Raw genomic sequence first — 94,902 nt, forward strand, 5'->3', positions numbered from 1 at the left:
GTAAGGATCCCACCAATCGGGATCATGTTGCCGCTGTTTACTGGGGGGATCTTGATGACGTTACGTTTAACGGGAATTCCAATGGAAGAAACTGGGGCAATGTTTCGGTACGTAGCAATACCTATGACGATATACGTAGCAATACCTATGACGATAACAGGCATGGCGAAGGGAGCGGATTGGATGAGCCTGAAAATCCTGACAACTTAAATCAAGGGGTTTATTATCCCAGTTCTGGAACTAACGCATGGCTCAAGGATGGGAGTGTCTGGCATGTTCGTATCGAAATGCAGCGAGAGACTGTTCCTCGATATAATCCAAGTACCAGCGGTTTTTCCTATCGCTATGTAACAAAAACATGGTTGCAAGATAGCGAAGTGAGTCAAGAATTCCAGAATTTATCCAAGGATTATAAAGAGCGAGATCCTGAACTTTCAAATGCGATTGATCTTCATTTTCGTTATCATGATGTGCTGGATTATGTGATAGCCGGATTTACTGAAGCAACTGGCGCGGCCACCCAATTGGCTACACTCTCCAAATTCAAGATGCGTTTTCAAAGTGATCGAGCCTGGGAAACCGGCAGATGGTCAAAACGAAAAAAAATCTCATTCAATCCTGGGACACCTTTGGATAATTATCAATTATATATTCACCACATACCTTACGATTCAGACATGAAGCCTGATTTCTCTGATCTACGATTTACGGATCAGTCAGGAACAAAATTACGTTATTGGATTGAAAGAATTGAACCAGAACAGTGGGCCAACGTCTGGGTGAAGGTTGCATCTTCAGGCACTAAGGATATCATGATGTATTATGCCAATGAGAACGCTCAGACAACATCGAATGGAAAAGAAACTTTCGAGTTTTTCGCGGACATGAGTGCAGGTACCGCTTGGAGACAGTATGGTAATGGACAGGTTGAGATTGATGAGAATACTTTCGAGTGGTCTGTAGCTAAAAAAACTGGTCGGTTACTTTTTAGTAATGATCCGAATGGTGGATATCTGGAACTCGGTACAGAAATTTCCGACTATCGATTACTTGTAAGAGATCGACGGATTGATTTTGGGGGCGGAAACTGGAATCAATATGGCTTAGAAGATACACAATTTGACGGGTATTCATTGAAAAAAAATGTCAATTCAAATGGAAACAATTTTGGATTCGAGAGACGTGACAATGGGGATCCAAAAAATGATTGGGTAGATAGTGTTAGTTTGGAAAATTATGATTGGTATATTAACGAACTACGCAAATCGGGAAAAAAATTTGAAGCGATTTTATACGATGATCAACATGACAATGAATTGATGCAAGTTACTGAGAATAACGAAAAGACACACCCGGGTCCTTCCAGTCGTTTTGTTGTGCATGGAGGATTGCAATACGTGATTGACTGGGTTGCCATTGCAAAGAATAGTAATAAGCCGTTTGCAAACAATATTACTTTTGGAAATGAAGAAAACATAGAATAAATATATATGGTGGATGTATGAAAAAAATTTTTTATTTTTTTTTAATGATTGTTTTACTATGTTGTATGGGATTCAAGAAGGCTGAACCCGGGGAAGGAGCTTTTGAAAAAGTTTATGCAGCATCCCATCCTTCCGTAGTGACCATCCTGACCTATACGCAGGGTGCATCCTCCCCGAAAGGCATCGGCTCCGGTTTTTATGTGTCTCCTGATACAGTAATCACCAACGCCCATGTTGTTGATGAATCCGCCTATGTGGAAGTGAAGAAAAACCTTCGAGACGAGCCCATCAAGGTGCTCGATGTTCTTCTTGTTGATCGGAAAACGGATGTGGCTCTTTTGCGTACTTCGGAAGCAGGGCAGCCCCTGCTGTTGGATCCTGATATCCCTGAGACCGGCGAACCGGTTATTGTTATTTCCTCCCCGCTTGGGCTCGAGAAAACCGTTTCCCAAGGGATTGTCAGCGGTTTTCGGGAATACAAGGAAAAACGGTATCTGCAAATCACAGCGTCCATCTCCCCCGGCAGCAGCGGGGGGCCTATTCTGGATAGACGTGGTCGTGTTCTTGGCATGACCGCGTTCATGCTCGATGATACCCATGCCCAGAATCTCAATTTTGGCATACCCTCTTCGGTCATCAAGCAATTTCTCAGCTCCGGCTCTTTGTCAGGGAATAAGAAACTGCGGGTGGAGAGTTCCGGTGGGGGGATTGTGATTACGGATTAGGCGGCTAGCCGTGATAGTCAGTCATAATAAGGCCCATTCGGCTTCAGGGTACCTTTTTTCGGCGATCTAACCCTGGGCGTTGCCTTGGGCTGGTATGTATAGCCCTTTCAGGGCATTTTGAGCAACAGCTGAAGGGTCGTATGTTCGTTCGGCATCATCTGTCCACATATCTCCCGGTCAGTAAACGCAGTGCCGAGCAGACGCTCGGCGTTCCCAGGAGGGAAAAAACAATGCCGGAGCACCAGCTTATCGATATTGTCCATGTGAAAAGCCCTTGCAGTGTACCTGTAAGGGCTTTTCAAATATGTCCAGGAATCTCAAAAAGTTGTAACAATCGACACAAGGCTCACTCTCCTCCAGCCGGCAACCACTTCCATAAGGGAATAATGGAAACGGTTTTCCCGTTTTCCGCGATTGTTTCTTCCTCATCTCTTGTGATCAGGATACTGATCTCACAGTCGAAATACTCCATGGCTTCCTTTAGCCCCCGGATCTCCCGCTGTCTCGTGGTCGGTCTCTCCAGATCGTAGCACACGTTGATCAATGCCCGCTGTCCACAGGGATTGCATATTCTCTGGGAACCAACGTCTTCCGGTCCCGATCGATGAAATCGACAATGAGCTTTTTAAAAATCTCTTTCATTTTGTCCCTCCATGGAGGGATAAAACTTGATATTTTTATCCTTCTTGTCAAGGTCGAAAAACCCTATTCTTGACCCTTACAAAAGGATGGTCCGCTCGGCATCATCTGCCCACATATCTCCCGGTCAGTAAACGCAGTGCCGAGCAGACGCTCGGCGTTCCCGGGAGGGGGCGATGTTGGTTCGTTTGTTCTTGGGTTTTTGCATGGTGATACCTCGTGGAGATGGTGGTAACGCGGGCGTGGTCATTGTCAATGTATTACACAATCAAACTTCACACCCCGCCTTGCTGTCCCCGCGACTGGATCTGTGAGATAATCTCTTCCACGTTCTGATCGGATGGTTCCAGATCCAGCATGCCGCTGTCCTCTCCATATCCTTGCCCCATACCCGCTTTGCCCTTACCCCCACGCTTGGGTGCTTGGGCCAACAGCGGCGACACGTATTCCTTTTCCATGCTGTTTTCCGTGCAGGTTCCAAAACATTCCCAGGGTGGGGTGAATTGTCGGCGCGTTCTGAGGAATTCCTTTTCATACCGGTCAAAAGTGAACATGTCTTTTTCCCGGCTCATTTCCATGATGTTTTCGATCTGTTCGATCTTGTTGTCCCGGAGGGTGTTTCTGATTGCAGGAGAGCTGAACATCATGGAAAGCAGGGGGACGCGGAATCGGGCCTTGGGGGTGACCATGAGTTTTTGGCAGACCACGCCGATAAGGCTCGAGGCCAGCTGGTAGCGGACGAATTCCTGGTTTTCCAGGGGGAAGGAGTTGCATATCCGGTAGACCGCCTCCTCGGGATTGCTCGCGTGCAGGGAGCCGAACACCAGGTGGCCGGATTCGGCGGCCCCCAGGGTCAACCGGATGGTTTCGGGTTCCCTGAGCTCGCCCACGACAATGACATCCGGGTCTTCGCGGAGGATATCAAGGAGCCCCTGTCGATAGGACAGAAAATGTTCTCCCAGTTCTCGTTGCTGGATGAAGCTGTTCCTGGATCTGAACAAGTATTCGATGGGATCTTCCAGGGTGATGGTATGTCCGGGCTTGGTCTGGTTGATGACGTTTATCAGCGCGGCAATAGTCGTTGACTTGCCCGACCCTGTTGGGCCGCAGAAAAGGACCAGGCCGGAGTCCGGGGTGCAGAGTTTTTTCAAGGCGGGGTGGAGATTGAGGCCGTCCAGGGAAGGGACCTGGGTGGGCAAAAAACGGGCGGCAATGGACAATCCCCGGCTGGTGGCAAAGACATTGATCCGCAGTCTGGTTCCTGCCACGGTCAGGGCCAGGTCCACGGAAAAGCGTTCCTGCAGAATGGACATGTGCCTGGGGGTCAGGAACCCGGTGACCAGCTGGTCGATTTTTTCCGGGGAAAAGACGACCTTGGGAACAAAGAGGATCTTGCCGTTTTTGCGGAAGATGACCGGATGGCCGCCGGTTATGTGCATGTCGGAGACGCCTTCGGCAATGCCGCGCTCGACTAAGGGCGTGAATGTCTGCATAATGGGATGTCTGGGAGAGAGGGTTGGGGGTGCCGACCGGGACAGAATTCCGCTTTGGTCATTGACAGATCACCCATGGATGGTCAACCACGGGCGACCGAATCCGACGTACAGAGAATAAACAACAGGGGACCGATGTGACCTGGAGCGTGATTGTACAAAACAACCAAGCCAAGGACCGTTTGGACGGTTTTTGGTCGTCCCTGCTCAGGGACGAGGGGGTCTCCCGGGCCAGGATCCAGAAATGGATACGCCGGGGCAGGGCCCTAGTGGACGGCCGGCCATGTTGTAAGCCGAATACCAGACTGGAGGCCGGGCAGCACGTTCGGTTGACCCCGATCGAGGACGGTGCTCCGGCGGCTCCTTGTGCCGGGGAGCTTGATATCGTGTACAAGGATGAGCACATCCTGGTCATCAACAAGCCGGCCGGGTTGACCGTGCATCCGGCCCCCAGTGTTGCCGGACCCACATTGGTCAACATCCTGGTCCACCACTTTCCGGAGATCGAACACATGGATCCGGAGCGCCCCGGGATCGTCCACCGGTTGGACAAGGACACCTCGGGGCTGATGATGGTCGCCCTGGACGAGCCGACGCGTCTTAAACTGGCCAAGGCCTTTGCCGATCGTGAGATGGACAAGGAGTATCTGGCCGTGGTCCACGGCGTGCCCGAACCGGACAAGGGGGAGATCGATTTTTCCATAGGCCGCCATCCTTCCATCAAGACGCGCATGGCCATTGTGGACAAGGGGGGGCGTCCGGCCCGTTCCTCGTACCGGGTCGTCTGGCCGAGCCCTGATGGCTGTTACAGTTTGGTCCGGGTACGTATCCATACCGGAAGGACCCATCAGGTCCGTGTGCACATGACCGGTATCGGCCATCCCCTGGTGGGTGACCGCACCTACCGTTCGAACACGGGCGCTCTATCCTCCAACGGTCCCCGGGTCGAACGCGCTGCGGCCCGGCAGATGCTCCATGCCTGGCGGCTGGGGTTTGTCCATCCGACAACCGGACGAGAGTGCGCGTTTACCAATCCCCCACCAGGGGATGTCATGCGCACCTTGCTCATGGCCAACCGGCGGGTCCAGCACGTGGGACTGACGGGGATGAGCGGTTCTGGCAAGAGCACGGTGCTGGCCGCATTCGCCAGGCAGGGCGTTCCGGTCTGGTCGGCCGACGAGTGTGTGGCCGGGCTGTACGGTGCCGGGGGCGATGGCCGGGATTTTTTGGCCGGACGGTTTGGGGACCGGTTCGTGCCCGGGGAGAGCGAACCCGTGGACAAAAAAAAGCTCTTTGCGGCCATGATCGAGGAGCCTTCCCTGCGCCGCGAGATCGAGGGAATGATCCACCCTATGGTCATCTGGGATCTCAAGCGGTTTTTGGAAGAACACGCTCATGCCCGGTTCACGGTGAGCGAGGTCCCCCTGCTCATGGAATCCGGCCGGCAGACCCGTGCCTTGTTCGACTGTGTTCTGGGGGTCTTTTGTCCCAATGCGGTCCGCAGGACCTTGCTCTCGTCACGCGGATGGTCCAGTGCGACCATGGCCGTCATGGACTCGTGGCAATGGTCCCAGCGGGATAAACTTGCCGGCTGCGATCTGGTCATCCCCAACGATCGGGACGAGGCCACGCTTGGGGCAAGGGTGGGACAGGCGGGGCGGGTGCTGCGTTCGCTCAGACGCGGGAGGATGCATCAATTCTGGGAGTGGTTGCACGGGTTCGTCACGACCAGGGGATGATCCGGCAGAATTTTGTGGCTACGGGAAGATACGATCGGATGCGGGCCCCGGTGTTTGCGGATATGTACGGACCCGCTTGTCCTGCCTTGACTTGCTCCGATCCATGTCCATATAGAGTTCTTCCTTGGCGTAACGTCCAAATACGAACCAACAGGACCCGGTTTCCGGACAGGGAGGGGTCGTTCCCCTCTACCACCTGCAACCAGAGGTAGTCAGTATGCTCAGAATCCATGATTTGCGTGTCAAAATCAATGACAAGGAGGTCCTTAAGGGGATCAACCTGAGAATAGAGGATGGGGAGACCTTCATCCTGTTCGGTCCCAACGGGTCGGGCAAGACGAGTCTGCTCATGACCATCATGGGGTTTGGCGGTTATGAGGTCACGAGCGGAAGGATCCTTTTCAGGGGGGAGGACATCACCCACATGCCCACCTACGAGCGGGCCAGGCTGGGGATCGGCATGTCGTTCCAGCGTCCCCCGACCATCCATGGGCTGAAGACCGAGGACCTTGTCCGTCTCTGTGCCCGGGGAAGAGCGTTCGATGTCCCGGGGATGGCCAGGACGGTCAACTTCGAGTCTTTTTTGGAACGTGATATCAATGACGGGTTCTCCGGGGGGGAGATCAAACGCTCGGAACTTCTCCAGCTCATGGCCCAGAATCCGCACCTGGTCCTGTTCGACGAGCCCGAATCAGGGGTGGATCTCGAAAACATGGCCCTTGTGGGCAACACCGCGCGCAAGCTTCTGGACGGCCCCCTGGAGCCCTCGCCCTTCGAGTCCATGCGTGACCGCAGGGCCCGCCAGACCACGTCGGGACTGATCATCACCCATACTGGATATATCCTCGACTATGTCAACGCGGACCGTGGTCAGGTCATGTTCGACGGCCGTTTGTGCTGTGATGCAAAGCCGAACCGTCCCCGGGATATTCTCGACCACATCAGTAAGTACGGCTACAAGGAGTGTGTCAGATGTCTGAATTAACAGCGAACCAGGAAGCGGTAGGGGTGGATCTCGGACAGTACGAGTTCAGCGGCACGGGCGCCGGGGTCGCAAGCGGCCTCGACCGGATCACTCCGGAGGAGCGGGAGCAGCTGCTCATGGCCGGTGTGGATGTGTCCGGGAAGGACCGCAGCGGAACCTTTGTCCAGTTCGACCATGCCAATGTCCATTGTTCTTCCTGCCAGAAGGGGGTCGAGGTCCTTGGCATCAATGATGCCCTGGCCAAGTACGATGGTCTTCCCGAGTACTTCTGGAAGGCCGTGGACAAGGACCAGGACGAATTCACCCGGGCCTCGGCCGCCCAAAAGACCCAGGGGGGATACTTCATCCGCACGGAAAAGGGGGCCAAGGTCACCGAGCCGGTCCAGTCCTGTCTGTTCATCAAAGGGGAGAACACCGGCCAGAACGTGCACAATATCGTGGTCGTGGAAGAGGATTCCGAGGTGCATATCATCACCGGATGCGCCACCTCCCATGACGTGGTTTCGGCCATGCATCTGGGTATCTCTGAATTTTATATCAAGAAGGGGGGCAGACTGACCTTCACCATGATCCACAACTGGGGCGAGGATGTCGTTGTCAGGCCCAGGACCGTGGGGATCGTGGAAGAGGACGGGGTGCTCCTGAACAATTATATTCTGTTGAACAGGGTCAAGTCGGTCCAGTCCTATCCGACTATCCATCTCAATGGCCGTGGTGCCGTGGCCCGGTTCAATTCGGTCATCGTCACGCCTCCCGGGTCCCACGTGGACACCGGAAACCGGATCGTCATGAACGCCCCGGACACGCGGGGGGAGATCATCTCCAGGACCATCACCACCGGGGGGATGAACATCGCCCGGGGTGAGATCGTGGGCAACGCGGTCCCGGCCAAGGGCCATCTCGAGTGCAAGGGGCTCATTTTGGGCGACGGGGTCATCAATGCCATTCCCGAGCTCAAGGGAACCCGCACCGGCGTGGAACTCTCCCATGAGGCGGCCGTGGGTAAAATCGCCCAGGAAGAGATCGAATACCTCATGGCCCGTGGCCTTGACGAGGACGAGGCCACCTCGACCATCGTCCGCGGATTCTTGAATGTGGACATCATGGGGCTGCCCAAGGAGCTCAAGGAGACCATAGACCGGACCATTGCCGAGCATGAAGGGGAAATGTTTTAGAAAGACGGTGTCCGGTTGTATGTTTTAGGGAACTGCGGAGCAGCGATAGGATGGGGAGACACGGAGGCGGGGGTGGTGTCTGCGAAGATGTCGGCAAACAGCAGAATGCAGTTTGAAAAGCGACCACTCTTTTCTCAAGACCCGGCACAAAGATCGTATCGCACGGGGGCGCAACGGCGCGGAGCAAAACAAAAAACGTCATCCCGGGTATCGGGGTGGCGTTTTTTGTTGAAAGGTGGATTTTTTTCAGGAGGAAAAGGGATGCCGGGGTATCGGGGACATTTGGTTGGAGGATTTCTACTCGGGGCCGGGACATTGGCCGGGCTTGTCTGGTTCGGGGTGTATCAGCCGGATATCGAGGTGGCTTTGCTCTTGGTGAGTATCGTGCTGGCAGGGGCCCTTTTTCCGGATGTGGACACGGACTCAAAGGGGCAGAACCTGTTCTATACCGTTCTCGCGGTCGTGGACCTGGCCCTCATGGTCCAGGAAGAGTATAAATGGGCGGCTATTCTGGGATTCTGCGCCCTGCTCCCGGCCCTGGGGCACCACCGGGGGTGGACCCATACCTGGTGGGCCATGCTGGCCATTCCTCTGCCCATCATTATTCTGCCCGTTCTTTTCTATCAGACACCCTGGCAGCACCTGCTTCCCTTTTATGGGGCGGCCGTGCTGGGGTATTTTTCGCATCTATTGCTGGATAGGAAGTTTTGATCCGGGGCGGGACCATCTTGGAACACATTGTCCCGGATCGTCATTTACGGGATTGATCCGGGAGCTTGCGGGGTATCCAACGATCGGTGGGACCTCCGCAAGGATCCCAAGGCCCTTGAGATCGCGGCCTCCGCCGTGGATGGTATTTTTGTTGAAAGGATAGGGAGATGCTTTTAGTGGAGGGATAGGGCGGGTCCGTCAAATGGAGACCGGACATTCCATGCATGAAAAAAGGGACCATGTTTGCACATGATCCCTTGTTTTCTTGTGGCGGGGCCGATGGGACTCGAACCCACGGCCTCCGGCGTGACAGGCCGGCGTTATAACCAGCTTAACTACGACCCCGCGTGAAACATCCGTTTATTCAGGTAGGTAGAGCTTGTCAAGTTTTTTGTGGCGGGGCCGATGGGACTCGAACCCACGGCCTCCGGCGTGACAGGCCGGCGTTATAACCAGCTTAACTACGACCCCGCAAACAAACTCTCCCTTGGTGGGCGGTACAGGGCTCGAACCTGTGACCCTCGGCTTGTAAGGCCGATGCTCTCCCAGCTGAGCTAACCGCCCTTCCGAACAACGGAGACCGACTTCTATAGAACAGGGGTGTGGGTGTCAACAGAAAAGATACCCTTTTTCAATTTTTTGGGAGAAAAATGAAAACCAGGGGGTTCCAACGGGTTATAATGATCCGCCCCGCGTTCCATACGGTCGGTCGGCAGGGCTTGAAAGGGGGCCGAGTCGTGCTTATTAGGAGTTGGTGCGGGCGACAGCGTTGGTATCCAGCGGTTGCAAGCTTGGTGCATTCGGGTCGTTCGAGCACATCTCTATTACGCGTGGGAAAGGGAGGAAACAATGGAAGGTGGACTGTTTGATTCGTTGTCGGGTATTTTGGTGCTGGTCTTTGTGGGGATCATTCTGTTTAGGATCCTCACGGGAAAGGGCGGCTGAGGCATTGGTAGCAACAGCTGCTCCCTGGATGGGAGAAAGAAGAAAAACAAGAAATAGTGACGATCAGGTCCGGGGAAGACCCGGGCTGTTCAGGGTCTTCAATGTTTGCCGGATGTGTTCAAACTCCTGCATGAACCGTGTGTTTTCCCGGTTCATGACCGTGGCGTTGCCATGGATCTTGACGGAAAAAAGATAGTTGTCGCGAGTGATCACATCCATGCCCATGTCTACATACGCTTTGTCGTCAACCGTGTAGACCATGGTGAACTCAAGGGCGCAGGGACGAGAGGAAACCAGCCGGCTGGTGATCTGTTTGTTCGGGTTTTTCTTGTGCAGATGCCAGTCGGTTTTTTCCAATTCATGCACGATACGTTCGATGGGGGCGTTTTTACATTCCCTGTCGAACGGGGCCCAGCCGGTCAGGATGAGGCAGTGTTCCTCTTCTAGCCCGTGGGCCCTTTTTATATTGGGCAGACTCTGCTCGAGACGTTCATAAATAGCGTCATTTGCGATCATCTGCAGGGTTAGATCAATGCTTTTGGTGTAGAGATCCACCGTTTCGAAAACGGGTTTGTGGTCCGGGACCCGGGAACATGCGGACAGAACAACCAGTGCCGGCAAAAGCAGTGCAAGGTACGGGCGGGCAATAGGCATCAGGACCTCCGGTAGATGATGGATTGGAGGACAGAGAAAATCCAGTAGAGAGCAGTCAGCGTACAGTAGGCAGATCGGAATATCGTCATCCACGGACTTGATCCGGCATCTCCATGTGTCCGGCGCTGCCCTGGCGTTTTGGCTCCGTCCTTGGCCATCAAGATCCCGGCCTGCGCTTGAATGCCGGATGCGCGGGGATGACGGGAGACGGCGACAATGCAGCCGGAAAAACGGGCAGTTATTCCACAGCCCCCGCCATCAATAAATGGTCAGGGCCTGATCGTCCCTGTCCCACAGGGCCACGGTGCGTTCTCCTTTCAGGAAGCGTATTCCTCCGATCTCATTGGTGACCTTTTCAAAATTTATTCGGAGTTCTTTGAGTTTGCGGTCAACCTCGTGCAGATCGTTCATGCGGTATCGCTGGGTCTGGGTTCTCATGCGTGACTCCATGGACGTTGAGGGATGGGGGGGGGACGTTGGTGGATCTGATCAGGTGTACCGTGTGGTGGTGACCGTCAGTATGCATCAATCATGGTCCCAATGCCAGCCTTTTTTGTTTTACCGGACCCGGCCGACAGGGACGGAGCCATATCCGGCGTTGCCAGCAATGGGGAATTCTGGCAGCGCTTGGTCATGCAATCTTTTGCCGTACAGCTCGAAGGTTTTTTTCCGCACCACAACAGGATACTCGTTCGCTCCGCACGGGTCATGACCATGTCCCCCCGTTTGGGGACCATTGACAATGGCGGGGTGGTCATTGCCGCGGGGAAGGATGGATGCCCGGTGGTCCAGGAGGTCGGCAGGGCGGACGAACTTACCGACAGATACGATCTTCCGGTGATCGATTGCAAGAACGCACCGCTCATTCCGGGGTTGATCAACTGCCATTCCCATCTCGAACTCTCGCACCTCGCAGGACGGACGCGTTCCGGCCAGGGGTTCACCGCCTGGGCCGAAAGTCTGCATCCCCTGATGCGGGACCCTGCCGACCGGAAAACCATTACCGGTGTTCTGGCACGCATGCGGAATGCCGGGACGGTTCTGGCTGCGGATATGGGGGGGCATGACGCCCCGGTGGTGGCCGGAATTCTGGAAGACGTTCCCCTGGTCGACGTGTTTTTCATGATCCAGAGAATGGGATTTGCCCGGCCCAAGGGCGGGACCCTGCGTCCCTATGCCTTTGCCGGACCGCTCATTGAACGCTACCTGCCCGGCCGCCGGTTTGCCTATTCCGGACACGCCCTGTACTCCACCCATCCCCAGACCCTGCAATTGGCCAAGGCTTGGTGTGACGACCACAACCTGCCCTTTGCCATCCATCTTGCCGAGTCACGCGACGAGGTGGGACTTCTCCGTGACGGCACCGGTCCCCTGGCGGCAACCCTCAGGTCCTCAAACCTTCTTCCCCCGTGGTTTGTCCCCACGGGCAAGACACCCGTTGCGTATGCCCATGATTTGGGGCTCCTCGGGCCGCATACCCTGGCCGTCCACTGCGTGCATGTCGACGAGGAAGATATCGCTCTGCTCGCTTCGACCGGGACCTCGGTCTGTTTGTGTCCCTGCAGCAACGCGTATATTGGGGTGGGCTCAGCTCCTGTTCGGGCCATGCATGGGGCCGGGATCAATCTCTGTCTGGGAACCGATGGGCTCAGCTCGAATGAGGAGCTGGATCTTTCCCGGGAAATGCAAGCCGTGCGGGCCCTGGATCCGGGAATGGACCTGGAGGGTGTGGTCCGCATGGCAACACGCAATGCCGCTACCATCCTGGGGGTCGGGGGCGGGCAGGGAACCATCGAACCGGGCAAAAAGGGGTGTCTGGCAATGGTCGGTGTGGGCGAGCAATGATGGAGGCGGAGGGGGGCGGTTGACCCGATCGACGCATGACAGGGTTCTGGCTTTTGGCCGTTGGCGCGTGCATCTATCCAGACCTGCCCGTTTGCCGGGCGCACAAATAGGAAGAGCCCCTGTCCACGCTTGGTGGACAGGGGCTCTTGTCATGACGGGATGCGGTCCTATTCTTCGATGACCCTTGCGTCCAGAATGACCACCGGTCTGGCCGGGACATCCTTGTACCCCTGTCTCGTGGTGGTGACCACCTCTTCGATGGCGTCGACCACATCGGCTCCCCTGTGGACCCTGCCGAACACGGTATAGCCCCATTTGGCCCCTCGGGTATCCAGGAACCCATTGTCCGCAGTATTGATGAAAAATTGGGAGGTTGCGGAATGGGGACTGTTGGTCCGGGCCATGGCAACGGTGTACTTGGTGTTTTCCAAACCGTTTCTTCCTTCGTTCTTGATGGGGGCCCCGGTCTTTTTGGGACGCATGCCCTTGTCCATACCGCCTCCCTGGATCATGAAATTTTCAATGACCCTGTGGAAGATGGTTCCCTTGTAGAAACCGCTGTCCACATAGCCCAGAAAATTATCCACGGTATGGGGGGCGTTTTTTGTGTCCAGCTCAAGGACGATGGTCCCCTTGGTGGTTTCGAGTTCGACCAGGGGGGTGTCCGATGCCACGACTGAGAACGGCATGAGCACGAGAAGCAGGGTGGTGATCCAGCGCATGATTCCTCCGGAAGTAGGGGGTGTTTTGGGTTCGTATGCAATAGAAGGGTCACGGTCTATCCGTATGGCCGATCCTTGGCAAGAGGGCTGCGGACGGTTGCTTGACGGGGGAGGGGAAAAGGCCGAAGTACTCCTCTTTTGTCAGAAATCCGACCTGACGCACTCTGTATGGCAAACGAGAAACGAATGTCCAAGATATCCAAGAACGAACGTGGGGCCTGGTGGCCGTCCATCGCCCTGCTCGTGGCCGTATTTTTGTGGGGGAGCTCCTATGCGGCTATGAAGGTGGTCGTGGGGTCCTTTGGTCCCATGGCCACGGTGTGGGCCCGGATGGTCGTGGCCAGCGTCATCTTTTGTGCCTTGGGGTGGCGGGAGTTGATCAAGGTCCGTCCGGGCCGGGACTGGACGTGGCTGGCCCTGCTCTTTTTTTGTCAGCCGTGCATGTACTTTTTGTGCGAGGGGTTTGCCGTCAAGCTGACCTCTTCGGCCCAGGCCGGGATGATCTCGGCGATTCTCCCCCTCATGGTCATGCTCGGGGCCAATGTTTTTCTCGGGGAAAAAAGCGGTGTCCAGGTCTGGACGGGATGTTTCCTCTCCCTGGCCGGGGTGGTCTGGCTGACCCTGGAATCCGTACCCACGCAAGCCGCGCCCGATCCGTTTACCGGCAATCTTTTGGAGGTCGCGGCCATGGGGTTTGGAGCCGGATACATGCTCCTGGTGAGAAAGTTGTCGGTCCGGTACAGTCCGCTCGTACTCACGGGCATGCAATTTATGGCCGGGAGTCTCTTTTTCCTGCCGGGAGTCATAGGGGCCGATACCACCTGGACCGCGCCTGTCGGGGTGTACCTGCTGCTTCTTTATCTCGGTTCTCTGGTCACTCTGGGCGCGTTTGGTTTGTATAACTGGGGGATATCCAGAGTCCCGGCGGGCAGGGCCTCGGTGTTCGTCAACCTGGTGCCGGTGATCGCCCTGAGCCTCGGGGTGATGTGCATGGGTGAAGTTCTGGATGTGGCCCAGACCATGGCCTGCGTGGTCGTGTTTGCCGGGGTCGTTTTCTCCCAGGTGAGGTAGCCCTCTCCCCGTACCGGGGAGGTTGTCGCTCTTTTGGAATCTATACAAGGGGGCCGGAAGGATGAGATGGGGAGACTGGACTCGGTGGTTTCAGGTTTTAGGTCCAGGGACGGAAGACTTTAGCCTTAGAAATCCGGTGTCCGCCCCCTGTCCAAGGCTGGAAGTCTTTGCAGGGACAATTTTGCTGATATGTTGTAGGCACAAAAAAAGGCAGACGCCATGCGTCTGCCTTTTTTTGTGCTCTCAGTGGGGGGGGGAACGCTTATTCGCCAAAGGACCGGGCGAACAAATCCTCGATGGCCTGCTTGCCGTTTTCTTCCAGAAAACGTGTTCCCGTGCAGGAAAAATGGTGGTGGCTGATGACCGGTGGCTCGGCAGTCAGCCAGGCGTTTTGGGTCCACTTGAACCAGGAGTTCTTGCGCTGGCCGAAGACGAACAGGGGCTTGTTGCAGATCTTGGCATATTCCGCACCCCAGCCGGTTCCGCCCTTGACCGTTCCGTCGTCCTGGATGGTCCCCACGACATAGACCTCGTGACCGCTCGCGATCTGCCAGCAGATGGACTGCAGGACCTTGCGGAAGATGGGGGCGCGTGAATAATCGCGGTTCATCAGTTTGGACACATAGGACAGGCTGACGTCCTTTTTGGTCAGCTCGTCGGATGTCAGGACCCGACGGCCGCGGTCACGGGCTATCTTGTGGCCTTCAAACGAGAAGTTGACTTCCTGGAGCCCGTATTTTTCAGCCATGGCACCGAAGGCCGCTTCGGCTCCCTGTGCTCCGCCGCTGTAGACAATGCAATCTTTTGGATCGAGCATGGTATCCTCATTGGGTGAAGTGGTTGGTGATGGGCACGTGTATACTGCCAATCGCCCGGCTTGTACAGTTTATGGAAATTATCACGGTTTATGGCAAAATGGTTACAGAGCGCGGTGGTTGTGTTTGCAAAAAGGGTGTTTGCCCCGCTGCTTTGGTGGTTTGGCCTTGACCACCAGGGGTTTTTTGCCCTTCCCCTGTTTCTTGAACACGTCCAGAATGAGCCCGGCCTCACGGAAGGGGACGGTCAGGAAGGAAAAGGTGTCCAGGATCTGGACTTCCTGGATGGCATTGGGCCTTACCCCGGTTTGTTTGTGGATCATGTTCACCAATTTTTTGGGGGTCATCCCGTTGGCCTTCCCCTGGGCGACAAAAAGGCGGGTCTTGCCCTTCTTGTCCACGAGGACGTCCCGGATCGCGTGGTAATTGCTCTCGTCGAGTTCGTCCTTGAAGGCGTGCTGCAGGACCGCGGCAAAGAGGTCTTCTTCGGGAATATCCTCGAGAAGCTCCGCAGCCATGTCCCGGAAATGGTCCCCGATATCCGCGTCCAGGGTTTCCTTGATCAGGGAGATGATCTTTCTCTTTTTCTTTTTGATGATCTCCTCGACCTTGGGCACACGTTCCTTGCGGATGGTGCTTTTGGTCACCCGCTGGATGAGCAGAAGCCGTCTGGACTGGGCCGGAGTGATGAAGGTGATCGCGGTCCCTTCCTTGCCGGCCCGCCCTGTCCGTCCGATACGATGGACGTAGGACTCCGGGTCCTGCGGCAGGGCGTAGTTGATCACATGGGTCAGGTCGTTGATGTCTATTCCCCGGGCAGCGACGTCCGTGGCCACGAGGATGGTGATATGGTGTTTCTTGAATTTGGCCAGGATCTTTTCCCGTTGCACCTGGGAGATATCCCCGTGCAGTCCTTCAGCATCGTATCCCCGGTCCATGAGACGTCCGGCGGTCTGGTCCACGTCGTTCTTGGTCCTGCAGAAGACGATCCCGTAGAAATCCTCGGCCATGTCGATGATCCGGCACAGGGCCTCGAATTTGTCGCTCTCATTGACCTCGAAATAGATCTGGTCGGTCAGGTCCGTGGTCATCTCCTTGTTCCGGACCGAGACCACATCGTATTCCCGCATGTATTTTTTGGCGATGGACAGGATTTCCCGGGGCATGGTCGCGGAGAAGAGCAGGGTGGTTTTGTCCTTGTTCGTCGCGCCCAGGATCGTTTCGATATCCTCGATAAAGCCCATGTTGAGCATCTCGTCGGCCTCGTCGAGGACGAAGTGGGAGATGTGCTCGAGGCGCAGGGTTTTGCGGTCGAGATGGTCCAGAATCCGGCCCGGCGTACCGACAACGATATCCACTCCCTGGCGCAGCCCCCTGAGCTGGTGGCTGATGGCCTGGCCCCCATAGACGGGCATGACCCGTATTTTTTTCTTCCCCTTGAGGGAGTTGATCTCTTCGGCCACCTGGATGGCCAATTCACGTGTCGGTGTGAGCACGATGGCCTGGACCACGCCGAGGCTCTCCACCGTCTGTTCGATGATCGGCAGACCAAAGGCGGCGGTCTTTCCGGTGCCCGTCTGGGCCTGACCGATGAGATCCCTGTTCCCTGCAAGGAGCAGGGGGATGGCCTTCTCCTGGATGGGGGTCGGTTCCTCGAACCCTTTTTTGATGAGTGCGCTGACGGTATTGTCGGAAAGGCCCAGGGAAGTGAATTGTGTTGATGGGTGCATACGTGGGAAGTTCCTCTGCTGGGAAATGGATGCTCTGCCGTGGCCCTCAGGATTTTATACCACCAGAGGAACCCTGTGCACGGCATGCACCCATCCGGAAATGGGTTGGAGCGGTTGGAGCGTATCCCATCGGAGAGATGGCCACGGTCTTGGTCCGGAATGGGTATCCGGCCTGTTTGCAGTGGCACGAAAAACAAAACTCCGGTGTCCTTTTGGAGCGTGGACACCGGAGTTATTCCAACCAACTCAAAACATGTTCGTTACCTGTTGGTTATATCGTTGTCAAATCCAAACCGGACCCTTTTCAGGACTGCAGGACATCCAGGGGGTCCTTTGTGCTCGTGTTGGCAAAAAAGTATTCCTTGTCAAAGGGACCAAATCCCCCTGTCTCGGCAATCCGGGAGAAAAAATCCACTCTGTCATACCGCTTGCATCGCTCGGCGGTCGCCCCGGTTTGCTGGTAATAAACCTGTTGACGGAAGGGTTGGTTGGAAAGGGTCAGATCGTAGACCCCGGTTTCTCCCCCACCGGCGTCGATTTCCACCCAGGCATGGACGAACCAGCCGTTCTCGCCTTTGAGCCAGCCATGCACGACCGTGCACGCATCACTCTCGCTGGCTACTTCCATTGCTGCGGAAAAACATGCTTTTTTGTATTCCATATCCTCTCCTTGTGGATGATCTATGTCGGGCCGTCCAGACCGAGCCATGCGGCACCGACGGCGTTGCCGACATCATAATTGGACGGGAAAGAAACCGTGGTCCCAAGGTGGTCCGCCACACTGGGGAGTACATGGGGGGAGCAAGCCCCTATGCCGATGATCGGCGGCTTGATGGTGATCTTGATATCGACAAGCGGGTTGGCGTTTGCGTGGAGGAACGTGCCCAGTCCCGTGTTCACTTCCCTGCCGGCCACGTATTCCAGGATGGTCGAGGCTATCTTGTCCCCTGCCAGGGAAAGGACATGGGCGCAAAAGGTGGCCACGTCCATGTTCTGGGATTTTCCCAGTACACGGGCGCCATGCATGGCATGCTCGCCATGGCCGATGCGGATTTTGCCCAAACAGTGCAGACTGTCGGTTACGGTGAATCCGGCCTGGATGATCGACTGGGTTTTAAGCAGCGCCCGGAGTTTTTTCTCAACAGCGATTTCACCCATGTTATTTAGCTCCCCGATTTTTCCAGGGGTTGCAGGACCGTGTTCTTGCAGCCAGGCAACAATCGGATCCTCTACCTTCCCCGTCGGGTCCGGGGCGGCAAAGACCAGGCTCGATTCCAATTCCGGACCCAGCCATCCTATGGCCGAAACAAGCAGCGGCAGGTCCTGTGTACGGATATAATTTTCGATCTGGCAGAGGGGGAGAACCCTTGCGGGGCCGAGTTCGTGGATGCCGACGCGCAGGGGCGTGACCAGGCTGTCGCCACCGACGCCAACGGTGAACATTTCCACCGCCTGCACATGGGTTTGCCAACCGCCGATGGTCATGCCGGAAGTATCCATGACCGGTTTGCCCCCTGCGACCAAGGTGATGTCCGTGGTTGTCCCACCCATGTCCACGACCAGTGCCGTGTCCTTGGGCGCGATACGCGAACCGAACCAGGCCGTTGCCGCGGGGCCGCTGGCAAAGGTGGAGGCCGATTGGTTGACCGCCTTTGCCAGCTCTATTTCCGAGCAATCCCCACAGACCATGCGCACGTCCCCCCGGATCCCCAGCCCGGACAGGGAAGAGCGCACCCCTTGAACAAAGCGCTGCATGACTGGAAGGAGCTTGGCGTTGAGTAGTGCGGTCGTGGCCCTTTCCCGCATGCCCGGTCGGGTTGACGCCTGGTGGGAACAGAATACCGGTTTGTCGTCCAGCAGAGCGATGGCCTTGGATACGACGAGTTCATGGGTCGGATCGGCGAAACTCATCAGTGAAGCGACGCCATAGGCCTGGACATGTCCCTCCATTTCCCGAATGCCGTCGTAGAGATACTCAAGACCCAGTGGGGCCGTCTCTATCCCCTTGGCTTTATGTCCGCCGGGAATATAACGCATCTCCTCGGCCGGGACATCAAGGCGTTGGTTGAACCCGATGACGAAAAGTCCCACGTCCGCTCCCTTGCCTTCGACAAGGACGTTCGTGGCCAGGGTCGTTGAAATGACCGTACGGCCGATGTGCGCAGCAGGGACGGTCCCTCTGGCCAGAAGTTCTTTGATCGCCCGGACGATCCCGGTCCCCGGGTTCGTATGGGTCGTTGGGACCTTGACGCTTGCGTGGATCCTTCGGGTTCCACGGTCCATGACGACCGCGTCGGTGTAGGTGCCTCCGGCGTCAACGCCGATGATGTATGATGTCGTTTCCATGGAGATAGGTGGCCGGTGTGTAATAGAGGGGTCCGTTGCAGCGGGGGTGTTTGTAGCCATTGTGGTTACCGGAGTCACGAAAAAATTGTCACTGTGGACGGCTGATCAAGGGGGTACTGCGGAATGGACAACATGCTTTTGGGGCGTCCGTCCGGGCTGAAGGCTATTCGATGGCCAGAGGGACCTGTTTGCAGGGCAGCTTGATGACGAACCGGGCACCGTGGCCGGGCATCGATTCGACATACATCATTCCGTTGTGGTTTTCGGATATGATGAAGTAGGAGACCGACAGACCGAGTCCGGTGCCCGATCCGACCTCCTTGGTGGTGAAAAAGGGTTCAAAGATGCGTTTGCGCATGGAATCCTCGATTCCCGGTCCATTGTCCGCTATGATCACGGTTGCGGTTTTTTTGTCCGCAGTGATGGTTATGGTGAATGTCGGGGTGTAGTTTTCCTCCATGGCATTCTTTTTTTCGGCCATGGCGTGGGCACCATTCTTAAGGATGTTGAAGAAAACCTGCTGGATTTTGCTCGCCTCGCAGGGGACCATGGGCATGTCAGGATCATAGTGGCGCTCAATGGTTATCTTTTTGAAATCGTAATCTTTTTTTAGGTCGTAGTCGTTTTCGGCCAAACCGATGGTTGTGTCCATGAGCCCGGTAAGGCTGTGCAGTGTCTTTTCAGAGCTCCCCTTGCGGCTGAAACTGAGCATGTTTTCCACGATCTTTGCCGCCCGTTCTCCACCGTCCCGTATCGCGGCGAGCATGTTCGGGACGCGGCGTTTTTGCATATAGGTGTGCACTGCCTCCATAGAAGTACCACTCTCCTTTGCCACGTTCACGTTTTTGGGGAGGGCGGGATCGAGACGCAATCCGATCACCTGGGCCGCCTGCAGGATGCCCGCAAGCGGGTTGTTGATTTCATGGGCCATGCCCGCGGCAAGACCGCCCACGGAGAGCATCTTTTCCGACTGGATCATCATTTCCTCGATCCGGACCTGTTCACTGATATCGTCGATGCGGATCACGGCCCCTTGGACGCTGTTGGTGATCAAGGGAAAAATGGTCATGTCGACATGTTTGGTCCCACTGGTCAGGGGCAATTCGACCTTGTGCTCTTCGTGCGGGTATTTGTTGTCAACGGCCTGTTGGATATGTTCCATTTTTTCGTTGAGAGCCGGTACGGCCTTGGCAAGAGGGAGTCCCTCCGCGATGTCGGCCCGCACCCCGAGTTCCTTTTCTGCCTGTTTGTTCCAGTGGGTGATCCTTCCCTGGGGGGTCACCGCTATGAGTATGGAGGGCATGGAGTTGATGATGTTGTCCAGATAGGACCGCAACCGTTCGAGTTCCAATTCCGAGTGTTTCCGGGCGGTGATATTGGCCATGGTCCCCTCAATATATGTGTCCTGGGGTGTTTTGACCCGGTGTGCGTTCAGGGTGATCCATGCCAGGGAACCCCGGGTGGTGAAAAGCGGGGTCTCGGAGTGGTGGATGGCATCGTGGTCCTTGAGGTAGTCGACCAATGGGCGGTTCCCGTTTGCATCAAGATAGAGGCCGTTGAGGGTCGGTTTTTCTGGCGGGGATCCCAACCGGTCGGAATGGCCCAAGATTTTGAGCATGGCCGGGTTGGCACTGCGCAGGGTCCCGTCCGGGTCCATCTGGAAGATCCCGTCAAAGGCGTTGTCCACGATGCTCCGGTAGGTGGCCTCGGAGTGGCTGAGGGCGGCATAGGAGACTTCGAGTTCCGCTGCCATGGAATTGAGGGCCCCCTGGATGTCCGCCCATTCGTCCCTGCGGTCCATGGAGATGCGTGCCGACAAATCCCCCCCGTAGAATGTTCCGATCCCCTTGACGATGGTTGCAAGAGGGGTGCGGACATGTGCCTTGATGAAACGGAAGGTGAAAAAGCCAAGGGCCGTGAGCATGATCGAGAAAATGACGAGGATGGCCATCTGTGATTGGTCCACGATATTGTCGATGCTCCGGACGACCCCGTGGCTGCTTTGGGTGATCTGCATGTCGAGTGCGGCCATTTTCTCGAGCAGGATGGTTTTTTCCCTGTGCAGTGTTGTCCGTTGTTCATCCAACCCGGCCATCTGGTCGTGTAGGCGGTGGATGTTGTCTTCGTATGCATCGATCAGCCGCGTGATATCCTGGCCATACTTGGCTATCTGCCTTTGGGAAGCCGTGAGTGTACGGATGCGGAGTCTAAAATCGTCCAGGGCCAGGATAATGGGGTGGCCCTGGTCGATCATCCCCGGTTTGAAATGTTCGGCGTCCAGCCGAGCGTTGATATTGGCGATACGTAAGAGATTTTCCCGGTATCCGAAGACGAGGAGCGAGAGTTGTTCTATCAGCGAGGTGTCTTCTCCATCAAGAGTCATGCCGATGAGAAGTTCGGTAATGGTGTCCTCAAGACGGGAAAGGGTCAGGTCGAGATCTTTTTCGATAATGTCCCGCTTTTCCAGGGTTTGATTGACCCGGATACACCCGTCGAGGAATGTGTGCATGGCCTCCTGCAGGTCGTGGAGGTCCTGTTTGAGGGCGACGATGTGGTTCTTGGTGTTTGCCCGCCGGATCAGGGCCATGATGCGTGTACCTTCTGTCTGCAGATGCTCGGGCTGACCAAAAAAACTGTTGAGCAAAAGATTGATGTCCGCGAAAATAATAGAAAGATCCCGGGTGACCTTGGCGTTTTCCGCGGTCTCTAGGATATGCTGGTTGGTGATCTGGTGGGTCAGCTGTTTGACGTTTTTCGAAGACATAAGAATAAAGACGAGAACGGTCAGGCAGCCGAGTCCAAGACCTATGGACAGGAGCATGAGCCGTGTGCGCAAACGGATGCGGGCTTTTAGCGGGGATGTGAACATGTCGTTGCGTAATATCTATCGGGGTCGATGGTTTGTCCCGGTGCCGCGTGTCGTTACCAGGGTCGTCCCACGGAGTGCCGAGGGTGCGGGACTCAATTGCAAACGTTTGAGGGCGGTGACGTTGATATATCTTTTTCCGTTGCGGTTTCTGGAAATGGGAACGAAGGCGATTGGAGTGCCCTGGAGGATTTCAAGGAGCATTTTGGCGCAGAGCATCCCCTGTTCATACCCGGATTGCTGCACCGTGCATAATCCCCCGTTCCGGACACCTGCCGCTGAATCGGTCAAGATGGGATGGTCGGGGTAAACGGCTGCCGCCCTTTGCATCAACTCTTCGAGGGGAATGGCCATGTTTTTGCGTACATCCCGGACACCTTCCATGCTAAGGAGGTAGACCGCATCCACGCGGTCTGCGAGTCCGGCCAGTTCGTTTTCCATCTGCTCCCAGGTGGAGATGGTCAAAAAAAGGGGGCTCGGGAGGCCGATTTCCGAGGAAAGGGTGCGGGCTTGGGTGAGCATGTTTTTTCCGGTCCGGTTATCCGGGACCATGAAGGCGATCCTGCGGATCGAGGGGTCGAGTTGACGGCCCAGGGCGATGGTCTCGGCGATGTGCGGGCGTTCGAGCACTCCGGTGACATTGGCTGCAGGGTAGCCGTATTCCTCGGCGGCGGCGTTGACACCACAGAAGACAACAGGGGTTTTGACGCGGTCTTTGAGATACGGAAGGACGAAGAGCGGTTGGGCATTGTCATCGGCCGCGATCACCCCTGAAGGGGCCATTTTTCGGTATAAGCGGTGTGCCAGGATGGCCCGTTGCCGGGCTCCTTTGATGTTCCGTTTGGTGTCGAGATAGAAAAAGACCGGTCCACACTCACCCTGGAGGGTCTCTTCGATGCCCGCACGCAGGGATTTACTCCAATAATATTGCTCATGATAGCTCATGATGACAAGCACGGTACACGGTGGCCCCGTTTGGGTCCCGGTTTTTCCCGGCAAGGGGACGAGCAGGAGGGTCGCGAGCACGAAAAGGATGGCCGGAATCCGGTGCATGGTCATTGTCCCATTGTCGGTTTGGGGGGAGATGGTCCGGGGGCGGGCAGGACCATGCAGGTGTCTACCAGTGCCGCGGGCCGTGGGTTGATCCCCATTGTCCGCATGGCCACGAGGTTCAGTACCCGCTTTCCGGGGATGTTCGTGACGATGGGGAGGTTTTTCATGGGCACCCCCGACATGGCTTTTTTGAGCATGGCCGCGGCCATTCTCCCCTGCAGTCGGCCGTCCAGGGCCACGGTGAGCAGAGCCCCCTGCTGGACGTGGAAAACCGTTGCACCGAGTACGGGTTTGTCAAAAATTTCCAGGATCTTTTTGAAGACGGTCGCCCCGCTTTGTGGGGTTCCGCCGGCGTCCGGAAGACCGTTCAGGGCCACGGCGTAGAGGAGATCCGTTGTGTCGCGCAGGTCCGAGGCGATGTCCAAGGCCTCCTCATATGTGCGCGGCTCGTGCACCGAGACCACGTTTACCGGGAAGGATGGGGCATCCTTGGCGATCTGTTCCAAGATCCCCTTGGAGGATCTGCTCTTGCGGACCATAAAGGCGACCTTGCGGACATGGGGAAGAAGCATCGTGGTAAAGGCAAGGGTTTGGGCGACGGGTAATTTTTCTCGGATTCCGGTGACGTTGCCGGCGGGATACCCATATTTTTCAGGGGACTGGTTCACCCCGACGAACACGGTCGGTACCGACGTCTTGTCTTTGATAAACGGGACGACAAAGTGGGTCTGGGCAAGATCGTCCGCAGCGATGATGCCGTCAGGGAGAGGGTCCTTGTGGTCGGCCATGATCTGTTCCCCGGCCCGGGCACAGGCCCCGGGATTCTTCTTGCCCGGCAAGTACTCCCATTCGATTCCGAATTCCTGTCCCAGAACTTCTCGTATGCCCTTGGACAGGTTTTTTACCCAATAGAAATCCTTTTCATAGCTCATGACCACGAGAACCGTAGGCCTTTGGGCTGGGCAGGGATGGGCCATGAACAATGTCCCCCCTAAAAGACATGAGCAGATTGCATAAAGCAGGGTTCGGTGCTGTGTACACATATTCTACCTGGAAGATCAAAATGCGGGATCATCTATGGTTTCGGCGGTGGATTTTATCGGTTCTTCCAGGATGACCTGGAGTCCCCTGGCATCGCAAAAGGGGGTGTAGGGGCCCAGCGTGCCCGCGCTGAACGGTACGTCCTCTTGTATTTCGTCCTTGGCGAAACGATAGGCCGCATAGGCGGTCAGATAGCCGTGGTCCGCTCCGTTCCACAGCCAGAATGTGCTGACGACGCCCTGCCGCACATAGGATTCCATCATGCTGGGTATGGAGTTGCCGGTCAGGGCGACCGAGCGATGGTCCATGGTCTCGGCTACGGCCTGGGCCGCTCCGGGCAGGTTGGTGGAGCCAAGGGCAATGATCCCGGATAGATCCGGATAGGACCGCAGGATGTCCCTGGTCACGCGCGTGGCCTTTTCCGTATCTTCTCCGGCGGGTCGGATTGTCAGAATGTGTATGCCGGGATATGATCGGTGTATGGTCTTTTGGATCGCTGTTATCCATTCGGCCTGGTCCGGCGCGGTAAAGCTCGTAGTGACGATGGCGATGTCCCCTGTGGGACCCATCTGCTCGACCAATGTCTCGACCAATGCCCGTCCGAATCGTGTGGAGTCCACCAGATTGACGAAGATGTCCCGGAAATCCGAATCAGCGCCCCAGGCCATGACGCGGGTCCCTTGGTCGGCCGCTTTTTGGAGGATGGGTACGATGCGTTTGGCGTCGTTGGGCGCGACCGCGAGGACATCTGGATGCATGGGAAGGATCCGTTCGATGATCCGGATCTGGTTTTCCACACGCGGCCTGGACGGCCCGATCCAGAGGATGTCCGCATCGGGGAGTTCGGCGGCCGCAACGTCTACGCCATCACGCTTGACCTCCACGTAATAGGGAATACCCACGACCTTGGGTATGATGACGATGGAGACTTTTTCCCCGGAGTATAGGACGGGAGGGAAAAACAGGACCATGCAGGAGATCACGGAGAGTAGATGCCGGAATGGTTTGGCAACAACTTGGGCCATGGGTCATTTCCTCGGTGGAACCGGGTGGATCATTTCTCAGGATGTTGAGTCAGTCCGGAAGGATGGGAGAAATTTGAATGACACGTAACAGATTTTTTGGGAAAAGACACCAAAAAATATCCAGCGCAACCGAGCCCCCTGTCCTGGGGCATAGCCGGAGGGAATGGACCATGGATCATATTGTACAGATTGCAGGAGTCCGCAGCCGGGAGGAGGCAATGGCCCTGGCCGCTTGCAACGTGACCCATATCGGGTTCCCCCTGTGCCTTGACTACCACGAAGAGGACATGGACGCGCCCACGGTCCGTTCCGTGGTCGCAAAACTCCCTGAGAAGGTCACTGGCGTGCTGATCACCTATCTCAAGAAGGCCGAAAAAATCATCGGTTTGAGTGGGTACCTTGGGGTAGGGTCGGTCCAGCTCCATGGTAGGGTTTCTATGTACGAGCTTGCGCGGATCAGACGAGAATGCCCAAGAATGTATATCATCAAGAGTCTGATAATAGGGGACGATTCATTGGAAAATCTCCCCGGGACGATCGCCTCTTATGGACGATTCGTGGACGCCTTCTTGACCGATACATACGATGTTTCATCCGGGGCTTCCGGCGCTACGGGAAAAGTACATGACTGGAATATAAGCAAGAAAATAGTCGATATGAGCCCTGTCCCCGTTATTTTGGCAGGGGGTCTTACACCGGAGAATGTACGTTTAGGCATCGAATTTGTAAGACCCTTTGGAGTGGATGCGCATACCGGTGTTGAAGGCTCTTCCGGGACCAAGGATCCATCCCTGGTCCGGTCGTTTGTGCGGGAGGCCACGGTAGGGTTTTTTCATATGAAACTACATGGTGGGCGTACATGAAATCTGGTAGTTGAAGAAATTCTTGTCTTCTTTCCTCGGAATGTGTTATAGCCTGTCATACTTTTTTTAGGACTTTTGTATGATAGTTTCGATGCGAAGTTTACCCTCCTAGAAAGGGGGGGCTTTTTTTATTACCTGGTAACCTTGGGGGAAGTATGGGTAAAGACGTCATGATTTCATTCCGGACCAATGGCAAGCTCCGTGAGGCGCTCAAAAAAATGGCCAAGGAGGAAAAGAAATCCCTCTCGGCCATGATCGAACTCATCTTGTACCAAAAAATGGCCCAGTTTCCTGTGGCCCAACCATCCGACCGCCGTGACTATCCCCGCAAGAAGGATACCTTGCCGGTGATCATCCGCGCCGGCAACGGGACCGGAAGGGTCATCGAGGGCGGGACGATCACGAATATCTCTTTTGGCGGGGTCCGTATTTCCATGCCCAAGGATCTTGGTAGCCGTATCGTCGAGGAAGAGGGGGAGAGGGATTTTGATATCCTGTTCACCCTGCCCGACGAGGTCAAGCCCGTCTCGCTCAAGTGTTCGCTCAAGAATATCGCCGAATCCAAGGATTCCGTGATTGTCGGCGCCTCGTTCATGCAGCCGGACTCACCCAGCTGCCAGACGGTCCAGCGCCACCTTATGTGAATCCGTATCTGGGAAAAAGCTTCTCGCCCCCTATTCTGGATGGTTCATCACCTGGAACCATCCAGAATAGGGGGCGATTTTTTTGGGGAAGGAAACCGGTACAAAGAAAAAAGGGGGCAGGGGGGTTAGGTGAGGGCGTTTACGGTCCGTTCGAGTTGGAGCCCGACCCGTGATTTTTTGGACATCTCCCGCTGGATGTAGTTGATCCCCTTGAGTACGGTGGAGTGCCTTCTGTTGAACTGTCTGCCGATTTTTTCAAGGGAGAGATCGGTGTGTTTTCTGGCCAGAAAGAAGGCGGTGTTGCGGGCCAGGACATTGAGCTTCTTGCGGCTTCTGGACGCGAGCTCCTGCGCGGAAATGTCATAGGCCTTGCAAATAAAGCCCACTATCTGCTCGAGATCCATTCCGGAGACATCGCAATCGTAATTTTCAAGGACCTCCATGGCCATCTCGGTGCAGATGTTTTCTTTGAGCAGTTTGGCCTTGAGAATGAGATTTTGCAGGCAGCTTTCAAGTTGTCTCACATCGCTGTTTAACTTGTGGGCGAGAAGTTCCTCCACATCGCGTGGTATGGACAGCAGTCCATTTTGGGACTTGGCCCTGATGATGCGTGTTCTCGTTTCGAAGTCCGGCTTTTGGATCATGCTGATGAATCCCTGGCAGAACCGTGAGGAAAGATCGGGGTTGATCTGAGCGAGTTCCTTGGGAAGGCACGAGGAGGTGAACACGATTTTCTTGCCGTGGGCCTGCAGGGATTTGATGGTCGAAAGGAGTTCGTCCTGCATCTTTTCCTTGCCCTGGAGAAAATTGATGTCTTCGAGCAGAAGAATGTCCGTCCGGTCCCTGTATAGGGCCTTGAATTGGTCGATGGTCTTGGATTTGAGCGCATGGACCATCTGGTTGGCAAACTCCTCGGCGGTCAGGTAGATGGTCTTGACGTGGTCATGGTTGGATGTTTTCGCCACGGCCTTGCCGATTGCCTGGATCAAGTGGGTCTTTCCCAGTCCCGGCCCGGAGCTCAAAAAAAGCTGGTCCGAAGCAAATGTCTGGGTGGCGAAATTGTGGGAGGCCATGAAGGCCATTTCATTGGAAGAGCCCACGACAAAATCGTCGAAGGAAAATCGCCATGTATGCTGGGTATGACTTTTTGCCTGCGGAAGGATGGGCAAGCCGATGCTTGCTTCCCGGGGGGGCTTTTGGGGAGAGGGAGCCGCCTGCCGCTCCGGCGTTGGCCGTCTTTGGGATTCTTGCCCCTGGATGGAGATATGTGGCGTCTTGCCAAGCACTTCTTTGGCCGCTTCCTGGATGGAGCCCAGGAGGCGGTCCCGGACCCATGACGCCACAAAGCCGTTGGGCGCAACCAGGTGGATGGAGTCAGGCGTGCACTCGGCGCGCAGCGGCTTTATCCAAACCTGATATATACCGGGCTTCAGACGGTTTTGGAGACTGGTCTGTATGGCGTTCCATGAATTGTTCAACATGGAGCCGGTATCTATAGCCCCGGATCGTGGAGGGCAAACTGGAATATTCTACGATAGCTAAAGTTTTCTCTGTTTTTTTTTACAAGATAATATCTTGTTTTAATTGTATAAATTCTGGATAATACGTGAGCGTTACAAAAAAGACATACCCCCGGAAATCCCGTTGAGCCGGGGGTTTCATGGTGTCAATGGTTGCTTTTTCCACAGGCTGTTATTTGTTTTTCCACAGGCATTGCAGCTTTTTCCTTCTATATGCTCGATAATTTTTGATTTGAGTTGGGCCGATATTCCTCTTGGACCGATGATGTGCTAAAGATCGTTTTTTAGCCACACGTTCGCCACGGGCCATGGTCCACGCCGTCAAGGTCCGCTGTGGGCGGTATTTTGCCGCCGTATCCGGTCTGCGGGGAACCCCCTTGCGCAGTGGTTATTGGTTGGTTCCTTCTCTTGGCTCAAAGAGCTCGACCAGTTCCTTGAAGAGTTGGGGGATCTTGTCCGGATTGGCGGATGCCGATCCCGCATAGATCTTTGTGATGGCCAGGGCATGGTCGATGCCGGTTGTTTTGCCGAATCCGGAATTGAAATAGCTGTCGATACGCTTGTGTAGATATTCTTCCATGGTGCCTCCATTAAGGCCCTGCCCCGGGGGGCGGGGACGGTAGTGTGCTGGGCCGAACAAGAAAGGACGTAGTATTTGGAAGATACGATAAATTTTTGGAGAGAACAATAGGCACGCACGGATTTTTTGCTCGCAGTGGGGCCGGCTGGGAGCAAGGATGTGGTTGTGCAAACAGTATCCAGGGAGGGTGGGAGTATGGGATCGAAGACAACCGTTGTGTTGGGGGCCAGCCCCAAGAAGGACCGCTACTCCAACAAGGCCATGCATATGCTCCGGGAATACGGCCACAAGGTCGTTCCGGTACACCCGGCCTTTTCCGAGATAGACGGGATACGTACGTGCAACCGTCTCCAGGACATTGGGGAGGACGTGGACACCCTCACCCTCTATGTCGGGGCCAAGCGGAGCGAACAGATGGTCCGGGAGATCATCGGCCTGAGGCCGAGGCGGGTTATTTTTAATCCAGGAGCGGAATCCGGGACGGTACGGCAAGCCCTCGAGGCGGAGGCGATCCATTGTGAGGAGGCGTGCACACTGGTTTTGCTGAAAACAGGGCAATTTTAGCCCCCCCCCATTGTCCATCCAGACAAGGACCGTAGGGGGGATCAAGGAAGGGCAGAGAGCAACCAGGGGACACCAACGGGATCGTCTATGATCATGCATCTTGATATGGATGCCTTTTTTGCCTCTGTCGAGCAGGCGGACAATCCCAAACTGCGCGGGTGCCCAGTGATCATCGGTACGGGCAAGAGGGCCGTCGCCTCCACCTGTTCCTACGAGGCCCGGGGGTTTGGGGTCCGCTCGGGGATGCCCCTGTTCGAGGCACGCGGACTGTGTCCGCAGGGAATTTTTTTGCCGGGCAGGCGCTCGCGGTACCAGGAGGTCTCGCGGGCCATTTTTGCGGTCCTTGGGGAATATTCTCCCCTTGTCCAGAGGGCGTCCATCGATGAAGGGTATTTGGATATCTCCGGAACACAGCGGCTTTTCGGCCCGCCCCTGGAACTCGCAAAGGCCATACAGGAACGGATCGAGGCCCGGTTTGCGTTGACCTGTTCCATCGGGGTGGCTCCCGTAAAATTTTTGGCCAAGATCGCCTCGGACTGGAAAAAGCCCCGTGGGATCACCATTATTTCCCCGGAAGATGTTCCCGGGTTTCTTGCAATCCTTCCCGTGTCCAAAATTCCCGGGGTCGGCCCCAAGACCCTCGCCGTGCTTGAAAGATTGGGGGTGGGGTTCGCCTCCCAGATTCTGGGCTTTTCCAAGGAGTTCTGGATCCGTAAGCTGGGGAAGCATGGGCGGGTTCTTTACGACCGCGCGCACGGCCTGGATGATTCGCCGGTCGTGGGGGAGGAGCGCCGTAAATCATACAGTTGTGAAAATACCCTTGGCGAGGACACTCGGGATATGTCCACCCTTGTGCGCTGGTTGTTGGCCCAAAGCACCGAGGTCGGTCGTGTTTTACGCGCCGAGGGAATTTTTGGACGGACCATCACCTTGAAACTCAAGTTCGATGATTTTTCCACGAGCAGCCGGAGCCGGACCCTTGCGATCGCTACAAACTCGAGCGGATGTATTTTCAGGGAAGCCAGGGGGTTGCTCCAGGAAAAGGGGCTGCCAAGAAAGGTCCGGCTCATCGGAGTGGGGCTGTCCCATTTTGGTCCCTACCGTCCGCATCTTCCCATTGGTGAGGACCCTGCTCGGAAAAGATCCGCTCGGCTCGATGCCGCGGTGGATGCCGTCAGCCGAAAATTCGGTCCCCAAGGGATCACACCGGCAACATTGTTGGGGGACACGACGGATCAGGGTATATCGTCAGAATAGTGCCGCGGATGACGGGGCATGGGTACAAACAATAGGATCGGGATGTGTATGATGTTTGAGTCTGGAGTCTATATACGACGCAGAGCTGTGTTGTGTGGGGGTATGGGGGAAGGAATACTCCTTTTTCCCGGGCATGGGCAAGTGGCCATCAATAGCCCGGACAACCTCTATCCCTTCCGACAGGACAGTTCTTTCCTGTATTATTTCGGGCTTTCCGTTCCCGGGTTGGTCGGGGTTATCGATGCGGGGACCGGAACAAGCTGGCTCTTTGGCCCCCCCACTCGTTTGGAGGATGCTATCTGGACGGGACCGGTACCGAGTATAGGCGAACTGGCCGAACAGAGCGGGGTCGACCACGGATGCGGCCTTGGGGACCTGGATGGATTTTTGGCCAAGGTGTGCACCCAAAAGGCGACGGTCCATTTTCTTCCCCCCTATCGGTCCACGACACGTCTCGACCTGGAGCGTTTGCTTGGTCTGCCCCACAAGACGTCTGTGAATGGGGGATCGCAGCCCCTCGCCCGCGCGGTCATTGCCCAGAGGAGTGTCAAGTCCCCGCGGGAGATCGAGCAAATCGAGGCCGCACTGAATATCTCTTCGGCCATGTACTCCAAGGCCTTTGGACTCGCTGTCCCGGGAACGACCGAACAGCAGATCAAGGGGGCCATCGAGGCCGAGGTGGTCATGCGTGGTGCGAGACGTTCCTTCGCGCCCATTGTCACCACCCATGGGCATATCTTGCATAATCCCGATTCGAACAATACCCTGGCCCGTGGAGATCTTCTACTCATCGATTCCGGCGCGGAGACCGCCATGGGCTATGCCTCGGACATCACCAGGACCCTTCCCGTAGGCGGATGTTTTTCCTCCATGCAACGCGATATCTATGCCGTCGTTCTTGCCGCCCAAGAAGCGGCCATTGCCGCTCTGGCACCCGGGGTTCCCTTCAAGGCCGCGCATATGACGGCCGCACGAACGGTCGTCCAGGGGCTCAAGGATATAGGGCTCATGGAGGGGGATGTGGACGGGGCGGTTGAGGCCGGGGCGCATGCCCTTTTTTTCGTCCATGGTCTTGGGCATATGCTCGGGCTGGATGTGCATGATATGGAGAGTCTGGGAGAGGACCTTGTCGGGTACGACGATCAGGTCAGCCGTAGTCCGCAGTTCGGTCTCCATGCCCTCCGCCTTGCACGACGGGTCGAGGAGGGATTTGTCCTTACCGTGGAGCCGGGGATCTATTTTATTCCCGGGCTCATCGGAACCTGGGAGCGGAAGGGATGGTGCTCGTCGTTCATCCGGTATGAAAAACTCGCCGCCTATCACACGTTCGGTGGGATCCGTATCGAGGACGATGTGCTTGTCATGCGTGACCGCGCCCGCGTTCTTGGACCCTCTATTCCGAAACAAATCAAGGAGATCGAACGAAATTTAGGTTGATTTTTTGTCCTGGGCAAGACATTACTTGCTGGACGGATCGCATGATAGAGATGGAACAACCGGTGGTTATACTTTTTCGAGGAGGAATCTTGTATGCTTGTAAAGAACTGGATGACTGAAGGCTGCATCAATCTCAGTGAGGAAACAAATGTGCTGGATGCCAGTGAAATCATGCGCAGAACCAAAGTGCGACAATTTCCCGTCATCGACAGTCGGGGGGGGCTCGTTGGTATCGTTTCCGACCGTGATATACGGGACGCCATGCCCTCAAAGTATCTTCCCGGAGATCCTGTTTCCAACCAGGAGACCAACCTCCTCACTCTGCGGGTCAGTGATATCATGACCATCGATCCGCTGGTCACCTCCCCCGAGGAGACCGTGGAGACGGTTGCGGCCATTTTGCTCCAGAACAAGATCGGAGCCCTTCCGGTTCTCGACGGCGCGAATGCGTTGGTCGGGATCATTACGGAAATCGATGTGCTCAGGTATCTTTGCGCCACATCCGGTGGTTCCATCATGGCTGGAATCCAATTGATCTTTGAGATCGAGGACACGGCCGGTGCGACTATCGATCTGCTTGGCTATCTGCAGGGAGAAAAGATCCGGCTCACCAGTGTATTGACATCCTATAAAAATGTCGAAAACGGCCACCGGCGGGTATCCATACGGGTCCAAAGCACCGGTGACCATTCCCTTGAAACCCTTGCCGAGTTTTTGAGAAAGAAGTTCAAACTCACCCATTATGTCAAGGATGGCCGCGCCGTGGCTGTCGACTGATCAGGGGTGTCTGTACGGTGGGGGAGAAAACGGTGTTGGTATGTTCGTATTTTTACGGATAAAGATAGGAGATAAAGGGGCGTCTTTGCAATGAATCCGCTTGAAAATGTGTCGTTGTATGTACTTTCCGATGTGCTGCGGCGCATGGAATGTCTCTATGAAGAAGATCCGCAGACCTATCAGGATTTTCTCGGTGAGATCTGTGACGAGTTTCCCCTGGCCAGGGAGTATATGCTGGCCATCCAGCATATGTCCGACCAGGGGGCTGATGGGACGGCCATCAAACAGGCCGACCTGAATATGCGCCATATCATGGCCCTGTGGATCATCACCATGGAAAAGCATATTCCCGGTACGGCGGGCATGGCTGACCATTGAAATTCCGGCCCACCACATATGGTCGTTCCCGTGTGAACCGTTTTAGACATCCATACCCGCTAGGGCCATCATGATTGCGGGTTTGGTATACTCCATCCTTGTCACCCGGCCTTTGGTCAGGATGCCGATGATACCCTGTTTATAGCCGATGCGCGGATCCTCGGACAGACCGGAGCCGCGCACGGCCTCGTCCAGTTCCATCCCCTGCTCCACGACCGCCCTGGTGACCGTTATGGGGAGCTCAAAGGCCGGCCCTAGTCCGGTGTATATCGAAACGGAATCAACAATGACACAGGCCGTCAGATTCATGTAACCCGTCGGGGCCATGTCTACTTGAACAAGGCCTGATTCCAGACCTATGCCTATATCCCCGAGCGCGAATGCTCCCTTGGCCCTGTTCCTGGCCCCCGTGATGGTTTCGTCCAGTCCGATGGGTTGATCGCTGACCATGGACGCAACTCCCGCCGGGGTGACAGACGCCTTGGAAAAACAGGGGATGGTCGCAAGGACCTCCTGCGTGGCCTGGAGTTTGACAGGATTGAGTGACCCCAAGACTATACGCATAGCACCTCTTGTCCGGATAATATTGTTTTCTGGAAATACGACCGTCAAAAAACGGGTAAAATCTGCCCGTCAACAATGATCGTTTTTTATAACTATTTGATATTTAGATAATAATTTTTTTTGGTTCGCTAATTGTATAATCTTTCCAAAAGACAATGGAGGAAAGAACATGCACGCAGCAGGAATACACTCGGTCCCGGAGGCCAGCACCAGCACCACCTTGAATGTAGGTACGGGGGCGGCAAAAAAGCAGCCCGGTACGGAATTGCCCCCCGATACTGTCGATCTCCGCTCTTCCCGTAACCGTTTCGAGGATATGGACCCCGATACGGCCCAGTGGGATAGTTCGATCATGGACGCCACCATCGGCATGGTCCGGGGCGGTCATGGTTTCCCCTCCCATGCGGGTCTTGATGCGGGTAGGGTGGCCGGACTTATCAGCGGGTCGGGTGTGGGACTCGCCTGATCCCCAAAAAAAAGGGGAACTACCTTGTAGAACAACATAGTTCCCGAGGATACCGAGTCCTGTCTGGGAGTTATTGTCTGGGAAGACACAGAATTGTATATGCCGCGCGGCAAATTGCCGTTGCGGCATTTTCATCTTCTTCACGGATGATCGCCCCCTGTTCGTCCGTGAAGATGGCGGCCCATTGGTCCCCGTCAATGTTCTTGGGCAGAAGGTCCTTGAGCTGGAAGGTATATCCAATGGTTTGCAGCTTTTCGGCCACGGGAAGGGCCAGGCTGATGTTTTCATGGTAGGGTGTCTCTGCGGGCTGGTCCATGAATGTTGCGATGACACTGTTTTGTCTGTTTGCTCCGATATTGGTCATGATTGTTCCTCGTGCGGATGTGGTCAAGGGGGTAACATGGCGGATATTGACGATTTGCCATGTATGGGCGCTGAACGTGCGGCATGTCATGGCACCGCTTGGGAGACAGGTCAAGCCGGCAAGCGTACACCGTCATCGCAACGCCCGGTCTTGGTTGTAGACTATGAAAAAAATCATAACATTCCAGAACAGTAATCCCAAATGACTCCTTGCCTGCCCCCGGAGAATCACCTACATGTGAGGACATGATATACACGGGGAAACAACACCGTGCCCGTATGCACCCATTCAACCGTGCCATTGTGGGGGGACTGTCGTGATGGCGAAAGAAAGACAGGTAGTTACGGAACAAGAAATGCGCAGAACCACGGAACGGCTGGCCTGCGAGGTCCTCGAGCAGATGGATAACCCCGAGAATCTGGTTCTTGTGGGGATCCAGCGCAGGGGGGTGGAGATCGCGGACCGCATCCGGTCGATCATGGAAGAAAAGACCCCGGGTGTCCTTCCCATGGGTAAGCTGGATATCAATCTCTACCGCGACGACTGGACAGCCCGCAGCGGAGTGCCGTCCATCAACAGTACACATCTGCCGTCCAGCATCAAGGATAGGGATATTTTACTCGTTGACGACGTCCTGTACACCGGGAGGACCATTCGGTGCGCCCTGGAAGCGATACTCGATTTTGGCCGTCCACGCAGTGTCCGTCTCTTGGTCCTGGTAGACCGGGGGAACCGGGAGCTGCCCATCCAGGCGGATTTTATCGGTAAGAAGGTCCAAACCAAACCGGAAGAGCACGTGGATGTGCTCGTCCGGGAACTCGATGGGCAGGACAGGGTGGTTATTCGGTCAAACACCATATGACCGCGCTGGTGCCATTTTTTTATCCTGCTCTTCTGGGTTGTTTTTCTGGACGGAATTTTTGGCAGGGGGGCTTTCCCCAGGGGGGTCCTTGGCTCCCACGCGGGCCTCTCTATACTATCTCACGCAGGCGTATGGCTTTTTTAGAACATGGCAGTCGAGTTGACCGGCGGTAACAGGGGCGTCCTTTCGGTGTCACTGTGAACGGGAAATTTATATGAAGCGATCTCGGATTTTTTACGATAATAGGGACTATGAACTCTTGGACATGGTGCGTGATGTCTTAAGTGACGATCTCTCTACGCACCAGATGCGCACCCTGCTCGGTCCCCAACTGCACCCCCACGGGATCAAGGAAATGGCGGCATCAAGCGGATTGCGTATTGCGTACGCGGCCATCCATCTTCTTGGTTCTCTCCAGAAGGGGCAGGCAAAACAACGTTTGCAAGCCCTGCGTTCCCTGTATGCCGAGGCCCTCTCAAGGGCCCATAGTACCCTGCGCAAGAATACTGCCCGGGTCCTTTTACAGATCATGAAGGAGCTTGTGAGAACCCAAGGGGACGACGACCATCGGCTGAAGTTGGCCAGGGACTTCAGGGCGGCGGCTTCGGGAAAACCGCGGATCATCAAGCAGGAACTGGCCAAATACCATCTTTTGGAGATGCCCGAAGAGTGGAACCAGATCGCCTTTGACCATCATGTGCACGACGTGAATACCAAAGGACGCAAATCCCCGACCCACTTGATAATGGATGCATGGATCAAGGGGATCCGAACCCTGACCGTAGTCTACTACAACTACGTCAAGCCAGAGGTGGTCAGCGAACTCCTTGAGGCGGCCTCCATTGTGGGAATGAAGGTCAGGATCGGTGTCGAGCTCTCCGCCCTGTTCCGGGGAAAATATATCCAGATCGTCTGGGCCCCGCGAGGATTTACCGACCAGCATGATTTTATCGGTTTTTTTTCCAAGATGCCGGTCCGGGAATTTTTCAAAGAGCAGGAACGGGTCTTTGCCTACCAGCAGCGGTATATATTCAGGACCATCGAGGTCTTCAACGGACGCCATCGCCCCGCGATCAACACGGCCTATGGTATCGATTTTCCGGAAATCGACCGGGAAGGATTCCTGGATTTCGTGGGCATCGGTCAGGTTTCCATGTTCCATCTGGCCAAATATATCTACACCCTACTTATGCCCCTGATGGAGGAACGGGTCGCCGGACTCCGGTCCGCCTACAGCAAGGCAGATGGCGAAGAACGGGAAAAGATCGATCTTTTGCTCAATGAGATGAACTGCATCGATTCGGAATCGATCATCGGTAGGTGGCTCGCGCCCCAAAAAAATCCGGAAGTACTCGATCCCTTGGAGTACCGTGAAGATCCTGATCTTCCCTCCCTGTTGCGTCTATCGGCTACAGAACTTTTGACCATGCTCGCCCATCTCCATTCAGGGTACAGGGCGACGCTGAAACTTACCAATCTCTTTGTCGAAGATGTTCTTGAAATCCTTTACGACTGCAAGGGGATGATCACCCATCTAGAAACCTTCAATCTCAAGGATGCCACCGAGGGAAAGATTGCACCCGACCTCGGTACGATCAACGAACTACAGCTCGCCCTCAACCATGGAAACGTCATCGAACTAAAAAGGATCGTCCATGCGATTATAGAAAAATTCGATCAGGCCCCGGCCGTTACTCCGGTTGCCACCCAGAATCCAAGAAAGGTGAAGCTGGTTGAAATCCTGTTTGATATCGAAAAATTACAATCCTACTATCGGGACCTGGCACTCAAGTCGAGGATCGGCAGTGATTCAACGGGACGTTCGAGACATCTGCACGGGATGGGGCTTGTCATCAAGGACACCGTGCCGGATCTCGGAAGAACCGAGAACGGGAACAGCAGAGAAACGCTCCCGGTGACCGCCACCGTGCACAAGAGAATGACCCTTGTCCCGAGAACCAGCTTCATGAAGCCGGCCAATGTCTGCTACAGGTTGTTGCGGCTTCTGCCCGGAGGGCGGCTTGGATATACGACGATCAGGGATTGGGTGGTGATGGACTATGGCCTCCACCCCGGAGTGTCCGGGAATATTGCCACCCTTGGCGGGATCCAAAAAGAGTGTGACAATGGGTTGTTCCTCGATAAAAAGGAAAAAAAGCCGGAGCGGTTGCCGTGCAAATATCTCAATAGCGGGCTCAAAAACGGTCTCAAGGTACTCATCGGGTTTGTCCCGGCCTTTTTGACATTCGCCCTGACCAAAAACTGGTGGCTGCTGGCCTATTTTGGCGCGTTCATCTGGTTTGGCATTACTGGTCTGCGCAACATTCTCCAGTCCGTTCTTGGCGGGGGGGGGACCAAACGCTCCCCCCTGCTGCGCTGGAACAGTTACGTGAGTTGGGAACGGATCACGGACTCCCTGTTTTTCACCGGTTTTTCCGTTCCCCTGCTCGATTATGTGGTCAAATCCCTATTGCTCGACAAAACCTTGGGCATCACTACCTCCACCAGTCCGGTTTTGTTGTATACGATCATGGCCCTGGCCAATGGGGTGTACATCACGAGCCACAATCTGTTCCGCGGACTGCCCAACAGTGCGGCTTTTGGGAATTTTTTCCGGTCCATTCTCTCCATACCCTTGGCAATCGGTTTCAACGCACTCATCGGATCCCTTCTGATGTTTTCTCAGGTCCCGTCCGCCAATATGATTCTCCAGCGCTGGGCAGCGGTTATTTCCAAGGCGGCCTCGGATTGTGTGGCCGGTGTCATCGAGGGGTTGGCGGACCGGGGCAATAATATGCGCATGCGGTTCTTGGACTACAAGGACAAACTCGCCCAGCTTTTTGAAACCTTTTCCTGTCTTGAGCTCCAATGCCCGGAAGTCGATCTTCTGGAGGTCCTGAAGTCTCCCAAGGAATTTCTCTGTCTTATTTCGACCCAGGGGAAGGAACTCGAAACCCTTCTCTGTGTCCACGCTTTGGATTTTTTGCATTTTTGGATGTACCAGCCCCGGTCGCGCAGTATGCTCAAGCGCCTTATGCAGAACATGTCCAAGGATGAGCGCAGGATTTTTGTGGGGTCCCAGAAAATCCTGCTGCGGCAACGCGAGATCAGCCAGATATTTCTCGATGGTTTGGTGGGCAAGAATTTCTCAAAACCTCTGGCCTTTTATCTCGATAGATCAGAGGAATATCTTGAGGCTTTGTCCCGAATGAACGAACGGATCGAACAGAGCCGGGGGGGCAGGGGGCTCCGTTTTGCGCCATTGACTGCGTTGTTTTCTCGGGGGGGATAGGGGAGCAATGGTCCATATCAAGCATAAAAAAAAGGACGTGTGGTAAACGTCCTTTTTTTTATGCGCGGAATCCTCCCCTGTTTGGAGGGGGGTGCGGAAAGGGGCACCGGTTACATGAGCCCATGTTCCTTGAGGATCACCGTAAGGGCGGCCAGGTGTTCCTGGGAGAGGGGGGTCATGGGCAAGCGCAGGGTTGGCTCCATTTTTCCCATCAGGGAAACCGCGGTCTTGACCGGAATGGGGTTGGACTCAAGGAACATGGCCCGATTGAGGGGGGCCAGTTCGTAGTGCAGTGTTCTGGCGGTCTTCCAGTCGTTTTTGCGACAGGCCGCACACATTGCGCTCGTCTTGGCCGGTTCGATATTTGAGATGACCGAGATGACCCCTTTGCCCCCAAGGGCCAGCAGGGGAAGAATGGTGAAATCATCACCGGAAAGGATGGCGAAGTCCAGGCCGCATTCCTCAACGACCACGGCTGCCTGTTTCATGTCTCCGGTCGCCTCCTTGACGCCTATGACCGTGGGGATTTCACGGGCCATGCGGCCGAGCGTGGCCGGGAGAAGATTCGTTCCCGTACGCCCGGGGACATTGTATACGATCATGGGGAAAGCAACCGCCTCGGCAATGGCCTTGAAGTGGGCAACTATACCGTCCTGGGTCGGTTTGTTATAATATGGGGTGATCATGAGCGCACCGTCGGCCCCAGCGGATTTGGCAAACCGGGTCAGTTCGATGGCCTCCTGAGTATTGTTGGAGCCGGAACCCGCCAGAACGGGGACCCGGTTTTTGACCTGATCGACACAAATACGGATGACCTCTTTATGCTCTTCATGGCTCAGGGTGGCTGATTCTCCGGTGGTCCCGCAGGGAACCACCCCGTCGATACCCGATTCGATCTGCCATTCAATGAATGCCCGATAGGCTTCTTCATCGATACCCCCGTTCTTGAAGGGGGTCACAAGGGCGGTCAAAGCGCCTTTGAATTCCATTGGTACCTCCTCTTGGAGATGATGGGTTGATAAAAGAAAATGGTTTGCTCTCCAGTGTTTCCTGCGTGGGGAGGACCCTATGTCCCACCCTGGATCGAACACGCAACCCCAGAAGACCCCATCCGGCAATATGGTGTGGCGTGGCCGATCGATGCCCGGACATTTTTCCGGTGCACAAATATGCCTGGCCCATCCATGCTGGGGGCACGGATCCTGCCCGGGGGGGGGAAGAGTATGCCGGACACCCTGGACCGAATAAAAGATGGTCGTATCGCTTGGTCGGTTTTACGGGGAATCGAGACCGAAGACCGTTGGGTAGAGGGTTCCGGTAAAGACAATGGTTGCCTGTCCCTGGAGAAAGATGTCCTTGTTTTCGATATGTACTTGCAGCTTTTCTCCCCCCGATGTGGTCACGCTGACGTGCTTGGAACATTTACCCAGGGCATGGGCCACGTATACCGAAGCGCAGGCCCCTGTTCCACATGCGTATGTCTCGTCTTCAACCCCCCGTTCATAGGTGCGTAGGAGGATGTGGTCCGGATCGAGGATCTTGACGAAATTGACGTTGGTCCCGTGTGGGGCGAAGCGTGGATTGTACCGGATGGAGCTGCCCAAGGTGCGGATATCGATTTTTTTGAGATCATTGCTCACAAGCACGGTGTGGGGAACCCCGGTATTGACGAAATGGACCTGCATGGTCTCCCCGTTGTCCTTGGGGATGGTCATGTCCAAATTGAGGGCCTGGGGTTTCGTCAGTTGGACCTTCACCGTGTTGTTTTCGGGGAGGATTTCAGCCTTTATGGGACCGGCATCGGTCCGGAAAACCTGCGACACGCCTGCGATACCCAGTTCATAGGCGAGCCGGGCCACGCACCGTGACCCGTTGCCGCACATTTCAGCTCTCGATCCGTCAGCGTTGTAAAAATGCCACACATAGTCGACGGATTCTTCCGGGGTGGGCTGATCGATGAGGATCAACCCGTCAGCACCGATGCCGAAGGCCCGGGGACACAGTTTTTTGGCCCATGTTTCCATCTCGGACAATCCCAGCTTTATGTGGCGGTTGTCCATGAGAATGAAGTCATTGCCGCTGCCCTGCATCTTGAAAAAGGCAATGCCTTGACCAAATGGTGTGATCATAATCTATGTTTCCTTATCAAACGAATGGGTCGATGGGATAGGGTTGGGAATGAACCAAGAAAAAAATGCGACAAAAAAACGAGAGGTACAGGTTCCAGGGTCCTTTGGGGCTGTTTTGGCATATATGTGCACCGGGTAAAGGACCCAGGGGCAAACCGGATGGGGCCATGGATGTCAATTCCCCCGGCAGGCTTGGTAGGTCGGGATGTGCCGGGATTTGGCAACGGTATACAGGGGAGAGAGGATCTTGACCATCGCGGGATTGTCCTGGACCCTCTCATTGAGCACGACGAGTTTTGTCGAAACATGGTCGGCAATCTTCCATGTGTGTGGATTGGTCGAGGGAGGGAAGGCCGCGATACTGATCTTGGTGATCGTTCGACCTTTGCTGTATGCCCGGGTCCAAAGGGTTGCCTGGTTGTCGGAAAACGAAGAAACAAGTCCACCTCCGGGTCCGCTGCCAAGGAGAAGATCACAGCTTCCCCCGTGCCTTTTGATGAACCGACGTTCTGCTTCTCTTCCCCAAGAACTGATGCCGACAATGATAGCCCCCGGATGGTCTGTCCGGAGTTGTTTTAGACGAGCGACCAGGTTCTTGAGCATGGCTTGACGGGGAACTTGGGTGGAAGGGGCTACCGGAAAGACGACAACCTCGATCCGACCGTTTTTTGTATGCAGTTCATGGATCCCGGGCCGGGATCCTGCCTGGAACCATGTTTGGGGCTGTTGGTCGCTCAGGGGGGCAAAGGCGAACGATTCTTCGGGGGCGAGGACCCCAAGGGTGTACCCCAGATGATCATACCCCTTAAAAAGGGGGAGCAAATTCTGGGGGTCAACGCGGGACGAACCGTTGTGCTTGGTGAATTCATAGGGACCGGCAATACGCAGGGTGGATCCGCTGTATGGCGTGGAAAAAATTGTGGCCCGCCGGGCCATCCCTCCCAGGGTTTTTCCTTGTCAGGCCTTGGTGGTCCGGTAGTGTCCCCAGGTATTGGCCGTATACAAAATGGTCGCCGCGGGCGCCGACCAGGCATGCCATGGACAGGCAAGCAGAAAGAACAAAAGAGACAGGCCCACTGGGCGCAAGAGAGGCATATGAAGGATCTTTTTTGTTTAGTTGTTCAAAAATTCTTTGAGTTCCTTACCGGGACGGAAAAACGGGAGTTTTTTGGGCCTGACATCCACTTTCTCGCCGGATTTTGGGTTGCGTCCTTTGTAGCCTTCGTACTGCTTGATCTTGAAACTCCCAAATCCCCTGATTTCGATCCGGTTCCCCTCCAGGAGTTCGTCCCGGATGGTATCGAAAAATGTCTCTACGACCGTGACTGCCTCGTCCATGGAGATATCATTTTCTTCTGCCAATGTTTTGATCAATTCGCTCTTGTTCATGACATCGCCCTCTGTGTGGAAGTTGAACGTGAAAAAATCCGCCTGAAGTCACTTTAATATTCTCAAGTATTGCTGATAATTAAAGAGAAGGTCAAGTCTTTTATAAAAAAAGGAGAATTCTTTTGGAAAATCCCCTCTCTTCTCTTCCGTGATGGGATACCTGCCTTCTCCCGGTCTCAGGTTTGGTATTGGTCCGGGTAGTATCTGGGTTTGAGAATGGAGGATCTGGCGATGAGCTGGCCCAGGGCCGTACGCTGCCGGTGCAGTGACTGGGCGATATTGTGTATGTCCAGTGCGGCTGGACTATGGGGGGCATATTGGAGCAGGGGCTCTTGACGCCGCACGGATTGGGTCACGGTTGGGTCATGCCGGACCATTCCCAGGAATTGGATTTTTAGCTGGAGGAAATGATGACAGGCCTCATAGAGCCGATCAAAAGTCTGTTTGGCCTCTTGTTGGGAGCCGGCCATATTGACGATGACCTGGAAGGTCTTGACCCCATGCTCGCCGGCGAGGATTTTGATCAAGGCGTAACTGTCCGTGAGGGATGTGGGCTCCGGCGTCAGAATGACGATACGCTCCTGGGACATGGACGCAAAAGAGAGGACCGTCGGGCTGATCCCGGCTCCGAGGTCGAGCATGAGGTAGTCGTAGCCATGGAAGAGGGTATCCAGTTTGTGCAGCAGGAGCGACTGGACGTCTTCGTCGAGTTCGACCAATTCCGCAATGCCCGATGCCGCGGGCAGCAGATCCAGTCCCAGGTCGTTGACCCCGACCACGACATCTTCGGGGGGAACGTCTCTGGTTATGATATCCTGGATATTGGTTTGCGGGGAGATGCCCAAAAGGACATCCATGTTTGCCAAACCGAGGTCGGCGTCCATGATCAACAGACGGTGGCCGAGCTGGGACAGGGCATACCCGAGATTCAGGGACAGATTGGTCTTACCGACGCCCCCCTTGCCACTGACTATGGACATACTCATGGTTGTATTGGTTGTGCTCATGGATGACTGATCCGGGTTGGGTTATTTTTTGGCGAAGAGAAACTTTTTTTCTTCCTGCATGACTAGAGTGTCGTTCCGGACCGGTTGCAGATCCAGGAGGGGCGCGGTTTCAAAGATGTTTTTCCCCCTGGCTTTGGCTTGGTAGAGTGCCTTGTCCGCAGCCTGGAAAAGTTGCGGGGGCGTGAGCCGTTCCTTGCCTCTGCTCGTTGCCAGCCCCATGGAGCACGTGGTTCGAATGGGGACATCCATACCCACACAGGCGACCTGCAGGGCCCTGATTCCGGACTGGAGGCGGTGCAGGAGACGCTGGGATCTGACCAATCCCGTGCCCGGTAGAATGAGTGCGAATTCTTCCCCCCCAATACGGGCCGGAATGTCCGTTTGTCTGAGCACGTGGATCAAAACGCCGGCCACTGCCTTGAGGACCTGATCGCCACACAGATGGCCGTAATCGTCGTTGATCTTCTTGAAATCATCGAGATCGATGATGCATAGACTGACCGGATTTTTGAACCGGTAAGCCCGCTCGAGTTCGCGTTGTAGGGTGATCTCGAACACCTGGCGGTTGGGAAGTCCGGTCAGGGGGTCATGGTCTTTCTGGAAGGCCAGCCGATCGAGTTGGTCCTGTATGTGTTGCAGAGAGGAGCTATTGTCGTGCCCCATGGGGACCGCAATCCACTGGGGGAATCGTTCCAGCCCGCCCTGTTCTTGCCATTTTTCCGGTGCCACTCCCTTGATGATCCTGACCAATGCCAGGATATCCCCCTGGGGATCTTTGGCCCGGGAGGATCTGTCGGCGGCTTCGATCTGTTTGTTCAGGGCCTCGAGATCTTCTAGGATATTTTGCAATGTGTCGCGCATCGAAGCCCTTAGCGTGGGTTATGAATGTTCGTGCAAAAAAAGCAGGTGGGATTGGATAAGTCCATCGAGATCGCCTCCCAGCACGGCATCGACATTGGTGATTTCCGTGTTGGTCCTGTGGTCCTTGACCAATCGGTAGGGATGCAGGGTATAGGTCCGGATTTGGCTTCCCCAGGCAATGGCCGTTTTGGAGTCGTATTCGGCCTGTTTCTCCCTCTCCATCCGTTCGAGTTCCTGCTCGTACAGTCTGGCCCGTAGAATTTTCAAGCATGTGTCCTTGTTCTTGAACTGGGACCGCTCACTCTGGCACTGGACAACGATGTTCGTGGGGAGATGGGTGATGCGGACCGCGGAACTGGTCTTGTTGACGTGTTGTCCCCCCGGGCCGCTGGACCGAAAGATGTCGATGCGGATGTCCTCTTCGCGGATGTCGATTTCGATATCCTGGCCTATCTGGGGACAGACATCGACCGATGCGAACGAGGTGTGTCGCCGTCCGGAGGTGTCGAACGGGGAGATGCGGATCAACCGATGGATTCCCTTCTCGCCTTTGAGAAGACCATACGCATAACCACCCGTGATCTGCAAGGTCACGCTCTTGACCCCTGCCTCATCACCGGGGATATAATTGAGATACTCCAGCTTGAATCCCTTGTTCTCCACCCATCGCGAGTACATCCGCAGGAGCATCTCTGCCCAATCCTGCGAATCGGTCCCGCCGGCCCCGGGGTGGATGTCCACGATGGCGACCGCGTCATCGTGGGGGCCGGAGAGGAGGGTTTCCATTTCCGCCAAGCGCAACCGGCTGTCGAGATCGTCTATTTCACCCTCCAGGACACCGAGGGACTCTTCACCCGGATCCTCTTCGGCCAGTTCCAGCCAGTCCTGTACGTTGGTCCTCGACCGCTCTAGGCCTTCCCATTTTGCGATTTCCTCCTCGAGCTGGGTTTTTTCCTGCAAGAAGGGGGTCAATGCATCGGGGGTGTCCCATGCGCCCGGCTGTGCAAGCCTGGCCTCGATTTCTTGGAGCCGTTCCTTTTTGCCCGTGAGGTCAAAGCCGCCTCCAGATGGAAGAGAAGGAATCGAAAAGGTCGATGGCTCTATTTTTTAGATCTGCGTATTGGAGCATATTACCAAAATGTTTTGTGTTGTATGGGTGGTCCGGTGCGTTGGAGCGCGGTGAGCGGTGGCTCTTTTTGTCCCGGAGAGACGGAGTGGTCGCCACTGTCTCCGACGGGGTCATCGCCGCCAGCTGGACCGACCACGGTGGGCGTACACCGCAAGGGCCAGGGCAAGAAAAACGAACAACCCCTGTATATATCCATAGTGGTCATGGTACCAGGTTGTTGTGTCGATGGGGACGACGCCATCGGTTACAAGGGTTTGTTTGGTGAATAACGCAGAAGTATTGATGATATGCCCATGATTGTCAATAAAAGCGGAGATACCGGTATTGGTCGATCGGATCATGTACCGGTTCTGTTCAATCGCTCGGAGTACGCTCAAATAGAGGTGATGGAGCGGGGCGGACGATCTGCCGAACCATGTGTCGTTGCTGATGTTCACGAGGATGTTCGCGCCCTGTTCGACCGCGTCCTGGGCCAGGCCGGGAAAGATGGCCTCGTAGCAGATGAGGACTCCAAGGGAGAGATCGTTGTGAACGAGCGGAAGCGCCGATGTTCCCGGGGAAAAGTCCATGGCACCGACAACGAGCTTTTGGACGATGGGAATGTATCGCCCGAGGGGAATATATTCGCCAAAGGGAACGAGGTGGCGTTTGTCGTACCATGAGGAGATCGATCCCTCGGGGGTGACGAGAAAGGCCCGGTTGAAAAGCCGATAGCCCAAGGGGGAGTCGGTTGTTCGGGTGTATCCCGGGGCCCCGAGGATGAGCAGCGTGTTGGTTGTCCTGGCAAAGGCGGCCACCTGCTCCTGTAACGGATTGTTTTCCTGGAAATAGAAGGGCATGGCCGTTTCCGGCCAAACGAAAATGGTTGGCCGGTTTGTCCGGGCCGGCTTTTTTGAGAGCTGGATGTAGGTGTCTATGGTGGCGTTTTGGAAGGCCGGGTCCCATTTGTGATCCTGGTCTATCCCCCCCTGAACGATGACAGCACGTGTTTTGCCATTTTCCGGGGATGGATCCTGTGTGAGGGCCGGGAGTGCGAGCAGGATGAGTCCGGCAGCGATGCCGATGGCTGCCCCGTGGTTTTTCGGGATGTGGCAGAACCAGAGCGAGAGGGCCACGATCGCACCGGAGAGTCCATAGGTTCCGATATATTCGACGGATGAGACCGCCCAGGGCCAGGGGGAAAATGCCGATGGGAGAACGAGCCAGGGAAAGCCGGTCAGCAGCCATCCCTGGGCCATGTCCAGACATGCCCAAACCGAACCGGCGAACAGCCCTAAAAGGGGCCAGGCGAGGGCGTCCTTGAAGCGGTGGACCACAAACGCATACGCGGATGTATAGATGCCCAGAAACGAACCAAGAACGAACGGGCAGGGCAGGGAGAGGGCCAGGGGAACATGCCCGTAGCGGTGGACCGGAATGACGACCCAGTAGAGGCAGCACGTTGCTGCAGCAGCTCCGATGATCCACCCCCGCATGGCCGCCTGTTTGGACGTGGATGAACCCATGGCGGTGAGGGAAAGGCCCACGGGAAAAAGCAGGACGGCAAGAGGAATGTGCCAAACGGGGTTGGCGAAACCAAACCAGGCGCCCAATATGGACATGAGGGCAAGAGAAACAAAGGATGTCGTGGGACGCAAACAGAGAGCACCGGTCATGGCATACCCCGGAGTCCACGGCCTGTGTTGGGCCCGGCAACTGCCGGCACGGGAATGGCCGGGACCGGAATGCGGTCTTTGGGAAGATGCGGGGATTCAGGCCGCATCGTTTTCTTGGGGAGAGACCAGGACCCAGAGGATATGTTTCTTGTCCGCCTCTTTGATTTCAAAGCTATGGTCATCGATGACCAGCCGTTCCCCCTTTTGGGGAACCTTCCCGGCGTGCTCGCACAGGAGCCCGCCAATGGTTTCCACCTGCTCAGAGACGAGGTTGATGGAACATTCCTCCCGGATGGAGTCCAGGCCCGTCCTGCCGGCGATGAGCATGGTCCCGTTCTCGAGGCACTGGATCTCTTCGGGTTTGGGTATATCGTATTCGTCTTCGATCTCACCGACGATCTCTTCGATGACGTCTTCAAGGGTAACCAGTCCGGAAGTGCCCCCGTACTCGTCCAGGGCCACGGCAAGATGGATTTTTTTCGCTTGGAATTCGAGGAGGATATCCCGGACATTCTTGGTGTCAGGGATAAACAGCGGTGGGCGGATGATGCTTGCCGGATCCACCTTATGGTTTTCCGGATTGACAAAAAATGGCAAAAGGTCCTTGGCATGGATGAGACCGATGATATTGTCCTTGGACCGGCGGTAGACCGGGATGCGGGAATGGCCGCTCTCGATGATCAGCCCCGCGATATCCTTGAGGGACTCGTTTTCCTCGGCACAGGTCATCTCGGTCCGGGGGATCATGATCTCGGTGACCTGCTTGGAATCCAGGCGGAGGACGTTGAGCAGCATCGAGACCTCATCGTTCTCGATTTCTCCATCCTCGTTCGCTTCTATAATGACCTCTTCGATAGGGGTGTCCTGGCGATATCCGAAGAGCTTTTGCAGCTTGTTCCAGAAGTTCCCATGTTCCGGGCCGTCTTCCATCCGATCTCCTTGGTTTGGTGATGATTCCGAGCGGATTCCATATCTCGTGGTACGGAAAAAAAGGAACCTCGAAAAAACGGTTTTATATTGGAAAAGAAATCCGGGCGCAACAAGCAAACTGGGACATTGTTGCGATTTTTACTCCCAGTCCTGTTTGTCTTGTTCCTGCTGGCGGAATAGATCGACGTGGTGTTTGAACACCCAATTTCCCACCTTGGGATGGCCCTCTTCCTGGAGGAGGGGACGCCAGGTGATACGGCTACCCAGGCTGTTTTCAACCGTTCCATGCATGGTGAATTCCATGCCCATGGTCACTTCTTTGGTGACCTGGTTGTTGAGCAAGAGCTGGATTTTTCCCAGGAGATACAGGCGTAGATCCGTCCCCCCGGGGTCGGCAAGACGCAGAAAAATGAACACATCGGGACTCCGGTTGTTCTGCAGATATGTCTTGGCCCGTTCGTTGTCCTTCAGGACGATCCTGCATCCCCCGGCGGAGATGTCTTTGATGGCAAGGCCCGGCAAAGAGGATCCTTCGGTTCCGGTATGGTGGTTACCCATTGGTTGGCCCCATGTGGATGGCCCGGCATGGTCTTTTTGACGGGGTTCATGGCGGAAAAACCATATCTTGGTTTCAGTGATGGACGATGGGGGCGGGGCGAAACGGAAATGCATCCGGCGTTGGCCCAGGCGGATAGTTGGGGGGAGCTCGGTGCGCAGATGGTTGATCCCCTGGCCCTGGGGCTCGATGGCCTGTACGGTGGATTCGAACGTGTAGAATGTCGGAGCCTTGGTATTGTGTGCCAGGGAGAAGAAAACTTCGATGGACCGGCCGACCCAGCCCCTTCTTGGAGAAGCATAGCCGGGCAACTCCAAAAGCATGTTGTCCGCGTCCACGGAAACGAGGGTGCAAAAGATCCCTTTGCTTTTGATGACGTTGCCCTTGAACATCATCTCGAAACGGGTCCGCCGGGCGAGGCATATTCCGAGTAAGTCAATGATCTCATTGGGATTTTCTACGCTTCCAAGGGGCTTGGGTCTGCGGAGGCGTGCCGACACCAGTCGGTAGACAATCCCGACCCCGAGGATGCCCAATGCGCACCCGACCACCCACGCCAAAACGATGATCAGTTCCGCGTTGATGCCTGTGGAGGCAAAGGAATCCCTGAATTGGCCGGAAAAAATGGACTGTTTTGCCAGGAAATTCATGGGCTGGTCTTGGGCATGATGGGTTGGTTACAGGGACCGATCAGTGTGTACAACGTGTCTATCCGTTTTTTTATCCAATGTTTTCTCTCCTGGTTCCTTTCCAGGGCCAGGCTGAGTTTCCAGTCCTCAATGAGAAAGAGGATCCATCCGCGGGAACTATCCACGTCATGGGCCTGGCCGATAAAGATACGGGCCCACTTCCCGTCTCCGTCTTCTGTTGAGAGTATGGCTTGTTGCGCGGCCTTGCGCCCATATACAGAAACGAAAAGGGGATCGTCCATTGAGAGTAACGAGTCGTGTATGGCCCGCCACTGGGAATCGGCGAGTAATACGTCCATGTCCAGATCGGTTGTTGTCTTGACCGGCCGTCCGGACGCGTCGAAAAGTAGACCACAATCCAGACCTTGCTGTGAAAAAATATTCGCTTTGTCAAGTAGATGGGGATAATTTATCCCGAGGTAGGCGTGGAGTTTGTATGCGAGGATATAGGTCCTGGCTACGGCACAGAAGTTGTCCCTGCGCAGAAAATACTCCTCGGTCCTTGAAAAGAGGGAACGCGCTGTTGCCCATCGTCCCTGGAGGAATTCCTGGATGAAGTCCTGACGGAGCGAAGGGGCCTGGGAAAGGACCTCGGCCGGAGGATAGGGGGTCCTTGGTTGGGTGCTCAAGGAACAGCCGCAAACAAGGAGCACGGACAATACAACAGTTGCTCTGCGCCATATGCGGTGGATGGATCGGATGGTCATGACGGGACCTTGTTCCTCTGTTATGGACTCGGATAGGTGTATGTGTTCCGTGGTTCTTTGCGGGCAAAGGGCCAGGTATTCTTGAAACGTTCCAGGAGCTCGTTGCCAAGACGGATCGTGTACTCACCCTGACGGCGTATACCCACGAGGTCTGTCGTGGCGTTACGTACATCAGAGCTGATCTGTTCGATGTTTTCCAGGGTCGGTCCAAGTTCCTCCTGTAATCTCTGGAGGTTTTTGATGAAATCCTGTCCGTCCCGGATTATGGCCACCAGTTCGTCCTGGATGGGCTTGAGATCATCTACCCTGGTCGTGGCATTCTGGACGAGCAGGTCGATGCTCTTGATCGCATGGTCGGTCCTGGCAAGGATCGAATCCATCTTTTGGACGGGCCGGGGATCCTGGGTCATGTAATACAACAATCCCTTATTGCGGAGGATGACGTCGGTGATTTCCTCGGCATTGGCCAGGACCGACTGGACGTGGCCATCCTTGTCAATGAAGCTGTTGGTTATCGTCCGGATATTGGCTACGATCTCCTTGAGATTTTGTATGACAGGTTCGGCTTCCTGGATGAGTTCGCTCAGCCCGGCCACCTTGGAAAGGGGCAGGGTGTCTCCCTCTTCAAGGAGGGGGCTGGAGTCAGTGCCGGGAATGAGTTTGAAATAGGGGTTGCCGATGATCCCCTCTTGGTCGAGGATTATTTTTGAGTCTTTGTGGAACCATTTGTGATAACGGGTCAAAATTTCCAATTCTACCTTGATGTAGCCGATGTTGTCCAAATGGACCTTTTCCACGTTGCCGATCTTGAACCCGGATAGGCGCACTGGAATGCCCCGTTCGATGTTCTCACCGGTTGTGCTGACGACAAAATAGGTCATTCTGTCGGCAAAGAGTTCCTTTTTTATTCCAACGTAAACCACCACACTGACGACGGCCGCGATGACGGCAACAAGGAACATGCCCACACGAAATTCCATGGTCGTAAATTCCTGGGCCATAGACTATCCACCAAGGCGAAAGGTTGGAAAACCGAAATGGTCATAAGCCACAGCCGATTGCCGTGTTGTTGCAATCCATACGGTGAAGCGGCGGTTGAGAACCGCGTTTGCCCATACGATCGTGTCCACGGTCCGGATGGGGGGGGAGGGCAGAAAAATCGTGGTGTTGCCGTCGCACAGTCCCCGCAGGAGCTGACACAGGACGACCTCCCGTTTTTCCAGGGATTCCTTGCGCAGTTCCAAGATCGGCACAAGTCCCAGTGAGCCGATGTCGTCGTATATGCGCGCAGTTACGGTCTGCATGGGAAGATTTTCCCGGTACATGGCCCCAAGAACGATATTTTCAAGGATGCTCAGGTTGGATAGCAGCGGAAACATCGTGCCGAGGATCCCCACGCTCGATCGGGCATCAAGTATTTGCGTGGTCAGCAGTTCCACCTGGCCTTCATCGTCACCGATAATGAGGGTATCGGTTTTCTCGGCCGCTAAAAGGGTTTTGAAGTTGTCCATGGGTATCTTGGATCCTTATCTACCATCCATTGAAAACGATTTCGATGAATATGATCGCGCCGGCTGTATGCATCATGCCACGGATGAGCTTGATCGGGACCTCTGTGAAGGCGTGACGGACGGTTATCCCCTTTTCCAGTGCGATGAGCACCACCGCAAGCCCCATAAAAAATGGTTTGAAAACCATGGGGACAATGCTTTTAAGGCTCACTGCATACAGAATCTGGTCCAGATAATTGTCAAAGGTGATGTCATGGAAGTAGCCTAGGGTAAAATATCCCCCAAGCAGGGCGACAAGGGAAAAGACAACGGTGAGGCAGGGGCCGGCGATGGCAAAGGCGAGTATCCGTGGGAGATAGAGGTAGGCATCGATGGAGATGCCAAGCATGTTCAGGGTATCGACTTCCCGGTTGATCTTCATCAGGGCCATCTCGGAAAGGACCGCCGATCCGGAGCGCAAAAGCAGGACCATGGTGCACAAAAGAGGGCCGAGTTCGTGTGTGATGGAGAGTATGAGATATTTGCCGATCTGGCCATAGGCATTGAGGCCGGTTAAAAAATCAAGAAGATAGTTGACGGTGATCGATCCGATGACCAGGGCGGAGAGACCGACAATGGGGATGGCCTGCAGGGCTGTAAAATAGAGCTGCCTGACAATGACCCGAAAAACGGCATGGTTGGTCACTGCTCCGTGGAAAACGGAATGCACGGCCCCCCGTATGATCGTGGCGATGACCCACCACATACGGGTACTTTCCAGGGCCCATCTGCCCAGCTGGGAAACAAAGAGGGGGTGCATGGTGTCTGCCTATACCGAAACCATTTGGTTGAAAAGGAAAAACGCAGGTTTGTACAGGAACGGTTAGAGCACACCGAGTTTTTTGAGATGGATCTCAAGGCATGAGATGGCGGCCGGGGTGACACCGGAAATCCGGCTTGCCTGCCCCAGGGTTCGTGGGCCGATGGACGTGAGTTTTTCCACGACCTCATGGGAGAGCCCCGGAATATCGGCATAGGATATCTCTTGGGGCATGGGGATGGATTCCAATCTCCCTGCCCGCGCCACGAGCTCTTTCTGGCGTACCAGATAGCCCTGGTATTTACATTCGATTTCCGCTTCTTCCAGGGCGTCTTGGGGCATGTCGGCCAGGTTTGGCCATAGGCAGGCCAGGGATGCGATAGCCACAGCGGGTTGTCGGAGAATATCCTGCAGGCGGACGCTTTTTTTGGGGGGAACAGCCCCGATGGCCCGGAGTTTCTCCCGTGTCGGTGCGTCGGGGCGGACCGTGACCCCGGAGAGCCCGTCCATGATTTCCCCGATCATGGATTTTTTTCGGGAAAAGATTGCCCATTGGGCGTCCGATACCAGGCCGAGCTCCCTTCCGGTGGGGGTCAGGCGCAGGTCGGCATTGTCCTCGCGCAGGAGCAAACGGTGTTCGGCACGCGAGGTGAACATCCGGTAGGGCTCGCTGGTCCCTTTGGTCACCAGGTCGTCGGCCAGAACGGCCATATAGGCCTGGTCTCTGGACAACAGGAACGGAGGCTCTCCCGTATGGGCGCAGAAAGCGTTGATCGCCGCCCATAATCCCTGGGCGGCCGCCTCTTCGTATCCAGAGGTGCCGTTGATCTGCCCGGCCAGGTAGAGACCCGCGATGGATTTGGTCTCAAAGGTCGGCTTGAGTTGGGTGGGAGGAATAAAATCGTACTCGATGGCGTATCCGGGACGGACGATGATCGCCCTTTCAAGGCCCGGAATGGTCGCGAGCATCTCTTTTTGCGTGTCCAGGGGCAGACTTGTGGGGATGCCGTTGGGATAGACCTCGGGATTGTCCACCCCCTCGGGTTCGATGAAGATCTGGTGCCGGTTTTTTTCCGGGAATCTGGCCACCTTGTCCTCGATGGACGGGCAGTATCTCGCCCCTGTTCCCTGGATCACCCCGGTGAATAGGGGCGAGCGCTCAAACCCCTTCCGGATCGCTTTGTGGGTCTCTTCATTGGTGTGGGTGATGTGACAGGGCAGTTGTTCCAGCCGGTTGGGTTTGGCGTGGAAGCTGAATTGCGGAGGGGGAACGTCGCCGTTCTGGATTTCCAGGGAGGCGGTGTCGATGCTTTCTTTGAGGAGTCTGGGAACGGTTCCTGTCTTGAGGCGTCCGAGCTCGAGCCCAGCCCCACGCAGAGAGGCGGAAAGCCCCTGAGAGGCCGGATCACCGAACCGTCCGCCGGGATAGTGGGAGAGACCGATATGGATGAGTCCCCGCATGAACGTGCCCGTGGTCAAGAGGACCCTGCGCCCGGGGATGGTTTCCCCTATGAGCGTTTGGACACCGTGCACGGTGTTGTCACGGACCATGAGACGCTCGACCATTGCCTGGCGGACATACAAATTGGTGGTGGCAAAAATGTCCTTTTTCACCACCTGCATGTAGGTATCGCGGTCCATCTGGGCCCTGGTGGCGCGAACCGCCGGTCCCTTGCGGGTATTGAGCGTGCGGAACTGGATCCCGGCCTGGTCCGCCCACCCCCCCATCATCGAACCGATCGCATCCATCTCTTTGACCATATGGCCTTTGGCCAGCCCGCCGATGGCGGGATTGCACGAGAGGTGCCCGATACGATCGATGTTGTTGGTCAGAAGAAGGGTTTGCAACCCCAATCGCGAAGCGGCCATGGCCGCTTCGCATCCTGCATGACCGGCTCCAACGACGATGAGGTCGAAAATTTCCGGGGGAGAAGGTTTCATAGGACTAGAAAAGCAGGCAGGCCATGACCTGTGCGTCCTTGATGGTGTTGGAGATGGAGGACTGTTCGTTGGGCTGATGGGCGTAGTTCATCAGGGTGCTCCAGACAACGGCGGCATAGCCCTGCCGGCGTAGAAAGGCGGCTACGGTTCCCCCGCCGATACCCTGGGCGCGCCCCTCCACCTGATATATCTCTTGGATGGCCTCTTTGAGCCGGACGACGATATCGCTCCCGGGTTCGGTGGCCGGGGCGGCGTCCTCGCGCTGGACAACCTCGAAATCGACGGAGACCGAGTATTCCTCGGCCACCTCGTCACCTAGGCGGCGCATGGCCCCAAGGACATCATCCACGTTGACATGGGGCAGGACGCGTGAATCGATGTACACCACGTCACGTCCGGGCATGGTGTTGATATTGTCCACGTTGGATTCTTTCTTGGTCGGAGTGAAGGTGGATATGGGGGGGACAAAGATGGGGTCCTGGTCTGGGAAAATTTCGTGTAGCCGGTCCAGCTTGAGGACCAGAGCGGAGACCCCTTTCAAACTGTTGATACCGAGGTGGGGCCTTGATGCGTGGCATTGCTTGCCGGTGACCGTCGCCTTGACCCACAGCTGGCTTTTTTCCGCGATTTCGATCATTCCGGAATCTGGAGCCCCCCCATCGGGGATCAGGAACATATCATTTTCGTTGAACAGGTTGGCGTGATCCTTGACCAGGGCGTCTAATCCGTAACGGCTTCCCGTCTCTTCATCGGCCACAAAGACAAGACCCAGATTGATCGACGGCGTGCCCCCCTTTTCCAAGAGTGCCTTGGCCAGCAGGAGGGATGAAACCAACCCCTGGTGGTTGTCCTCGACCCCTCTTCCAAAGATGAGGTCGCCCTCGCGGTGGAGCTCGAACGGGGGGGTCTTCCAGAGGGTTCCGTCACCAACCGGGACCACATCGGTGTGGCTTATTATCCAGAGAGTTCTTGAGGGATCCCTGCCGGGAATCCTGGCCACGATATTTGGCCGATACCCACAATCGACACGGTTGTCCGGAACCTTGATCTCGAGGATATCGCTTATATCAAGGGTCTTGAGGTATCCCAACAGGTAATCGGCCTTGTTTTTTTCTCCTTGGCCACCACAGGTTGGCCCCAGAGCCGGGATGGCAACGAGGTCTCGCTGCAGGGAAACGGCCTCTTCGGTTGTATCTGCGAGATGATCGATAATGGTTTGGAGCATGGGAGTACCTCGTGGTGGTGGACCTGGTGGATACACAAGCGAACGGATTGGTCAAAGAAAAATCCGGCAGGACCGACCTGCCGGATTTCTTCCTGGGCTTAGCGGTTGCGTGCTGCCCTTTTTGAAGCCTTCAACGGGTTGATCTTGACCTTGCCGCCCTTGTCGACACTGGCCTTGACGTGGGTGGCAAAATTGCAAGCCCCGTGGGCCCACTTTTTGGACGGTTCCGGATAACTCATGCAGTATTTTTCGCCCTCGTATTCCGCGATGCGATCGCATCCGTTGCATTTCTCATCGATGGGCAGCAGAGTAAATCCGTTGAACTGCAGTCCCTCTTCCGTTTTGACAGCGCCTTCAAAATAATTGGTTGCCATGGGATATTCCTCCTGATCCTTGCAAAAATATATGCCGCACGTTGTGCCTCGGGGTGCGGCCATCCATCAATCATCCCCAAGGCGAACATTATTATATGCTGCGACCGAAATCGTGCAAACTATTTTTCATTATCATATTTTGTCAAGAAGAAAATATGGTGGGGTAGGTGGACATTGCAGGGGAAGGAATCCAAAAGAATTTGTCAGCCGCCCCGCATGGGTATATACACGAGGCCGGCACCTTGACGGACAGCTTCCCCCCAAGGGGGGGGGCTTGATCCGCTGCGGAAAAAGGGTCCCATGGTCTTTGGGGGACTGTACAAAAGAAAAAACCGCACAGGAGATGATAATGGATCTGACGGCTATGATCGAAGAAATCAGGCAGCATCCGCATTCGGATGACATCGGCATGATCCTCTCGCATTCCGGATATGTCCGCCGCCGGTCACGGGGGGGGCAGGAGGTCAAAGGATTCCGGGTCGACGTGGATTGGGCCAAGTGTGACCAGGTGATCACGGAAGGCCGTTCCCTGCCGGGCATCGTCGATATCAAGCTCGCGTTCAATGCCGGCAAGGTCCTATCGGTAGGTGAGCCGGTCATGCTCCTGGTCGTTGCCGGGGATATACGGGATAATGTTTTTTCCTGTCTCGAAAAAACCTTGAACCGGCTCGAGGAGGTCGGGGCCAAGACCAAGAGGGAGATTTTTCTCGAACAAACGGAAGCATAACCGGGAGGGGATGTCCATGCGCTATCTGGTTGGTGTACTTTTTTTATTGATGGTAGTGCCCGTGTGGGCGGGCGGTGAGTATTTCGCCTCGGACAGACAGGGGATTATTGACGGACTCACGACCGAAACCCGAACCCGGGGGCTGTCCACCCCGGGCAAGGTCCGTGCGCTCAGGGTACGCCCTGGTATGGAAAAATCCGAACGGATCGATCTGCAGGTGGATGGACAGCTTCCCACTGTCCGGATGCGTATTGAATTCGACAGAGACAGTGATGTGTTGCGGACGGCCTCCCTCCCTCTCCTCCATGAGTTGGGCGAGGCATTGAACGATCCCATGCTCATGGGCAAGGATATCCGTATTGCCGGACATACGGATTCCGACGGGAGCGGTGCATACAATCTCGATTTGAGCCTACGCAGGGCCGCGCGTGTGGCCGCCTGGCTCGACGAGCATGCCGGGGTAGACCCGGGTCTCGTGGAAATTGTGGGCTTTGGGGAGAATCTTCCCCTGGTGGCAAATTCCGGTCCGTCCAACAAACAGAAAAATCGCCGGGTCGAGATCAGTCTCAGATCGTTGGGGTTTGGGAAGGACGTGCTTGATTCCGGCCCAGGGGCTGGAGAACAATCCGGGGGCATGGCCTGGTAGAAGCGGATCTTCCCGGACCGGCTGCCGGTCCGGGAAGAGTGGATCAAGACGGTTTCCCGGACTCTTCCCCGGCTTCGTCCACGGAGATATCGAGGTCGTCCATTTCTATCTCCACGGTTCCGGAGGCGCAATGGGCCGCGGGGGGCTGTCTATCATCGTTCGGTCCGGCCCCATCGGTCGGTGGCTCTATGGTCAGTTCCGAAAGATCCACGGCGATCTGGTCGTCACCCTCTTCCGGGGCGGCATGGGCAGGGGCCTGCTGAAGGGGCGTGCTGTCGTGCGTTTTTGGTCCTTTCGAGGACATGGGCAGCTCGGGCTCTTCTTCGAGGCTGACGGATATCGGCTCCTCCTCTGGGGGGCGAGCCGTTGTTGTCGTTGCTGAACCGGTCTGGGCTGGCCGTGACTGTTCCGGAGCCCTGAGCATCTCTTCAAGACCGGGGACCAACAGATCATCGGATATCTCGGTCCCTTCGGATGGAGACGGGGGGGATGATCCGTCCTCCCGACCAGGGGGGGGGAGCTCTTGCCCGGGGGGGGACACGGTCATGGAAGGGGGCTCTTGGAACATCTCTTCCTCAAAGAGAAAGGTTTCTGTCTCCCCTGGTTTTTTCGACGCTGTGTCTTGGAAAACATCCTCCCGGTCTTCTTCAAGGACGAATTCTTCCTCGGCGGATCCTTCCGGATTGTTTTCAAGGGAAGGGGGATGGGATCGGGCCTCTGGGGGGGGCGGACCGCTCATCCCATTGGCGGATCCGAGCCAATCGCCCTTGGTCTCCTCTATCCACTGCAATCCGAGTTTCTTGCGGGGTGCCTCCCAGCTTTGTCCGCATTTTGGACAGGAATCCAGGTGATCGAACGAGTGATACCCACAATGTGTGCAGTACATACCCCACCTTCTATGGTTTGTGTTCAGCGGACTGCCGGGGGGAGCCGGATTGCAGACCCCAAAAGGCGATGCCCAGACACACGACCGCTGCTGTTTCCCAACGCAGAACCCGGTCCCCCAGGGAGACCCCCGTGCAACCATTCCCTTTCAGGATCTCTGTTTCCTTCTCGGAGAATCCGCCTTCCGGGCCGAGGATGATCAAAATATCGCCCTGTATCCGGGTGTCCTCGGGTGTGAGCAGCCTTGGGCAATCGGGATCTTCCCACAGGAAGATCCGGTTGGCAAAGGAATTGGTCGCCTCAAGGAGCCCTTCCAGCCCGGAACCATAGGTCGTTATTTCAGGAAGCCATGGATTGGCACATTGTTTGGCCGCAGCAATGCACCGGGCCGTCCATGTCTCCTTTACCCTGGATGGTACCCTGCCCTGGGAGAAATCTGATTGCCAGTATAAAATTCCCCAGGCCCCGAGCTCCACCGCCTTTTCCAGGAACCATCCCCGTTTGTTCGCCCTGTTCCAGGCCGGAGCGATCCAGGTACGTGTGGTCGGCATACAATGGGCGTGACTGGTCTGCTCTTCCAGCAATACCCTTTTTTTGGTGCACGAGGTCACCCTGAACACCCCTTCCCGGCCCTGCCCGTCGAATAGGCAGACCCTTGCGCCCACCGGGGTCCGGAGTACGGTCGTCAGGTGATGGGCCTCACTGCCCTCCAGGGTGAAGGGCGGGCCCCACATCCCCGGATGGAGATAAAATCTGTTTGTTCTGGACATCTCTTATAGTTTTTTTCGGGCTGTTCCCTGGGTGTAAAACGGCAGGGAAACTTTGTGGGCCTTGAGGACGGCGCGCCCTCTGATTTCAAAATCCGTTGCCGCGCTCTGTTCGGCCCGGACATAGGCCAGGGCGATGCAATGTCCAAGGGAAGGGGCAAAGGAGCCGCTGGTTACACGGCCGACCCTGGTGCCGTCGGGCAGAAAGACATCGTCCCCGTGCCGTGCCGACCGGCGTCCGGGAATGGCCAGGGGAACGATACGTTCACTGATAGTATTTTGGTAGGATTTTCCGATGTATTCAGCCTCTGATTTGAGAAAGAACCCACACCCGGCCTCCGCTGGGGTGTGTTCCGTATCCAGGTCCTGGCCATAGAGAGGGAGGCCGACCTCCAGGCGTAGGGTGTCCCTTGCCCCGAGCCCGGCCGGTTTGACATCGGGATGGTCGATGAACCGTTCCCATACCGAAAGGGCCTGGTCCGCGTCCATGTACAATTCATAGCCCAGTTCGCCGGTATAGCCGGTCCGGCTGATGAGTATGGATGTGCCGTCGAGGGTGCAGGTCGTGAATCTGAAATATCCCAGTTCCTTCCAGGGGCCTGGAATGATCGATGCGAGGACCTCCATGGATTTCGGGCCCTGGAGATCGATCTTGCCGGTCCTTGCGGATCTGTCCGTGATGGTCACCGAACCCGGCAGGTGGGAGATAAACCATTCATAATCGCTTTCGGTGCAGGCCCCGTTGACCACGATCATGAATTCATCCTCGTCCAATTTATAGATGATCAGGTCGTCGAGGATCCCCCCAAGCTGATTGAGGATGAAACCATACCGGCATTGGCCCGGGGACAGATTGTCAAGGTTGTGGGTGACGATGGTTGCAAGTGCTTGTGTTGCCCCGGCCCCCGTGACATGGAATTCTCCCATGTGACAGATATCGAAGAGGGATGCCTTTGAACGGGTGTGCTTGTGTTCGCCGAGGATTCCTTCGTACTGCACGGGCATTTCCCATCCTGCAAAGTCAACGAGTTTGCCGCCATTGTTTGTATGCCATCCGGTAAGGGGAGTGGTTGATAGCTGTCCCATGAGAGATCTCCTTGCTATGCTTGCTGGGTAGGTTATTCTGGATTGATGATACGTAGGTTGGATAATGTTATGGGGTGAAAGATCGGCTCACCGTTTGTCCATCCGTGATTTGCGTATGGCCTTGAGTTCGTCAACCAATGTGACCAGTCGACCGTAGAGTTTGCGGATATGCAGTCCGTATTTGGTCATGTTTTCTTCTTTGGTCTCAACATAGGTTTTACGCAAGTAGCGGTTGCCGATGGTCGCTTCACCAATGGCAATGGCCTTGGCCACCAGGGGATCGAAATATTGGACTATTTCGAATTTGAGCGTGGTCAGGGTCTGGATCATCTGTTCGAGCATCTGTTGATAGCCGATTTTTTTCCCCCGGAAAATCCGGTTGTGCAGGTTCTCTAGATGCTGTATTTTTCTTGCTTGCTGGATATGGGAGCAGGTCGACCTGACCTCTTGGTGCAATTCCCGGAGTTCGGCGAATTCATCACTGTATAACGGGTTGAGCAGGTAATGGTTGAGGACCTTGCTCACATTGGCGTAGAATTCGTTGGAATATCCGATGATTCTTCGTTGGTGTTTTGTCAGCCATGCCTGGAGGAACTTGAGGCGGTTGGCATGGGAATCGGTATTTTCGACGATCTCTTGTCGTTTATATTTTATTTTTCCCTTGAATTCCCCGCGTACAATGTCGTTGAGCTGCAGGGTCATCGAATAGGTGTCCTTGACAACGTTCCGGGATGTGCAACATTTTCCTGTTTTCGGGTGGATGATCTCCTGCTTGAGAACGGACAGGGCCCTGTCCTGCCGCACGTTGTTCCGCCCATATTTGTGCTGGATATAGGTCACTCTCAGGATGATGGCCTTTTTTTGCGGATGGATGAGGTATCCATGGTCCCTGAGGAAATCGATGACGTCCTTGTGCTGTTTGGAAATGTCCACAAGGGCAATTTTTTCGACCCGGGGATAGTTCTTGTTCTGCGCATGGGAATAAAAGGTCGTTATGGTCCGGTCGGATTGGCCCAGAACCCTGATGAGAAAGCGGTCCCCGGACTTGAAGAGCCGGCGGGCGAACAGCGCGGCCGAGGTGCGCCGTTCGGAAACGATCGGGAAACCATAGAGTTCCATTAAAAACTGGTACACGAATTCCCTGTTCCGTTCGTAGGTGAAATTGTCGTCCGGAGTGAATTTGCCGATGCGCAGTCCAAACCTCTTGAGTTCGGCGTCGATATCCGAGGGGAATGAAGCGTAGAGACCGGAGAGATAATAGCCATATTCGGCATCCAATGCCATGACATGTCCCCGGTCCATTTTGAGCAGAAAGGCGAGGATCTCCCCATAGTTTTCAAGACTGGTTATATCTTTTTTTTTGATAATCTTCTTGAATGGTTCGTGGAATCTTTTGGGGAGCCGTTCCAAAAAGACTTGGACATTTTTTGCCTGGATGGCTAGTTCGAGCGGACACGTCTGCCCGTTGATGGCCATGGGCTCGTCCGCGGGTGAGTGCAGGATGTCGAATTGGAAAATTTCGTTGAAATAGGAGACCGGTCTGTCAAAAGCGACCATGGAAAACCCCGGCAGGCCGGGATATTCAAACATATCGGATTCAAAGGAGGGCAGGAGTTCTCTTGGTTCGACCAAAGGGTATTTCTGCTGCTCGAAAAATGGCCGCAACAGACATTGTTTGGTTTGGACGAAATCAAGAATATTTTTCAGCTCCTCGAGAGATGAGGCCTGATCCGTGGACGATGCCCCGGGACCCCTCGAGGGGTCTGTGCTGGTATTGGAAAAGAAGGTTTTCCATGACGGACGTGTTTTGCTGGACATGACAGGGGTCTCCAGTTCAAATAATAGGAACAAATAGCAAGAAACATACTGATTTTCAATAAAAAAATAAAATTGACATGTTAAGAAAAATACTTCTATTCTTACATGTTGTGGTTCAGAAGATGGTAGGCTGCCGTGGTCTCCCCCCGTCAAGGTCTTTGGACGGCGGGCGCATGGCACAACCGCGCGCAGGTACCGTTTTGTTTGACCGGTCCACGCAAATTTTTATGGTCGTATCGAGATGATGAAACCAGAAGCCAGCCTTGAAAACCTGACCCAGATCGTGGGCAATATCTTTGAAGCCTACTCTGTTGCCGTTTTCCTGCCCAAGGAGGATGGGTACATTCTCAAAACCTGGTTTTCCCTGGGGAACGATATTGCTGCCAGGACATGCATAACACCGGGACAGGGACTTGTCGGTTGGATCATCCGCAACGAACAACCCCTGTTGGTCAGCAATTTCGACCAGAAAAAAAGTTTTCTTGGGTACTACAATAGGGGGGGGGAGGATAAGATAAAGACCTTTATGGGGAGCCCCATACCGCATATCGGCGGAGCCCTCTGCGTGGACAGCAAAAAGACCTATTCTTTTGTCGAGAAGGACCAAAAGATTCTTGGACAGTTTTCCAACCTTATCGCGATGACATGCAAGGACGGGGGGGAAAGGGGGTTTTCAAAAAAGGAGTCCTGCCTTTTTGAGTGCATGCAGATCCTGCCGCAATTGCGGGAACGTTTTCCCCGTTGGTCGTCATTTTTGCACCGTTTTTTGGATCTGCTCTCCCAGAGTACCGATTTTCCATATTGTTTTTTGGCGGTTAGAGATGAGTGGGGAAAAGGGTATTTTCTCGAAGGGTGGAACGACCCGGGGTTTGTCGTGCCGGAAAGAAAAAAGGAAAAATTCAAGATCGGTAGCGGGGTGGTAGGATGGACCTTCAAACACCAGCAACCTGTTTTTAGCCAGGAAGGGAGTACCGCTTCCGAGGGAGTGGCTCTTTTTGGCAAAGACCAGGGGCCGCTTATGAAGACCGTTATCTGTCTGCCCCTTGTCGTCCACAAGCGGACCCGGGGGGTACTGGTGCTGGCGGATAATGAAGGGCGTCCCATCGAACCCGCGCTGAAAAGATTTGCCGTGACCGTTGCCGACTATTTGGCCTTGTTTTTAGAGAATCTTTATCTTAAAAACCGGCTCCAGCAAAAAGCAGGCGGGGGGAGCAGTGGCCGGGCTGTCCCGGTGAAAAGTGACTGACGCCGGAGCACGGCACGGGTATACTCAACCAGAACCACTTTGAGACACGGAGTTTCCAAAATGGATTTTGGATGTACTTTCGGGGCAACCAAAATGGTAGGGGCTCCTGCAAGGGGTGCCCTTACGGACCGTCGCTTGGATCAGAGGTCCTCGTTTGGACCAGAGGTTCGATAACAACCCAACATTCCAATTTTTTTTGTTTAAATTGAGATGCCACCAAAATTTTGATCCGAATAGTTACCGTTTTGATACTATACAATTATGCGATGTTAGTTAGCATTCCAACAAAGTGAGCTGAAACGATGTTTCTGAGCCGTTTTTTTGGGTTTATGGGAAAGAATTTAGCAATGGACCTGGGTACGGCCAATACCCTTATGTACACGCCCAAAGACGGCATCGTGCTGAACGAGCCTTCGGTTGTCGCATTGGACAGCAGGACTGATGCGGTTTTGGCCGTGGGTAAGGAAGCAAAGGATTATCTCGGCCGTACACCGGAGAAGATCAGGGCCGTCCGACCGATGAAGGACGGCGTCATCGCTGATTTTGAGGTCACCAGGTCCATGATCTCCTATTTCGTGCACAAGGTCATTACGGGGATGAATCTGGTCAAGCCGAAGATGGTCATCTGTGTGCCCACCGGGATTACCCAGGTTGAAAAGCGGGCCGTTATAGAGTCTGCCCAGCAAGCGGGAGCCCGGGATGTCAAATTGGTCGAGGAACCCATGGCCGCGGCCATAGGAGCCGGTCTGCCCATCGAGGAGCCCCTCGGGAACATGGTCGTTGATATTGGCGGTGGGACGACCGAGGTCGCCGTCATTTCACTGTCCGCTGTGGCCTATGCCGAGTCGGTCCGGATCGCGGGCGATGAGATGAACGATGCTGTCCAGAGGTATCTGCAGGACGAGCACCAATTGCTCATCGGTGAAAATATGGCCGAGGATACCAAGATCAAGCTCGGTTCTGCTTATCCCCTGCCGGAGTCCTTGCACTATAGGATTTCCGGTAAAAATATCATGGATGGAACCCCCAACTCCGTCGTCCTTACCGATGGCCACATACGTAAAGCCATCAGGGAACCTATCAACGCCATTGTCATGGCCGTCAAGCGGGCTCTTGAAAAGACCCCCCCCGAGTTGGTCGCGGATATCGCCAACAATGGACTCCTCTTGGCAGGGGGTGGGGCATTGTTGCGCGGACTCGATGCCCTGATCATGGAGACGACCAACATTCGGGTCATTGTTGACGAAGACCCCTTGACTACCGTCTGCCGCGGAACCGGGGTGGCCATGGCCCAGGAGAAGACATTCGGCAAGGTCTATATCAACTAGATAATTCCTTCCCCTGCAAGAAGGCATCACGATGGTCCGGAAAGTCGGAGCAGAACGGCTTGGGGAACTATACCGGGGAGAAGAGGTCTCCCCGGCTCCAGAAGTAGATAACGTATGGGGTGAGGAGCTCCGGACAATGGGAAACGAGTCCGGCCACCTCGTCACGGTCCACTTTGAGGATTTCCCCTGAGGCGGTGTTTGCAAAAGACGGATCGGTCTGTTGCATCCTGAAGAGGTCAATGAACACCCGGCCTGTTGCCGGCCCCGGAGGGGTCGTATGCTTGAAGCGTAACCGAAAGGCGTTTGCGCGGATGTTTCCCGGCATTTTTTTTAGCAGACCGTCTGCTGCACTTTCTCCCGGCCGTACGTAAGTTGCGATGGCGAAATCAAGTCGGCCGGGATAATCCTCCCCGTCATCCTTCCGTTTCTGCAAACACAACTTGTTCTCCTTGTCGTACATAAGAAGAAGGGCCATGCGTGTAAAAAGGCCCTGACGCCGGACATCGTCGAGGTGCATTCCTCCGAGCGGTCGGTTGTTCTTGTCGACGACTTCGACAATGGCGGTGGCCTTTTTGTCGGTTGGAGTGGTGGTAAACGTATTCATGGAAAACCGTGTGCCGTTGCGAAGGATGGATGGGGATGGTTGACGTTCGTCTCTTGGATGTTCGGGATATCCCCGAGCTCGTCAAACTGGAAACCCTTTGTTTTCCGAGGCCTTGGACTGCCAAGGAGTTTGCCGCGTGTATGGCCCACGATCACTTCCGGGCACTGGGGATCGTATCGCTCAATGCGATTGTCGCGTACATCACTTTTTTTGTCTTGGTCGATGAACTGGAGATCGTCAACCTCGCTGTGCGCGAGGATCATAGACGACAGGGGCTGGGGCAGCGACTTTTGGCAAAAATTATCGAGTACAAGGAAAAGCGAGGATTGGAACGGATTGTCCTTGAGGTCAGAAAGTCCAACACCGCTGCTCGTCGGCTGTATACCCTAAACGGGTTCGTTCGCGTGGGTGTCCGTAAGGGGTATTATCCACCCGATGGAGAAGATGCCCTTGTTTTGGCCCACCTGTCGGAATAATCCCAAAACGGGGAGGGCCGATCCCTGTGGAATGGGGTGCTACAGGAAACATCTGTGGATACCTTTGCAAGCCGGAAGTAAAATCTTTTTATCCGCAATATTGGTAACCAATGCTACGTATCATTCTTGAGTCAATTTCAAAGGCATATTCCGGGACCGACCTGTTCGAGAATCTCAATATGGAAATCAGGGCGGGAGACCGGATGGCTATTGTCGGATCCAATGGGTGCGGCAAGTCCACGCTGATAAAAATCATTGCGGGAGAAATCCGTCCCGATGGGGGGAAGGTTTCCATCCCTTCCGGGGCTCGTCTCGGATATGTGGCCCAGGAGTTGAGTCCCAACGAGCTCGCCATGTCGCTCGAAGGGTTTGTCCTCGATGTCCTTCCCTCCTGGGGGGCGTTTTGGAAAAGGTGGCAGGCGGCGGTCAAGGCCGGGGACGACAAGGCGATCCGGGCCCTGGGAGACGAACAGCATGAACTCGAGCTCCGCTGCGGCTACAATCCCGAACACCAGGCCCGGGCTATTTTGCAGGGGCTGGGATTTTCGCGGGAACAATTCGACCGTCCCTTGTCGACCTTGAGCGGTGGGTGGAGGGAACGGGCAAAGCTGGCCCGGGTTCTTGTTGCCGGTGCGGATGTGCTCCTCCTTGACGAACCGACCAACCATCTGGACCTGGAGGCCGTGACTTGGCTGGAAGAGTATCTGCTCCATTACGAGGGGGTCCTGGTCTTTGTCGCCCATGACCGTTTTTTCCTTGATAATGTCGCCAATCGGATACTTTTTTTGGGGATGGAGAAGCCCGTTGTGCGTCCGGGCAATTTCGCCTCCTTCCTTGTCTGGCATCAGGAACACCTCCAGAGGGTCAGACACCAGGCCGAGATGTTGGGGGCGGAAATCGCCAAAAAAGAGGAATTCATTGCCCGATTCCGCTACAAGGCGACCAAGGCCGTCCAGGCACAGAGCCGTATCAAACAGGTGGATAAGCTCAAAAAACAACTTGCCGAGATGCAGCCGGAGGAAACTGGAGGGAAATCCCTCTCCTTTACGTGGCCCACGCCGACCCGGGGGAACAAGACCGTTTTGAGCGGGATCGATTTGAGCTTTGCCTATCCAGGCCATCCCCCGATTTTTCAAGGTTTGACCTTCCACCTCTATCGGGGGCAAAAGATCGCCCTTACCGGACCCAACGGCCAGGGGAAATCCACCCTGGTCAAACTCGTCATTGGCGAACTCTCCCCGGGCAAAGGGAGCGTTGCCCTCGGCAATCTCACCCGAGTGGGGTATTTCAGCCAGCACCAGGCCGATATGCTCCACGAGGACAATATTGTCCTGTCGGAGATTCGACGTCTTGCCGATCCGACAACAACAGATGAAGAGCTCAAGTCCGTTCTGGGACGGTTCATGCTTGGTGAGGGGTTTTGGGAAAAGAGCGTCGAAGATCTTTCGGGAGGGGAAAAGAACCGCCTTGTTCTGGCCTCTCTTTTTTTGAGCAAAGCCAATTTTTTTGTCCTCGACGAACCCACGAACCATCTCGACCTGGAAAGCAGGGAGGCCCTGGTCCGGGCCCTGCGCGACTTTCCGGGAACGCTTCTGCTGGTTGCCCATGACCGATACCTGCTTGAACACGTGGCCCATGAGGTTTGGGAGCTTGGACAGCAGGGACTGACCGTGTATCCGGATGGTTTTTCGTCCTACCGGATGGCCATGCAGGTTGGAACGGGAGATGATCAGGCCGATCCATCCCAAGAAATCGTCAAGGCCAACCGCAAGGAACAAAAGCGGCAAAAACGGGTGCAGGCAGAGCAGCGCAACCGGGTGTACAAGCTGCTCCAGCCCCTCAAGAAAAAATATGACAAACTCGAAGAGAGGTTGGAGACAAATCTCGAGGAACAGGAAAAACTCGAGGCCTGTCTCGCCGACCCAGCTACCTATGCCGACGGAGAACGGGTCAAGACCTTGAACAAGGATTTTGCCAGGGCCCGGGAGGAAGGAGATGGGTTGATGAGCGAATTGGCCTATCTTGAAAAGGAGATGCAGGAAATAGAGGGGCAGGCAGAGCCATCCTGATGTTTTTTTGCAAACAAAAAAAGGGTGGACCGGACTTGATCGTTCCTGGGGTGTACGCCGCCATCGCGGGTATTTAACAGCCTGTCTGCCAAACGTACGATAAAGAGGTTGTCATGGGCTATGTTCCTGTCGTGGCGGGAGTCGTCGTGCAAGAAGACGTGTTTCTGGCTGCCAAGCGTCCCCAGGGGGGGACCTTCCCGGGGTACTGGGAATTCCCCGGGGGCAAGGTGGAGCGGGACGAGATACTTGACCACGCCCTTGTCCGGGAACTCGACGAAGAACTGGGCATCGTCCCTGAGCGGTACAGGCTCTGGCAGGAAAAACGGAAGGTCTACGCCAACAATCTGCACGTATGGCTTTATTTTTTTATCGTCACTCGATTCCGTGGGGATCCGCGGCCCCGGGAGGGCCAGACAATCGCCTGGTTGACCCCTGAAGAGGCCATGTCCAAAAAATTTCTCGAGGCGGATGTCGATGTCCTCCACACCCTTTCAAGGCTTCTTGGCCGGTGAACCGGACCATGGACACCGGTTGGTTGGCGATGTACAGGTCGTACAAGGAGTTGCTGCCGGGAACGTGACCCTTCCCGGCCCTGTCGTCCGATCACCAGGCCCATGTATCGATCGATGCGCTGAGAGTCGTACAATACCTCCACTTCATATCTGGTAGACCGACAACCATGCAATCAAATATCATCCAGGCCCTTACCGAATGGGCCCAACTTTCCCAGGAACAGGTCAACACCGTCGAGGGGCTGCGCAAGAAACGGCGTCTCAATTTTCTTCAGGCCGCCTACAAGAGTGGCGTCATCAACGATGCCCAGTATGTCGAATTTTTGGCCCAGAGGCTGGGCATTCCCGCTGTGGCCCCCGTACATATGGTCGTTCCGGAGACCGTCATTGGTCTGGTCCCAAGGGATTTGCTCGAAAAGTACAGTGCAGCGCCCTTCCATATCAAGGGCAAGAAACTCTACCTGGCCATGTCCGAACCCGACGACATACTGGCTGTCGATGATATCCGGTTCATGACCGGACTCGATCCGATTGTCCATGTCGCCTCTCCCGCGGCCATTTCCAAGTGTATCGGACGGCTCAAGGAGGATGACGAGCCCGAAGATTTCGGGGATATTCAGGATGCCCTGTCAGACATGGAAGGCGAGGGCATGGAGTTCGAGTCGGGTGACGGCGAGGAGACGGATGACACCTCGACCCTCGAGGCCGCGACCCAGGCCCCTGTGGTCAAGATGGTCAATTTGATCATTATGGATGCCATCAAGAAAAAGGCTTCGGATATCCACATTGAACCGTATGAGAAGAATTTTCGGGTCCGTTTGCGTATCGATGGGATTCTGCACGAGGTCATGCGTCCCCCCATCCGGCTCAAGAATGCGATTATCTCAAGACTCAAGATCATGGCCCATCTCAATATCGCTGAGAAGCGGATCCCCCAGGACGGCCGTATCAAGGTCCGTACACCGGGGGGCAAGGAGATGGAATTCCGTGTGTCCATGCTCCCGACCCTGTTCGGGGAGAAGGTGGTCATGCGTCTGCTCGATAAATCGGCCCTCAAGGTCGATCTTTCCCAGTTGGGGTTTGAGGAGGGGTCGCTGACCACCCTGTCCAAGGCTGTGCATATGCCCTACGGAATGGTTCTGGTGACCGGACCGACCGGTTCGGGAAAGACGACCACTCTCTATTCGGTCATCTCGGAACTCAACGATGACGGGGTCAACATCTCCACGGCCGAGGATCCGGTAGAATTCAGCCTTCCCGGGGTCAACCAGGTGCTGGTGAAAGAGGACGTCGGGCTCTCTTTTGCCGCAGCCCTACGCTCGTTCCTGCGCCAGGATCCGGACATCATCCTCGTGGGTGAGATCCGTGACCTCGAAACAGCGGAAATAGCTATCAAGGCGGCCCTGACCGGGCATCTCGTGCTCTCCACTCTGCACACCAACGACGCCCCCAGCACCTTGACGCGACTGCTCAATATGGGGGTGGATGGATTCCTCGTGGCCTCGTCGGTCAACGTGATCGTTGCCCAGAGGCTTGTGCGCAAACTCTGTCCCTTCTGTCGTCGCAAGGTCGACCCGGATCGGGAAAAGCTCGCCCAGTTGGGCATGTCCCCGGAAGAGATCGACGGGGCGACCATCTATGAACCGGCAGGATGTACGGAGTGCAACGAGTCCGGATACAAGGGCAGGCTCGGTGTTTATGAGGTCCTTGAAATGACCGCGGAGATGCAGGAATTGGTTCTGGAGGGCAAAAGTGTTCTCGAAATACGGGAGCTTGCCATGGAGCAGGGGATGATGACCCTCCGCGAGAGTGCATTGCAAAAATTACAGACCGGGGTCACATCGGTCCAGGAGGTCATGCGGGTGACCGTGTAGGAACGGTGAGCCCGTCAGGGTTGGTTGGGGAAAATGCGGTCCCGTCCCACAGGTTTTTACAGGCCCGTGGTCAGGCCATGGTGTACCGGAAGAAAACCATTTGATCCGCCTGATCATGGGAACAGGAGCGAACTATGCCCATTTTTATGTACAAGGCCAAAAACAGGAGTGGGAGGAAGGTCAAGGGCGATCTGGACGTCTCTTCCTTGGAGGTGGCCAAGACGGCACTCCAACGCAAGGGTTTCACCCAAATACGTGTAAAACCCCGTCCCAAGGATCTCCTGGAGGGCACTTTCCTGGAAGAGGGAGTAAAATCCAGAGACATGGTCGTTTTTTCCCGACAGTTCGCGACCATGATCAACTCGGGCGTTCCCATTCTCCAGTCGTTGCAGGTAATGTGTGAGCAGACGGAAAACGGGAAGCTCCGCAGGGCCTTGTACACGATACGCAACGCCATCGAGGGGGGCAGTTCCCTGTTCGATGCCATGCGACGGTTCCCGGATATTTTTGATACCCTGTACGTGAACATGGTCAATGCCGGTGAGATCGGTGGTATTCTCGATATCGTCCTCACGAGGCTTTCCGAGTATATCGAAAAGGCGGCCAAGCTCAAAGCCAAGGTCAAAGGGGCTATGATCTATCCCGGAGTGGTCGTCACGGTCGCTGTCGCGGTCGTGGCCATCATTTTGATTTTCGTTATCCCAACCTTTGAAACCATGTTCAAGGATTTTGGCGGGGCGCTCCCCGTGCCGACCCAGATCGTCATCAATCTGAGTCGGTTTGTGCAGGGGAATTTTCTCATGCTGGTCGCGTGCGTCATCGCCTTGTTTGTGGCCTTCAAATTTTTTTACAAGTGGGAGCGGGGAAAAATTCTAGTGGACAGGTGGGTTCTGTTTCTGCCCGTGTTTGGTCCCTTGCTGCGCAAGGTCGCCGTCGCCAGATTCAGCAGAACCATGAGTACCATGATCGCCAGTGGGGTACCAATTCTCGCCGCCCTGGATATCGTCGCCAAGACATCGGGAAACAAGACCGTGGAACTCGGTGTGCTCGAAGCGGCCAGAAGTATCGCCGAGGGCCAGACGCTGGCCGATCCCCTCGACGCGACAGGGGTCTTTCCGCCCATGGTCATCCACATGATTTCCATCGGCGAGTCAACGGGTGCCCTGGATGCGATGCTGGAAAAAATCGCGGACTTCTACGATGACGAAGTCGATGTCGCTGTCGAGTCGTTGACCGCCCTCATCGAGCCCTTGATGATCGTGTTTTTGGGTGTGGTCGTTGGCGGACTTGTTGTGAGTATGTATCTCCCCATCTTCAAGATCGGGGAGACTATCTAAGGGGTTCCACAGCCCGGTCCCTGGCCCCGTCCATATGTTGTAGACGGACACCAAAGGGAACGGGGGTGTTTCTTCCCCGCCTCTTATTCGTTAACAGATTGAAAGGAGATAGCTTTTGAAAATCGGTGAACTTCTGGAACACGACCGGCCCTTTGTCTCTTTGGAGTTTTTTCCGCCCAAGGAGAGGGGGGCCTGGCCGGGTTTTTTCGATGTGGTCAGAGAACTCAAGGCCACCCACCCCTTGTTCGCCTCGGTAACCTATGGGGCGGGGGGGACGAGCCAGACCAACACCCTGGAGATCGCCACCCGGCTCAAACAGGAATACGGTCTCGAACCCCTGGCGCATTTTACCTGTGTCGGGGCCTCGGAATCCCGTTTGCGGAGTTTTTTGGACGGATTGACCCATGGTGGTATTGAAAATGTTTTGGCCTTGCGCGGGGATCCGCCCCGCGGCGAAAAGAAATTCAGGGCTTCGGATAGCCGTTTTACGTATGCGGTCGATCTCGTCAGGTTCATCCGTAAAGAATATCCGCATCTGTGTATCGGCGTTGCCGGGTACCCCGAGACCCATCCCGAGACCCCGGATCCGGACAAGGACATCCATTTCCTCAAGGACAAAATCGATGCGGGCGCCGATTTCGTGGTCACGCAGCTTTTTTTCGACAACACCATTTATTTTGATTTTGTGGACAAGGCGCGTTCTATCGGCATCACCCAACCCATCATTCCCGGAGTCCTTCCGGTTGCCAGTCTTACCGGATTGAAACGTATGGTCGGTTTTTGTGGTGCCTCGGTCCCCCGGGACTATCTGCAGGATCTTGAAATGGTCCAAAAGCGGTATGGCGATCCGGCCGTTCGTGGCCTTGGACTTGGGTATGCATCGGCACAGGTGAGAGACTTGCTCGACCGTGGTGCCCCGGGCGTGCATTTGTACACATTGAACAAGGCGGAAACCTGCCTGGAAATCGTACACCGGAATGTTGGGTTGCATGGGGCGTGATGACCGGGCCTGCACCGGTGGACGGTTGCCGAGGACAAATAAAATATTTTTGATTGTTGAATACACGGGGAGAAACGATGCAAAATGCTGAACTGGTGGTAGGCGTTATCGGGGCCGGGGGGATTGTTGGCCGCGAGATACTCGCCACCCTGGAAGAGCGGGAATTTCCCGCTGACCGGATCATTCCCTTTGCCGATGCCCAGGAAACAACGGATGTCGTCACCTTTGACGACCGGGAGGTGAATGTCGAACCCTTGAGCCATGCCGACCTGAGCACCCTGGATCTTGTTTTTTTTGCCGGGGACAGAACATTTGCCAGACAATGGGCCCCTGCGGCCAGAGGGGCCGGTGCCGTTGTTGTCGATGTCACCGGTGAATGGAGCAATGACCCCTCGGTCCCCTTGGTCGTTCCCGGGGTCAATGGGGACGCATTGGAGACATGCCGCGGGATTGTTGCCAGCCCAAGCCCCTCGACCGTGCAGCTCCTGGTGGCACTGGCCCCACTCCATGAAACCTACGGGATCGAGCGTGCTGTCGTTTCGACGTACCAGGCTGTATCCGGGGCGGGCCAGTCGGGTATCGAGGAATTGGAAACGCAGATTCGGCAACTCCTGAATTGTCAGGAGGCGGAAAGTTCGGTCTTCCCGTACCAGATGGCTTTCAATTGTCTTCCCCAGGTAGGGCCCTTTGGCGAAGACGAGTATACGGACGAGGAACAAACCGTGATGGCCGCGGCCAAAAGAATCCTGGGCGATGACGCATTGTCCGTGACAATGACCGCCTGCTGGGTTCCTGTTCTCTTTGGGCATAGCCAATCAGTGCATATCGAAACCCGTGAAGAGATAGTTCCCAAGGACGCCCGGGCCGTCTTGAGTCAGGCCAGGGGGGTGACTGTTTTCGACAATCCGGAAGAAGGAATGTACCCGATGCCACTGGTGGTCTCGGGGCACGACGATGTCTTGGTGGGACGGATCCGCAATGACCCATCCTCGGCCCGGGGCCTCAACCTGTGGACCGTTAGCGATAATCTTCGACGGGGTTCGGCCATCACTGCGGTCGAGATAGGCGAACTCCTTGCGGAGAAAGAATTGATCCGGAAAATATGAATCGCTGGCAACAGTTTTTGCAGGAAAAAAGCCGGCTGGAGAACATGACGTGAATCAGATAGACGAATACCAGTATATGCAGCGGATAATGGCCCTGGAACGGCCGGGAGAAAAGAATTTTTTGGCCTTTTATGACCACCGTATCCGGGCCGTTGTCACCAATCCTCGGCTGATGCTTATCCCGTTGGACGACCATCTAGTGCACCGCGGGGATGGTGTCTTTGAGACCCTCAAGTTTGTGGACGGAAAACTCTATCAGCTCGACGCCCATCTGGACCGTTTACGCAATTCTGCGGAGACCATCTTTATCGGCCCTCCAGCCCCTTGGAAGGATATCAAGAATATTGTCGTGGATGTGGCCAGGGCCTCTGGGGTGAAAAACGGGATGGTTTCCATTTTTATTGGACGTGGATTGGGCGGTTTTTCCCTGGATTCCAGGGAGTGTGAACACCCCACGCTGTATGTAGTGGCCCGAAAATTCCCTGCCCTGCCGGAACAATTGTGGGAAAAAGGGGTGACCGCCTGCAGGTCTTCATTGCCGGCACGTCCCAAAGAGTTGGCACGTATAAAGAGTGTCAATTATCTCAACAACGTCTTGATGAAGCGAGAGGCGGTGCTCAGTGGATGCGCCTTTCCCCTGTGTTTTGGTCCCGACCATTTTCTGGCCGAGGGCGCGGCCGAGAACATTGTGCTGGTGGACCATACCGGCCGTTTGACCGTTCCGGAGATGGACCACGCCCTGGTCGGTACGACCATGTTGCGGGCGTTGGAACTGATCAGCAGGGACCACGACTATACCAGACGGCCCATAAGCGAGGACGATATCCGTATGGCCCGGGAGGTGATCCTTCTGGGGACGTCCATAGATGCGTTGAGTGTTGTCAGGTATAATAACAAACCCATCCATGATGTCCGCCCTGGACCAGTGAGTATCTTATTGCGTACCTTGCTCCGGGAGGATCTCGAAAAAAACGGGACACCTTTGAACTGACAACCATTCTTTTTCGACGATGGCTACGATCTTCCACCCCAATGGGGGAAGATACATGCGGTCCGCATTTTCCTAGTGGGAATGCGGACCGTTTTTTTTGTTTCTCGTCATGGAATCAAAGAGAGAGAGATACCGCGACGCCATGGCTGCATCGGAGTGGTTTGAATGGACATAAGCACAGGCCTTTTCGGTCAAGATCTTTGTCTCCTCGGGATCGGTGAGGAGCCGGTGGATATTCTCGGCCAGGGCGTGGTGATCGTGGACCGGGGAAACAAGACCGTGGCCGGGGACTATCTCCTCCAACCCCCCGGCATCGGTGGTGGCGACTGGAATTTTGTGTCTGAAGGCCTCGAGCACCGTACTCCCGAGGCCCTCCTCCTGTGAACTCATGACAAAGACATCGGCCAGGGGTAAAATCCCTTCGGCGTGGTCGACGAAGCCGAGCAAACGGTAAAAATCCCGGCTTCCACTTTCATGGACCATATGGCGGATTTCGTCTTCGAGATCTCCGGAGCCGCAATGATAAAAAATGGAGTCCGGGGCCATTTGGTGCAGCCTCTTGATGGCATTGACCATGGTGAATGGATCCTTGTGGGGGACCAACGCAGCGATGGTCAGAATGATTTTTTTGCCGTCTCGTTTGTGTCCGAGGATTTCATTGCGGAGGCTGGTGGAAAAAGAGGGGGAAGGACTGTCTAGATCGATAGCGCTGGGAATGACGAGATCGGTCTTGGCTCCAAAATTTTCCAGAACATCTGCAACTGCCCCGGAAATGGCCACAACCTTGTCCGTGTGGTTGAACTTGAAGCGTGCCGGCACCCCTCTGGGAACGAAATCGACCCGACGTGTGTATACGATTTTGCTGCGGTGGAGGAACTTGGTCAGCACGGCCAACCCCTGCCCTTTGGCCGTTTGGGCATGGAGAATGTCATATGACGTACCGTGTAGGGCCAGGACGGCCAAGGCATGTAGAGATCCCTGGACTTCACGGCAGGTTATCCCCATGGCCTTTGCCTTTTGGGCAAGGGGATAGCCCTTGCGACAAAGGAGTTCGACCCGTGCGCCCAGTGCACCCAATCGTTTGGCTGTGAGCAGGGTCTGTTTTTCTCCTCCCCTCCAGGTCTTTTCAGTGTTGATCTGTAAAATTTTCATAACGTATTTTTGCCTGTTGGTGGAGTAATCACGGTTTCGATCGGTCCGGAAAAAAATTTGGGGGTGATCTCTACGAAAGAAAGAACATTTGATCAGCAATTCCCTGTAAAAACAGTCGCATACGCAATCATTCCGGCTAGATTCGTAGGGGCGATCAAAAATCGTCTGCTTTGTCGAGCCCCGGGCGGCGAGAGAAAACAATGGGTTGGGCTTGGGTCTGACTGGTCCGGAAGATCCTGACATTTGATAGATGGTCCCAAGATGGGCGCACCTCACTGTAAAGCAGGAGCATCACTAGATTGCTCGTTATGGGATGTCGAGAAAAAAATTATCTTTCGTGTGGAGAGTCCTAAAAAAGAAGATGGCGCAAGAAAAGGTAAAAGAGTTTTATACAATTTATTTCATTTGGTTACAGCAATGATGGCCGGGGGCAAAAACATGGTATGCGTGGCATGGTTATTGTTAGTTTTATCCAATCAGGAAACCACCAACGAAGAACCCCGTTGCAATCTATGAAAGTAATTATCCAGATTCCCTGTTTTAACGAGGAAGATACCCTCCCCATGACGCTCAAGGATATTCCTAGATCCATAGAAGGCGTGGACAGTGTTGAAATACTCATCGTCGACGATGGGAGTACCGACAAGACCGTGGCGGTGGCCAAGGAGCTCGGGGTCAATCATATTGTGAGCAATGTGTGCAACAAGGGATTGGCCTATACATACGTCACGGCCCTGGATGCATGTTTGAGGTTGGGCGCGGATATCATCGTCAATACGGATGGCGACAATCAGTATAAAGGGCAGGATATTCCAAAACTCATCGAGCCGATACTCAAAGGGAAAGCCGAACTGGTAGTCGGAGACAGACAAACGGATTCGATAGCACATTTCAGTCGGAGTAAAAAAGGATTGCAGCGGATAGGGAGCAAGGTTGTTCGGTTCCTATCGGGAACGGATATTCGGGACGCGGTGAGTGGGTTCCGGGCCATCAGCCGAAAGGCGGCCATGCGCATGAACATCGTTACAGGGTATTCCTATACGGTCGAATCCATCATTCAGGCCGGAAAGAAAGGACTGGCAGTGAGCAGTGTTCCCATCGGTACCAATGGAAAAACGCGCGAATCAAGGCTCGTGAAGAGTATTCCCAAATTTATATCCATGCAGATCAATACCATGGTAAGAATGTATACCATGTACCAGCCTCTGCGGGTTTTTTTTCTTATAGGAATGATTTTCATTATTGCAGGAATGCTACCGTCAATACGATTTCTATATTTTTATATATCTGGAACCGGAAGCGGACATATCCAATCACTTATTCTGGCTTCAATTCTTTTTATAGTAGGTTTCCAAATACTTGTTTTGGGATTGATTGGAGACGTGATATCATTCAATAGAAGATTGATAGAAGAAACATTGTTGAGGGTTCGTAAGATAGAATTTGACCATTTATGTGTAAAAAAGAAAAGATGAAAATATCTATTGTTGGGCCAACATATCCTTTTCGTGGTGGAATAGCGCAGCATACGACTATTTTATGTAATACTATGAGATTGGAGCATGATGTACAATTTATTTCTTATACTAGACAATATCCAAAACTAATTTTCCCTGGTTCGACGGACCGTGATCCGAGTGCGGATGCACTCAAGTCAGATCCTGTCGAGTATCTTATTGATTCAATGAATCCTTTTTCATGGCGTCAGGCCACCAAGTCCATCGTTCGTTTTGGGCCACAAATAATTGTTTTTCCATGGTGGGTGATATTTTGGGCACCTCAACTATTGTATATAATACGAAACATAAGAAAAAAAATAAAAACAAAAATAATTATATTGTGTCATAATGTGTCAGATCATGAAAGTAACAAAACAAAAGAAAACATCAATAAACTGGTTATGAATTTGGCTGATGTTTTGATAACACAATCGACGGATGAAACTAAAAAACTTTCACGTTTGATAAATAAAAATAAAAAAATTATCACCGCTTTCCATCCAACATATAAAAAACTATGCAGTAAAAATTTAAAACTTTGCGATAAAAAGAAAAAAAATCAGCTTTTGTTTTTTGGTTTTGTACGGAAGTATAAGGGCTTAGATGTTCTTTTAGACGCTCTTCCGCTTGTACAAAAAAAGAAAAAAATACATTTGAACATCGTTGGAGAGTTTTGGAATGATAAACAGTACTATTTGGATAAAATTGAAAGTTTGAAAATCAATGAAAGCATTAGTTTGGTAGATGAATACGTTCCAAATGAGAGGTTAGCGGAGTATTTTTTTTCTGCAGATCTTGTCATTCAACCCTACCTGAGTGCCTCGGGAAGCGGAGTGAGCCAGTTGGCATATGGGTTTGGTGTTCCTGTTATTGCCACAAAGGTAGGAAGTATTGCTGAGGTCATAAACGACAGGGTCAACGGCAGGTTGGTGGAGCCAAGGGACCCTCAGGGCCTCGCAGAGGCTATCTTGGAATCCTTGGAGCCGGATACTCTCGGGCGTATGAAAGTGGAGGCAAAAAAGGTAAAGGATCAATTTTCATGGGATAAATTCGCAGATATTATTGCGACATGCTAAAAAGGATGGGCCAATGGAAGCGACAAAGGTATATGGAAACGATACAGGGGAAGGAATTCCCAAAAAAGGATTGTTTGAAAAAATATCGCTCTATATTGAACATGTGTGTGGACATAAAAAAGTTGGAAAGTTCATTACGCAAGGAATTATTTTTTGTGTTTTCAAAAATTTTCCTACAATACTAGGAACATATATAAGACCAATTGTCTATAAAATAATTTTTAAAAAAATATACTCAGGATGTCTCATAGAAAAAGGGGTGCGTTTCGAAATCCCAAAAAAAATTACTATAGAAAAGAATGTATTTATAGGCGAAAGCTGTTGGATTGGTGCAGGGACAAAAGAAGGTTCTATAGATATAGAAGAGAACTCGTTTGTTGCACACCGGTCGACATTGGCAGCACAGGGAGGAGATATACGCATAAAAAAACATGTTCATATTAGTCGGGGGAGCTATATCAACGGCATCGGCAATGTTGTCATTGGCAATGACTGCATGGTTGGCCCCCATGTCGTGCTTATAAGTGGAACGCACAACTATCGTGATATGAACACTCCAATCCGCAAGCAGGGATCAACGAAAAAAATGATCGTCATTGAAGACAATGTTTGGCTGGCGGCAAACGTGAATGTGATGCCGGGAGTGAGGGTCGGGGAAGGAAGTGTCGTGGGGGCCGGGGCTGTAGTCACAAAAGATATTCCACCGTACAGTATTGCAGTCGGTGTACCGGCACGGATCATAAAAAGTAGAAGAGACTATGAATAGACCTAATTTTTTTGTGGTCGGGGAACCCAAATCTGGAACGACAGCTTTGCACGGGTTTCTTGATCGGCATCCGCAGATCACAATGTCGAGAATTAAGGAGCCGTATCATTTTTGTACTGATTTGCACCAGGAAAGCGATCAGTTCCATGGAAGGAAATTATATTTTAAATATAGAGAGGTCGGTAGATATCTGTCATTATTCGATCAAGAAAAAAGATATAAAGCTATAGGAGAATCATCAACGTTTTATATATGGTCGAAAAGTGCCGCGAAGAAAATCTATGATTTTGATCGTGATGCGAAAATAATTGTTTTTTTACGTAATCCTATCGATTTTATACATTCTTTACATTCACATTGGATTGTTGAAACATATGAAAATATAAAAAATTTTCGCAATGCGCTATTTGTTGAAGAAGAACGCAAAAACGATTGGAAGAAAATTCCATCAAGAGCGTATTTTCCATCCATGCTCTATTATATTTCAAAAACAAATTACTCGACACAAGTAGAAAGGTTTTTACAACAATTTCATCGAGATCAAATCAAGGTTATTGTTTTTGAGGATTTTAAAAAAGACAATGCCAATGTGTACAAAGATATTTTACATTTCCTTGAAGTTGATACATCTTTCAATATAAATTTCACACAAAAGAATGTAAGCAAGGAACCAAGAAACAATTATTTGAATTATATAGCACAAAATGTATATTTATTGGAAGCAATGAAAAAAATACTACCGTATAAAGTCCATAGAACAGTCAAGAATATTGGTCAAAATATACTTTGGAAAGAATCAAAACGTACAAAAATTGATCAAAATCTGTACCGTGAACTGAAAGATAAATTCCATATTGAGGCAGAGAAGATAAGTGATTTGTTGCATATTGATATGGTAAAAAAATGGAATTTTATTTAAATGAGAATGTAAAAAGTGGATATTAGAAAATCTTCACTATATTTTATGGGAGCGAGGTTGGTTTTTGTAATCAGTGGATATGCTCTACATGTGTTTACTGCATACTATTTTGATGATCCAATTTTGTATGGAAATTTAGCTGTTGCATTAAGCATAAGTGCTATTGGGCTTGTTTTTATACAGTTTGGTTTCCCGCAATCTATATCAAAATTCATAGCAGATAATAGAGATATTTCATACGATGTATTTCTTGCAGGAAAATATGCTTATATGATATTTGGAATATTGATACTTATTATATATATATTATTTATTCCGTTTTGGATATTTGTAACAAAAGATAAATCATTTATACCAATTATTCTTACTTCATCATTGCTTATACCTATATTTAGTTACAACAATTCTTTTATGTCCTATTTAAATGGGTGTCAAAGATTCAAGGAACAATCTTTTTTTGTAGCACTATATCCACTAAACAGAATACTTTTTTCGATTGGATTTATCGTTTTAGGCTTTAAAATTTGTGGTGTGTTTATGGGATTTGTAACTGCTGGAATAATAAATTCTATATTTTTATACAGAAAAATAAATAGAAAATCACGGACAAGGACATATCCTTCGCGTCCAATTATAAATTTTGCGGTTCCTGTAGTTTTTATGTCAATAGGAATCGCGTTGTATATGAACATTGATATGGTAATAGTAAAACATTTTTTTAAAGAAAGCCAGCTGGTTGGTTTTTATGCTGGATCGTCTACAATATCAAAAGTGCCTTATTATATTTATTTTGCGTATTCAATGACTGTAATACCAGTTGTTTCTAAGTATATTAAAGAGTCGAGATTTGATGAATCAATAAGTACAATAAAAAAATGTATTTTTTCTCTTGGTATATTGGGGTGCTTTTCTTGTATCGGGGTCGCATTATTTTCAAATGATATATTAAAATTTATATATCCTGAAGGGTATTCAGCATTATCAAACGTAATGACGATTCTTTTTTTCTCTATGTTTTTACTTTCATTCTTTCAAACTTTGGGATCAATATTTATTGCAATGGATAATGTATTACTCGTAACTAGTTTAACATATGTAATATTATTCTTGCAGATTGTTATGAGTATATTTTTTATTCCTTATTTTGGAATAATAGGAATGGCGTATTCAAATATAATCCCCGTTATCATTGGTTCCACAATACTTGTAATTTTTTTGGTACGCGCCGTGCATCATATGTCTCGGAAAGAAGTGTTTGCATAGCCGGCATATAGTTATATAGCCAAATTTTGAACAATAGAAGGAGTTGGGAATGATAACTCAAGATAAAACTGAAGAAATTCAGGTTAATTTGGCTCAGCTCGCACGTGAGGGAGAAAATTATCGCGGTTCGGCATGGGGGAAGAAAAAAATGGATCGTGTTTTTGGGCTGCTCAAAAAGTATGTGGATTTTGAGGAGGGGCAGTATTCAGTCCTCGATCTTGGATGCGGGGGAATGACTCTGGGCCAGGAACTCCAAAAGATATCTTCCTTTAATGTTGTGGGTGTAGATATTGTCCAGCAATTGTTGTGTAAATTATCAAAAAAAAGGACGCCGGATATTCCGCTGGTTTCTGGCGATATTGAGGTTCTTCCATTCCACGATAATAGCTTCGACCTTATTGCTCATAACCAGGTTTTGCATCATTTTTTGGCCCGTCATGTCGCATTGGCAGAAATAAATCGTGTCCTAAAACCAGGAGGTTTGCTGTTTAGCATTGAGACAAATGGTTGGAATCCATATGTGTACCATTGGCACCACTCACCGAGAAGCAAGAAAAAGAATTTTATCGGGGATAACGAAAATCCTTTCGGGGTCCTCACGTTTACGAGAGAGGTATCAAGAGCAGGACTGAAGGTCAGAGAGTGGAAAATGATCAACTTTGACTTCGTCAAGTTGCTCTCTCCTTTTGATCGGTTTTTTGGTGCAATCCCAATTTTCAATCTCGCATTCGGTGGGTCCATGGTCGTTTGCGCCCAAAAAATATAACACAAGCTTTTGGTAGGTATACATGAATGCGAAAGATTTCATCACCCATATTTACCCGAAGACATTGGGATTCAAGATGGCATACCATGGCCTGATCAAGCCGATCAGACCAATAACACTGACCTTTTCGGTAACAAATCGTTGCCAGAGTAGATGCAAGACGTGTGGGATATGGAAGATATACCCTAACAGGTGGCAGGATCCATCCAATGAACTCAAACTTGATGAGATCGAAAAGATTTTTACATCAATTGGTAGCAAAATCTATTTTTTCAATCTCAGCGGCGGCGAACCGTTCCTGCGCGATGATCTACCCGAAATTGTCGAAGCCGCCGTGAACTACCTCAAGCCTGCCATCATCCATTCTCCCACCAACGCTATTGCAACCAAGCGGGTTGTCCAAGGTACCCGCAAAATTCTTGAAATGCTCAAATCCAAAGGGCTCCATACGCCCGTTACCATAAAGCCTTCGCTGGATGGGGTAGGGAAACTCCATGATGAAATTCGAGGTGTTCCAGGTAACTGGGAAAAATTGATGGCGACAATTTCTGAGCTCAAAAAATTGGAAGGTGAGTATGATAATTTTCATCTTGAGATCGGAACTGTGGTTTCAAATTTTAACAAAGATCATTTGGATGAAATAGAAGATTTTGTGCACAAATTGGGAGTTCAAAGCTATAGAAATGAAATTGCAGAGCAGCGTGAGGAATTTTTTAATATCGGTGATCCAATAACTCCGACAGGGGAAGAATATGCCGAATTGATGCAAAAATTTGCCAGGAAAATTCGTCACAATATCAAAAACAAAAAAAAATTAGCACGGATAACAGAGTCGTTAAGATTGGTATATTACGAGCTTGTATCCAAAATAGTTGTTCAAAATAAGCAAGTTATTCCTTGCTACGCAGGTATATCAAATGTTCATTTGACACCTCATGCCGAATTATGGCCATGCTGTGTTCTGGGATATGCGAAGTCGTTGGGAAATGTTAGGAATGAAAATTATGATTTTTGGAAAGTATGGCACAGTCAAAAGGGAAATGAAATTAGGAAATATATAAAAAACAAAGAATGTGCGTGTCCCTTAGCAAATCAAGCATATTCAAATATTATATGCGACTATAATTCACTATTCAATGCCTTTAAAAAAATTTTTATAAAAATTTAATGATGAAAAACAATATATGATACGCGATACATTTTATTTAATAGTATGCAGATTTTTGAACTATATAATACTTTTTATATCGCCAGTGTTTTTAGTTCGTATACTTAGCGTAGAGCATTATGGAATGTATAGAGAGTTTATTCTATATTCCGGAATGATAGCTAATTTTGCTGCATTTTCAATAAATAAAAGCCTTATATATTTTTTGTCTAAATACAACAATGATATTAGATATATTAGTAATTCTATCTATCTAAATTTAATTGTTACAGTGGTTGTAATGTTTTTAGTTATATTGTTTAAAAAAACTATCAATGAAAACTCTAGCTATGATTTTGTTTTTCCTTTGTTAATGTACTTGGTGTTTTTTTTGAATTTAGATTATTGTGAATCATATTGGATTGTTAAAAGAAATATAGGTTATGTACTGTATTATACGTGTGCCAGAAGTTTTTTGAGAAATATTACAGTCATTATGTCTTCATATTTCTTCGATAGTGTGATTAGTATTGTCTATGGTTTGATTTTGGTGGAAATGATTCGTTTTTTATTTGTTTTTATTTATACATTTAAAAATAAATTTATAAAAATAAAAATACACTTTTGGAATTTTAAGAATCATTTCAGATATATACTGCCTATGGGTATATCGAACTTTGTGCTGTATTTTAATAAAGAAATATCAAAATTTATCGTTTTATATACTATGGGGGTTGAATACTTAGCTTTTTATTCAATTGGATGCTATCAAGTACCGATAATAGGAATATTTAGAGGTAGCATTGGAGATATGGTTTTTTCTGAAGCATGTATCCGGAGTTCGAAAAGTCTGAAAAATGCTTTAGAATTATGGAAAAAGACAAATATTATATACTTAACAATTGTTATGCCATTTTTTGTCGTATTTTTTTTCTATTCTCAAGAGTTTATAACTATTTTTTTTACAGAAAAGTATATAAAATCGGTGATCATATTTAAATTATACATGTTATTAATGATAAAAGAATGTTTTGAAACGGGTATGCCTATAAGAATTGTAAACAAAAATAAATTTTATGTATATGCGTATAACTATGCACTGGCTATAAATATTGTCCTCTTATTTGTTTTGAATTATTTTTTTCGATTTGTAGGACCAGCAATTGCGTATATTGTATCTGATTCGTTTGTATATATATATTTAGGAAAAAAAATACTTAATATATACCAAATAAAAATATCTGAAATTTTTTATTGGAAAAAAATTTCCTGTGTTATCTTAGCTTCATTTTTATTAACACCAGTATTGTTCAGTGGAGAGTTATTTGAAATTAATGAATTAATAAAAATTATTTTGTTTTCTTGTTTGTATTTTTTGGCATATTTTATAGTACTCATAAATATTGATATTGAAGAATTTCAGTATATATACAGAAAGGTTTGTATTAAAAAAGTTGAATTTTTATTAAAAATAAAAACTTTTTTAAAATGGAGGTCGTATGAAGTCTAAATTATTGATAATTTTTTTATTTTGTATTGTGGCCACTAATGTTTTTGCGGATGAGTACTATGTAGATAGCTTTTTAGGTGATGATCAAAATAGTGGAAAATCACTAGAAGATCCATGGAAAACCCTATCAAAGGTTTCTGTGTTCAACTTTTTGCCTGGAGACATTATCAATTTAAAGAGAGGTAGTGTCTGGGAAGAAGAGTTGGTAATTTCCAGTTCAGGCAGCGAGGGGCTGCCAATAGTTTATAGGGGATACGGAGAAAGTGATGTAAGACCGTTGATAAAATTAAGCAATGAATTTCATAATTGGGAATTGGCGATCGATGAATCGGGTAAGAAAATATGGCTTGGAAAAATTCCTGGAGTTAAAAATTCATGGGGAGCCGTACGGTCTGGAAAAAGGTTGTTGAAATATTTAGAATACAAGACATCTTCGGCTTGGTCAGCCCCAGATTCAATAGGAAGCATGGAAAACGGTTTTTTTTATGCTCCACTGAATTCGTGGAAATTTTATTTGAGATATGATGGAGGCGATCCCGGGGGGGTCGAGGTAGGATCTCGGCAATACGGTATTAGAATTGAAAACAAGAAATTTATTTTAATAGATGGAATAGATGTGTATGGTCCTGGAGGAAACGCAGAATCGGGTTCAGCTTCATCTTCACATCAAATATATATATCATCGGCAAATAATATTACAATAAAAAACAGTTCTGTAAAATCTTCTTTCACAAAATCAATTTTTTTATGCAATGGATCTTCAAATTGTGTTATAGAGAATATAAAATGCAGTGATCAAGGAAGTACTGGAATTTATTTATATCAAGCTGGATCATATAATGTAATTTTAGGTTGTGAAGTTTTTGATACGGGAAGCATAAAAACTGATTTTGGTGACATGGGATGTATTGGGTTTGAAAGTTCTGGCACATATAACTCGGTAGAAAAATGTTACGCGCACGATAATGGGTATTTAAATGTTAACCATATTGATGCTGCAATATCAATTTTTGATACTCCAAAAACAAATATTTCAAAATGTTATGTAAAAAACTCGGCTGATAAAGCAATTATGCTTTCAGAAAACTCTGATGAAAGTATTATCGAGTACTGTATTATTGATAACTGGGGCGTCCATGGAGATACTATTACCGCCTGGCCTAGTGTTGACGGTATAAGACTCGGTGGTGGTGGTGGTGGGATAATCGGTTGTAAGGTATATAATAATCTTTTTATAAATGGATCAAAAACTAAGGGAGATTATGGCGCACTTAGAATACAGTATAGAAATAATAAAAACACAAAAATAAAAAATAATATTTTTTATGATGTAAAAAATGTATACGATATAAAAGCTGAATCAAAGGATAGATTTGAAGGTTGGGAAATATCTAATAATTTGATCTATCGAAATGGTGGATATTCAATATACTGGGGGGGGAAAAAATACAGCATTGATAAAATTGTAGGAAACGAAACAGGCTATTTTACAAATGATACAAAACTCGGACAACAGACTATTATCAGTAATCCTTTGCTTTTAAAGGACAATTCAGGACTACAAAAAATGTCTCCGTGTATAGACAACGGTGTTTACGTTGGGATCGATAAAGATTTCGACGGAAATAATGTTCCAGAGGGCAATTCTGTTGATATAGGGCCGTTTGAGTTTAGCACTGAATCTATAAGTGCCCCACAAAATATTACAATAGAAAAATAAAATGGATTGTTTAGTAATAGATAAAATAATAAAAAACAACTATTTATATATAGTATTGTTAATTATGTGCATAGGAATTTTTACTATGCGAGGTCCAGTAAGGTCTATAGATAATTCTGCAGACCTTACTGGACCATATCTTCAGTCGTTTGTCTGGATAAGAGGTTGTAATCCTTATCAACCTGCAGAATATCTTGCCGATAAGTTTTTAAAAAATAAAAATAATGGAAAGGGATTTAATGGGGCAATATATCCACCTACTACATCATTTCTGATGTCTCCTCTTGCTTTATTCTCATGGAGTCGAGCAAAAATTATTTGGAGTGCAATAAGCGTGATCATTTTTATTATAACTATGTATCTTCTAGGAAATTCATTGATCAAAAAAAAATATATGTACAAAAACATTAAGTTATTTTTGCTGATTATGTTTTTGTTTTCTCCTTTTCATACGGGAATTGCTTTAGGACAATTATCTATTGTTGTTATATGTTTTTTAATATTGACATTTGTTTTCTATACAAACAAAAAAATAATTTTATCTAGTTTTTTTCTCGCTATTGCAATAGGGTTGAAGCCTCAATTAGCACTTTTTGGGATGCTTTTTTTTGTTATCAAGAAAAAATACCCCATAATTTTGATATCCTTAATGTTTTATGCGGTAATTTTGCTATGTACTCAGATGTTCCCAGTTGTTTTCCATGGAGATCATTTATGCTCTTCGTGGAGTCTATGGATTGAAAGAGTTTTTAACGGATATGGGCCAACAGGTGGTGACAGGTTTCTTCCGGATGATATTCTTAAGTTTAATACGGTTAATATGCATGTCTTGATATCTCAATTTGTAAAAAATAATCTTGTTATTAAATGGTTGGCGTTTGCGTTATATTTTTTAATGTTTGCATGCTTTTTGCTTAATTATAAACGACGTACATACAATAATGATTTTGTGACATACTCAATTGTTATGATTTTAATGCTTTTGCCGGTATATCATAGGTTTTATGACGCTTCGATATTGATTTTGCCTTTATCTTGGTGTATTTTTAACTATAATTTGCGATCTAAAATTATTATACTAATCATATTGCTGTCTCTATTTTTCGTACCAGGAGGCACAGTTTTGATATTAATACATCCTTATCTATCAGATTTTATTAAAAACTCATTTTTGTGGAATAATTTTATTTTGCCTCATCAGGTTTGGGCTTTGCTTGCTGCTTATGTAATTTTAAATTTATTTTATAAAAAAAATAAATTTATAGAAAAAACAGGATAAAAATGCTATTTCTAAATTTTTTCGCAGTTATATTTCTTGTTTTTTCAATTTTGATTAATGTCTGTTTTAATTTTAAAATTGGAATCATTGAGTCTGTAAGCTTAAAAAATATTTCAATGTATATTGTTTTGTTTTGTATAATTTTTCAGAGGATTTTTGACAAAGAAGCGTATGGTGAAAACAAAAGTATTTACACTTTTGTGTGGATTTACTTGATATATTCTTTGATTTTGATAATATATAAAAATATTACTGGTTCAAATTTTAATAATTTATTTGATTTTTTGATAACATTTAAAGGAGCTTTCGATGCTTTTATAATTTTTATACTTCTATTGTACTTAAATCTCAATCAAGATTATCTAGAGAAAACAATTAAAATGCTTCTGTTGGTTTTTTTTATTTTAAACTTAATCACGGTTTTAGATGCACTGAAATTATTTGATATTGATAGAATCGGTTTTGACGCTGTTCATGGGAGGACATCAGGTGCGTTTGGAGAATCAAATGTTTATGCAGCCTATGTATCCCTTTTTTTACCATTAGTTATTGCATCGTTGTTGGAATGTAAAAATAAGTTAAGTTTTTTTTACTATTCATTAAACATTATTTTAGGAGTATACTCTTTAATATTGACAGGGTCAAGAGGGGGTATCGTTTCTTTTATCGTATCATTTGTTTTTTTTCTTATTATAATAAAAAAGTCTAATCTAAAAATCGAAAAAGTTGCTAAGGTTTATATCGTATTGACAATTGCATTAACTGGATTGGTTTTGATTTACTCAATACCTAGGAATATAACTGAAGGGTTAGAAAATAATATAGTTTCAAGATATGAATCTTCAAGCTTAAATGAGTATAGCTCTGGTCGTATAGATTTATGGAAAAAAAGTTTTAATATTTTTTGGGAAAATCCTTTGTTCGGTTCTTCTGATTCTTTTTCTGATATCATTGGATCAAATACGCATAATACATACTTAGAGATTGTAATTTCTCGCGGCTTGGTAGGCTTGTTTCTATTTTTGGGAATTTTTTATTCGATTATAAGAAAGGTTTTTTCTCAAAAAAAAATTTATAACGATTATTTTTTAATATCATATGCCGCAGGATTTATATCTTTTGTTATCTCAATGGTATTTTTAAATATGTTTTCAGCTTATTATTATTTTTTTATATATTCCGCTTTAATTGTTAATCGTATCGATACCTTATCCAGTGATAGTTTGCATGTATAAATGCTTCTGCAAAAAGTCGAAAATCGAAGGTCAAACTCAATAAAAATGTAACAACCTGATTTTACTTAAACCTTTCATCTTAAACCTTAAACCTGTCTGCAAAAATGTAATTTTTGCAGACACATCTGTATAAATTATGCTCAAAAAAAACATTTTATATCACAATGAAAAAAATTAAAATTGCATATATTGTTGGGTCACTAACTTGTGGTGGGGCAGAAAAGCAGGTTGTGTCTCTTCTAAATTCATTAGATAGAAATTTTTTTGATTTATACCTTATCGTTTTGTGGCCAAATATGGATTTATTTTCTGAGTTAAAACATGATGTGAATTTATATGCTTTGCAGTTTAGAAAAAAATATTTTTTTTATTGTTTTTTAAAGCTAATATTTTTTATTTATAAAAACAAAATAAATATTATTCATTCACATATGTATAAATCAAATTTAATCGCATCTATTTCTACTTTTTTTAATAGAAAATGTATTTTAGTAACAGGTGAGCATGGTAAGAATACATGGAAAAAATGGATTCACCATGTAATTGAAAAAAAAATAATTAATAAAAAATCTTTTTTACGAATTGCCGCATCGAAAGACATTAGAAACCTAAGAATAAGATATGATGGTGTGGATCCTGAAAAAATTATATATGTTCCCAATGGAACATGTACATTAGACCGTCAAAATAAGAATTTTGAGAGACATCCTTATACGATTGGTTTTTTGGGAAGAATAGAAAAAGTGAAGGATCTACCAACAATGATTTTTGCCTTCAAAATTCTATTGGATAAAGGATATTCATTAAAACTAAACATCGCCGGCCAAGGGGCTGATGAGGGCCGAATCCGTCAATTGATCGTATCCAATGGACTAGAAAGCGATGTAAAGCTGGTTGGGTTCCAAGAAAGTAGCCATTTTTTACAATCAATTGACATCTTTGCAATGTCATCGCTTAGAGAAGGGATTCCTCTGGCATTGTTAGAGGCCATGGCGCTAAGCCTTCCATGTGTCGTCACGGATGTCGGAGGTATTCCTGATGTCGTTACTCACGGTGTTAATGGGTTACTCGCACCTCCTGGAGATCCTTCATTGTTTGCCAGCATGATATCGCGTTATGTCGATGATAAAGAATTCCGGATAATAAATGGTATAAATGCTGCTAAAACAATCAGAGAAGAATATTCAATACAAAGTGTGGCCCAAAGATATAATAAAATTTATAAAGATTTATATTATCACGGTAGATTACAATGCTAAAAAATATTTTTGGTGATAAAAAGATCGTACCATCTATAATGTTTCACAGTATAGGGTTACATAAAAAAAGTGATTGGATATATAATTATATTTCTGAGCCGGTATATAATTTTGAAAGTAAAATAAAGTATTTATACAAAATTGGTTTTAATTTTATAGATTGGGAAGAATTGTATAATTACATGTCCGGGTATTCTAAAATAAAACTCCCAGCTATTCTTATAACATTTGATGATGGTTATCTTGACAATTTTTTATATGCATATCCTATACTTAAAAGATACCATGCTAAATGCACTATATTTGTAAATCCAGATTTTGTCTATCCTCATCCGGTTATAAGAAAAATAAAAGGAAATATACGTATGGGATCGAGACCTGACCAAGCTATTGGTGCTGCAGGTTTTCTTTCGTGGGAAGAAATGCGTTTGATGGAAAAAAGTGGTTTGGTCGATATCCAGTCACATAGTCTGACCCATACATGGTATTTTTCGGGGCCAGAGGTAATTGATTTCCATTCCCCTGGGGTCAATCCTTATCCCTGGATGGTATGGAACAGATTTCCCGAAAAAAAACCCTTTTATCTCACAGATCCCCAAAATGATATGATAAAATTTGGCTCTCCCGTTTATGAGCACCGCAAGTCACTTGTTTGTCGACGTTTTTATCCGGATAAGAGGATCGAACAGGAACTTGTGGCTTTTGTCGGGGATAATGGTTGCGAGGAATTTTTTAAACAGAGAAATTGTAAAGAAATTCTTCGGTCTCAATTACAGAAAATCTCAAATGGAAACAATAAAGGTGAATATGAAAATCTAGCTGATAAGTATCAGAGAATAAGGGATGAATTGTATATATCAAAAAAAGTTATCGAAAAGGAACTTGATAAAAAAGTTGAGTTTATTTGTTGGCCTGGTGGTGGGTATGATAAAAAAGTGATTTCGATAGCCAAGGATGTTGGGTACAAGGCGTGGACATTAGGATCAAAAGATCAATCGTCTTATAGAAATGTATGTAAATCAAATCCAGAGTATATCAAACGGATAGGATCGTACACAAAGGTTCGTATTAAGGGTATTGATTGTGGTTATGCGAGCGGTAAGGATTTATTGTTTGCTGTCAAGCGTCATCAGAATTCTTCTTTTTATAAATATGTTGATTATTTTTGTAAATCAAGACACCTGCTTAAGAGAGTTCAATGACTAATATTTCTTTCCATGATTTTCTTTTCCGTCTATACCATTGGATGAAAAATGATGGACTAAATCCCATTCTTTCAGAGTACAAAGAAAGCCAATGGTATCGGCGTTCCGACATAGAAAAAAAACAGCGAGAAAAGTTAAATGATCTTTTGAATTATGTCAGTAAAAATGTTCCGTACTATTGCAATTGTATGAGAGCAAAACGGTATCGAATCGATAATGATTTTAACTTTAATGAGTTTAAAAAACTTCCTTTTTTAACGAAGGATATTATCAGAAAAAATTTCAGTGATCTAAAGTCGGATTCTGTAAAAGATAATTCACTCGTCAGAAATAGCACCAGTGGATCTACAGGGAAGTCACTTTTATTTTACAATGATAAGAAATCCTTGCTACACAGGCAAGCCGTTGTTTGTAGAAATTCAGACTGGCTATGTTGTAGATTTACAGATCGGAAGGTAAGTATCTGGGGGGCTCCAATCGACGTTAAGAAATACGATACCCTGAGGGGGCGCATCCACTCACATTTTACAAGAAATAAACTGCTGTCTTCATATGAGCTTTCGGATGAAATGATGTTTCGATACGCACAAATAATTCAAAGATTTCAACCGAAGCTACTGATTTCTTATCCAAGCCACCTTGTTTTGTTTGTTGAATTTTTGAAAAAAAAATCGTTACAGCTCCCTAGTATTGGGGCCATTATTACCTCTGGTGAGACTCTCTATTCCTGGCAACGAAAAATAATTGAAGATATCACCCAGGTCAAAGTTTCTGACCGGTATGGGTCACGAGAATTTGGAAATATTGCCCACCAATGTGAAATGCACGCTGATTATCATATCAACCCGGAACGATTTTATCTAGAGATAGTGGATCATGATGGGCAACCGGTAAAGACTGGAAGTGTTGGAGATATCGTTGTTACGGATCTAGATAACTACGGATTTCCATTCATACGGTACAAGATCGGAGATATTGGTAGCTTCTCATCCAACGTATGTCCTTGTGGTAGAAATCTTCCCGCGATGAGTAGTATTGATGGACGATCATTTGATGTTATTGAGGGACCAAACGGCAATCGCCTCGGTGGGACATTTTGGACTCTCGTAATGCGTAAAACAGGTGGCATTGATAATTTTCAAATAATTCAGAAAGCTGCAGATGTTTTGCAGATCAATATAGTTCGGTCTTCAGATTTTTCAAGCAAGTCGTTTGATTCAACTCTCAATTCGATCCAAGAAAAACTTGGGCAGGGTATTCAACTCAACGTTTCCTATGTTCCCTATATTCCACCAACGAAAAGTGGAAAAAGAAAATTTGTCGTTTCAAACCATGGAGCGGCTTAATGACAAAACGCATTTGCCTCATCGCACTGGGTGCCTATCCGATTCTGGCCAAGCATGAACTCTCAACACAAGGGGGGGCCGAAGTCCAATTTGCTATTCTGGGGAAAAAAATGAGCAGGTGCGGTTATGATGTCCATTTTGTGGTTAGTGATTTTGGACAACATGCTTTTGAAAAAATAGATGATTTAAAAATACATAAATATTCGAGTAGATACACAAAGGGAAAAATGCTGTGTATATTATCAGATTGGATTAATTTGTTAAAAATTTTGTATCGGATCAATGCTTCATACTATTTGATCAAGACTCCTCGACATCTACTTTTTCCTCTTATATTTATTGAATTTTTTTTAAAGAAACATGTAATATTTGTTGGACAGATTGATGAGGATGTTTTAAAAAATAAATTAAAGAAGAAAGAAGGGTACATAGCATATTTAATGTACCGTATTGGATTGAAAGCAACATATTTTACTGTTTCGCAAAATTTCTTTCAAATGAAAGGATTTCTTTGTTGTTTTAAAAAAAGAAATTTTTTAATCAAAAATTTTCTTTCGTTAAATATCAAAGAGAATAATATTAAAGAAAAATATATTTTATGGGTAGGTAATAACCATGAAAAAAAACACCCTGAGATATTCATCCGACTAGCTGAATGCATGCCGGAATTCCAATTCGTAATGATAATGTCTAAAACAGCTCAAAAACCAAGTGATGACGACGTTGTTGAAGCGGTAGCAAAAATTAATAATTTAGACTATAAGGGGTTTATTCCTTTTTCATCAATATCTAGATATTATGAAGAGGCTTCTCTTTTCATAGGGACTTCAGATATGGAAGGATTTCCAAATACGTATCTACAGTCGTGGCAGGCTAAAACTCCGGTAGTGAGTCTATTTGTTGATCCAGATTCTGTTATAGAGCGTTTTAGACTAGGCCGACTGTCCGGAAATTTTAAAAAGTTATGTCACGATGTTCGCAGCTTGATGGAAGATCCCCAAGAACGATTAACAATCGGGGATAATTGCAAAGTCTATATTGAAAACAATCATGATAGTATACGATTGACAAAAAGATATATAAAATTTTTTGAATATGCGGATAAATATATTTATTAAAGAGGCTCTTATTGCGTTTCGGGGGCCTACTCGCAATGCAAGGTCACTCCCCCCTGGGAACGCCGAGCGTCTGCTCGGCACTGCGTTTACTACATGGCAGGAACAAGGGCAGATGATGCCGGCCAGACAGTATAAAGCTGTACCCTTCAGCTAGTGCTCGAAAGGCCGAGCAGACGCTCGGCGTTCCCAGGAAAAAACTCGTTTGGAAGGCCAGTTGTCGTGCTGATTCAATGATACTTGGCCAGGAAGAGACAGGCCCCCGGAACCCAACAAGAGCCATTAAAGAAATACGATGAAACAAATTAAAATTATTTCATTATATTGGGGGTTTTTGACCGGAGGTGGTGTTCGGTACGCAGAAATTCTTGATCAGGTTGGGTTACGTGATGAGTTTGATATCCGTCACATATGTATCCGTAACAAAGGATGGAATGTTTCTGAAAATATTTTAGAAAAGATTAACTGTAAATCGATTTTTATTACATCAAGATTTGATTTAAGCTGGATAAAGACGATTGCAGCAGAAGTTATAAATTACCAGCCAGATATCGTTATGACGCATGGATTCAATGGTCATTTTGCTTTATGTTTGTCGTCATTTTTTTTAAAAAAAAATAATTTTATAAAAATAGCATCATACCATGGTAAATATTATCCTCCTAGAAAAAGCAGAAAGTTACTATCATTTTTTATTAATATATTTACAAAACTATATTTGCAAAAAAAAATAAAATCTGTCGTTGCTGTGAGTGAATTTACAAAAAAATCCTTGTCAAAAGATAACATTCCGTCAAAGAAAATACATATTATATATAATGGGATTGATGTATATGATCAGAATAGTAAATTTTTAAATATTAGGCATGAGTGGGGGCTTTCAGAGCATGATTTTATACTTGCAACGATCTCTAGGCTAGATCCCATAAAAGGGATAGAATATTTGCTAGATAGTCTCTTGTTGCTTAAATCAACTCGTACAAATATTAAAGTTGTAATCATTGGCACGGGACCATATGAGCATACGTTAAAAAATTATTGTAAAAAAAGAGGGCTGGAATCTAGGGTTAAATTTGTTGGTAAACGCTCGGATATTGAGGATTGTTTGCATTCTATTGATTGCTTCGTACTTCCCTCTCTCAAGGAAAATCACTCCATTGCACTTCTTGAGGCCATGAGAGCCCAAAAACCGATTATTGCAACTGATGTTGGAGGGACACACGAATCTGTTGGTCATGGGGGTGAGGCGCTTTTGGTCCCAGCCAAGGATCCAAAAAGTTTATGTTCTTCGATAGAAAAGATTTATGAAGACAAAAAATTGCGTGAAAGACTGGCTGCGAATGCGTATACAAAATTTATAAAGAATTTCACTTCAGAAATAATGGTAAAAAGTACATCTGATTGGATTAAAAAAACATATTATGGCCAATAGACTTGTGGAGATCTATCTGGCTAGTATTTATAGATAGCGTTGGCCGCAATGTAGAACCCTTATCTGGGACAAAAGGCAACTATTTTACTGAAAATGGTTGCCTTTTTTTTGTCTGTAGCTCGGATGCTCCTGCAAAAACTCGAAAAGCGGGGTTTAAGGATGCGACTGCAAAAGCTCTTACAGGTAGCACGATTTAATAAATTATTT

Annotated in this window: 87 protein-coding genes and 3 tRNA genes; 47 read left to right on the plus strand and 43 right to left on the minus strand. The window is 51.0% G+C overall.

The features are described 5' to 3' along the window. On the plus strand, positions 1–1,484 hold a 1,484-nt coding region (locus ACY692_RS01230), incomplete at its 5' end, for a DUF2341 domain-containing protein (protein ID WP_462323508.1). 17 nt (positions 1,485–1,501) lie between these two features. Beyond that, positions 1,502–2,209, plus strand: coding sequence for a S1C family serine protease (locus tag ACY692_RS01235; RefSeq protein ID WP_462323509.1), 708 nt, complete (start codon positions 1,502–1,504; stop codon positions 2,207–2,209). A gap of 107 nt (positions 2,210–2,316) precedes the next feature. Here ACY692_RS01235 and ACY692_RS01240 read toward each other — a convergent pair whose 3' ends face one another. Together ACY692_RS01240 and ACY692_RS01245 are read right to left on the minus strand one after the other, a co-directional pair. Further along, a complete protein-coding gene (locus tag ACY692_RS01240) occupies positions 2,317–2,472 on the minus strand; it encodes a hypothetical protein (RefSeq protein WP_462323510.1) in 156 nt (51 codons plus the stop codon). Between the two features lie 651 nt (positions 2,473–3,123). Beyond that, complete coding sequence (locus ACY692_RS01245; RefSeq protein WP_462323511.1) at positions 3,124–4,341, minus strand: type IV pilus twitching motility protein PilT; 1,218 nt, start codon at positions 4,339–4,341, stop codon at positions 3,124–3,126. A 137-nt stretch (positions 4,342–4,478) separates the two neighbouring features. Between ACY692_RS01245 and coaE the strand changes: the two genes are divergently transcribed. From coaE to ACY692_RS01265, 4 genes are all read left to right on the plus strand, one after another. Further along, on the plus strand, positions 4,479–6,080 hold the full coding sequence (gene coaE, locus ACY692_RS01250; protein WP_462323512.1) for a dephospho-CoA kinase: 1,602 nt from the start codon (positions 4,479–4,481) through the stop codon (positions 6,078–6,080). Between the two features lie 217 nt (positions 6,081–6,297). Further along, a complete protein-coding gene (locus tag ACY692_RS01255) occupies positions 6,298–7,065 on the plus strand; it encodes an ABC transporter ATP-binding protein (RefSeq protein ID WP_462323513.1) in 768 nt (255 codons plus the stop codon). Further along, positions 7,053–8,240: a SufB/SufD family protein gene (locus ACY692_RS01260; RefSeq protein ID WP_462323514.1), complete on the plus strand. Its 1,188-nt coding sequence runs from the start codon at positions 7,053–7,055 to the stop codon at positions 8,238–8,240. Before ACY692_RS01255 ends, ACY692_RS01260 begins: the two co-directional genes overlap by 13 nt. Positions 8,241–8,501: 261 nt before the next feature. Continuing rightward, positions 8,502–8,951: a metal-dependent hydrolase gene (locus tag ACY692_RS01265; protein ID WP_462323515.1), complete on the plus strand. Its 450-nt coding sequence runs from the start codon at positions 8,502–8,504 to the stop codon at positions 8,949–8,951. Positions 8,952–9,219: 268 nt separating this feature from the next. On the opposite strand, the gene ACY692_RS01270 is transcribed toward ACY692_RS01265, so the two are convergent. The 5 genes from ACY692_RS01270 to ACY692_RS01290 all read right to left on the minus strand — a co-directional run bounded on the left by ACY692_RS01270 (position 9,220) and on the right by ACY692_RS01290 (position 10,988). After that, a tRNA-Asp gene (locus ACY692_RS01270) sits at positions 9,220–9,296 on the minus strand. A gap of 49 nt (positions 9,297–9,345) precedes the next feature. Then, a tRNA-Asp gene (locus tag ACY692_RS01275) sits at positions 9,346–9,422 on the minus strand. A gap of 17 nt (positions 9,423–9,439) precedes the next feature. After that, positions 9,440–9,515 (minus strand) — tRNA-Val (locus tag ACY692_RS01280). Between the two features lie 444 nt (positions 9,516–9,959). After that, complete coding sequence (locus ACY692_RS01285; protein ID WP_462323516.1) at positions 9,960–10,550, minus strand: hypothetical protein; 591 nt, start codon at positions 10,548–10,550, stop codon at positions 9,960–9,962. A gap of 258 nt (positions 10,551–10,808) precedes the next feature. Beyond that, the gene (locus ACY692_RS01290) at positions 10,809–10,988 is read right to left on the minus strand and encodes a hypothetical protein (protein WP_462323517.1); all 180 of its coding nucleotides are present in this window, start codon (positions 10,986–10,988) and stop codon (positions 10,809–10,811) included. A gap of 93 nt (positions 10,989–11,081) precedes the next feature. Between ACY692_RS01290 and ACY692_RS01295 the strand changes: the two genes are divergently transcribed. Then, complete coding sequence (locus ACY692_RS01295) at positions 11,082–12,395, plus strand: amidohydrolase family protein (protein WP_462323518.1); 1,314 nt, start codon at positions 11,082–11,084, stop codon at positions 12,393–12,395. A gap of 167 nt (positions 12,396–12,562) precedes the next feature. On the opposite strand, the gene ACY692_RS01300 is transcribed toward ACY692_RS01295, so the two are convergent. Continuing rightward, positions 12,563–13,117 carry a peptidylprolyl isomerase gene (locus tag ACY692_RS01300; protein ID WP_462323519.1) on the minus strand — a complete coding sequence of 185 codons (555 nt, stop codon included), beginning with the start codon at positions 13,115–13,117 and terminating at the stop codon, positions 12,563–12,565. 186 nt (positions 13,118–13,303) lie between these two features. Between ACY692_RS01300 and ACY692_RS01305 the strand changes: the two genes are divergently transcribed. Beyond that, on the plus strand, positions 13,304–14,188 hold the full coding sequence (locus ACY692_RS01305) for a DMT family transporter (RefSeq protein WP_462323520.1): 885 nt from the start codon (positions 13,304–13,306) through the stop codon (positions 14,186–14,188). Positions 14,189–14,450: 262 nt separating this feature from the next. On the opposite strand, the gene ACY692_RS01310 is transcribed toward ACY692_RS01305, so the two are convergent. The 8 genes from ACY692_RS01310 to ACY692_RS01345 form a co-directional block, all read right to left on the minus strand. Continuing rightward, entirely contained in the window at positions 14,451–15,005 is a 555-nt protein-coding gene (locus ACY692_RS01310; protein ID WP_462323521.1) for a hypothetical protein, read from the minus strand. A 102-nt stretch (positions 15,006–15,107) separates the two neighbouring features. Next, positions 15,108–16,733: a DEAD/DEAH box helicase gene (locus ACY692_RS01315; RefSeq protein WP_462323522.1), complete on the minus strand. Its 1,626-nt coding sequence runs from the start codon at positions 16,731–16,733 to the stop codon at positions 15,108–15,110. 304 nt (positions 16,734–17,037) lie between these two features. Next, positions 17,038–17,394, minus strand: coding sequence for a hypothetical protein (locus tag ACY692_RS01320; protein ID WP_462323523.1), 357 nt, complete (start codon positions 17,392–17,394; stop codon positions 17,038–17,040). 20 nt (positions 17,395–17,414) lie between these two features. Further along, positions 17,415–19,139, minus strand: a complete 1,725-nt coding sequence (locus ACY692_RS01325) for a hydantoinase/oxoprolinase N-terminal domain-containing protein (protein ID WP_462323524.1) — start codon at positions 19,137–19,139, stop codon at positions 17,415–17,417. A 103-nt stretch (positions 19,140–19,242) separates the two neighbouring features. Continuing rightward, positions 19,243–21,948, minus strand: coding sequence for an ATP-binding protein (locus ACY692_RS01330; protein WP_462323525.1), 2,706 nt, complete (start codon positions 21,946–21,948; stop codon positions 19,243–19,245). 15 nt (positions 21,949–21,963) lie between these two features. Beyond that, a complete protein-coding gene (locus tag ACY692_RS01335; protein WP_462323526.1) occupies positions 21,964–22,998 on the minus strand; it encodes an ABC transporter substrate-binding protein in 1,035 nt (344 codons plus the stop codon). A gap of 2 nt (positions 22,999–23,000) precedes the next feature. Next, positions 23,001–23,975 carry an ABC transporter substrate-binding protein gene (locus tag ACY692_RS01340; protein WP_462323527.1) on the minus strand — a complete coding sequence of 325 codons (975 nt, stop codon included), beginning with the start codon at positions 23,973–23,975 and terminating at the stop codon, positions 23,001–23,003. Positions 23,976–24,056: 81 nt separating this feature from the next. Then, positions 24,057–25,064 carry a substrate-binding domain-containing protein gene (locus tag ACY692_RS01345; protein WP_462323528.1) on the minus strand — a complete coding sequence of 336 codons (1,008 nt, stop codon included), beginning with the start codon at positions 25,062–25,064 and terminating at the stop codon, positions 24,057–24,059. A gap of 170 nt (positions 25,065–25,234) precedes the next feature. Here ACY692_RS01345 and ACY692_RS01350 point away from each other — a divergent pair, with 170 nt between their 5' ends. Beyond that, positions 25,235–25,927 (plus strand): phosphoribosylanthranilate isomerase, encoded by a 693-nt coding sequence (locus tag ACY692_RS01350; RefSeq protein WP_462323529.1) that lies wholly within the window; start codon positions 25,235–25,237, stop codon positions 25,925–25,927. Positions 25,928–26,082: 155 nt separating this feature from the next. Next, on the plus strand, positions 26,083–26,571 hold the full coding sequence (locus ACY692_RS01355) for a PilZ domain-containing protein (RefSeq protein ID WP_462323530.1): 489 nt from the start codon (positions 26,083–26,085) through the stop codon (positions 26,569–26,571). A 125-nt stretch (positions 26,572–26,696) separates the two neighbouring features. Here ACY692_RS01355 and dnaA read toward each other — a convergent pair whose 3' ends face one another. After that, a complete protein-coding gene (dnaA, locus tag ACY692_RS01360; RefSeq protein ID WP_462323531.1) occupies positions 26,697–28,052 on the minus strand; it encodes a chromosomal replication initiator protein DnaA in 1,356 nt (451 codons plus the stop codon). A 427-nt stretch (positions 28,053–28,479) separates the two neighbouring features. Then, entirely contained in the window at positions 28,480–28,671 is a 192-nt protein-coding gene (locus tag ACY692_RS01365; RefSeq protein WP_462323532.1) for a hypothetical protein, read from the minus strand. A gap of 195 nt (positions 28,672–28,866) precedes the next feature. Here ACY692_RS01365 and ACY692_RS01370 point away from each other — a divergent pair, with 195 nt between their 5' ends. From ACY692_RS01370 to ACY692_RS01390, 5 genes are all read left to right on the plus strand, one after another. After that, positions 28,867–29,235 carry a CoA-binding protein gene (locus ACY692_RS01370; protein WP_462323533.1) on the plus strand — a complete coding sequence of 123 codons (369 nt, stop codon included), beginning with the start codon at positions 28,867–28,869 and terminating at the stop codon, positions 29,233–29,235. A gap of 87 nt (positions 29,236–29,322) precedes the next feature. Further along, on the plus strand, positions 29,323–30,492 hold the full coding sequence (gene dinB, locus ACY692_RS01375) for a DNA polymerase IV (protein ID WP_462323534.1): 1,170 nt from the start codon (positions 29,323–29,325) through the stop codon (positions 30,490–30,492). A 51-nt stretch (positions 30,493–30,543) separates the two neighbouring features. Beyond that, complete coding sequence (locus ACY692_RS01380) at positions 30,544–31,929, plus strand: aminopeptidase P family protein (protein ID WP_462323535.1); 1,386 nt, start codon at positions 30,544–30,546, stop codon at positions 31,927–31,929. A 93-nt stretch (positions 31,930–32,022) separates the two neighbouring features. Continuing rightward, positions 32,023–32,706, plus strand: coding sequence for a CBS and ACT domain-containing protein (locus ACY692_RS01385; protein WP_462323536.1), 684 nt, complete (start codon positions 32,023–32,025; stop codon positions 32,704–32,706). 90 nt (positions 32,707–32,796) lie between these two features. Further along, entirely contained in the window at positions 32,797–33,084 is a 288-nt protein-coding gene (locus ACY692_RS01390) for a hypothetical protein (protein WP_462323537.1), read from the plus strand. Between the two features lie 42 nt (positions 33,085–33,126). Here ACY692_RS01390 and ACY692_RS01395 read toward each other — a convergent pair whose 3' ends face one another. Beyond that, positions 33,127–33,648: a DUF84 family protein gene (locus ACY692_RS01395; RefSeq protein WP_462323538.1), complete on the minus strand. Its 522-nt coding sequence runs from the start codon at positions 33,646–33,648 to the stop codon at positions 33,127–33,129. Positions 33,649–33,817: 169 nt separating this feature from the next. On the opposite strand from ACY692_RS01395, the gene ACY692_RS01400 reads away from it, so the two are divergent. Next, positions 33,818–34,114, plus strand: coding sequence for a hypothetical protein (locus tag ACY692_RS01400; protein WP_462323539.1), 297 nt, complete (start codon positions 33,818–33,820; stop codon positions 34,112–34,114). Between the two features lie 70 nt (positions 34,115–34,184). On the opposite strand, the gene ACY692_RS01405 is transcribed toward ACY692_RS01400, so the two are convergent. Next, positions 34,185–34,478 (minus strand): hypothetical protein, encoded by a 294-nt coding sequence (locus ACY692_RS01405; RefSeq protein WP_462323540.1) that lies wholly within the window; start codon positions 34,476–34,478, stop codon positions 34,185–34,187. A gap of 36 nt (positions 34,479–34,514) precedes the next feature. Between ACY692_RS01405 and ACY692_RS01410 the strand changes: the two genes are divergently transcribed. From ACY692_RS01410 to ACY692_RS01420, 3 genes are all read left to right on the plus strand, one after another. Then, entirely contained in the window at positions 34,515–34,673 is a 159-nt protein-coding gene (locus tag ACY692_RS01410; RefSeq protein WP_462323541.1) for a hypothetical protein, read from the plus strand. Positions 34,674–34,797: 124 nt separating this feature from the next. Beyond that, a complete protein-coding gene (gene pyrR, locus ACY692_RS01415) occupies positions 34,798–35,340 on the plus strand; it encodes a bifunctional pyr operon transcriptional regulator/uracil phosphoribosyltransferase PyrR (RefSeq protein WP_462323542.1) in 543 nt (180 codons plus the stop codon). Positions 35,341–35,554: 214 nt separating this feature from the next. Continuing rightward, the gene (locus ACY692_RS01420) at positions 35,555–38,632 is read left to right on the plus strand and encodes a hypothetical protein (RefSeq protein WP_462323543.1); all 3,078 of its coding nucleotides are present in this window, start codon (positions 35,555–35,557) and stop codon (positions 38,630–38,632) included. Between the two features lie 110 nt (positions 38,633–38,742). Here ACY692_RS01420 and dapA read toward each other — a convergent pair whose 3' ends face one another. The 17 genes from dapA to ACY692_RS01505 form a co-directional block, all read right to left on the minus strand. Further along, on the minus strand, positions 38,743–39,621 hold the full coding sequence (gene dapA / locus ACY692_RS01425; protein ID WP_462323544.1) for a 4-hydroxy-tetrahydrodipicolinate synthase: 879 nt from the start codon (positions 39,619–39,621) through the stop codon (positions 38,743–38,745). A 285-nt stretch (positions 39,622–39,906) separates the two neighbouring features. Further along, entirely contained in the window at positions 39,907–40,761 is an 855-nt protein-coding gene (gene dapF / locus ACY692_RS01430; protein ID WP_462323545.1) for a diaminopimelate epimerase, read from the minus strand. Between the two features lie 174 nt (positions 40,762–40,935). After that, positions 40,936–41,706, minus strand: a complete 771-nt coding sequence (locus tag ACY692_RS01435; protein ID WP_462323594.1) for a UshA-like (seleno)protein family 2 — start codon at positions 41,704–41,706, stop codon at positions 40,936–40,938. Between the two features lie 168 nt (positions 41,707–41,874). Then, complete coding sequence (locus ACY692_RS01440; RefSeq protein WP_462323546.1) at positions 41,875–42,150, minus strand: HU family DNA-binding protein; 276 nt, start codon at positions 42,148–42,150, stop codon at positions 41,875–41,877. A 176-nt stretch (positions 42,151–42,326) separates the two neighbouring features. Then, a complete protein-coding gene (locus tag ACY692_RS01445) occupies positions 42,327–43,157 on the minus strand; it encodes a MinD/ParA family protein (RefSeq protein ID WP_462323547.1) in 831 nt (276 codons plus the stop codon). Between the two features lie 21 nt (positions 43,158–43,178). Continuing rightward, positions 43,179–44,018 (minus strand): GGDEF domain-containing protein, encoded by an 840-nt coding sequence (locus ACY692_RS01450; protein WP_462323548.1) that lies wholly within the window; start codon positions 44,016–44,018, stop codon positions 43,179–43,181. Between the two features lie 18 nt (positions 44,019–44,036). Further along, positions 44,037–45,147 (minus strand): peptide chain release factor 2 gene (gene prfB / locus ACY692_RS01455; protein ID WP_462323549.1). Its coding sequence is split into 2 segments (ribosomal slippage): positions 44,037–45,071 and positions 45,073–45,147, totalling 1,110 coding nucleotides; the frame shifts between segments, so codons are not numbered across the junction. 110 nt (positions 45,148–45,257) lie between these two features. Next, a complete protein-coding gene (lnt, locus tag ACY692_RS01460; protein WP_462323550.1) occupies positions 45,258–46,802 on the minus strand; it encodes an apolipoprotein N-acyltransferase in 1,545 nt (514 codons plus the stop codon). 96 nt (positions 46,803–46,898) lie between these two features. Next, positions 46,899–47,732: a hemolysin family protein gene (locus tag ACY692_RS01465; protein WP_462323551.1), complete on the minus strand. Its 834-nt coding sequence runs from the start codon at positions 47,730–47,732 to the stop codon at positions 46,899–46,901. A gap of 138 nt (positions 47,733–47,870) precedes the next feature. Beyond that, entirely contained in the window at positions 47,871–48,938 is a 1,068-nt protein-coding gene (locus ACY692_RS01470; protein WP_462323552.1) for a PilZ domain-containing protein, read from the minus strand. Continuing rightward, positions 48,935–49,684: a hypothetical protein gene (locus ACY692_RS01475; RefSeq protein WP_462323553.1), complete on the minus strand. Its 750-nt coding sequence runs from the start codon at positions 49,682–49,684 to the stop codon at positions 48,935–48,937. Before ACY692_RS01475 ends, ACY692_RS01470 begins: the two co-directional genes overlap by 4 nt. Before the next feature lie 20 nt (positions 49,685–49,704). After that, positions 49,705–50,685 carry an MlaD family protein gene (locus tag ACY692_RS01480; RefSeq protein WP_462323554.1) on the minus strand — a complete coding sequence of 327 codons (981 nt, stop codon included), beginning with the start codon at positions 50,683–50,685 and terminating at the stop codon, positions 49,705–49,707. A gap of 3 nt (positions 50,686–50,688) precedes the next feature. Beyond that, positions 50,689–51,195: a hypothetical protein gene (locus ACY692_RS01485; protein WP_462323555.1), complete on the minus strand. Its 507-nt coding sequence runs from the start codon at positions 51,193–51,195 to the stop codon at positions 50,689–50,691. A 19-nt stretch (positions 51,196–51,214) separates the two neighbouring features. Beyond that, on the minus strand, positions 51,215–51,994 hold the full coding sequence (locus tag ACY692_RS01490; protein ID WP_462323556.1) for an ABC transporter permease: 780 nt from the start codon (positions 51,992–51,994) through the stop codon (positions 51,215–51,217). Between the two features lie 63 nt (positions 51,995–52,057). Then, positions 52,058–53,935, minus strand: coding sequence for a tRNA uridine-5-carboxymethylaminomethyl(34) synthesis enzyme MnmG (gene mnmG, locus ACY692_RS01495; protein WP_462323557.1), 1,878 nt, complete (start codon positions 53,933–53,935; stop codon positions 52,058–52,060). 4 nt (positions 53,936–53,939) lie between these two features. After that, complete coding sequence (locus ACY692_RS01500) at positions 53,940–55,160, minus strand: M20 family metallo-hydrolase (RefSeq protein ID WP_462323558.1); 1,221 nt, start codon at positions 55,158–55,160, stop codon at positions 53,940–53,942. Positions 55,161–55,258: 98 nt separating this feature from the next. Further along, positions 55,259–55,534, minus strand: a complete 276-nt coding sequence (locus ACY692_RS01505; RefSeq protein ID WP_462323559.1) for a PxxKW family cysteine-rich protein — start codon at positions 55,532–55,534, stop codon at positions 55,259–55,261. Between the two features lie 349 nt (positions 55,535–55,883). Here ACY692_RS01505 and ACY692_RS01510 point away from each other — a divergent pair, with 349 nt between their 5' ends. Both ACY692_RS01510 and ACY692_RS01515 read left to right on the plus strand, forming a co-directional pair. After that, positions 55,884–56,261 carry a molybdenum cofactor biosynthesis protein MoaE gene (locus ACY692_RS01510; protein WP_462323560.1) on the plus strand — a complete coding sequence of 126 codons (378 nt, stop codon included), beginning with the start codon at positions 55,884–55,886 and terminating at the stop codon, positions 56,259–56,261. Positions 56,262–56,277: 16 nt separating this feature from the next. Further along, a complete protein-coding gene (locus ACY692_RS01515) occupies positions 56,278–56,907 on the plus strand; it encodes an OmpA family protein (protein ID WP_462323561.1) in 630 nt (209 codons plus the stop codon). A gap of 43 nt (positions 56,908–56,950) precedes the next feature. Here ACY692_RS01515 and ACY692_RS01520 read toward each other — a convergent pair whose 3' ends face one another. The 4 genes from ACY692_RS01520 to ACY692_RS01535 all read right to left on the minus strand — a co-directional run bounded on the left by ACY692_RS01520 (position 56,951) and on the right by ACY692_RS01535 (position 61,463). Beyond that, on the minus strand, positions 56,951–57,793 hold the full coding sequence (locus ACY692_RS01520; RefSeq protein WP_462323562.1) for a hypothetical protein: 843 nt from the start codon (positions 57,791–57,793) through the stop codon (positions 56,951–56,953). A 10-nt stretch (positions 57,794–57,803) separates the two neighbouring features. Then, positions 57,804–58,562, minus strand: coding sequence for a 16S rRNA (uracil(1498)-N(3))-methyltransferase (locus tag ACY692_RS01525; RefSeq protein ID WP_462323563.1), 759 nt, complete (start codon positions 58,560–58,562; stop codon positions 57,804–57,806). Between the two features lie 3 nt (positions 58,563–58,565). Further along, entirely contained in the window at positions 58,566–59,645 is a 1,080-nt protein-coding gene (gene gcvT / locus ACY692_RS01530) for a glycine cleavage system aminomethyltransferase GcvT (RefSeq protein ID WP_462323564.1), read from the minus strand. 87 nt (positions 59,646–59,732) lie between these two features. Then, positions 59,733–61,463, minus strand: coding sequence for a hypothetical protein (locus tag ACY692_RS01535; RefSeq protein ID WP_462323565.1), 1,731 nt, complete (start codon positions 61,461–61,463; stop codon positions 59,733–59,735). 241 nt (positions 61,464–61,704) lie between these two features. On the opposite strand from ACY692_RS01535, the gene ACY692_RS01540 reads away from it, so the two are divergent. Then, on the plus strand, positions 61,705–62,709 hold the full coding sequence (locus ACY692_RS01540; protein ID WP_462323566.1) for a GAF domain-containing protein: 1,005 nt from the start codon (positions 61,705–61,707) through the stop codon (positions 62,707–62,709). A 302-nt stretch (positions 62,710–63,011) separates the two neighbouring features. After that, positions 63,012–64,037: a rod shape-determining protein MreB gene (gene mreB, locus ACY692_RS01545; RefSeq protein WP_462323567.1), complete on the plus strand. Its 1,026-nt coding sequence runs from the start codon at positions 63,012–63,014 to the stop codon at positions 64,035–64,037. A 67-nt stretch (positions 64,038–64,104) separates the two neighbouring features. Here mreB and ACY692_RS01550 read toward each other — a convergent pair whose 3' ends face one another. Further along, positions 64,105–64,641 (minus strand): NUDIX hydrolase, encoded by a 537-nt coding sequence (locus ACY692_RS01550; protein WP_462323568.1) that lies wholly within the window; start codon positions 64,639–64,641, stop codon positions 64,105–64,107. Positions 64,642–64,676: 35 nt separating this feature from the next. On the opposite strand from ACY692_RS01550, the gene rimI reads away from it, so the two are divergent. The 8 genes from rimI (at position 64,677) to ACY692_RS01590 (ending at position 74,006) form a co-directional block, all read left to right on the plus strand. Continuing rightward, positions 64,677–65,117, plus strand: a complete 441-nt coding sequence (gene rimI, locus ACY692_RS01555) for a ribosomal protein S18-alanine N-acetyltransferase (protein ID WP_462323569.1) — start codon at positions 64,677–64,679, stop codon at positions 65,115–65,117. A gap of 110 nt (positions 65,118–65,227) precedes the next feature. Then, positions 65,228–67,186, plus strand: coding sequence for a ribosomal protection-like ABC-F family protein (gene abc-f / locus ACY692_RS01560; protein ID WP_462323570.1), 1,959 nt, complete (start codon positions 65,228–65,230; stop codon positions 67,184–67,186). A gap of 113 nt (positions 67,187–67,299) precedes the next feature. Continuing rightward, complete coding sequence (locus ACY692_RS01565; protein WP_462323571.1) at positions 67,300–67,698, plus strand: (deoxy)nucleoside triphosphate pyrophosphohydrolase; 399 nt, start codon at positions 67,300–67,302, stop codon at positions 67,696–67,698. 167 nt (positions 67,699–67,865) lie between these two features. Beyond that, on the plus strand, positions 67,866–69,572 hold the full coding sequence (pilB, locus tag ACY692_RS01570) for a type IV-A pilus assembly ATPase PilB (RefSeq protein ID WP_462323572.1): 1,707 nt from the start codon (positions 67,866–67,868) through the stop codon (positions 69,570–69,572). A 134-nt stretch (positions 69,573–69,706) separates the two neighbouring features. Continuing rightward, on the plus strand, positions 69,707–70,909 hold the full coding sequence (locus ACY692_RS01575; protein ID WP_462323573.1) for a type II secretion system F family protein: 1,203 nt from the start codon (positions 69,707–69,709) through the stop codon (positions 70,907–70,909). A 115-nt stretch (positions 70,910–71,024) separates the two neighbouring features. Beyond that, the gene (gene metF / locus ACY692_RS01580) at positions 71,025–71,909 is read left to right on the plus strand and encodes a methylenetetrahydrofolate reductase [NAD(P)H] (RefSeq protein WP_462323574.1); all 885 of its coding nucleotides are present in this window, start codon (positions 71,025–71,027) and stop codon (positions 71,907–71,909) included. A 77-nt stretch (positions 71,910–71,986) separates the two neighbouring features. Beyond that, complete coding sequence (locus ACY692_RS01585) at positions 71,987–73,015, plus strand: aspartate-semialdehyde dehydrogenase (protein ID WP_462323575.1); 1,029 nt, start codon at positions 71,987–71,989, stop codon at positions 73,013–73,015. A gap of 49 nt (positions 73,016–73,064) precedes the next feature. Continuing rightward, entirely contained in the window at positions 73,065–74,006 is a 942-nt protein-coding gene (locus ACY692_RS01590) for an aminotransferase class IV (RefSeq protein ID WP_462323576.1), read from the plus strand. Between the two features lie 72 nt (positions 74,007–74,078). On the opposite strand, the gene ACY692_RS01595 is transcribed toward ACY692_RS01590, so the two are convergent. Continuing rightward, complete coding sequence (locus ACY692_RS01595) at positions 74,079–75,158, minus strand: glycosyltransferase family 4 protein (RefSeq protein WP_462323577.1); 1,080 nt, start codon at positions 75,156–75,158, stop codon at positions 74,079–74,081. A 443-nt stretch (positions 75,159–75,601) separates the two neighbouring features. Here ACY692_RS01595 and ACY692_RS01600 point away from each other — a divergent pair, with 443 nt between their 5' ends. The 16 genes from ACY692_RS01600 to ACY692_RS01675 all read left to right on the plus strand — a co-directional run bounded on the left by ACY692_RS01600 (position 75,602) and on the right by ACY692_RS01675 (position 94,695). Then, entirely contained in the window at positions 75,602–76,633 is a 1,032-nt protein-coding gene (locus ACY692_RS01600) for a glycosyltransferase family 2 protein (RefSeq protein WP_462323578.1), read from the plus strand. After that, positions 76,630–77,733, plus strand: a complete 1,104-nt coding sequence (locus tag ACY692_RS01605) for a glycosyltransferase (RefSeq protein WP_462323579.1) — start codon at positions 76,630–76,632, stop codon at positions 77,731–77,733. The genes ACY692_RS01600 and ACY692_RS01605 overlap by 4 nt, the downstream gene beginning before the upstream one ends. Positions 77,734–77,746: 13 nt before the next feature. Next, entirely contained in the window at positions 77,747–78,499 is a 753-nt protein-coding gene (locus ACY692_RS01610) for an acyltransferase (RefSeq protein ID WP_462323580.1), read from the plus strand. Next, positions 78,492–79,418, plus strand: a complete 927-nt coding sequence (locus ACY692_RS01615; protein WP_462323581.1) for a sulfotransferase family protein — start codon at positions 78,492–78,494, stop codon at positions 79,416–79,418. The genes ACY692_RS01610 and ACY692_RS01615 overlap by 8 nt, the downstream gene beginning before the upstream one ends. A gap of 15 nt (positions 79,419–79,433) precedes the next feature. Continuing rightward, positions 79,434–80,681: an oligosaccharide flippase family protein gene (locus ACY692_RS01620; protein WP_462323582.1), complete on the plus strand. Its 1,248-nt coding sequence runs from the start codon at positions 79,434–79,436 to the stop codon at positions 80,679–80,681. A gap of 49 nt (positions 80,682–80,730) precedes the next feature. After that, positions 80,731–81,447 (plus strand): class I SAM-dependent methyltransferase, encoded by a 717-nt coding sequence (locus tag ACY692_RS01625; RefSeq protein ID WP_462323583.1) that lies wholly within the window; start codon positions 80,731–80,733, stop codon positions 81,445–81,447. 22 nt (positions 81,448–81,469) lie between these two features. Further along, positions 81,470–82,615, plus strand: a complete 1,146-nt coding sequence (locus ACY692_RS01630; protein WP_462323584.1) for a radical SAM/SPASM domain-containing protein — start codon at positions 81,470–81,472, stop codon at positions 82,613–82,615. A 16-nt stretch (positions 82,616–82,631) separates the two neighbouring features. After that, a complete protein-coding gene (locus ACY692_RS01635; protein WP_462323585.1) occupies positions 82,632–84,104 on the plus strand; it encodes an oligosaccharide flippase family protein in 1,473 nt (490 codons plus the stop codon). Further along, positions 84,094–85,824, plus strand: coding sequence for a right-handed parallel beta-helix repeat-containing protein (locus ACY692_RS01640; RefSeq protein WP_462323586.1), 1,731 nt, complete (start codon positions 84,094–84,096; stop codon positions 85,822–85,824). Before ACY692_RS01635 ends, ACY692_RS01640 begins: the two co-directional genes overlap by 11 nt. A gap of 85 nt (positions 85,825–85,909) precedes the next feature. Next, on the plus strand, positions 85,910–87,103 hold the full coding sequence (locus ACY692_RS01645) for a glycosyltransferase family 87 protein (RefSeq protein WP_462323587.1): 1,194 nt from the start codon (positions 85,910–85,912) through the stop codon (positions 87,101–87,103). Positions 87,104–87,105: 2 nt separating this feature from the next. Continuing rightward, positions 87,106–88,338, plus strand: a complete 1,233-nt coding sequence (locus ACY692_RS01650) for an O-antigen ligase family protein (RefSeq protein WP_462323588.1) — start codon at positions 87,106–87,108, stop codon at positions 88,336–88,338. A gap of 164 nt (positions 88,339–88,502) precedes the next feature. Beyond that, positions 88,503–89,597 (plus strand): glycosyltransferase, encoded by a 1,095-nt coding sequence (locus ACY692_RS01655; protein WP_462323589.1) that lies wholly within the window; start codon positions 88,503–88,505, stop codon positions 89,595–89,597. Next, positions 89,591–90,799 carry a polysaccharide deacetylase family protein gene (locus ACY692_RS01660; protein WP_462323590.1) on the plus strand — a complete coding sequence of 403 codons (1,209 nt, stop codon included), beginning with the start codon at positions 89,591–89,593 and terminating at the stop codon, positions 90,797–90,799. Before ACY692_RS01655 ends, ACY692_RS01660 begins: the two co-directional genes overlap by 7 nt. Further along, a complete protein-coding gene (locus ACY692_RS01665; protein WP_462323591.1) occupies positions 90,796–92,148 on the plus strand; it encodes a phenylacetate--CoA ligase family protein in 1,353 nt (450 codons plus the stop codon). The genes ACY692_RS01660 and ACY692_RS01665 overlap by 4 nt, the downstream gene beginning before the upstream one ends. Continuing rightward, positions 92,148–93,266 (plus strand): glycosyltransferase family 4 protein, encoded by a 1,119-nt coding sequence (locus ACY692_RS01670; RefSeq protein WP_462323592.1) that lies wholly within the window; start codon positions 92,148–92,150, stop codon positions 93,264–93,266. Before ACY692_RS01665 ends, ACY692_RS01670 begins: the two co-directional genes overlap by 1 nt. Positions 93,267–93,558: 292 nt before the next feature. After that, positions 93,559–94,695, plus strand: a complete 1,137-nt coding sequence (locus ACY692_RS01675) for a glycosyltransferase family 4 protein (RefSeq protein ID WP_462323593.1) — start codon at positions 93,559–93,561, stop codon at positions 94,693–94,695. The last annotated feature ends 207 nt before the right edge of the window (positions 94,696–94,902 follow it).

It is taken from the genome of Desulfoplanes sp., from assembly GCF_054921335.1.

Coding starts and splice junctions, on each gene's coding strand:
- ACY692_RS01355 (WP_462323530.1), top strand. CDS start 26,083: ATGGGTAAAGACGTCATGATTTCATTCCGGACCAATGGCAAGCTCCGT.
- ACY692_RS01420 (WP_462323543.1), top strand. CDS start 35,555: ATGAAGCGATCTCGGATTTTTTACGATAATAGGGACTATGAACTCTTG.
- pyrR (WP_462323542.1), top strand. CDS start 34,798: ATGGCGAAAGAAAGACAGGTAGTTACGGAACAAGAAATGCGCAGAACC.
- ACY692_RS01450 (WP_462323548.1), bottom strand. CDS start 44,018: ATGCGCGACACATTGCAAAATATCCTAGAAGATCTCGAGGCCCTGAAC.
- ACY692_RS01540 (WP_462323566.1), top strand. CDS start 61,705: ATGATGAAACCAGAAGCCAGCCTTGAAAACCTGACCCAGATCGTGGGC.
- ACY692_RS01310 (WP_462323521.1), bottom strand. CDS start 15,005: ATGCTCGATCCAAAAGATTGCATTGTCTACAGCGGCGGAGCACAGGGA.
- ACY692_RS01535 (WP_462323565.1), bottom strand. CDS start 61,463: ATGTCCAGCAAAACACGTCCGTCATGGAAAACCTTCTTTTCCAATACC.
- ACY692_RS01305 (WP_462323520.1), top strand. CDS start 13,304: ATGTCCAAGATATCCAAGAACGAACGTGGGGCCTGGTGGCCGTCCATC.
- ACY692_RS01565 (WP_462323571.1), top strand. CDS start 67,300: ATGGGCTATGTTCCTGTCGTGGCGGGAGTCGTCGTGCAAGAAGACGTG.
- ACY692_RS01605 (WP_462323579.1), top strand. CDS start 76,630: ATGAAAATATCTATTGTTGGGCCAACATATCCTTTTCGTGGTGGAATA.
- lnt (WP_462323550.1), bottom strand. CDS start 46,802: ATGACCGGTGCTCTCTGTTTGCGTCCCACGACATCCTTTGTTTCTCTT.
- ACY692_RS01600 (WP_462323578.1), top strand. CDS start 75,602: ATGCGTGGCATGGTTATTGTTAGTTTTATCCAATCAGGAAACCACCAA.
- pilB (WP_462323572.1), top strand. CDS start 67,866: ATGCAATCAAATATCATCCAGGCCCTTACCGAATGGGCCCAACTTTCC.
- mreB (WP_462323567.1), top strand. CDS start 63,012: ATGTTTCTGAGCCGTTTTTTTGGGTTTATGGGAAAGAATTTAGCAATG.
- ACY692_RS01245 (WP_462323511.1), bottom strand. CDS start 4,341: ATGCAGACATTCACGCCCTTAGTCGAGCGCGGCATTGCCGAAGGCGTC.
- ACY692_RS01660 (WP_462323590.1), top strand. CDS start 89,591: ATGCTAAAAAATATTTTTGGTGATAAAAAGATCGTACCATCTATAATG.
- ACY692_RS01615 (WP_462323581.1), top strand. CDS start 78,492: ATGAATAGACCTAATTTTTTTGTGGTCGGGGAACCCAAATCTGGAACG.
- ACY692_RS01515 (WP_462323561.1), top strand. CDS start 56,278: ATGCGCTATCTGGTTGGTGTACTTTTTTTATTGATGGTAGTGCCCGTG.
- ACY692_RS01625 (WP_462323583.1), top strand. CDS start 80,731: ATGATAACTCAAGATAAAACTGAAGAAATTCAGGTTAATTTGGCTCAG.
- ACY692_RS01350 (WP_462323529.1), top strand. CDS start 25,235: ATGGATCATATTGTACAGATTGCAGGAGTCCGCAGCCGGGAGGAGGCA.
- ACY692_RS01670 (WP_462323592.1), top strand. CDS start 92,148: ATGACAAAACGCATTTGCCTCATCGCACTGGGTGCCTATCCGATTCTG.
- ACY692_RS01400 (WP_462323539.1), top strand. CDS start 33,818: ATGCACGCAGCAGGAATACACTCGGTCCCGGAGGCCAGCACCAGCACC.
- ACY692_RS01385 (WP_462323536.1), top strand. CDS start 32,023: ATGCTTGTAAAGAACTGGATGACTGAAGGCTGCATCAATCTCAGTGAG.
- ACY692_RS01320 (WP_462323523.1), bottom strand. CDS start 17,394: ATGGAATACAAAAAAGCATGTTTTTCCGCAGCAATGGAAGTAGCCAGC.
- ACY692_RS01520 (WP_462323562.1), bottom strand. CDS start 57,793: ATGTACTGCACACATTGTGGGTATCACTCGTTCGATCACCTGGATTCC.
- ACY692_RS01610 (WP_462323580.1), top strand. CDS start 77,747: ATGGAAGCGACAAAGGTATATGGAAACGATACAGGGGAAGGAATTCCC.
- ACY692_RS01475 (WP_462323553.1), bottom strand. CDS start 49,684: ATGACCATCCGATCCATCCACCGCATATGGCGCAGAGCAACTGTTGTA.
- ACY692_RS01395 (WP_462323538.1), bottom strand. CDS start 33,648: ATGCGTATAGTCTTGGGGTCACTCAATCCTGTCAAACTCCAGGCCACG.
- dapA (WP_462323544.1), bottom strand. CDS start 39,621: ATGGAATTCAAAGGCGCTTTGACCGCCCTTGTGACCCCCTTCAAGAAC.
- ACY692_RS01485 (WP_462323555.1), bottom strand. CDS start 51,195: ATGGACAACTTCAAAACCCTTTTAGCGGCCGAGAAAACCGATACCCTC.
- ACY692_RS01410 (WP_462323541.1), top strand. CDS start 34,515: ATGGCGGATATTGACGATTTGCCATGTATGGGCGCTGAACGTGCGGCA.
- ACY692_RS01340 (WP_462323527.1), bottom strand. CDS start 23,975: ATGGCCCATCCCTGCCCAGCCCAAAGGCCTACGGTTCTCGTGGTCATG.
- dinB (WP_462323534.1), top strand. CDS start 29,323: ATGATCATGCATCTTGATATGGATGCCTTTTTTGCCTCTGTCGAGCAG.
- ACY692_RS01300 (WP_462323519.1), bottom strand. CDS start 13,117: ATGCGCTGGATCACCACCCTGCTTCTCGTGCTCATGCCGTTCTCAGTC.
- ACY692_RS01640 (WP_462323586.1), top strand. CDS start 84,094: ATGAAGTCTAAATTATTGATAATTTTTTTATTTTGTATTGTGGCCACT.
- ACY692_RS01325 (WP_462323524.1), bottom strand. CDS start 19,139: ATGGCTACAAACACCCCCGCTGCAACGGACCCCTCTATTACACACCGG.
- ACY692_RS01550 (WP_462323568.1), bottom strand. CDS start 64,641: ATGAATACGTTTACCACCACTCCAACCGACAAAAAGGCCACCGCCATT.
- ACY692_RS01290 (WP_462323517.1), bottom strand. CDS start 10,988: ATGAGAACCCAGACCCAGCGATACCGCATGAACGATCTGCACGAGGTT.
- ACY692_RS01665 (WP_462323591.1), top strand. CDS start 90,796: ATGACTAATATTTCTTTCCATGATTTTCTTTTCCGTCTATACCATTGG.
- ACY692_RS01365 (WP_462323532.1), bottom strand. CDS start 28,671: ATGGAAGAATATCTACACAAGCGTATCGACAGCTATTTCAATTCCGGA.
- ACY692_RS01370 (WP_462323533.1), top strand. CDS start 28,867: ATGGGATCGAAGACAACCGTTGTGTTGGGGGCCAGCCCCAAGAAGGAC.
- ACY692_RS01500 (WP_462323558.1), bottom strand. CDS start 55,160: ATGCTCCAAACCATTATCGATCATCTCGCAGATACAACCGAAGAGGCC.
- ACY692_RS01405 (WP_462323540.1), bottom strand. CDS start 34,478: ATGACCAATATCGGAGCAAACAGACAAAACAGTGTCATCGCAACATTC.
- ACY692_RS01265 (WP_462323515.1), top strand. CDS start 8,502: ATGCCGGGGTATCGGGGACATTTGGTTGGAGGATTTCTACTCGGGGCC.
- ACY692_RS01525 (WP_462323563.1), bottom strand. CDS start 58,562: ATGTCCAGAACAAACAGATTTTATCTCCATCCGGGGATGTGGGGCCCG.
- rimI (WP_462323569.1), top strand. CDS start 64,677: ATGGTTGACGTTCGTCTCTTGGATGTTCGGGATATCCCCGAGCTCGTC.
- ACY692_RS01285 (WP_462323516.1), bottom strand. CDS start 10,550: ATGCCTATTGCCCGCCCGTACCTTGCACTGCTTTTGCCGGCACTGGTT.
- mnmG (WP_462323557.1), bottom strand. CDS start 53,935: ATGAAACCTTCTCCCCCGGAAATTTTCGACCTCATCGTCGTTGGAGCC.
- ACY692_RS01235 (WP_462323509.1), top strand. CDS start 1,502: ATGAAAAAAATTTTTTATTTTTTTTTAATGATTGTTTTACTATGTTGT.
- abc-f (WP_462323570.1), top strand. CDS start 65,228: ATGCTACGTATCATTCTTGAGTCAATTTCAAAGGCATATTCCGGGACC.
- ACY692_RS01655 (WP_462323589.1), top strand. CDS start 88,503: ATGAAAAAAATTAAAATTGCATATATTGTTGGGTCACTAACTTGTGGT.
- ACY692_RS01315 (WP_462323522.1), bottom strand. CDS start 16,733: ATGCACCCATCAACACAATTCACTTCCCTGGGCCTTTCCGACAATACC.
- ACY692_RS01675 (WP_462323593.1), top strand. CDS start 93,559: ATGAAACAAATTAAAATTATTTCATTATATTGGGGGTTTTTGACCGGA.
- ACY692_RS01445 (WP_462323547.1), bottom strand. CDS start 43,157: ATGAGCACAACCAATACAACCATGAGTATGTCCATAGTCAGTGGCAAG.
- ACY692_RS01595 (WP_462323577.1), bottom strand. CDS start 75,158: ATGAAAATTTTACAGATCAACACTGAAAAGACCTGGAGGGGAGGAGAA.
- ACY692_RS01510 (WP_462323560.1), top strand. CDS start 55,884: ATGGATCTGACGGCTATGATCGAAGAAATCAGGCAGCATCCGCATTCG.
- dapF (WP_462323545.1), bottom strand. CDS start 40,761: ATGATCACACCATTTGGTCAAGGCATTGCCTTTTTCAAGATGCAGGGC.
- ACY692_RS01330 (WP_462323525.1), bottom strand. CDS start 21,948: ATGTTCACATCCCCGCTAAAAGCCCGCATCCGTTTGCGCACACGGCTC.
- ACY692_RS01650 (WP_462323588.1), top strand. CDS start 87,106: ATGCTATTTCTAAATTTTTTCGCAGTTATATTTCTTGTTTTTTCAATT.
- ACY692_RS01630 (WP_462323584.1), top strand. CDS start 81,470: ATGAATGCGAAAGATTTCATCACCCATATTTACCCGAAGACATTGGGA.
- ACY692_RS01465 (WP_462323551.1), bottom strand. CDS start 47,732: ATGGAAGACGGCCCGGAACATGGGAACTTCTGGAACAAGCTGCAAAAG.
- ACY692_RS01255 (WP_462323513.1), top strand. CDS start 6,298: ATGCTCAGAATCCATGATTTGCGTGTCAAAATCAATGACAAGGAGGTC.
- ACY692_RS01635 (WP_462323585.1), top strand. CDS start 82,632: ATGATACGCGATACATTTTATTTAATAGTATGCAGATTTTTGAACTAT.
- ACY692_RS01480 (WP_462323554.1), bottom strand. CDS start 50,685: ATGGCCCAGGAATTTACGACCATGGAATTTCGTGTGGGCATGTTCCTT.
- ACY692_RS01505 (WP_462323559.1), bottom strand. CDS start 55,534: ATGGCAACCAATTATTTTGAAGGCGCTGTCAAAACGGAAGAGGGACTG.
- ACY692_RS01440 (WP_462323546.1), bottom strand. CDS start 42,150: ATGAACAAGAGCGAATTGATCAAAACATTGGCAGAAGAAAATGATATC.
- ACY692_RS01575 (WP_462323573.1), top strand. CDS start 69,707: ATGCCCATTTTTATGTACAAGGCCAAAAACAGGAGTGGGAGGAAGGTC.
- gcvT (WP_462323564.1), bottom strand. CDS start 59,645: ATGGGACAGCTATCAACCACTCCCCTTACCGGATGGCATACAAACAAT.
- ACY692_RS01345 (WP_462323528.1), bottom strand. CDS start 25,064: ATGGCCCAAGTTGTTGCCAAACCATTCCGGCATCTACTCTCCGTGATC.
- ACY692_RS01585 (WP_462323575.1), top strand. CDS start 71,987: ATGCAAAATGCTGAACTGGTGGTAGGCGTTATCGGGGCCGGGGGGATT.
- ACY692_RS01240 (WP_462323510.1), bottom strand. CDS start 2,472: ATGGACAATATCGATAAGCTGGTGCTCCGGCATTGTTTTTTCCCTCCT.
- dnaA (WP_462323531.1), bottom strand. CDS start 28,052: ATGTTGAACAATTCATGGAACGCCATACAGACCAGTCTCCAAAACCGT.
- ACY692_RS01490 (WP_462323556.1), bottom strand. CDS start 51,994: ATGCACCCCCTCTTTGTTTCCCAGCTGGGCAGATGGGCCCTGGAAAGT.
- ACY692_RS01470 (WP_462323552.1), bottom strand. CDS start 48,938: ATGAATTTCCTGGCAAAACAGTCCATTTTTTCCGGCCAATTCAGGGAT.
- ACY692_RS01260 (WP_462323514.1), top strand. CDS start 7,053: ATGTCTGAATTAACAGCGAACCAGGAAGCGGTAGGGGTGGATCTCGGA.
- ACY692_RS01295 (WP_462323518.1), top strand. CDS start 11,082: ATGGTCCCAATGCCAGCCTTTTTTGTTTTACCGGACCCGGCCGACAGG.
- ACY692_RS01645 (WP_462323587.1), top strand. CDS start 85,910: ATGCGAGGTCCAGTAAGGTCTATAGATAATTCTGCAGACCTTACTGGA.
- ACY692_RS01335 (WP_462323526.1), bottom strand. CDS start 22,998: ATGCACCGGATTCCGGCCATCCTTTTCGTGCTCGCGACCCTCCTGCTC.
- ACY692_RS01390 (WP_462323537.1), top strand. CDS start 32,797: ATGAATCCGCTTGAAAATGTGTCGTTGTATGTACTTTCCGATGTGCTG.
- ACY692_RS01380 (WP_462323535.1), top strand. CDS start 30,544: ATGTTTGAGTCTGGAGTCTATATACGACGCAGAGCTGTGTTGTGTGGG.